Below are 111,146 nucleotides of genomic sequence, written 5' to 3'. Positions count from 1 at the left end.
CAGTCTCGGCACCTTTTTTCTCCTGTTTGTTCAGATAGTCCCGGCTTTTTGCCTGGTCGTTATCCTTTTGCTGGTCAACCGCGTCAGGATGCCGGCATCGCTGAAAATCAGGCTCGCTCGCATTCTTTTTCAGCTCAAAAGCTGGGGCATGGCCGAGATCTTTCTGGCGGGCATTCTGGTCAGTTTCGTGAAGCTCATGGCGTACGGCGACGTGGGGATCGGCAGCAGCTTTATTCCGTGGTGCCTTTACTGCGTCCTGCAGCTGCGCGCATTCCAGTGCGTGGACAGGCGCTGGGCGTGGGATGATATCGCTCCGGCACCGACGCTTGCGCAGACGGTGAAGGTCGGCGTGCCCGGTATTCGTCAGGGGCTGCGTTCCTGCCCATGCTGCACCGCCGTGCTGCCCGCAGATCTTGACGTTTGTCCGCGCTGCGAAACGAAAGGTCACGTACGCCGTAAAAATAGTCTGCAGTGGACGATGGCGCTGCTGGTCACGTCCGTCATGTTGTATCTGCCAGCCAATATTCTGCCAATCATGATCACCGATTTGCTCGGCGACAAAATGCCCTCCACGATCCTGGCCGGGGTGATATTGCTCTGGGGCGAAGGTTCTTATCCGGTCGCCGGCGTAATTTTTATCGCCAGTATTATGGTGCCGACCCTAAAAATGATCGCCATCGCCTGGCTCTGCTGGGATGCGAAAGGTCATGGGAAGCGCGACAGCGAACGCATGCACCTGATTTATGAAGTGGTCGAGTTTGTCGGACGCTGGTCAATGATTGACGTGTTTGTCATCGCCGTTCTCTCTGCACTGGTGCGGATGGGCGGTTTGATGAGTATTTATCCCGCGATGGGGGCTTTAATGTTTGCACTGGTTGTGATCATGACCATGTTTGCGGCCATGACCTTCGACCCTCGTTTATCGTGGGATCGTGAGCCTGAATCAAGCCATGAGGAAGAGTAAGAGCATGGAAAATAAGAGTGGAGAGGCGAAAGTGCAGAAGGTCAAAAACTGGTCGCCGGTGTGGATTTTTCCCATCGTGACCGCGCTGATCGGTGCATGGATCCTGTTTTATCATTACAGCCATCAGGGACCGGAAGTCACGCTGATAACCACCAATGCCGAGGGGATTGAGGGCGGTAAAACGACCATCAAAAGCCGTAGCGTGGACGTGGGCGTGGTCGAAAGCGCAACCCTGACCGACGATTTAACCCATGTGGAAATTAAGGCACGCCTTAATGCCGGCATGGAAAAACTGCTGCATGGCGATTCCGTTTTCTGGGTCGTTAAGCCGCAGGTGGGGCGAGAAGGGATCAGCGGCTTAGGGACGCTGCTTTCGGGCGCCTACATTGAGCTGCAGCCCGGCGCTAAGGGTAACCAGCCAGCCAAATACCAGCTTCTGGACTCACCGCCGCTTGCGCCGCCTGATGCCAAGGGTATCCGCGTGATCCTCGACAGCAAAAAAGCAGGTCAGCTTACGGCGGGCGACCCGGTCCTGTTCCGCGGCTACCGCGTCGGGTCGGTTGAGAAAAGCACGTTTGATCCGCAGAAACGCGCGATCAGCTATCAGCTCTTCATCAATGCGCCAAACGATCGCCTGGTCACCAGCAACGTCCGCTTCTGGAAAGACAGCGGGATCGCGGTGGATCTAACTTCAGCAGGTATGCGCGTTGAAATGGGTTCGCTGACCACGCTGTTTGGCGGCGGCGTGAGTTTTGACGTGCCGGAAGGGCTGGACTTGGGTCAGCCGGTTGCAGAGAACACCGCTTTCCGTCTCTTTGACGATCAAAAAAGCATTCAGGATGCACTCTACACCGATCACGTTGACTTCCTGATGTTCTTTAAAGACTCCGTTCGTGGCCTGCAGCCGGGGGCGCCTGTTGAGTTCCGCGGTATTCGCCTCGGTACGGTTGGGCAAGTGCCGTTCTTCGTACCTGGCCTGAGCCAGATGCTGGACGATGACTATCGCATTCCGGTGCTGATCCGCATCGAGCCGGAACGTCTGATAAACCAGATTGGCGAGAATCAGGATATTGCTGCCCATATCAGTCAACTGATGGAACGCGGTCTGCGCGGGTCGCTGAAAACCGGCAACCTGGTGACCGGTGCACTGTACGTGGACATGGACTTCTATCCAAAAGCGCCGCCGATTACCGGTATCCGTGAATTCGGTGGCTACAAGATCATCCCAACGGTGAGCAGCGGTCTGGCCCAGATCCAGCAGCGTCTGATGGAAACGCTGGATAAGATTAACAATCTGCCACTGAATCCGATGATCGAAGCGGCGACGAATTCTCTGAGCGAAAGCCAGGCAACGATGCGCCGCCTGCAAACTACGCTGGATAATATCAACAAGATCACGGCGAGCCAGAGCATGCAGCAGCTGCCTCAGGACATGCAGAAAACGCTGCGTGAGCTGAACCGCAGTATGCAGGGCTTCCAGCCGGGCTCAGCGGCCTATAACAAGATGGTGGCAGATATGCAGCGTCTTGATCAGGTTCTGCGTGAACTGCAGCCGGTGCTGAAAACGCTCAACGAGAAGAGCAATGCGCTGGTGTTTGAAGCGAAAGATAAAAAGGATCCTGAGCCGAAGAGGGCAAAAGAATGAAAAAGTGGCTATTGATGGTTGGCGCTCTGCTGTTAACGGCGTGCAGTTCAGGGGTAGAGAATAAAAGCTACTATCAGCTGCCTGTGGCGACCCACAGCGGCGGGCAAAGCACGGCGAGTCAGGGAAACCGTCAGCTGTGGGTTGAGCAGGTTGCCGTGCCGGATTATCTGGCAGGAAACGGCGTGGTCTATCAGACCAGCGACGTTAAATACGTGATTGCGACGAACAACCTGTGGGCCAGCCCGCTTGATCAGCAGCTGCGCAACACGCTGGTGGCCAATCTGGGCAGCCAGCTTCCGGGCTGGGTTGTCGCTTCACAGCCGCTGGGTAACGATCAGGATACGCTGAACGTCACGGTCACGGGCTTCCACGGCCGTTATGACGGTGCGGTGGTGATCAGCGGGGAGTGGTTGCTGAACCATCAGGGGCAGCTGATTAAGCGTCCTTTCCATCTGGAGCTGAAGCAGCAGAAAGACGGTTATGATGAAATGGTGAAAGTTCTGGCTCAGGGTTGGGCACAGGAGTCGGCCAGCATCGCAAGGGAAATTTCCCGGCTGCCATAAGTAAAATTCATCATCAAAAACCGCAGTTGGCCCGTCGCTGATTGCGGTTTTTTTTTCGTTTTCAGTTCAGATTGTTACTTGTGCCACGTCACAATTTTTGTACAAATGAACTTCCAGGTAGCTCACAAATATGACACCCGTATGAATTTTGAACATTGACGCTGCGACTAATTCGGGGTATTCGTTATCTGTGCCTGTGCATTTAGTGCAGACACTGTTTTCTTTCCACCAGACAAAAGAATGAGGGAAACGAGGCATGAAGAGACAGAAACGAGATCGCCTGGAACGGGCTCATCAACGTGGTTATCAGGCCGGCATCGCTGGACGTTCTAAAGAAATGTGTCCTTATCAGACGATAAATCAAAGGTCACAATGGCTTGGAGGCTGGCGAGAAGCCATCGGCGACAGGGCACTCATAGCCTGATAACGTCTCTTTCAAAAAAGAAACCTCCGCAATGCGGAGGTTTCGCCTTTCTGGAGGTGCGAAAAGCACGATCAGAAAGCTGAAGTGTCCTGGAACAGGCCAACTTTCAGGTCGCTTGCGCTATAGATCAGACGACCATCGACCAGCACTTCGCCATCTGCCAGGCCCATAATCAGGCGGCGGTTAACGATGCGCTTGAAGTGAATACGATAGGTCACTTTCTTCGCTGTAGGCAGAACCTGGCCGGTGAATTTTACTTCGCCTACGCCCAGCGCGCGGCCTTTACCTTCGCCGCCCAGCCAGCCCAGATAGAAGCCAACCAGCTGCCACATAGCATCCAGGCCCAGACAGCCAGGCATTACCGGATCGCCGATAAAGTGGCAACCGAAGAACCACAGGTCCGGGTTGATATCGAGTTCTGCTTCTACGTAACCCTTATCGAAGTTGCCGCCGGTTTCGGTCATTTTCACGACACGGTCCATCATCAGCATGTTCGGGGCCGGTAACTGTGGGCCTTTTGCGCCAAACAGTTCACCGCGACCAGAGGCAAGAAGATCTTCTTTTGTATAGGATTCGCGTTTATCTACCATGTTCTCAGTAAGCCTTATTTTAGTGAAGGACGCAGGATAGCTAACACGTGTACGCTGAACAAGTCCGATCAGTTCGAACTAAACCAGCCCAGCCAGCGTAACGGCCATGGATAACGATGACGAGCATCCTGCTGTGTCGCCTGAGCAATGCGCTCCTGAATAGTCTGCATCAGGGTGGTTTGCCCTTCGCCATCCCAAACCAGATTTGTCAGTAAGGGTAGCGCATCCTCAATCCCTTCGATGGCCCAGATGGCGAATTGCTCTTGCTCAACCGCATCCAGAATATCCTGACTGAGGCTCAAATGGCGTGCGTTGGGAGCAGGAATAATCACACCCTGTTTGCCGTTTAAACCGCGCTGCTGACAGATAGAGAAGAAGCCTTCAATTTTTTCGTTGAGGCCTCCCACTGGCTGGGCACGACCGAATTGGTCCACAGAGCCGGTGATCGCAATGTTCTGATTGATGGGCACTTCTGCCAGGGCGCTGATTAAGGCGCACAGCTCGGCCATAGAGGCGCTATCGCCATCCACTTCGCTGTAGGACTGCTCAAACGTCAGCGAGGCGGAGAAGGGGATCTGTTGCTCAAGCTGCAGCTCTGACATCAAAAACGCCTGCATGATCATCATGCCTTTCGCATGAATGTTTCCGCCCAGCTCGGCTTTCCGTTCGATATCGGTAAATTCGCCATCGCCAATATGCACAACGCAGCTGATACGGGACGGCTCCCCGAACGCGCGCGGATGGCCAGGAAATTCAATCACCGACAGAGCGTTGATCTGCCCGACGCGTTCGCCTTCGGTTTCCACCAGAATTTGTTCCAGCAGAATTTCATCCTGCATACGGTCGGCAAGATAGCCTTCTCGCCACTCGCGCTGAGCCAGCATCTGAGTGAGCTGTTCTCCAGAGAACGCCCCGTTACCGCTGATCACACCTACTTCACGCAGCTGTTTGCCGATCCAGAGCGGGCAGAGTGGCAGCGTTTCCTGGTCACCGGTGTAGCGTACCGCTTCGCGGATTAAGCCCGGCCACGCGTCAGCCGCAGGCGTTGGCAGCGCAAAACGTTCGGCAACGGACATCACCCACTGGCACCACTGTGCCATATCGTCGGCATCGGCAATCTGGATATTGTCTTCGTATTCGCTATACACCGCCTGCTCAGCCAGTTCAGGCTCCATTTCCTGGAAGTCCGCCAGCGATTCACGGTCGCCCGTCAGCACGACGGTTAGCGACAGCGGCATTGACGGAACGGAGACAGGCAGAGGACGAGACTCATCGTAGCCGACCCAGTCGAAACGCTGCTGGTGTACGATGGTTTTCAGACGCATCCACAACAGCGGCTGCGAGAGCAGGGTACGCAGTGAGATGATGAGAACACCGCCATTTGCGCGATGTACCAACCCCGGCTGCAGCGAAAGTTCGCCGTTAAACTGGCGCAGGCAACCAAAGAGTTGTTCCGCCTCGACCCAGTTAGCGGTAATCACTTCGCCCTTAGCGGCAAAACGGCCATCGGCCTGCGCCGCCGGCTCGAAAGTGACATCATGTCCCGCAATACGATACTGGCCGCCAAAAACGGCGTTCGCTTCCGGCTTCAGCTGGCGCACGGCATCTCCGAGCAGCGTCAGGTATTCCGCTTCTTCCGGGGCCTTGAGCAGCATAAAGGGCGCTGTTGCCCATGGGCTTAACACCTGCTCCAGCGCATAATGCAAACGAGGCTGCGTATCGCTAAGGATGAATTCGTGTTCTTTTGCGAGTTCGGGCTGTGCAAACAGTTCCTGGTAACTTTCGGTATCCGGAACAAGGTCACGCCATGCAAGTTTCGTAATGGTCAAAGTTGATGTTTTTTAGTCAGATGTAAAAGCGTGGAGTATACCGTAAGCGGGGGGCTGTACCCAAGCAGGATTGGGGATTTCGACAGGGTGATTGGCTGCATTCAATCACAGGATATGATTTCTTTTCAGCAGATTGCTAAAAAACTGATATTCTGAACAGAGTTACGTGGTAACACTGAGATCGCAATGAAATATCAACAACTGGAAAATCTCGAAAGCGGCTGGAAATGGAAGTACCTGGTCAAAAAGCACCGTGAAGGGGAGCTGATCACCTGCTACATCGAAGCCAGCGCTGCGCAAGAAGCCGTGGATATTTTGCTGACCCTCGAAAATGAACCGGTACAGGTTAACGGCTGGATTGAGAAACACATCAATCCTGCGTTATTAAACCGGATGAAGCAAACTATCCGCGCGCGACGCAAACGGCATTTTAACGCTGAGCATCAGCACACTCGCAAAAAATCAATCGACCTGGAGTTCGTTGTCTGGCAACGCCTTGCTGGGCTGGCACAACGACGGGGCAAAACGCTGTCAGAAACCATCGTGCAGTTGATTGAGGATGCCGAACATAAAGAGAAGTACGCCAATCAGATGTCGACGCTGAAGAATGACCTTCAGGCTCTGTTGGGTAAAAAATAGATTTTAGTTTTCTGCAGACAATAAAAAACCCCGCATGGCGGGGTTTTTTTATAAGACGATAACTTATGCCGCTGGCTGAGTTACAACGTCTTTGATGCCTTTAACTTCGATCTCTACGCGACGATCTGGAGCCAGGCAGTCGATCAGTGCAGCGCGAGCTTTCACGTTGTCACAGGTGTTGCCAGTAACTGGGTTAGATTCGCCCATACCACGTGGGGAGATCTTGTTAGCTGGGATACCTTTGGAGATCAGGTAATCAACAACAGACTGAGCACGTTTCTCAGACAGTTTCTGGTTGTAAGCGTCAGAACCGATACGGTCGGTGAAGCCCAGAACCACTACAGAACCGTCTTTAGGATCCAGGTTGCTCAGCTGGGTGTACAGCTGATCCAGTGCCTGCTGGCCTTCTGGTTTCAGAGTCGCTTTGTTGAAGTTGAACAGAACGTCAGACTTCAGAGTGAAGTGCTTGGTCTGTACTTCTGGAGCTGGAGCCGGCGCTGGAGCAACAACTGGTGCTGCTTCTTCCTGCTGGCCGAAACGGTAGGAAACACCTACGCTCAGCATGCCGTTGTCTGGACGAACACCTACGGTGTTGCCGTCGCCGATGTTGTTAACCCACTGGTATTCCAGACGGGTAGCGATATCACGGGTCATAGCCCACTCAACGCCACCAGCGAATACTGGGGAAACACCGGTATCGTGGTTGTCACCAGCGATGTTGTTGCTGGAGTCTGCGCGCCATACCATGCCGCCCAGACGGGTGTACACGTCCAGATCGTCAGTGATTGGGTAGCCCAGTTTAGCGGTCAGCTGAACGCCCTGTGCTTTGAAAGCGCCGTTGATGGTGTCGCCTTTGTATGGCATACGACCTAACCAGTCGTAACCCATTTCAAAACCAACATACGGGTTAACCTGATAGCCACCGAACGCACCTGCACCAAGCTGGCTCTCGTGAGTTGGGCCATCATTGTTCAGGCTGCTGTTGTACCAGCCGGTGTCGTGGAACTGAGACCAGCCCAGTTTACCACCTGCATACCAGGTATTATCTTTCGGAGCGGCCTGCGCTACGGTAGCGAAGCCAGCCAGTGCCACTGCAATCGCGATAGCTGTCTTTTTCATTTTTTGCGCCTCGTTATCATCCAAAATTCGCCATGAAAGTCTCAGAAGAGAATCACGGTTAAATCCTTCACCGGGGGGCGTGGTCAAATATAAATCTACCGATATCTTCGGCTTAGGCCGAGCACCCCTGGCGATGTAAAGTCTACAACGTAGCTGAAAACTTACAAGTGTGAAGTCCGTCAGGCATATGAAAAAAAAAGTTCCGTATACCGATTATTTAACATTTTTCGAACGAATTTTGTGCAATAAAATTAAGGAGAACCGCACCAGACAAGCCTTGCCGCAATTTTCAGTCAGGGAACTTTAGTGTCATCTTGTAGTCAAAAAAAATTCCAGGAAAAATCTTAATTTCACTCAATGATACAAATTCGAGTGAATTTTTAGCCCAGAAAGTTGTCCTCTGCGGTAAGAATCCGATCGAACAGGACGCATAATGAACCCGATCGCATTCCCTTCTTCAGCTGCTTCAGTCAGACGGAAATGTTCCTCTTCCGTCAATTCTTCCGGTAACCATCCAATCACCACGCTGTAATTTCCAGTGCGTAACGCACGGATCATCGACTCAACGGTATCGCAAGGCGAGAGCTGGTTAATTTGCATAACCTTGGTGAGCGGAAGGCCTGCGGACTGAACCCACTCGCGGCTCAGCTTTTGCTGAGGCGTGAGCCAAAGCTGCCAGCGCGATTGCTGACCGAGCTGTTGTAATAACGGCAATAACAGAAGTTGCGTCAACAGGGGCTGGTCTTCACGATAAACCACTTCACTGATAAGCCCTGTGGAAACACGCTCGACGGAATTCTGCGGGACATTGCCTGCTGCAGAAGAGAGAGAGATTGCGCGATTTGCATAGCCTGAAGTGTGCATATTCATTCCAGCCCTGTAGTTACTGTATGAATATACAGTAACCCCTGTGTGCCCAAAGATCAACCTCATTTTCGGAAAGCGACTCGCAAAATTCATTCAATCTTGATGCCCCTCGAAAATTCATCTTGCTCAACGGCGATAAGTTGCCTATTTTCCTGCTAACGGATCCGCTAGTAAGAAATTTTGTTGTTACGTTATGATTTTTAAGGGAAATATCATGAAAAAGATATCTTATGAACGGATTTATAAATCCCAGGAATACCTCTCCCCGTTGGGCGAGATCCATCATCGTGCGCTGTTTGGAGGCTACACCCTCGCGGTGGATGATGCGGTTTTTGCCATGGTTTCTGATGGCGAACTTTATCTTCGGGCCTGTGAGGAGAGTGCAAAATACTGTGTAAAAAATGCCTCCTCTTTTTTGACGTTGATGAAGCGAGGCCGCCCGGTGCTGCTCAACTATTATCGTGTGGATGACGGATTATGGCAGGACAGGGAGCGATTGCTTCAGCTCTCCTCGTTTGCGCTCAGTGCGGCAAGAAAAGAGCGCAATCAGCGCCATCAGCGAAACCGCCTTAAGGATCTGCCAAACCTGACCTTTCAGCTTGAGGTTTTGCTCTTTGAAGCAGGCATAACCAACGAGGAAACGCTGCGGGCGCTGGGTGCCAGAGCGAGCTGGCTAAAGATGCGGGCAAAGAACAAAGCGCTCAGTATTAAAGTTCTCTTCGCGCTGGAAGGGGCTATCGAAGGGCTGCATGAGGCGGCACTCCCGGCAGGCATTCGCCGGGAGCTGACGGAGTGGTTTAATGCGCTGCCTGAGCCACAGGAGAATCACTCCTCCAGGTAGCGATTTGCTGTTGCAGCCGGCAAATTTCAGGCAGCAGAGCGATAAGCAGGCCTATCTGCTGAAGAACAAGCGGCGCTTTGCTGTCATTTCCTGGGTCTAGATGCGCAATGCGCTGAGCCAGTTCATCCAGCGTCTGCTGAACGCGCGGCTCATCGGCTGGTCGGTGATGAAGCGCGTCATCAACATAGCAGACGGCGTCATCGAGCAGGTTGAGAATACCCGGGTTAGTGAGTTTCTCACGGTGGGCCCCCAGCGTCGAAATATAGCTGGTGAACGTATGGTTCAGGCAGAGCAGGCGGAACGCAGTCTCTCGAATCTCCGCCGTGGCGCGAGGCTCCGTTGACATGTTAGAGACAACGGAGGCCAGTTCTGCGTCGCTGTTATGCGCATCGCGACGAGCTATCCGGTAAGCCAGGCGGTTATCGCGCCCCTGGTGATACTGCTCCAGGATAGCGTCAAGGTATCGACAGTTGGCGTTCATCGCCCGGTCTACCACGCGCGGCAAATTGCGGAAACGCCAGTCCGGCCAGATAAAGCTGACGGCGGCCCAGGCAATCGCGCAGCCAATCAGGGTATCGATCACGCGGGGCAGGGCGACTTCAAACCCTTCACCCAGCAGGTTAAAGCAGAGCAGCACCAGCAGCGTGATGAACATGGTTGCATGGGCGTACTGCACGTTGCGAAACGCGAAGAACAACACGCCGGTGATCACGATCAGGATCAATTGACCTTCAACGGAGGGCACGAAATAGAGCACCGGAAGGCCGATCGCGACGCCAACCAGCGTGCCGATAATACGCAGCGCAAGACGGTGTCGGGTGGCGTTATAGTTTGGCTGGCAAACGAACAGGCTGGTCAGCAGGATCCAGTAGCCGTGGTGCAGCCCGGTTATCTGGATAAAGGCATAACCCACGCACAGCACCAGCGACATTCTCACCGCATGGCGAAAGAGAGCCGACTCCGGCGTAAAGTTGCGGCTCAGCCGTAGCCACATATCGCTAACGCTGTGCACGCTGTCATCAGCAAGCTGGTTTTCAACCTCACTGCCCGGCTGCGCCATCGCCTGTTCGGACTCAATTGTCGCCAGCTGCGCGTCAATCGCGCGCAGGTTGTTCAGCAGAAAGCCCAGCGCCTTGATGTGCTCCGGTGACGTTCCGCTGGCCTGAACGCGATCGAGCGCCGCATCAAGGTGGCTGAATACGCGTTCAAAGCGGGGGTCATGCTGATAGGGCGTGCGTAGCAGAATAGAGCGAGAGAGCTGCTGGCACACCTGGGACTGCATGGACAGCAGGCGCTGGAAGCGGAACATCACGTCGCTGTAGCGGAACTTCTCGCGCAGGGCGGCATACTGAACGTGCGAGGAGCTGGCGCGTTCATGAATATCCTGGGCGGCAAAATAGTAGTGTAAGGTCCTTCGCGTTCCGCGCTGACCGCGATCCCCACGCAGACGGGTAAGCAGAGAGGCTTTTGTCTGATTAAGGGTGGCGACAAGCTGGCCGTTTGCCAGCGCCAGATCGTAGAGCGGAGCCTGGCTTTCTTCTTCGATATCCGGGTCGAACAGGCGGGATTTCAGTTCCAGATAGTGGGCTAACTGCTCAAAGCTGCGGGCAAGGTTATCCTGCAGCGGGCGAACAGGGAAGATCAAATGACCGGTTAGCGTCAGCAGGTTATACCAGATGGCGCCCAGCAACAGCAGAACCGGCTGCTGATACCACTGGTCGTACAGGGAAACGCCCAGCATGGTGTAGATGGCGATCAGCAATGCACCAAAAGCGATGGTGGCATAGCGCTGCCCAAGGCCGCCCAGCAAAATAAAGCCGCTGGTTGAGAGGGTAAGACCCAGGGCAAACAGCCAGGGCCAGGGGAAAAGCAGCTCAACGGACGCTGAGGCAATAAAAAAGCAGACGAGCGTAATAACCAGGTTACGTAAACGCCCGGCCAGACGATCGTCCAGGTCCGCCAGCGCCCCGGCCACTACGCCCAGCGTGAGTGGGATGGTGAGCTTGACATCATTCAGCCACCAGGGCAGGGCAACCGTGCCGCAAAGCGCGATAAATATCCTGACGTTGTATAGCCAGGTGCTGTTCCAGGTATAACGGCGAAGCAGTGGGCTTAGCATAAACGCGGCCGGTCCTTAGTTACTGAAAACGACGACGAGCGTTTGCTTCACGCGCCGCCTGGGCCACTTCGACCGGAACAACCCTGCGCCCGACGGGCCAAAGGGCAATAGCGGCGATCTTAAAGTTCGCGATCCCCACCGGAATACCAATAATCGTGATGCACTGCGCAATCCCCGCAAAAATATGCATGATGCACAGCCACCAGCCGAAGAAAATCAGCCACAGAATGTTCAGCAGGGTTCCGCCGGTATTCATCAGGGCGCTTTTGCTCTCCGGATTCAGCTCGTCAACGTGGATGGCTTCATTCCCGTAGGGGATTAAGGAGAGTTTTGTGATTTCCCAGCAGGAACGGGTCAGGGGAAGCGTGAAAATCAGGACGATGCTCACCAGCGTGGCAAAAAGCCAGGAAAGGGTGGTGGCAAAACCGCCCAGCACAAAATTCAACACATTCAGAACGGTACGCATAAACCCTCACTTCCTTTCGATAAAATTAACGCCCAATGATTGTAACGTTTTTTTAGGCTGGAGCACCTTAAAACTGGCAGTTAAACTGTCAGGTAAATTATCTCTTCGTGGATTTGGCGGAACATGGAACTGAAAGCAACGTCGTTAGGCAAACGCCTGGCGCAACACCCTTACGACAGGGTTGTTCTCCTTAATGCCGGGGTGAAAGTCTCCGGGGAACGCCACGAATACCTTATTCCGTTTAATCAGCTTCTGGCTATCCACTGCAAACGCGGGCTGGTATGGGGCGAGCTGGAGTTCGTTCTGCCTGACGATAAAGTCGTGCGCCTTCACGGCACCGAGTGGGCGGAAACCCAGCGTTTCCACCATCACCTGAACGCGCTCTGGCAGCAGTGGAGCCAGGATATGAGCGTGATTGCCGCCCAGGTGCTCCAGCAGGTGCTGGACGATATCGCGCAAAGCAACGCGCAGCATTCGTGGCTCACCCGTCAGCAGACCGCCGGACTGCAGCAAAAGATCCGACAGGCACTCTCGGCACTGCCGATCTCCGTGACGCGTCTCGACGAGTTTGACAACTGTCGCGACGCCTGGCGCCAGTGCCAGGCCTGGCTGAATGATAAGGATAAGAGCCGTCTCGCCCATAATCAGGCCTGGACGGACGCCATGCTCACCCAATACGCCGACTTTTTCAGTACGGTGGAGTCTTCTCCGCTCAACCCGGCCCAGGCGCGCGCGGTGGTTAACGGCGAGCAGTCGCTGCTGGTGCTGGCGGGGGCCGGTAGCGGTAAAACGTCGGTGCTGGTCGCGCGTGCCGGCTGGCTGCTGACGACCGGAGAAGCGGTAGCCGATCAAATTCTGCTTCTGGCCTTTGGTCGCAAGGCTGCCCAGGAGATGGATGAACGGATCCAGGAACGTCTGCATACCCGGGATATCACGGCCAGAACCTTCCATGCCCTTGCGCTGCATATTATTCAGCAGGGCAGCAAAAAAGTGCCTTCCATCAGTAAGCTGGAAAACGACGCGCAGGCGCGTCAGGCGCTGTTCATCAAAACGTGGCGCCAGCAGTGCAGTGAGAAAAAGGCGCAGGCGAAAGGGTGGCGCCAGTGGCTGGAGGAGGAGCTCAACTGGGAGGTGCCTGAGGGCAGCTTCTGGCAGGATGATAAACTGGCGCGTCGGCTGAGTTCACGGCTTGACCGCTGGGTCAGCCTGATGCGAATGCACGGCGGAACGCAGGCAGAGATGATTGAAAGCGCGCCGGAGGCGATCCGCGATCTGTTTTCGAAGCGGGTCAAGCTGATGGCCCCGCTGCTGAAGGCCTGGAAAACCGCGCTGAAAGAGGAAAATGCCGTCGATTTCTCCGGCCTGATCCATCAGGCCATCATCATTCTTGAGAAGGGGCGTTTTGTCAGCCCGTGGAAACATATTCTGGTGGATGAGTTCCAGGATATCTCACCGCAGCGTGCTGCACTGCTCTCGGCGCTACGGGCGCAAAATAAACATACGTCGCTGTTTGCGGTGGGTGACGACTGGCAGGCCATCTATCGCTTCAGCGGGGCGCAGCTCTCCCTGACAACCGCGTTCCACCACTATTTCGGCGAAGGGGATCGCAGCGATCTGGACACCACCTACCGCTTCAATTCACGCATTGGTGAAATCGCCAACCGCTTTATCCAGCAGAACCCGCATCAGCTGGCAAAGCCGCTCAATAGCCTGCGGCCAGGGGATAAAAAAGCCGTGACCCTGCTGGCGGACGATCAGCTGGAACCGCTGCTGGACAAGCTCAGCGGTTACGCGAAGCCTGATGAACGTATTCTGGTGCTGGCCCGCTACCATCACCTTAAGCCCGCGGCGCTGGAAAAAGCGGCCACCCGCTGGCCGAAACTGCAGCTTGAATTTATGACGATTCACGCCAGCAAAGGGCAGCAGGCTGATTATGTGATTGTGGTGGGGCTGAAAGAGGGCAGCGACGGTTTCCCGGCTCCGGCTCGCGAGTCGGTAATGGAACAGGCCTTGCTGCCGGTGCCGGAAGACTTCCCGGATGCCGAAGAGCGGCGTTTGCTGTACGTGGCTATCACCCGCGCGCGGCATCGCGTGTGGCTACTGTTTAATAAAGAAGAGCCATCCGTGTTTGTCGATATTTTGAAGAGTATTGATGTGCCGGTGGCGCGGAAGCCATAACGACGACGGGCAAGGATGAGTAGGCCGGGCAAGGCGTAGCCGCCACCCGGCGAAAAAGTTACTTCAATCTGTCGGAAAGATAACGCTGATAGTCCGGAATAAGGATATCTACCGGCGAGTTGAACTGCGGCGATTCGATGATGAAATCCGCCGTCGACAGGTTCGTCGCCACCGGAATATTCCACACCGTCGCCAGACGCAGCAGCGCTTTAACATCCGGATCGTGCGGAACCGCGTTCAGCGGATCCCAGAAGAAGATCAGCACATCAATCTTCCCTTCGGAGATCTGCGCGCCGACCTGCTGATCGCCGCCCATCGGGCCGCTCAGCATGGCATTGACCTGCAGACCCGTTTCACGCTGAATCAGGTTACCGGTGGTGCCGGTTGCCGACAGGGCGTGCTTTTCCAGCGAAGACTGATGGCGGCGAACCCAGTTAAGCAGCATTTGTTTACAGTGATCGTGCGCCACAAGAGCAATGTGTTTGCGCTCAGGCAGCGTGCGTGTTGTCAGTTCCATAATCATATCCATCAGGTTAACTGCCTACACGATGACGGGAACCGTCTGACGCTGCAAGAGAAAGGCGTAAAAAATGTGGCTTATGATGAAGGTTGTTGTTTTGCCCACTGTAAAAATCGGGCCCGCGTGTCGGGATCGGCCTGCTGGAACCAGAATTTAAGGCGCTGTTCCGTCAGGGTCTGGGACTGGGGAGGAATGACGTCCAGTTCAGATACGCCGGAAAGCAGCGTACTGTCGTCAGCCATCATGGTGGCAAACTGCGGAAGCGATGCGCGTTTCCCCGCTTTGTTATAGGTCTGGGTCGCGGCCTCGTAGTCCGGGCCTTTTGGTGAGGTTGTCAGCGCCAGAATATCCTGCTTCACCGGAATCGGCATCGCATCCCCGTCCAGCAGTTCAACGCGGGGTGAAGCGTCGAAGGCCGCAGACTCTTTCTCCGTTTCAAGACGAGGGAGGGTGATATTCACCTGACTGATTTGCCGGGTATTAAAGCTGACGATCAGCGGAGGCGAGATGTACATCCGTTGCTCGTGATTCGCCAGACCGATCGATTTTTCCACCCGGAATACCAGCTGATGCGGCCCGTTATCTAACTCGATGCTGTCTGCACCGCGCAATAGCGAGCTGGAGACCTTTTTTCCGTCCAGTACCAGGAGATCAATATCGGTAGAGAGCCGGAGCGTGGTAGCAAAAACGCAGACCGGCATCACTAACGCAATCAGAGCAGTGGCAATACCGGTTTTCATAGAAGGCTCCCGTCAGAAATCCTGTCGCCGCATTAATGTATCTAAATTTTTCGAGAATCATGTTTACTAACATATAGACATATTTCGCCGTTTTGCCCTCATGCGTCGGTATGGGATGGATGGTTGAGATGTGCGGTTTGGCGTACACTTTTAAAAAAGCCAGGAGAAAAACCATGAAAGAGAACGATATTGCCGAGATTCTGACATCCACGCGTACCATTGCGCTGGTGGGCGCGAGCGATAAACCCGATCGGCCAAGCTATCGGGTGATGAAATACCTTCTCGATCAGGGCTACCACGTCATCCCGGTCTCACCAAAAGTAGCGGGGAAAACCTTACTGGGCCAGCAGGGTTATGCCACGCTCGCTGACGTGCCGGAAAAAATTGATATGGTCGACGTCTTCCGTAATTCCGAGGCGGCGTGGGAAGTGGCGCAGGACGCTATCGCCGTAGGGGCAAAAACGCTGTGGATGCAGCTGGGCGTGATTAACGAGCAGGCCGCCGTTCTGGCGCGGGATGCGGGGTTGAAGGTCGTCATGGACCGCTGTCCGGCGATTGACATCCCCCGTCTGGGGCTGGCGAAGTAATAAAAAAAAGCCCGTTCATCGGGCTTTTTTTACACGCTTAGTTCCGCAGGCGCGGAGCCTGTAACTGTTTGCGGATAGTCTGAGCAAGCTCATCCATTGTGGGTTGCTCCGGATGCTCTTCCTGCAGCTCGCTGCTCAGCTGCGCTTCAGCAAGATAGGTGTGAACGGGTTGTCCATCATCACCTTCCATCACCACATGGTACCAGGGCGCGGCGCGAAGCTCTGCATTCACCGCCAGCTCGTCTGCTGAGGGTTCATCAAGGGAATACTCCGGGTCGATATCCACGACCACACCCAAATACCCGAGCAAAGTGTGGCGGACCTGCTGGCCGATACCGAATTTGCTGGCAATCATAGTCACCTCCCGGGAAACACTACTTACACGTTATGTGCGGGCAATATTTCTCTTTTCAAGTTACATGACGCGACAGGCAAACCCTTTCAGATACAGTCCTTCCGGGTAGGTAGCAATCACGGGGTGATCGGCTGCCTGACGGAACTGCTCTATAAATTGTACATCACGGCCAGCATCTATTGCGGCGTCGGCGATGATTTTCTGAAATAAATCTGTGGTCATCAGGCCTGAGCAGGAGAACGTGAGCAGAACCCCGCCCGGGTTCAGCAGCTGGATAGCCAGCATGTTGATATCTTTATACCCGCGGCAGGCGCCCATCAGCTGGCTTTTGTTTTCCACAAACTTTGGCGGATCCATCACGATGACGTCGAACTTCTCGCCCCGATCGCGATATTTACGCAGCAGCTTGAAGACGTCGTCACGTATAAATTCGGCTTTGCTCAGATCCAGCTTGTTCAGCTCGACGTTCTGCTTTGCCACGTCCAGCGCTTCCTGCGAGGTGTCCACGCTGACCACCTGGGCACAGCCGCCCATCAGTGCTGAAACGGCGAACCCACCGGTGTAGGAGAAACAGTTCAGCACGCGTTTGTCGGCAACGTACTGACGCGTAGCCAGACGGCTGTCGCGCTGGTCAAGGTAGTAACCCGTTTTGTGTCCGCCCTGGATATCCACCAGCAGCTTCATGCCGTGCTCTTCAATCGGCAGCAGGGCAGGGGGAAGTTCACCCGTGACCGGACCCTGGGTCAGCTCCATGCCCTCTTTTTTGCGCACCGCCACATCGCTGCGGTCGTAAATGGCGCACTGCGGGAACAGCGTTTGCAGGGCGCTGATCAGCGCGGCACGCTGGTATTCCGCCCCGGCGCTCAGGAGCTGCAGCACCAGGAAGTTGCCGAAGCGATCGATGGTCACGCCCGGCAGACCGTCGGACTCACCGGCAATCAGGCGGTAGCTGTCGAGCCCGTCGCGTTTTGCCAGCCACTCACGCCACTGCTGCGCCTGCTGCAGACGACGCACGAAGAAGTCGATGTCGATGGTTTCGTCTTTATCAAACGTCCAGACGCGAGCGCGGATCTGGGACGCTGGCGAGTAGGCGCCTCGCGCTAACCATTTCCCCTGATGGTCAACGATGTCAATGGTTTCACCGAGGCTGGCTTTGCCTTCCATACGGGCAACCGCGCCGGAAAAGACCCAGGGATGACGGCGCAGTAATGATTTCTCGCGCCCTTTGGCTAACACTAAACGTACACTCATAATTTGCTGTTCTGTCGATTTCAGGGAAATGGCGCGTAGAGTAGCACATTCAGCAAGGCGCAATCATCTGCGGATGCCGTTGAGCGTTTCGGCACAAAATCAAATCGCTTAGGCACATTGGGGCATTGTTGCGTGCTTTATCTTAGGGCTTCCGGTTCAGCAAAGGAAATACCCATGAAAAAGCGCAGTGTCATCACAATAGCCGCTCTGACGGCAATGAGTTTTCAGGTTTTCGCAGCAACGCCTTTCAGCATGACCAGCCGGGATATTTCCGGCGACCGGCGGTTAGCGCCACAGCAGGTGTTTGAGGGATTTGGCTGCCACGGTGGGAATACCTCACCGCAGCTGGCGTGGACAAATCCGCCCGCGGGTACGAAAAGTTTTGCCATTACGGTCTATGACCCGGATGCGCCTACCGGCAGCGGCTGGTGGCACTGGACCGCAGCCAACATTCCCGCGAAGACAATGACGCTGCCCGCAGATGCCGGTAACCCAAATGGCGAAAAATTACCTGCTGGCGCTGTGCAGGGGCGTAATGATTTCGGTTATTCTGGATTCGGCGGCGCATGTCCCCCTGCCGGGGACAAGCCTCACCGCTATCAGATTACCGTCTGGGCGCTGGACGTGGATAAACTGCCCGTCGACAAAAATGCCAGCGGCGCGCTGGTCGGTTTTATGCTCAATAGTCACGTTCTGGCAAAGGCTCAGTTAACAGCAACCTACAGCAGATAAGGATGGCGGGGTGCAGGAGTTCCATTTTCGACATAAACATCTCACTGCGGGTGAAGTGAGTGCCAGCAAAATGCATCGCCTGCACCAGGTTAAGCTCTTCTTTCCGGCGATTTGCCATATCACTCACGGCAGCAAGGTGATTGTGCAGGACGACAACCGCCTGGTGGCCACCCGGGATGAGCTCATCATTATTCCTGCCAATACGGCGATGGAGATCATCAATCAGCCCGCAAACGGTCTGTTTCACTCTGACTTGCTGATGTTATCGCCGGAAATTGTTGCCGAGTTTAAAGCGCATTACCTGAAATCCTGGCCGCGCACGACGCTGCATTCGCTCTGCGCCCCGCTGAGCGAGGGGCTGGCATTTATGTGGGATAACCTGCTGCACGCCGTGCGTCAGGATTTACCGGAGGCGCTGCAAAAGCATCAGGCCTTCGGGCTTTTGCTGGCATTGCTGCATGACGGCGCGGCAGGCCCGCTGCTTATTGAGCGAAACAATAGCCTGACCGAGCAGGTGCGGCAGTTCATTATGCTGTCGCCCGCCAGAGCCTGGACCGCGCAGGATGTCGCCAGCCGGCTGGCCCTGAGCGTGCCGACGCTGCGCAGACGGCTACGTGAAGAGTCGCAGAGTTTTCGCCAGATTGTGGAGGAGGTGAGGATGGGCGTTGCTTTGTCGCAGCTGCAGTCAACCCGATTACCGATTGGCGAAATCGCATTACAATGTGGGTATCTGTCCAGCTCTCGTTTCACCGCCCGTTTTCGGCAACACTACGGCTGTTTACCGAAAACGCTACGTTAAGGAGAAGAAAAATGTCTAAAGTCTGTACTATTGCCTGGGTTCACGGCGTTGTTCAGGGCGTCGGGTTCCGCTACAGCACCCAGCGCGAGGCCGTTCAGCTAGGGCTCACGGGATACGCGCGCAACATGGATGACGGCAGCGTTGAGGTGGTCGCCTGCGGCGAAGCGGAGCAGGTCGACAAGCTGGTGGCGTGGCTGAAGGCGGGCGGGCCGCGCAGCGCACGGGTTGATAGGGTCTTAACAGAACCGCATCAACCCGGGCGGGAATATATGAACTTTGGTATTCGCTATTAAATACACTTCACCGGTTTAGGCAGGCCGGCAATTTTGGTGGCCTGTTTTGCCGGGCCTTTCGGGAACAGACGATAGAGATAGCGGCTGTTGCCTTTCTCTTCGCCGAACTTATTGGCCATCGCCTTGACCAGCATGCGGATGGCCGGAGAGGTGTTGAACTCGAGATAAAACTCGCGCACAAAACGCACCACTTCCCAGTGTTCGGGGGAGAGGATGATACCTTCTTTTTCAGCAATTACTTCTGCCAGCGCTTCGCTCCACTGGCCACTATCTTTCAGATAACCGTCGTTATCGGTCTCGATCTCTTTGCCTTCAAAACTCAACATAGTCATTCACGCGTCAGTCAAAAACCGCAGCAGTGTACCAAAAAACAAAGCCCCGCATAAGCGGGGCCAGGTTCACAGCGCTGCGGCTTAATCGCGGCTGGCGAAGCCCAGGATGCTCAACAGGCTGACGAAGATGTTATACAGCGACACGTACAGGCTCACGGTGGCGCGGATATAGTTCGTCTCACCGCCGCGAATGATGTTGCTGGTTTCAAACAGGATCGCGCCGGAAGAAATCAGAATAAACACGGCGCTAATCGCCAGGTGCAGGGCAGGCAGCTGCAGGAAGATGTTTGCCACCATACCCACCAGCACCACCACAACACCCGCCATCAGCATACCGCCGAGGAAGGACATATCCTTACGCGTGGTCAGCACGTAGGCCGAGCAGCAGAAGAACACCAGCGCGGTACCGCCCAGCGCCATACCGATAAGGTCGCCCATACCGGCAGACAGATACGCGTTCAGCATCGGTCCCAGGATGTAGCCCAGGAAGCCGGTGAAGGCAAACGCCGACAGAATACCGACCGGTTTGTCAGCGGTTTTGTAGGTCAGGAACATCAGGCCATACATGCCCACCAGGGTCAGAATCAGCCCCGGAGACGGCAGCATCAGCACGGTGCTGGCGGTTGCGGTGATTGCTGAAAATGCCAGCGTCAGGCTGAGCATGAAGTAGGTATTGCGCAGCACCTTGTGGGTACTGAGTAGCGATGTGCGGTCGCGCGAAGAAGTAATTATACGATCCATGAGTCACTCTCTTATGACAGATGTAATTAACGGAAAGAATAGGAAACGGGGCGCCAGTCTCAAAGTGGTTTTACCCATCTTTACTCAGCACCTTAGCGCTGGAGGTGGTTATTTCTTCTGCGAAAGACCGTTTCATCAGTATGAACAGCGGTTTGAAAGTATTTACCAGATCAAGCTCTTATAGGTTACTGAAAAATATTGCGTTATTACCATTCGAACGCTAAGAGTTATTTCCGGATCGTCATAAAACAGACAATAAGGCGAAGGACATGAAACCACAAGCACGCACTCACTTTACGCTCTCTTTACTTACCGCCGGGATCCTGTGCGCCAGCACGGCTACCTGGGCGGCTAACGTGCCGGCAGGAACCGCGCTGGCCGATAAACAGGAACTGGTCAGAAATAATGGCAGTGAACCGGCTTCGCTCGACCCGCATAAAGTCGAAAGCGATGTCGAATTCAATATTATCAGCGATTTATTCGAAGGTCTGGTCAGCGTTTCCCCGACAGGTGAAGTCCAGCCGCGGCTGGCGGAAAAATGGGAGAACAAGGATAACACCGTCTGGACGTTCCATCTGCGTCCGGGCATCACCTGGAGCGACGGCACGGCGATTACCGCAGAGGATGTGGTCTGGAGCTGGCAGCGCCTGATCGACCCGAAAACGGCTTCGCCTTATGCGAGCTATCCGGGCAATATGCATATCGCCAACGCGGCCGATATCGCCCAGGGGAAAAAAGCGCCCGATACGCTGGGCGTGAAAGCGATTAACGACACCACGCTGGAAGTGACGCTCACCCAGCCAAACGCGGCATTCCTCGCGATGCTGGCTCACCCGTCGCTGGTGCCGGTGGATAAAGTGCTGATTGGCCGTTTCGGCGATAAGTGGACCAAGCCGGAGCATTTCGTCAGCAGCGGGGCGTATAAGCTTTCACAGTGGGTAGTCAACGAACGCATCGTGGCGGAGCGTAACCCGCGCTACTGGGATAACGCGCATACCGTGATTAATAAGGTCACCTACCTGCCCATCACGTCCGAGGCTTCGGATGTGAACCGCTATAAAGCAGGCGAAATTGACATTGTCTACACGGTGCCGATCAACCAGTTTGCCCAGCTCAAGAAGACCCTGGGCAGCCAGCTGGATGTCTCCCCGCAGCTGGCGACCTATTACTATGAATTTAACACCACCCGGCCGCCGTTCAACGACGCCCGCGTGCGCAAGGCGCTGAACATGGCGCTCGATAAAGACATCATTGCCGGAAAAGTATTAGGGCAGGGGCAACGCCCTGCGTGGCTCATCAGCCAGCCGGATATCGGCGGCGTTAAGCTCCAGAACCCGGATTACGCCAGCTGGCCGCTGGACAAACGCATCGCTGAGGCGAAAAAGCTGCTGAACGAGGCCGGATATAACGCCAGCCATCCTCTGAGCTTTAACCTGCTCTATAACACCTCTGAATCGCACCAGCGCATCGCGATTGCGGCCAGCTCCATGTGGAAGAAAAACCTCGGCGTGGACGCGAAGCTGCAAAATCAGGAGTGGAAAACCATGCTGGATACCATGCACACCCACAACTTTGACGCGGTGCGGTACGCGTGGATTGCCGATTACGACGATGCGGCGACCTTCCTGAACAACTTCCGCACCGGCGACAGCGAAAACACCAGCCAGTACAGCAATCCGGAATATGACCAGGCGCTGCTCAATGCCGCAAAAGCCAAAACAGCGGATGAGCGGGGTAAGTTCTACCAGCAGGCAGAAGACCTGCTGGGGCGTGATGTGCCCGCCATCCCGGTGTATCACTACGTCCGCACGCATCTGGTGAAACCGTGGGTGGGCGGATTTACGCCGGATAAGCTGGGGTACTATTACACGAAAGATATGTACATCAAAAAACACTAAGCCTGAGCGCGGGAGACTGTGCTGATAAAATCGTCGATGTGTCGTCAGTTCAACCGATTAAACACGTTTTGACTATTTTTACAGCGAACGATTGCCGCTACTCTTTACAGCACGCGGTGAGGTGTTTATAGTTCGCCTCACTCAGGAAGTGTGGCCGAGCGGTTGAAGGCACCGGTCTTGAAAACCGGCGACCCGAAAGGGTTCCAGAGTTCGAGTCTCTGCGCTTCCGCCAGATATAAACCCCAGGTTACTCGTTAACCTGGGGTTTTCCTTTTGCCTTAACGCAGGTTTGTGCTTCACCAGATTCTTGCCATTCCTTCGCTTGCCGGGCGAACGAGCGTAAAACCAAATTTAGTATACAGCTCAGGCACATCGGCCATTAAGCAAACGTACGCTCCTTTACAGGCGTGGTTATCCAGCCAGGCAACAAGCGTTTCCATAATGACTCTGCCCAGCCCTTTCCCCTGATGAAGCGGATCAACCGCGACGTCGACAATATCAAAATTCAACGCACCATCCCCCACGATGCGCCCCATACCGACCGGTTTTCCCTGAAACACTATATGCATGCCATAGCAGCTGCCGGGCAGCGCTTTTCGGGCCGCCTCCAGCGGGCGAGGGCTAAGACCAGAAATTTCGCGCAGCCGGCAAAACGCTTCTGCAGTGGGGACGGTTTCAACTACGGTATAGTTATCAGGCATAAGAAGAGCTCCAGTCGGTGTTCAGTAAAGGGCTTCAGTCTGGCAGTAAAATTGACGAAAGACGATTTTACGGACCGATCACGTTCACACTTTTAGCCTCCTGCTATTCCCCTGTAAATAACTGGCGTTATCATTCAGCCCGTAAATACCTTTTCATCTCTCGCCGAGGCTTTGATGCTGGAGAATGTTTTCATCAGATAATCAGCTTCCCGCCCTTTTCAGGACGGACTGGTTATCGCTGCGCTTAAACCTTACGCACGCACCTGCGGGTGTGGGCTCGTTTTTACGCATGATGATTACACAGGTTTTCCAGTATGAATTTATCCCGTCAGGAACAACGTACCTTACACGTTCTCGCCAAAGGTGGACGCATTGTGTACGTCCGCGACAGTTCTGGCCGCGTCACGTCCGTTGAGTGCTATACCCGTGAAGGGCTGGTGCTGAGCGACTGCACGCTCAGCGTCTTTAAAAAACTCCGCACCAAAAAGCTGATCCGATCCGTGAACGGGCAGCCTTACCGGATCAACACCACCGGGCTGAACAACGTTCGCGCCCAGCTGGATAATCGCTAAGCGGAATAAACAACGCCACCCTCGGGTGGCGTTCATGCATTGAAATGGATATCGTGGCGGAATGTAGGCCGGGTAAGCGCAGCGCCACCCGGCAATAAACGCGGCGTTATGAGCGGATAAAGGCCAGGATGTCCGCGTTGATGGTATCCGCATGGGTGGTATGCATCCCGTGCGGGAAGCCCGGATAAATTTTCAGCACGCTGTTCGCCAGCAGTTTGTCCTGCAGCAGGGCGGCATTCTTATACGGTACAACCTGATCGTCATCGCCCTGCAACACCAGAACGGGAACCGTGATGGTTTTCAAATCTTCCGTCTGGTCGGTCTCTGAAAACGCCTTAATCCCCTCATAGTGGGCCTTGGCGCTGCCGATCATTCCCTGACGCCACCAGTTTTGGATCGTACCCTGCGAAACCTCGGCGCCATCGCGATTAAAACCGTAGAACGGACCGCTGGCCACGTCGAGATAAAACTGGGCGCGGTTAGCCGCCAGCGCTTTGCGGAAGCCGTCGAACACCTCAACGGGCGTTCCGCCGGGATTCGTCTCCGTTTTGACCATCAGTGGCGGAACGGAGCTAACGAGTACCGCTTTGGCAACGCGCCCCTGCGGTTGTCCATACCGCGCAACATAGCGGGCGACCTGGCCGCCGCCGGTGGAGTGACCGACGTGCACGGCATTGTGCAGATCCAGGCTTTCAACCACGGCTGACGCATCGGCCGCATAATGATCCATATCGTGGCCTTCACTCACCTGATCCGAACGCCCATGACCACGGCGATCGATAGCGATAACGCGATAGCCTTCTGCAAGGAAGAAGAGCATCTGGTTATCCCAGTCATCGGCACTCAGCGGCCAGCCGTGGTGGAAAACTATGGGTTGAGCCTCTTTTGGGCCCCAGTCTTTGTAGTAAATATTGACGCCGTCTTTCGTTGTTACGAATGCCATACCGCAGACTCCTCTGTTAAAGGCAAAATGTTCCCCGGCTGAGCGCACAGCGAATCAGTAATGCCTTAATTAAGTTGGCTTTTTTCTGTTTCCCGTACCGACAGTACCCCTAAAGTGTAGGTGAAATAGTAAAAGCAGGCGGTTTCATTTCTGTGAAAGGGAGCGTTTAGCGTTCAGGCGGAAGGGGGAGCGAATGAAGGCTCTGGAGAGATCCTCCAGAGCCTTCAGGGCAGGAATAACAGCAGGGGCGTTTAGCGGTTTTCTTCAATATAGCGGGCCAGGTCCGCCGGGGTTTTTAGCACTGTCGCCACGTCAGTTGGCGGGATCATGCAGCCGTAAACGTCCTGCACTTCCAGCACCATATCGACCGCCAGGATGGAGTCGAGAATGTCGGATTCAATCAGTTCATCGTGAAAGCCCACCTTACGGGATAACACTTTTTCGAACAGGGCGAGAATTTCTTGTTCCATAATTTTTCCTGGGGTCATTAATTTGTGCGGGCGTAAGCGTCCAGCAGCTTGCGGTCAATTTTGCCGTTAGGATTCAGCGGCAAAGCGTCTTTTACGATAATTTGTGAAGGCACCATATAGTGCGGAACTACCTTCGACAGCGATGTTTTGATGGTATCCGGCGCCATATCCGTCACGCAGAACGCGGCAATGCGCAGCACGCTGCCGCAGGATTTCATCAGCGGCAGAACCACCGCTTCGTTGATGCCGGACATGGCCAGCAGGCGGTTTTCGATCTCATTAATTTCAATACGGTAGCCGTTCAGTTTGACCTGGCTGTCGTTGCGGCCCTGGCAATATATAAGCCCCGCTTCATAGCCCAGATCGCCGGTACGGTAGCCGCGAAACGCTTCATCTTCCCGATGGAGTAATTTCGCCGCGTTCTCCTGCGGCAGACCAAGGTAGCCGCGCATGACGTTTTTACCCCAGATAATCAGCTCGCCGTCGGCGGAAATTTCCATTCTGCTCTCAGGCATCATGACCCCCACCGGCAGCACGGCGCTGTCGCTGCTCAGGATCGCATCCGTGATTTCAACCACGGTCGTCGCGATGGTTGCTTCCGTAGGGCCATATGAGTTGATGATTTTGGCCTGCGGGAAGCGGCGGCGAAGCTGTTTAACCAGCGCTTTATTCAACACTTCACCAATGAAGATAAAGACGTTGAGTTCAGGTAAATACTCGCTGTTGAACTGCGGGGAAAGCAGCTGCTGGTAAGCAAAAGAGGGAGTGGAAACCCAGGCGGAGACGGCGTTGCTTTTCAGTCGCTCCAGCCAGTTCTCTTTCTGAATGTCCTCTTTGGCGTTCAGCACGATGTGCCCGGCCATCGCCAGATTCGCCAGCAAAGGGATCAGGGAGAGGTCAAAACTGAACACCGCGTGGTTCATCAGCACCGGTTTTTCCGGCAGCGAAAAGTCCTGGCTGACCCATTTCATGAAGTGCCATACGCTTTCACGCCCAATCTGCACGCCTTTAGGTTTACCGGTGCTGCCGGAAGTAAACATGATGTAGGCCAGATCCTGCTCCTCCAGCACCTTGCCCGGTTCCCCGGTGGCGATGAACTGCCGGGTCGCGACGTCGTAATAGTAAGGGGCATTGGCCAGATGGCAAATCTCCCGGAGGCGCTCCTGCGGGTAGATGCAGTCCACCGGAATGTACGGAATGTTGTGCAGCAGGCAGCTATAAATCGCCACGGCGAACTCGGCCTGCTGGTGTCCGTACAAGACGACCGGCGTACCGGCAACAGGCTGGCAACGCTGATAGCGCTGCGCCCAGTCCGTTACGGCCGCGGAAAGCTGCAGCCAGCTTAAGGCTTCGTCGCTGCCGCTGATGGCCAGCTGCTGCGGGGAGGCGGGATCGCATAATGCCGCACGCAAGAAATCCTGCAGTTCCTGAAGATCGGAGTGATTTTTCATAGAGGTGACATTCCACTAAAGATGTAAAGGGATCCCGCGGCGCTTCCCAGCGTCAGAATTCGTCCTAAAAACGCAACGGCCGGATACTGCAAGACCCGGTGCAATGCCGGGCTGCGCTTGGCTGACCACAGCAGCATGTTGTGAGCGACGGAAATCGCGCCAAACAGCGCGCCGCTGATGACGTAATGGCGTTCCAGACCATTCCATGCCCCCATGCAGAACAGGGTGCAAAAAATACCGATATTTTGCGCCAGCGTTTTGTTCTGACGGAAAAAGTTGAACTTCATCAGGTTCATGTAAACGGGCATAAAGACCACATCGCGCAGCCATTCGGACAAACTGATGTGGAAGCGGCGCCAGAAGTCCTGGGGGTTCTTTGCCAGAAGCGGCATATTGAAGTTTGCCGGAATGTTGAGCCCAAACAGGCGGCCTGCGCCGATGGCCATATTGCTGTAGCCCGCAAAATCAAAGTAGAGGTAGGCGCTATAGGCAATTGACATCACCACGCCCACGGTCAGCGTAAACGGCTTATGGCTCCAGGGCTGCACGACAAGTGAATCAACCAGCATGGCAAACAGGAACTTCTGGACAATGCCGGTAATGATTAGCTCCAGCGCCACTAAAAACTGTTCGCGGCTAAGGGCAAAGACGGGCTTACTGACGTCGCTCATCCATGTCCGCCAGCGGTACATGGGGCCGGCCAGGATGATAAAGGGCATAAACAGATAGCAGAAATAGTGCAGGAAATTCTGGCCTTCTTTTTTACTGCGATAGAGCAGCACGTCCACCGCGCGGAACGTCATAAAAGAGAGACCAATCATGCCCCAGTGGTTATTTAAGTGTAATTTCACCAGCAACAGCGGCAATAATGTCAGAACAACCGCCTGCCACGTTTTTAACCATCCCTTCTCTTTTAGCGTGGCGAAAACATAAAAGCTGAAAAAAACGGCGACGGGGACAATATAATCACCCTGAAATATATATCCCCATCCCAGAGCCGTCAGCACCGATAGCGCAGATAACCAGGTCAGACGATGGCGTAATACGCGATTGACCAGCGCAAACGCCAGGGCGGAGGAAAACAAATAGACAAAAAACATTCCTGAGCTGTACATCATTCGGCCTCAGAACTTTTGATATTCAAAATGCAGCTGCATACTCATGCTGTCATCGACAGAGGTCCACGCGACGATGGTGATCGCCAGCAGGAGATAAAGGAAAAAAAGACGGATCGCGATTTTCATTATTTAAAGCTCTGTGCAATAAAGCGAATCATAGGAACCCAGGCCAGTTCGGAAGGGTGCAAACGATCCCAGTTCCAGCCATTTTGATAAGGCATGGCGTACATATCTAAATAAGGGATCTGGTTTTTTTCCAGAATGGTTTTAATTTGCTTATCAACCGGGCGGAAGGTATTGGTGTTGTAAAGCGCCCAGGGGTTAACCGGGTCGACGATAGCAATCACCTGCACGTGACGTTCTTTCAACAGCTGGACGGTTTTACTGAACGCGGCGATTTGCGCAGGCACGACCGGCGTGTCATCCCACTGTTGCGGCTTACCGTCCTGCTCGTAAATCGTTTTGTCCATCCACAGCGTGGCCGCGCTCTGCTGGCGTTTTTTATTTAACTCGCGCGCATTCGCCAGCTCTTTATCCCAGTCGGGAGCAATGTGGGCGGCTGGCTGCTGCGGCCAGGGTTGTACCGTCTGGGGCGTAACGTTGAGCAGCGCCAGCCAGTCGTTTTTTATCAGGGTGCAGACGTTCGCAAACTGGAAGCTCAGCTCGTCCCAGATCAGATCGGGGTGCCAGCCAAAGACGCGCATTTGGCCAAAGGTTAAATGGCTTATTTCTTTACTATCAATATGCTTTAAATAATTGACTAATATTGGGCGCGCCTGCGGATCTTTCATCAAAGGATTAAAAATAGAGCCCGGGAAATTATCGGCATAGATAGCGGGTGGCAGACCTTTTGAGTAAAAGCTGTCAGGTGCCAGAAGCAAAACAACTTTACTGTTTGCGTTAAGGCTATTTTTAAAGCGTGAGAACAGCAAAAACTGCGTTTCGTCATCGACAAATGCATCGCCATACGCCACGACGGGTTTGTGTAATTGCTTATTAAAGTAATTATATACAGCGTAATGTTCATCTTCTGAGGTCGCAACCTCGGACGCACCAATGAAGAATATCGCATTCCCTTCTAAGGCATGAGAAATAGTGGCAATTTTTTCCGCTTGTTCTTTAGGCGTGCCCGCCATTGATTTAATCAGCGGCTGGAAGGCGAGCGGCGGATCGAAGCTCGTCACCAGCGGGTGAATACAAAGGAACAAAATGGCCAGGGTTGCCATCAGGATATGTAAGCAAAGCGTATTTTTGATTTTCATCATCAACCCGTAACACTGCATGGCAGTAATGTCTAAAATCTGCGGGAATTCAGATTTATAACAATTACACAACAAATGACCTTCTATTTTTGAGGCATTCTATACCAGAGCGATTTAAAAGGATGAGCGTTGCTATGTTACGGTATGTACAAGGTCGTTGTGAGTGACGTGAGATCAGCGTGCGGGTGACTTTTTGCGCAGTCAAACGCCTGCGGGGAAAAATAGAAAAATTCCTGCTTTACAAGGCGCTAATAGATGTTTATAGTGCGCCTCACTTTGGAAGCGTGGCCGAGCGGTTGAAGGCACCGGTCTTGAAAACCGGCGACCCGAAAGGGTTCTAGAGTTCGAATCTCTACGCTTCCGCCAAATTCAAAAACCCTGCGATAGAAATATCGCAGGGTTTTTTGCTTTACAGGGCAATCACCAGCTCCCGGGAATGGCTCCGCGAACAGCACAGCGCCACCTGCTGATCCGTTGCGCTTTTTTCGGCCTCCGACTGCACGCTATCCCGGTGATCCACCACGCCGTCAATCACCGGCGTCAGGCAGGCTCCGCAGATCCCCATCTCGCATGACAGCGGCACGTCCACGCCGTTTGCCTGCAGCACCTGGGCGATGGTTTTGTCCGCAGGCACCGGCCAGCGCTCCCCTGTGGAGGCCAGTTTGACCGTGAAGATCTCGCCCGCGACGCCGCTTGTGACAGCGGTCGCGGGCTGAAACGCCTCGCTGTGGATATGGGCGTCATCCCATCCCTTCGCCGTGGCGACCTCACGCACTTTTTCCATAAATCCTGCCGGTCCGCACGCCCAGGCTCGCAAACCCGCCTCAGGCACGGGGATATGCTCTGCGAGCGCTGTGCGCGGGCTGGCGGTATGAATGATGCACTCACCGCACTGCGAGAGTTCGCGCGCAAACGCCGCGCTTTCGCGGTTCCTGACGTAGTAGTGCAGCGTGAACGGCGTTCCGGTCGCCTTCAGCTGCAGGGCCATCGCATACAGCGGCGTAATGCCAATGCCCGCCGCCAGCAGCAAAACCCGCTCTGCCTGCTGAAGCGGAAACAGGTTGCGCGGGGCGGATATCATCAGCTTCTGCCCGGGACGCAGCGTCTCGTGAACGTAGCGCGATCCGCCGCGCGAGGCGGTTTCCCGCCCCACGCAGATAAGATAGCTCTCTTCCTCACAGGTCCCGGTCAGGGAATACTGGCGCACCACGCCGCAGGGCAGGTGGACATCAATGTGCGCGCCGGGCTGCCACGTCGGCAGTGCGCTCCCGTCTTCAGCCACCAGCCTGACGGCGAGGCTTTTGTCGCCCTCGCGCCACAGCCCGTCAACAATTACGCTCAGCATATCGGCCTCCGTCATACTAGGAAAAACTCGCCAAAGCCCATCTTCTTCAGCCCCCGACGGTAGGCAATCGAGCTTTTATCCGCGGGGATATGGGCTTCCAGGGTCAGGTCCAGCGGCAGGCTTTCCGGGCGCTGGGTTTCCACCATCAGACGGTCTTCTTCAAAAATCCGCAGATTGAAGGCATGCACATCCTCCACCGGAATATGCAGGTCAAAATTGCGGGCGATAGGGGCGAACATGCGGGTCACGCGCGATGAGACCGGCGACGCGGCGTTCATAATGACCAGTCTCGATTCACCCGGAAAATGAATCGTCAGGGTAGCGGTAAACGGCAGGTGCATCTCAAAATGGCGCAACCACTGGAACCCTTCCGGGGCCTGCACGGGGGAACTGGCGGGATAGTTGCTCACTGAGCTCCAGTAATCCGCCACGAAGCCAAACGGCGTCTCCTGCGGCTGATAGTGGGGCACCAGCGGGTTGTTCGGGTCCGCAAAGGTATCGGTGTGGATCCAGGCAAAGTGCGCCACGTCCAGAAAACCTTCTACCTGACGTCCGGCAAAGCCGTTCACCTCGAATGCCGGGCAGTTAATCTGTTGAAATCCGTCGTCATCCCAGTGCGGCATGGTAGGCAGCGGCGCGGGGTTATCCGGATCAAACGCCAGGCAGGTCCAGATCAGCCCGAACCGCTCTTCCACGGCGTAGTTAATCAGGTTCAGCTTCGCCGGAACGGGCTGGTCGGGGCTGGAGGGAATACGATTGCAGCGCCCGTCCTCCCCAAAGCGTAAGCCATGATAGGGGCAGATAATCCCATGCTCGTCGTGAAAGCCGAGCGTCAGCGGCACGCCGCGGTGCGGGCAAACGTCACGGGCGACCACGACCTGGTCGTTTATCCGGTAAATCACCAGCTGTTCATCCAGCAGCGTCGCTTTGACCGGTGCCGGACCGACGTCGCAGGCGCGCGCGACCGGATGCCAGCATTTCGCCAGGCGCAGCCAGTCCTCTGGCTCAAACGTACAGTGGGCGGGTGGAGTCGGTTCTCTTTTCATCGTTGTCCCTCTTGCGTTCAGCCTAACGGGCCGCCCTGAATGGTCTCGCACAGACCGTTGATGATGCGCTCGCCGGTCTCCTCTCGAAGCTCCTGATACCAGGCCTGCGTCAACGCCATGTCTTTCCCGTGGGTGACGTCGCAGCGCTTGCGCGCCTTCAGCACCAGGTCGCGCACCCGGTCGCAGCGCAGCGCCTCGTACTGTCGCAGCGCCAGCGTGATGTTGTGATTTTCACGCAGGCATTCCCCCAGCACGACGGCGTCTTCCATCGCCGCGCAGCCGCCCTGGCCGATATCCGGCGTGGTGCTATGCGCGGCATCGCCAAGCAGCGCGACGTTGCCGCGCACCAGGCTGTCGAACGGCTCAATGTCGTGGATTTCAATGCGGTTGGTCGTTTCAGGATCCAGGGCCGCGATAAGCTTCTGCACCGGCGGCGCCCAGCCGCGGAAGTAGCCCGTGAGATCGGCGCGCAGGGTGGTGCGATCCTCCGCCAGACCCGCGGGCAGCGGCACGTCAAAAAAGAAGTAGAAACGACCCCCGGAGACGGGCATCAGCGACACGCGTTTTCCTTCGCCAACGAAGGTGGTCCACTGGTGCGCCGGGGCAATCTCTTCGTCAATCTTCACCAGCCCGTTCCAGTTCACGTACCCGGCGTAGCGGCGCTCCGGCGCATAGCCCAGCACGTACGGGCGCACCGCCGAGTGGCTGCCGTCCGCGGCAATCAGGAAATCCCCGGATGCCGAGGTGCCGTCGGTGAAGGTGACGCTCACGCCAGCGTCGTCCTCATGGACGCGTTCGACGCGCTTGCCGAACTGCACCTTGTCGCGACCCCAGAAGTCCAGCATTTCGCGCTGAAGCTCAGCGCGCGAGACGGGGCAGGGACGCCCGCCGGTACGCTCAACCAGCGGGGCAAGGCTAAAGCGGGTCAGGGTATCTCCGCGCCGGTAATCCTTATAGGCCATAAAACGCATCGGCCCGCCGTAAGTCTCGATGATATCGCCCATGCCGAGGTGCTGCATGCATTTCACGCCGTTCGGCCAGATGGAGATGGCCGCCCCGACGGGCCTGATCTCCTTTACGGCTTCAAACACGGTACAGTCGATGCCCGCTTTCTTCAGCGCGACGGCGGCGCTCAGGCCGCCAATACCCGCACCAATAACGATTGCTCTCATGCTTCTCTCCTTTTGCAGGGTGTAAAGACATTCAGCAATTTGCGTACCAGGCTGCAGAGTGGCGAAAAGGGCGTTGTGAGGGAGACGTTTGCACTGCTAAGGTGCGTAAACGCGGTGAGCGTGCCTTTTTATGAATCAAAAATTTCCTGGTTAGCTATCGGGAATCGACTGTTTCACGTTTGTCTCAAGAGTGGCGTGGTTTGTGCAATAAGCCTGAGAAGGATAATCAAGGAGAACCTATGATCGCACTGCACGACTTTAATCAGCTTTCTGAGAAAGACGCTTTTACGCTGCTTCATCCCTGCGTGGCGATACCCGGCTGGACCGACGCGTTGGTTAGTGGGCGGCCTTATTCGAGCCGGGAAGCGTTGTTCATTGCGGCGCAGGCACTAACGCAACGCTGGGATGAAGCGGCCTTAGCGCAAGCCCTGAGCGCCCATCCGCGCATTGGGGAAAAGCCCGCGGGTTCAGCGGCGGAGGCGGTGCTATCGCGCCGGGAGCAGGGGGCGGTGAACGATAGCGATGCCGAGCTGGCCCAGGCGCTGCGCGAAGGCAATGCCCGCTACGAGGCCCGCTTCGGACGCGTCTTTCTGATCCGCGCGAAGGGCCGCAGCGGTGAGGACATTTTACAAGCGCTGCACGCGCGGCTGGAGAACAGCGACGCGCAGGAAGTCCGTGCCGCGCTGGAACAGCTGCGGGAAATTACGCTGCTGCGGCTGGAAGGAGTCATTAGCGAATGAGCACGCTCAGCACCCACATTCTCGATATTTCGACGGGCAAACCCGCAGAGGGCGTAACGGTTCATCTGCAACAGGACGGGAAGACGCTGGCGACGGGCGTGACCAACGCCCAGGGGCGCATCGCCGCGTTCGTTCCCTCTCTGCCCGCGGGCCGCTATCGGCTGGTGGCGGAGATCGGCGCGTGGTTTCGCGAAACCGGTCGCGCCACGCTCTACCCCTGTGCGCAAATTGATTTTGTAACGGGAGAAACGGCAGACGAGCATTTCCATCTGCCGTTTGTGATTGCCCCCGGCGGGTGGTCAACCTACCGGGGCAGTTGACCACACCCGCTCGCCGTTGACCCAGGTCTCGCTGATGTTGCGCTCGTCGCCGAGGGTCATCAGCACAAAGAGCTGCTCATAGATATCCTGGCAGCGGCGATTGCGCAGGCGCTGCAGCGGCGTCACGTCGGGGTCGATAACCACGAAATCCGCCTCTTTGCCTGCCGCGAAGTTGCCAATCTTATCGTCCAGCCGGAGGGCGTGCGCGCCGCCCAGCGTGGCGTGGTAAAAGGCCTCGCTGGCGCGCAGGCGGTAGCTCTGAAGCTGGCCCACCTTGTAGGCTTCTCCCAGGGTGCGCAGCATGCTGAAGGTCGTGCCCGCCCCGACGTCGGTGCCGATGCCCATCCGCACCCTGTGCTGCCAGCAGGCGGGGAGGCGAAACAGCCCGCTGCCGAGAAACAGGTTAGAGGTGGGGCAAAACGCCACCGCCGAACCGGTGTCATGCAGGCACTGCCACTCGCTGTGGTGCAGATGGATCGCGTGGGCAAACACGCTGCGCTCGCCGGTCAGGCCGTAGTGGTGATACACGTCCAGATAGCGCTCGTGCTCCGGCCAGAGATCGCTTACCCAGGCCACTTCGTTGGGGTTTTCGCTCAGGTGGGTCTGCAGCCAGGTGTCCGGAAACTCCTCTCTGAGCAGGCTGACCGCCGCAAGCAGCTCGGGTGATGAGGTCGGGGCAAAGCGCGGCGTAATCGCATAGCCCAGCCGTCCACGATGATGCCAGCGCTGGATCAGCGCCCGGGTCTGCCGGTAGCTCTGCTTTGCGTCTTCGCTCAGGTAGTCCGGCGCGTGTCTGTCCATCATCACCTTACCAGCGATAAGGCGCATGTTGAGACGCAGGGCTTCGGTAAACAGCGCCTCGACCGATTCCGGATGCAGCGTGCAAAACACCAGCGCGGTGGTGGTACCGTTGCTCACGAGCTGGTTAATGAAAAATTCGGCGATCTCTTTCGCGTAGGCCTCATCGGCAAACTGGCTCTCCACCGGGAAAGTGTAGGTGGTCAGCCATTCCAGCAGCTGTTCACCAAAGGCGCCAATCATCTCCGTTTGCGGATAATGAACGTGGGTGTCGACAAAACCGGGCAGCAGCAGCCTGCCGCGCAGGTCGGTATAGCCTTTGTGCGGGTCAAGATACTGCTCGCCCTCCTGCCACGGCATCTGCGCCAGAATTTTTCCGTTCTGGATAAACAGCAGGCCGTCCTCAAGGTAGCGCGCGTGTTGGGCAATAGCGTCTGCGCTGTCGCAGACCCGGGCAATATCAAAAAATGCACCGCGTATCGCAGTCTGGTATTCCATCATGGTTCCTGCCTTCGTGTGTGCGTAGCGGGGGTTATAAGGCTCAGCAAGAACGGTGCCAGAATGAACGGGCCGCAGATAAGCTGCGGCCAGAGGGAAGGGGTTACTCTTTTTGCGTCGCCACGCGGGAGCCAAACGACGTCGCGGCTGCCGTCTCGCGCTCTTCCCGCGCCAGCCAGCGGTAGGTGACGCCGCCGAGTAAGACGCCGATAAACCAGCTGAAGTTTGCCACCTCATGCAGGGCCGGGATAAAGCTAATGACCAGGCCCACGGCAACGGACGGGATCAGCGCCCCAATGGCTTTCGGGTTAAAGCCGTTGCGGTACCAGTATTTGCCCTTAGGCGTGTCGTCAAACAGATCGTCGACCGAAACCTTGCCGCGTTTAATCAGGTAGAAATCGGCGATCAGAATGCCGAACAGCGGGCCGATAAATGCCCCGAGCACGTCCAGGGTGTAATGGATAAGCTCCGGCGAGTTGAACAGGTTCCACGGGGTGAGCAGGATCGAGCCGACGGCGGCAATCATCCCCCCGGTGCGGAAGCTGATTTTCTGCGGCGAGCAGTTAGAGAAATCAAACGCCGGGGAGACGAAGTTCGCCACGATGTTGATCCCGATGGTGGCGGTGATCATCGTCAGCAGGCCAATCGCCACGGCCAGATCGTTGCCCACGCGGCTGACGGTCTCAATCGGGTCGGTGATCATGCGGCCAAACAGCGACTGGGTGCCGGAGACAATCACCACGGTGACGATGGAGAACAGCAGGAAGTTAAACGGCAGCCCCCAGCGGTTGCCGCGGCGGATCTCACCCATGCTTTTGCCGTAGCGGGAGAAATCGCCAAAGTTGAGCAGCGGACCGGAGAAGTAGGAGACCACCAGCGCCGTGGCGGTGATCATCTGCCAGGTCTGCTCGCCCGCGCTCAGGGATTTGCTGGCGAGGGTAAAGGAGATCCCGTCAAAACCTGTCTTGTATACAATCCAGCCGGCGAGGGCCAGCATCACCACGTAGACCGCCGGACCGGCGATATCAATAAAGCGCTTGATGGCGCTCATGCCGTGCCAGAAGACCATCGCCTGCAGGACCCACATAATGGCAAAGCAGATCCAGCCCAGATGCGACAGGCCCAGGAATGCGCCGGTAGTGAGCGAAGAGAGCGACGGCCAGAACTTCAGCGCCACGAGCATCAGCGCGTTGGCGGCGAGATAGGTCTGAATACCGTACCACGCGAAGGCAATCAGCCCGCGGATCACCGCCGGAATATTGGCCCCGAAGACGCCAAACGCCTGACGGCTTATCACCGCGTACGGCACGCCCGCCATCTGGCTCGGTTTGGCCACCAGGTTGGCGCACAGCTGCACGATGCAAATCCCCACCAGCAGGCAGAGCAGCACCTGCCAGCTTGCCAGCCCGAGCGTAAAGAAGCTCGCGGCGACAACATAACCCCCCATGCTGTGAACGTCCGACATCCAGAACGAAAAGATGTTGTACCAGCTCCAGTTCTGGTCACGCGTCGGTGCCAGATCCTCATTGCAAAGACGTGGGCTGTAAACCGCACCGGAATCAGCGGCCGTACCCTGCTGCGCGTTTTGACTGTTTGGCATGAAACCTGCTCCTGTGAATGAAAACCCGTTGAGTGGGAGTGCAAACGGTGTTGCAGGATCCAGGCCAAAATAATAAATCTTGTATGCAATATTTTATTTTTATGTATACGATTCGATAACGAAAAGTAAAAACGGAGTGGTGAATGAACAACATAAACGCCCTGCAGACCGCGCCAGACCTGCATGACAAAGATGAATCGATTTTTCAGGCGCTGATGACCGCAATTGTTGAACATCAGCTGCTGCCGGGGAGCAAACTGCCGGAAGAGGCGCTGGCAGAGGTGTTTGGCGTGAGCCGCACGGGCATCCGTAAGGTGCTGCAGCGACTCGCCGCTGTGCAAATGGTCACCTTAACGCCCAAGCGTGGTGCACACGTCGCCAGCCCGACGGTGGAAGAGGCGCAGCACATCTTCCGCACCCGCGCGCTGCTGGAGGTGGCCAACCTGCCGGACGTGCTGGCGCACTGCCAGCCGCCGCATCTTGCCGCGCTGGAGGCCATTATTCGCCAGGAGCAGCAGGCGCACGAGGACTATGACGGCCCGGCGGCGATTCGCTACTCCGCCAGTTTCCACATTCAGCTGCAGGCCATCTCCGGAAACCAGGTGCTCACTGAGATGGTGACCAGCCTGAGCCAGCGTTCCTCGCTGGTGATTGCCACCTGGGGCGCGCCGTGGCGTCAGGGCTGCCGCTGCAACGATCACGAGCAGCTTGTGGATCTGCTGCGCCAGAAGGCGCTTGAACCGCTAAGCGATGCCCTCATGCACCATTTTGAACATATCGTCGCCAGCCTCTGCTTCGAGCGGGCGGGCGAGTGCCTGCCTGATTTTGCCCGGCTGTTTGCCGGCCACAAGGAGTCGTAATGTCTGTCTGTATACAAGTGATCAACCCCAACACCAGCCTCGCCATGACGGAAACCATCGGCGCGGCGGCCCGCGCGGTGGCGGCGCCGGGGACGGAGATCCTCGCAGTCTGCCCAAGCGCGGGCGTGCCGTCTATAGAAGGCCACTTTGATGAGGCCATCGCCGCCGTCGGTGTGCTGGAACAGATCAAAAAAGGCAGGGAGCAGGGAGTGGACGGTCACGTGATCGCCTGCTTTGGCGATCCGGGCCTGCTGGCGGCGCGCGAGCTGGCGCAGGGGCCGGTTATCGGCATCGCCGAAGCCGCCATGCATATGGCGACGCTGGTCGCGACGCGCTTTTCGGTGGTCACTACGCTGCCGCGCACGCTGATTATTGCCCGTCATCTGCTGCACCAGTATGGCTTTCAGGACCATTGCGCGGCGCTGCACGCCATTGACCTCCCGGTACTGGCGCTGGAAGACGGCAGCGGTCTGGCGCAGGAGAAAGTGCGCGCGCGCTGTATACAGGCGCTGAAAGAGGATGGCTGTGGCGCCATCGTGCTGGGCTGCGGCGGCATGGCGACGCTGGCGCAGGAGCTGACCCGCGAGCTGCGCGTGCCGGTGATCGACGGCGTCAGCGCGGCGGTGAAGATGGTGGAATCGCTGGTGGCGCTGGGGCTGTCGACCAGCAAGCACGGGGATCTGGCGTTCCCGGAGAACAAATCGTTAAGCGGGCATTTTCAGGCATTGAATCCATTTTAATTTTTTGGGGGTGGCAATGGGGCTTTTTGAACAGGATTATCCGCGGGATCTGCGCGGCTACGCGGGCAACCCGCCGCACGCGCGGTGGCCGAATCAGGCGCGCATCGCCGTGCAGTTTGTGCTCAATTACGAAGAAGGGGCAGAAAACCACGTTCTGCACGGCGATGCCGGATCCGAGCAGTTCCTGTCGGACATCATCGGCGCGGCCAGCTACCCGGACAAACACATGTCGATGGACTCCCTCTACGAATACGGCAGCCGCGCCGGGTTCTGGCGGATCCACAGTGAATTTCAAAAGCGCAGCCTGCCGCTCACGGTCTTCGGCGTGGCGATGGCGCTGGCGCGTCACCCGGAGATCGTCGAGGCAATCAAGGCGGCGGATTATGACGTGGTGAGCCACGGCTGGCGATGGATCCACTATCAGAATATGGACATCAGCCAGGAGCGCGAACACCTGCACAAGGCGGTGCACGTCCTGACCGACCTGTTTGGCAAGCCGCCAGCGGGCTGGTACACCGGGCGCGACAGCCCCAACACCCGCCAGCTGGTGGTAGAGCACGGCGGCTTCGACTACGACAGCGACTATTACGGCGATGATTTGCCCTTCTGGACGGAGGTGGCCTGCAGCGACGGCTCCCGTAAACCGCACCTCATTGTGCCGTATACGCTGGATGCGAACGACATGCGCTTCGCGACCGCGCAGGGGTTTAACACCGCCGAGCAGTTTTATACGTATCTGAAGGACAGTTTTGACGTGCTGTACGAAGAGGGAGAAAGCGCGCCGAAGATGATGTCCATCGGCATGCACTGCCGCCTGCTGGGGCGGCCGGGGCGTTTTCGCGCGCTGCAGCGGTTCCTCGATTATGTGCAGCAGCACGAGCGGGTATGGGTCTGTACCCGCCAGCAGATTGCCGACCACTGGCGAGAGGTGCATCCGTTTCAGAAGTAATTGAGACGTGTTTTGCCGGGTGGCGGCTGTGCCTTACCCGGCCTACAGGACGTCGTATTCCCGGTGACATTACGACATCAAACTCACCTGCGCCGCAACAATGCGCCACCCGTAGGCAAACCGCACCCACGTCTGCTGCTGGCGGCCAATGCGTTCCGTCCCCTCGCGGGTAAACTCGGTGCTGCACACGGCATAATCTTCCCCGAAGGTGGTAATCACGGTGTGGCGCAGCGTCCGCTGCAGCCCGGCTGCGGGGCGCGCCGCACGAAAGGCGCGGATTTCATCAATCCCGTACAGGTTTTCACCCGCTCCGAGACGCACCGTGTTTTTGTCGTGCCAGAACAGCTCGTCCAGCACCGCAACGTTGTTGCTCACCAGCGCGTCCTCATAGCGGTAAAACGCGGCCGTCACCTCGGCAACCACCCACGGGAGGTTAATGTCATCGTGATTCATCATGCTGCTATCTCCGCCGGACGGGCATCGGTGATGCCGCTCTCTTCCAGAACCCGCGCGACGCGCAGGCAGGCCTGCTCGTTAAACGGCGCGGCAATCAGCTGCAGGCCAATCGGCGCCCCCTGAGCGGTGCGCAGCGGAACGGTGGCCACCGGCAGGCCCAAAAACGAAATTGGCTGGGTCAGCATCCCCATGCTGGCGCGAATGGGAAGCTGCTGGCCGTTAATCTCCATGGTCTGCTCACCCGCCAGCGTGGCGCTGCGCGGGGTTGCCGCGGCGATCAGCACGTCGGCCTGCGCGAACAGGGTTTTGAACGCCTGCCGGGCGTGCGCGCGGAACCGCTGGGCCTGGATGTACCAGGCGGAGGGGATCATCGCCCCGGCCAGCAGTCGTTCGCGGGAGTGCGGCTCAAAACGCTCGGGCTCGCGGCGAAGCGCGGGCAGGTACTGGTTTCCCCCTTCCGAGGCGCTGATGATAAACGCCGCCGAACGCGCCAGCTCGGCGTCCGGGAACTGCAGCTCATCCTGCACGTCGAGCGCCTTCGCCACCCGCGCCACGGCGTCTCTGGCCTGGGCGTCGCACCAGGTGGTGAAGTAGCCGCCGAGCACCGCGCAGCGCAGGCCGTCAAGCCCGCGATCGAGCAGGGGGCGCGTCTGTTCGCGCGAGCTCTCTGCCTGAAAACCGTCGCTGCTGTCCCGCCCCTGCAGCGCGTCGTATACGGACGCCAGGTCGCACACGCGGCGGGCAAAGGGGCCGATATGATCCAGACTCGGGACAAACGGATGGCTGCCGGATCGCGACAGGCGGCCAAAGGTGGGCTTCAGGCCATAGATACCGCACAGGGAGGCCGGAACGCGGATTGAGCCGTTGGTGTCGGTGCCGAGCGAAAAGTGCACCAGCCCGGCGGCCACGGCGGCGGCTGAACCGCCGGACGATCCGCCCGCAATGCGCGCCAGGTCGTGCGGGTTACGCGTCGTGCCGTAGTGGCTGTTTTCGGTGGTAAAGCCGTAGGCGTAGGCGTCCATATTCACCATCCCAGTCAGCAGCCCGCCCGCGCTGCGCAGCTGGCGCACCGCAAAGCTATCAGCGGCCGCGGCAGGGCGCTGGCTGAACAGCTCGGCCCCGGCGAGGGTGGTGTGACCGGCAACGTCGAACAGATTTTTAACCGCATAAGGCACGCCCGCCAGCGGCGGCAGCGGACGCTTTTCCCGTCGCAGGGTATCGATATTGTCGGCTTCGGCGAGCATGCGTGCTTCCGTTACGGTGGTCCAGGCGCCGATCTGCGGGTTAACGCGCGCAATCCCCTCCAGCGTCTGCCGGGCAATCTCGCGAGCGCTCAGCTCTCCCGCGCTCAGCGCCTGCTGGATCGCGCTGATACTCATCTCGTTTAGCCTCATGCTTTATACACTCCTGCGATCTCCAGACGGTCGTCGAGCGGCAGCGCCATCAGCGGGGCGGCCATAGTTGCTATGCGGCTGAACTGCAGCTGCAGCTCGGCGCGGCGGGCGTCGTCCAGCGTCACGCCGAGCACGGTTTCCATTTGCGCCAGATACGCCTGCCAGTCGGGTTGGTGTGTCATCATTTTTTTCTCCTCAGAATCCGGCGGCCGCGCCGTTGCTGCGCGGGTCAAATGCCCCTTCAAACAGCCCGTTGGGGTGGCGGACAATCGCGCCCGCGTGGCCCATCGCTTCACTGAAGTCAGGGAATATTTCTACCTCATGTCCGAGTGCCTGAAGCCGTGAGACCGTCTCAGCGGTAAAGCGTCCTTCCAGCTTTAACGTGTCCGAGGTTTGTCCCCATGTACGTCCCAGCAGCCAGCGCGGGCGGGAAATACTTTCCTGTAAAGGCACGTTCTGAATCGCGTAGCGGGTAAAGAACGCGGCCTGGGTTTGCGGCTGCCCGTCGCCGCCCATCGATCCGTAGACCATCACGCGTCCGTCCTTCAGACGTGCCGCCGCCGGGTTCAGGGTATGGAATGGCTGTTTGCCCGGCGCGAGGGCCAGAAGATGGGCGGGATCGAGGCTGAACGATGCGCCGCGGTTCTGCCAGACGATGCCGGTATCGGGCAGCACCACGCCGCTGCCGAACTCGTGATAGATACTCTGGATAAACGATACGGCAAGCCCGCTGCTGTCCATTACTCCCATCCACACCGTATCGCCGGGGCCTTTTCCGGTGCCCCACGGCGCGGCGCGTCCGTCGTCAACCCTGTCGGCAAGCGCCTGCAGAGCGGCGGGATCCAGCAGACTCTGAATATCGGTTTTTAGCGCGCGCGGGTCGGTGATGTGGGCATCGCGCAGGCCAAAGGCCAGCTTGGTGGCTTCCACAATGCGGTGCAGGGTTTCGGCGTCGTCGGCCTCCGCCATATTCAGGCGGTCGGTGATGCCGAGTATCGCCAGCGAGACCAGCCCCTGCGTCGGTGGGGCGTGGTTAAAGATCTCCCCCTGCTGATGCTTTAGCTTCAGCGGCGCGGTGCGTCGGGCGGCGTGGGCATTGAGATCGGCCAGCGTCACGGGGAGATCCAGCGTCTCCATGCCGTGCGCCAGCACGTCCGCCAGCGGGCCGCGGTAAAAGCTGTCCAGACCGTCTTCAACCAGGCGCGTAAGAGTGGACGCCATGGCCGGTTGATAAAAGCGGCTGCCGACCTCTGGTGGCTTACCATCCACCAGCCAGGTTTCCGCGAAGCCGGGAACGTCCTTCAGCTCGTCGAACTTGCTGGCCGTGGCGTGGGCCTGAGAGGCCGTGACCGGCGTGCCGTTCTGCGCATAGTCAATGGCGTCGGCCAGCAGGCGGGCCAGCGGCAGCGCCTTGCCGGTCATCTCGCGCGAGACCTTCAGTGCCTCGTCCCAGCCGCTGACGGTTCCGGCGACGGTCAGCGCCGCACGGGGGCCGCGATGGGGGATCTGCGTGAGCCCGTCGTAAGCGGCCAGCGTCGCGCGCGATCCCGCCGCGCCGCTGGCATCAATGGCGATGGGATCGCCTTCCGGCGGCACGATAAGCCAGAAGCCGTCGCCGCCCAGCCCGTTCATATGCGGATAGACTACGGCGATGGTGGCCGCCGCCGCGACCATCGCTTCGATAGCGCTGCCGCCTTCGCGCAGCACGGCCAGCGCGCTCTGGCTGGCGAGGTGGTGGGGCGCAACCGCCATACCGTGTGTGGAGACATTACTTTGCATGAAGAGTCCTCGTAACCCTGAAAGTCACAAGGTGCTGCAAAAGCTGTTCCAGTTCTGAAAGAAAAGTTTCAGTAAACTGGCACGTATAATGAAAGGTAGAATCAAAGGCAAAATGTGATGAAACAAAAGTTACAGAGGCGCTATGGAACAACTGGATGAACGTCTGAAAGTACAATACCCGTCGCTGTCGCCGCAGGAGCAGCGGGTGGCGGATTTTATTTTCGACCATTTTGACGACCTCATTAGCTACAACAGCGCCGAGCTGGCGCAGCTGAGCGGGGTGTCGAAAGCTACGGTCAGCCGTCTGTTTAAGCGGCTGGGCTATGAGAAATATAAGGACATGCGCGAAGAGCTGCGCACCCTTCGCCAGAGCGGGATGCCGCTCACCGATAATCGCGACGCGGTACAGGGCAACACGCTGCTGGCGCGCCACTACAAGCAGGAGATGGCGAACCTGACCCAGTGGGTTAATGCCCTCGACGCACAGCAGTTTGCCGACGCCATGGCCTGCATGGTGAAGGCGCGGCGGATCGTGATTATCGGCATGCGTAACGCCTATCCGGCGGCGCTCCACCTGCGCCAGCAGCTGCTGCAGGCGCGCGGGCAGGTGCTGGTCCTGCCGCAGCCGGGGCAGAGCCTGGGCGAAGAGCTGGTGGATTTAACGCCGGACGATCTGGTGGTGATGATGGCCTTCCGCCGTCGCCCGCGCATCATTCGCCCGCTGATGCAGCAGCTTCAGAGCAGCGGTATTCCGGTGCTGTTGATGTGCGAGCCGCAGGCGCACAGCCTGTTCCCGCTGGCGAGCTGGCAGCTTTGCGCCCCGCTGGACAGCGTCTCCGCCTATGATAGCTATTCGTCGGTCAACAGCCTGATCAACCTGCTGGCGAACGCCTTCCTGCATGAAATTCTTGATAAAGGCCGTCCGCGCATTCACGAGATTGCCTCCCTCTACCAGCAGCTGGACGAGCTCGAACAGCGATAATGGGGCATCAGGCTGGTGCTTTGCATTGAAATGGTGCAACCAGACGGGGCATAAATGGAGATCATTTACGCCCCGTCCGCGTTTTATCAGGCTTCACAACAATATTTCCCGCTTCGCCTTATCTGGCACATTAGTTGCAAAATCACATTCAAAGAATCTTTTGTTTCATGTTAACGTTACGGGGAAGCACCATGAAAAAATTGTTGATTGCACTGGCCGGGGCCGCATGCCTCTTCACACAGCTGCCGGCCAAGGCTGACCAGCTTCAGGATATCGAGAAGCGCGGCACTATCCGCATTGCCGTTCCGCAGGATTTCCCGCCGTTTGGCTCGGTGGGGACCGATCTGCAGCCGCAGGGTTATGACATCGATATGGCGCGCTATCTGGCTAAACAGATGAAGCTCAAGCTGCAGCTGGTGCCGGTGACCAGCGCCAACCGCGTGCCGTACCTGCAAACCGATAAGGTGGACCTGGTCATTTCCAGCCTCGGTAAAAACCCGGAGCGCGAGAAGGTGATCGACTTCAGCCGCGCCTACGCGCCGTTCTTCCTCGGCGTGTTTGGTCCGAAAGGGGCTGAACTGAAGGACGCCGCCGCGCTCAGCGGAAAAACTATCGGCGTGACGCGCGGGGCGGTGGAGGACATGGTGCTGACCGGCCTGGCGCCGAAAGACGCGGACGTGAAACGCTACGAAGATAACAACACCACACTGTAGGCATATCTTTCCGGCCAGGTGCAGTACGTGGCGACCGGCAACCTCGTGGTAGCGGCCATTTCGCGCCAGAACGCGGATAAAGCCCCTGTGCCGAGCTTTATGCTGAAAGATTCGCCGTGCTTTATTGGCCTGAAGAAAAACGAACCGGCCCTGAAGGCAAAAGTGGATGCGCTGATTGAGCAGGGCATCAAGGACGGCACGCTGAACGGCCTGTCCGAGCAATGGCTGAAGGCCCCGCTGCCGGCAAACCTTGGCGCCTGAGCCGATGACTGAGCAACTTGATTTTTCAGCCCTCTGGCCGTACTGGCCGGAGCTGCTGGCGGGGCTGTGGGTCACCGTTCAGCTGACGGTGATGGCGACCGTCGGCGGGCTGGCGATAGGGATTTTCGGAGCGGCGATCCGCAGCGGACGCACAACCTGGTTCAGCCGGATCTGGGGCGGCTACGTGGAGATCATCCGCAACACGCCGTTTGTGGTGCAGCTGTTTTTCATCGTCTTCGGCCTGCCGAATCTCGGGTTGAAGATGACGGCGGGGGAAGCGGCGCTGCTGGCCATGGTGGTGAACCTGGGTGCGTACAGCACCGAAATTATCCGCGCGGGCATACAGGTCACGCCGAAAGGGCAGTGGGAAGCCGGACGCGTGCTGGGGCTGACCCGCCTGCAGACCTTTATCCGCGTGGTGCTGCCGCCCGCGCTGCAGCGCATTTACCCGGCGCTGGTGAGCCAGTGCATTATCGTGATGCTCGGCTCGTCGGTGGTGTCGCAGGTCTCCTATGAAGAGCTGACCTTCGCCGCCAACCTGATCCAGTCCAGAACGTTTTTGAGCTTTGAGGTTTATCTGGTGACAACCGGGATTTACTTGGCGCTGTCGATTACCCTGCGCCAGCTGATGATGGCGGCGGGACGAAAATGGCTGGGGGTGCAGGCATGATGACCACCTTTACCGACTGGGACATTATTCGCAACCTGCTGCTGGCCGGGCGCTGGACGGTGCTGCTGTCGCTGGTGGCGTTTGTCGGCGGCGCGGTGGTGACCCTGCCTCTGCTGCTGCTGCGCCTGACGGGCGGGCGCACGGTGAAGCGCATCATCCGCGGCTATATTGAGCTGTTTCAGGGCACGCCGCTGCTGATGCAGTTGTTTCTGGCCTTCTTCGGCGTGGCGCTGTTCGGCATTGACGTCTCGCCGTGGACCGCCGCCTCGCTGGCGTTAACCTTCTACACCAGCGCGTTCCTGCTCGATATCTGGTTTGGCAGCATTCGCGCGCTGCCAAAAGGGCAGTGGGAAGCCTCGCGCTGTCTGGGGCTGACCTTTGGCCAGACCCTGTTTCGCGTCGTCGCGCCGCAGGCGCTGCGCATCGGCATTGCGCCGACGGTCGGCTTTGCCGTGCAGGTGATAAAAGGCACCGCGCTGGCGTCGATTATCGGCTTTATCGAGCTGACCAAGGCCGGGACCATGCTGACCAACGTGACGTATCAGCCGTTTAAGGTCTTTGCGCTGGTGGCGCTCGGCTACTTTATTCTGTGTTATCCGCTGTCGCGCTACAGCCGCTATCTGGAGACGAAATTCAATGCCTCTCATCACCATTAATCAGGTGCAGAAGTACTACGGCGATAACCACGTGCTCAAGGGCGTCGATCTGGATATCGACATGGGCCAGGTGATCTCCATTATCGGGCGCAGCGGATCGGGCAAAAGCACGCTGCTGCGCTGCATCAACGGACTGGAAGGCTATCAGGACGGCAGCATCAAGCTGGGCGGCATGACCATTACCGACCGGGATTCTCAGGCGCGCGAAATCAGCCGCTCGATCGGGATGGTGTTCCAGAGCTTCAACCTGTTCCCGCACATGACGGCGCTGGAAAACGTGATGCTCGCCCCGCGTCGGGTGCTGAAAAAAAGCGCCGCCGAATGCCGGGCGCTGGCGCAGCAGATGCTGGAGAAGGTTGGCCTCGGCGATCGTCTTGATTACTACCCGTCGAGCCTGTCGGGCGGCCAGCAGCAGCGCGTGGCGATTGCCCGTGCGCTGGCCATGTCGCCGAAAGTGTTACTCTGCGACGAGATTACCTCCGCGCTCGACCCGGAGCTGGTAGGCGAAGTGCTCAAGGTGCTGGAGCAGCTGGCGGCCGAGGGGATGACGCTCATACTGGTTACCCATGAAATGAATTTTGCCCGCGAAGTGGGCGACCGCGTGGTGTTTATGCACCAGGGGAAAGTCTGGGAGCAGGGCGACAGCAAAACGCTGTTCGCCAACCCGCAGACCACGGAACTGAAGCAGTTCATCTCCTCCGTGCGCGGCCTCAACTGATAAGGACTTAACAATGGATATCGCACATTTTCCGCAAATCAACCCGCCGCAGCGCCTGCTGATGGGGCCGGGCCCGATTAACGCCGACCCGCGCGTGCTGCGCGCCATGTCGAGCCAGCTGATCGGCCAGTACGATCCGGCCATGACCCACTACATGAACGAGGTGATGGCGCTCTATCGCGGCGTATTCCGCACCGAGAACCGCTGGACGATGCTGGTAGACGGTACATCCCGCGCGGGGATTGAAGCCATTCTGGTCTCCGCCATTCGCCCGGGAGATAAGGTGCTGGTGCCGGTCTTTGGCCGCTTTGGTCATCTGCTGTGCGAAATTGCCCGCCGCTGCCGCGCGGAGGTGCATACCATCGAGGTGCTGTGGGGCGAGGTGTTCACCCCGGACCAGGTGGAGGATGCGATTAAGCGTATTCGTCCGCGCCTGCTGTTGACCGTGCAGGGCGATACCTCCACCACCATGCTGCAGCCGCTCGCGGAGCTGGGTGCCATCTGTCGTCGCTACGACGTGCTGTTTTATACCGACGCCACCGCGTCGCTCGGCGGCAACGCGCTGGAGACCGACGCCTGGGGGCTGGATGCCGTCTCGGCCGGGATGCAGAAGTGCCTCGGGGGGCCGTCGGGTACCTCGCCGATCACCCTGAGCGCGCGGATGGAAGAGGCGATCCGCCGCCGCAAGTGCGTGGAGGAGGGCATCCGCACCGACGCCCATCGCGACGGCGACGAGGAGATGATCTACTCCAACTACTTCGATCTCGGCATGGTGATGGACTACTGGGGGCCGGAACGCCTGAACCACCACACCGAAGCGACCACCGCGCTGTTTGGCGCCCGCGAATGCGCGCGGCTCATCCTGCAGGAAGGGCTGGATAACGGCATCGCGCGTCATAAGCTGCACGGCGATGCGCTGCTGAAGGGCATTCAGGCGATGGGGCTGGAGACCTTTGGCGATCTGAAGCACAAGATGAACAACGTGCTGGGCGTGGTCATTCCGCAGGGCATCAACGGTGACCAGGTGCGTAAGCTGATGCTGGAGGATTTCGGGATTGAAATCGGCACCTCGTTTGGCCCGCTGCACGGCAAGGTTTGGCGCATTGGCACCATGGGCTACAACGCGCGCAAGGACTGCGTGATGACCACCCTGAGCGCGCTGGAGTCGGTGCTGAATTACCTCAAATTCACCACCACGCAGGGTGCCGCCATGCAGGCCGCGTGGGACCACTATCGTCGCGAGACGCCGCAATGAGCCCGGCGGCAGAACGGGTGATGGCGCGCGCCGACGCGTTGGCTGCCATCAGTGAAACCCCGGACGGCCTGACGCGGGTCTATCTCTCCACGCAGCATCTGCAGGCCAACCAGCTGGTCGGGGAGTGGATGCGCCATGCGGGCATGACCGTCTGGCAGGACAGCGTGGGCAATATCTGTGGACGCTACGAAGGCGCGCAGGAAGGGGCGCAGGCGGTGCTGCTCGGCTCGCATCTGGACACCGTACGCAACGCCGGGCGCTACGATGGCATGCTCGGGGTGCTCACCGCCATCGAAGTGGTGGACGGCCTGCACCAGCAGGGGGTGCATCTGGCGCAGGCCATAGAGATTGTCGGCTTTGGTGACGAAGAGGGAACCCGTTTTGGGATCACCCTGTTAGGCAGCCGGGGCATCACCGGCACCTGGCCGCAGGGCTGGCTGGAGACGTGTGATGCTCAGGGCATCAGCGTGGCGCAGGCGATGGTGCAGGCGGGACTCGATCCTGCCCGCGTGGCGCTCGCGGCGCGTCATCAGGACGATTTCAGCGCCTGTCTGGAACTGCATATCGAACAGGGGCCGTGTCTGGAGCAGGAAGGGCTGGCGCTGGGCGTGGTGGAAGCCATTAACGGCGCGCGCCGCCTCAGCTGCCGCTTCACTGGGGAGGCCGGGCATGCGGGTACCGTGCCGATGAATCACCGTAAGGATGCCCTGGCCGCCGCCGCCGAATGGATGGTTCTGATTGAAAACACCACCCGACAGCTGGGCGGCAACCGGGTGGCCACGGTCGGTGAACTGCGCTGCCTGCCCGGCGCGGTCAACGTCATCCCCGGCGAAGTTGCGCTCTCGCTGGATATTCGTGGCCCGCAGGATGGCCCGCTTGATGCGCTCCTCGCGGAACTGCTTGCGCAGGCGCAGGCCATCGCCGCCCGTCGCGGGTTAAGTTTTGCTGCCGAGGAGTTTTACCGGATCGCCGCCACGCCGTGCGATGCGCATTTGCAGCACCTGCTGGGCGACGCCGTTGAATCGGTGCAGGGGCGCTCGTTATCCCTGCCCAGCGGCGCCGGGCATGACACCATCGCCCTGGCGGAACGCTGGCCGGTGGGGATGCTGTTTTTGCGCTGTAAGGGCGGGGTCAGCCACCATCCGGCCGAATCGGTGATGGCTGAGGATGTTGCCCTGGCGATTGAGGCGTTTGGGCGGGCGGTGAGAGCGCTGGCCGACGGTGGCCCGTGTTAAATTGTAGGCCGGGTAAGCGCAGCGCCACCCGGCAAGAAATCACATCACTCCAGACCCAGCGTATATTGCGCGATTTTAAAGTAGATAATCAGCCCGGTGCCGTCGATAAGCGTCGCGATAAACGGCGCGGAGACGACCGCCGGGTCAATGCCGCAGCGCTTGAGCACCATTGGAATGACGGACGAGACGATGGCGCTCCACAGCGTAATGCACACCAGCGTCAGGCTGACGATGAGCGTAATTTCCAGACCAATTCCCATCATCTAGGCGCGGATGCACCCGGCCAGACCCAGCGTGGCGGCAATCATCAGCGACGTGGTCATCTCTTTACGCAGCACGCGGCCAACGTCGCGCAGACGGACTTCCCCCAGCGCCATGGCGCGCACCAGGGTGGAGGTGATCTGCGTCCCGCTGTTGCCGCCCGTGCCGATCAGCAGCGGAATAAAGAACGCCAGCGCGATGGCGGACTCCAGCGCCTCTTCAAAATGCTGAATGACCGAGCTGGTGTAGGCTTCGGCGACAAACAGCAGCAGCAGCCAGACGGAGCGTTTCTTCCACAGGCTATACGGGCTGGTGTCCAGATAGGGTTTTTCCAGCGGTAGCGTCGCCCCCTGAAGCTGAGCATCTTCGGTAACGTCATCTTCCAGCAGATGGGCAATTTCGCGCTCGGTCAGGCAGCCGACGAGCTTGCCGTGGGTGACCACGGGCACCACATCCGCGCCGCCGTGCGCCAGCAGTCCGGCAACGTCGGCACGTTCATCCTCCGGTTTGACCTGCAAAAACTGCGAAATCATCAGCGATTTCACCGGCTGCACCGTATCCGCGGTCTGAAGCAATTTGCGCACGGCAACCATCCCCGCCAGGCGGCCATGGTCTTCGATAAAAATATGCGACGGAATATCATCGTCTTTTAATTTTTCGAAGAATTGCTCGCGCGCCAGCGCCACGCATAATGCAATATCGAGGACGATAAAATCGGTATTCATATATTGCGCGATCGCGCTGTCATTGAATGCCTGGTTTTGGTTGTGAATAGCGTAAGACATAGTGAATTCCCTTTGAATAATAAAATCTCTCAGGGGCGAGCAAGACAGGGCATGTCGAAGAGGAGATCCCCACGTCCTGGGTTCAGCACTGTACACCGTATCCCGCAAGGGAAGTTATACTGACAAAGCCTTGATTCGACAGTGCCTGTTTTACCCTGTGCCGGTTCTCTCGAACCCACCAGAGCGATAACGTGTATTTGTACAGGAGCCTCGCCATAACGAGATCGTTGTAAAACGAGAGGAATAATACGCTTATTTAACGGTACCGCTCAGGTATTTAAAAAATGTTTAAGAACGGTTTAGGAGAATATTATTAATAAGATGTTGAGGGTTTATTTAAGGTTATTCACTTTAAATGGAGAATTAAATAATTAACGGGGGAGGGGCAAATGGCGTGGTTTGATAATCTGCTGGATCATTTTGCGCTGTATCCGGCACATCTGTTCGCGCTGTTATTCGTGATGGCGCTAAGTAAATCGACGGTGCTGATCTCCTCCGTGCTGCCGCCCGCCTCGGTGATGCTGCTGGCGGGCATTACCGTCAGCCAGGCGAGCATGCATCCTGCGCTGTCGTGGCTGGCCGTGGTGTTGGGGGCAACGGCGGGTTCGGTGCTGAACTACCATATCGGCCGGCTGATGGGGCACACCCGGCTGGTCACGCGCTTCACCTCAAAGCATGCCGATAAGTTCTTACGCGTACAGCATCAGCTGCAAAAGAACGGTGTCATCGTGCTGTTTACGTCGCGCTTTCTGGCGGTGCTGCGCTACATCGTGCCGCTGGCTGCGGGGATGCTCAGGCTGAATGCAGCAAAGGTCTACGCCGTCAGCCTGCTTTCCGCCTGCGTATGGGCGGCGCTGTATGTCAGCATCGTCACCGGCATCACCGCCTTTTGAGTTACAAACTCCCCATTCCGCCGTCTACCAGCAGTTCCGTTCCTACCGTGTAGCTCGACTCGTCGGAAGCCAGATAGAGCGCGGCTTTTGCCAGCTCCGTCGTCGAGCCCATTCTGCCCAGCGGCACCAGCTTGACGATCTCCGCCATCATCGCGTTAAGCGCCTCGTCGCTTAAGCCCGTTTTCGTAAACGCCGGGGTTTCCACCGGACCGGGGCTCAGGCCGTTGACGCGGATCCCGCGCGGCAGCAGCTCCGCCGACAGCGTGCGCGCCAGCGACAGCAGGGCAGCCTTGCTCGCGGCATACACGCTGCTGGTGGGCAGGCCGATGCGCGCGCTCACGGAGCCGCAGAGGATCACCGACGACGGGTTGTTCAGCAGCGGCAGCAGCGCCTGGATTAAAAAGAACGGTCCCTTCAGGTTGATGTTCATCAGACGGTCCCAGGCCTCTTCCTGCCAGGCTTCCAGCGGCGCGTGCGTCACATCGCCGGCGTTAAGGAAGACCGCGTCAAGGCGTGGCCAGCGGGCGGCGAGGGTTTCCGCCAGCGCTTTTTGCGACGCGATATCGCCCGCATCGGTTGGGATCACCCACGCCTTATCGCCCAGAATGCGCTCTGCTTCGGCGAGGGTGTCCGGGTTGCGTCCGGTCACGGCGACGCGCGCCCCTTCGGCGATAAACGCCTGCGCGGTGGCGAGACCGATACCGCTGGTGCCGCCGGTAATCAACGTATATTTATCGGTTAAACGACCCATGTTCTTCTCCTGAAATGTCTCTGGAGAAAGCACTATAGAAACGTTAGTATCGAAAGGAAACCAGGTACCAAATGGATACTAACGAGGCAAGAGGTGTGCTATGGCAGAAATGCAGGAGGAGTGCTGTGAAAAAAAATCTGAGGCGTATACCTGCCCGATGACGCAGTTTGTGAACCTGATTTCCGGCAAATGGGCGATCCCTATCCTCTATCGCCTGATTGTCTTCAATACGCCCGTTCGCTTTGGCGATCTGCTGCGGGCGGCTGCCCCCATCACCCAGAAAGAGCTGACGAAGCAGCTGCGCCTGTTTGAACAGCGCGGGCTGGTGACGCGGACGGTCTATCCGGAGATCCCGCCGCGCGTGGAGTATCAGATCACCGCGCTGGGCTTAACTCTGCAGGATGCGCTCTCGCCGCTGGCCGCCTGGATGAGCGAGTACGGCGACCAGCTTGAGCGTTAAGCTACTGTTTTGCGTAGCGCGGTGCCGGAATACCGGTGCGCGCGCTGTTGAACAGCTCCAGACGCGCTGCTTCGTAGCGATCCCACAGTACGGCATCATGCATCGGCGGGATGGTGATTGGTTCACCCTGATCCAGACCCGCCAGCGATGCATCCACCATATCGTCGGTGGTCATCACCGATCCTTCCGGCAGATCGTTCATCGTGACGCCCGAATGGCTCCAGATTTCTGTCGCCGTGGCGGCGGGCAGTACGGCCTGAATGCGCACGCTGCTGTCGGCAAATTCTTCCTGTAACCCACGGGTAAAGCTCAGTACCCACGCCTTGGTGGCGCTGTAGAGCGCGCTGCCCGCCCGGACGTGCAGGGCCAGCACGGAAGCGATATTGATCAGCGTGCCGCGGTTATTCTGCGCCAGGCGCGGCAGGATGGCGTAGGTCAGACGCATCAGCGCCGTGGTGTTCAGGGTGTTAATGGCCTGATGCTGCGCCACCTCGCCCGCGAGGAACGGTGCCATCTGCGCGGTGCCCGCGTTGTTAACGAGCGTATCAATGGCCGTATTGCTGCGCAGTTCGTCTTCCACCTCGCGGATCCCGGCTTCATCGGTGAGATCGGCTACCAGAATATCGACGGCCACGCCATAGCGCGCGCGCAGGTCGGCGGCGAGGGTTTTCAGGCGATCCTCGCGGCGGGCAACCAGCACCAGGTTGGCCCCGCGCGCGGCAAGACGATCGGCATAAACGGCACCAATCCCGGAAGAGGCGCCCGTAATCAGGGCGGTGGTGATTTGCGTAGTCATCGTGTGTTACCTCAAGGCAAAGTGGGTTATTTGGTTTCAATATGAAACTGAATTAACTCTCTGCTATTTGGTTTTATAATGCAACCATATTGGCGATCATTTTGTGCTTTTGCCGTCGGGAACGATCAGGAGGGGAGTTTTGCCACGATCTCTTCAGGCGTCAGTTCGCGCCCATCGTCGGCGATAAGCGCCAGTTTACGCAGGGGTTTGCGCTGTTCGGTATCGACCAGCACGGTGCCGCATTCGTTTTCCGCAAACAAAAATTCATTGCCCCACTGGGAGAGGGCAACCAGCACCGTTTGCAGGGCGCGCCCTTTATCGGTAAGGACGTACTCCTGCCAGGCGCTGCCGTCGGACGCGGGCTGAAGCCGGAGGATGCCTTCGTCGACCAGCAGTTTTAACCGCGCGGTCAGCATGTTTTTTGCGATACCAAGGCTTTTCTGAAACTCGCCGAAGCGTTTAATCCCGCGCAGCGCGTCGCGCACGATCAGCAGCGACCACCAGTCGCCGATGATATCCAGCGAACGGGCGACGGGGCAGGTGCTCTCTTCAAGGCGGGTACGTTTCACAGCGAATTCTCCGGTGGGGTATGGTTTTATTATAAAACTAATCCGTACACACCGTAAGCACGTTAATCATCAGTTTGAGAAATGCTTCCCGGAAAATTGTGACGAATCTGTCACACTGAGCGCGACATTTTAAAACGAGTGAGGAATTAGGGATGAGAAAAGCACTACTCGCGCTGGCAGTCGCCGGTTCCATTTCAGCAACGTTTGGCGTGCAGGCGCAAGAGACGCCGGAAGGGTATCAGCTGGAGCAAGTTTTAATCATGAGTCGCCATAACCTGCGCGCGCCGCTGGCTAATAACGGCAGCGTTCTGGAGCAGTCCACGCCGAAGCAGTGGCCGGAGTGGGAGGTGCCGGGCGGCCAGCTCACGACCAAAGGCGGCGTGCTGGAGGTCTATATGGGTCATTACATGCGCGAGTGGCTGGCGCAGCAGGGGATGGTTAAGACGGGAGAGTGTCCAGCGGCGGATAGCGTTTATGCTTACGCTAACAGCCTGCAGCGTACCGTCGCCACCGCACAGTTCTTCATTACCGGCGCGTTCCCGGGCTGCGACGTTCCCGTACACCATCAGGAAAAAATGGGCACCATGGATCCGACCTTCAATCCGGTGATTACCGATAACTCGCCGGAATTCCGCGAAAAAGCGCTGAAGGCGATGGAGACGGAACGGCAGAAAATGCAGCTTGGCGAAAGCTATAAGCTGCTGGAGCAGATGACGAACTACGCCGACTCGCCGTCCTGCAAAGAGAAAAAAGTCTGCTCGCTGGCGGACGCGAAAGATACCTTCAGCGCCGACTATGAAAAAGAGCCTGGCGTATCCGGGCCGCTGAAGGTGGGTAACTCGCTGGTGGATGCGTTCACGCTGCAATATTACGAAGGCTTCCCGGCCGACCAGGTGGCCTGGGGCGAAATCAAAACCGACCAGCAGTGGCGCGTGCTGTCGAAGCTGAAGAACGGCTATCAGGACTCGCTGTTCACCTCCACCGAGGTGGCGCAAAACGTGGCGAAGCCGCTGGTGAAATATATCGATAAAACGCTGGTCACCGAGCAGGCAAAAGCGCCGAAGATCACCCTGCTGGTGGGGCATGACTCGAACATTGCTTCCCTGCTGACTGCCCTGGATTTCAAACCGTATCAGCTTCACGACCAGCAGGAGCGCACCCCGATTGGCGGCAAGATTGTCTTCCAGCGCTGGCATGACAAAAATGCCAACCAGGAGCTGATGAAGATTGAGTATGTCTACCAGAGCTCAGAGCAATTGCGTAATGCCAGCGTGCTGTCGCTGCAGTCGCCTGCGCAGCGCGTGACGCTGGAGCTGAAGGGCTGCCCGGTAGATGCGAACGGCTTCTGTCCTGTCGATAAATTCATTGCGGTGATGAATAACGCGGCGAAGTAAGAGAGAACCCCCCGCTGAGGCGGGGGGAAACGCTTAGACGTTTTTACGTTCGATGGTTTGCTCGCCCCAGAAGAGCGAGTCTTTATCCGTTTTTTCGAAGGCGCGCACCAGCACCTCATCGTTACCTTCCTCCCAAATCTGCTCGGCCAGCTTTTCATCGTACTTCGCGACTTCAAAGATAGCTTCGGCAATCTCCGGAGAGGTGTTGCGTAAACTTGCCCATTCGCCCACGTGGTGAGCTTTGGATTCTTGAGTTGGCATGCTTGTCCTCCTGTTGGGTGTTAGCCGTTCAGTTTTTTGGCCAGACCCGCGACGTATTCACCCTGATAGCGGGCGATAGACAGTTCTTCATTGCTTGGCTGACGTGAGCCATCCCCACCGGCAATGGTGGTTGCGCCGTACGGCGTACCGCCACGCACCTGGGAAATGTCAAACAGCTCCTGCGCGCCGTAGCCAATCGGTACAATCACCATCCCGTGATGAGCAAGAGTAGTCCAGGTTGAGGTAATCGTCTGCTCCTGACCGCCTCCGGTCCCGGTAGAGCTGAATACGCTGGCGAGTTTGCCGTAGAGCGCCCCGGATGCCCAAAGCCCGCCGGTTTGATCGAGGAAGGTACGCATCTGGCCCGACATATTGCCGAAGCGGGTCGGGGTGCCGAAAATAATGGCATCATAATCCGCCAGCTCCTGCGGGGTGGCGACCGGGGCGTTTTGCGTTTTCCCCCCGGCTTTCAGGAAGGCTTCCGCCTGCATGGTTTCCGGTACGCGTTTCACCACAACCTCTACGCCATCAACCCTGTTTGCACCTTCTGCTACCGCGTGAGCCATGGTTTCAATGTGTCCATACATGGAATAATAGAGCACCAGAACTTTTGCCATTTTGCATCACTCCTCGTTGGTTTTTCTGACAGCGAATCGCTGCGTTCTTTTAAAGATATGCCATCACAGCCAGACTGCAAAAACGAACGGCATTTCTTTGATTTATAACAATATGGTGGGTAAACAGGTTTGTAGCAAAATGAAACAACTTTCACGTCATCGTTTTTTGAAATGATAAGAAAGGCTTATGCATCACCGCCGCGTCATCTCACCCGAAAGACTGATATCATGTTGCAGGATATTACCTGCGGCTTGCCGGATAGCCTCAGTCCACTAAGCTTAGTTTCACGCGGCACAGATAAAGGCACTGTCCTTGTGTTGCGAGGTGAAAGAATCCTCTTTTACTTAATGCAATATGATGTCTAATGTTTCACATTCTGGAGGTTAGAGATGGCAAACCATCGTGGTGGTTCAGGTAATTTCGCAGAAGACCGTGAAAGAGCATCAGAAGCAGGCCGTAAAGGTGGCCAGCATAGCGGGGGCAACTTCAAGAATGACCCGCAACGCGCATCTGAAGCTGGCAAGAAAGGGGGTAAAAACAGCCACGGCAGCAGCAAGTAACACGCCGGGTTGAACCCCTGCCGCCGGGATCTCCCGGCGGTTTTTTTATTTCTGCAACATTGAACTGTAACCAAAGGCAACGCACACTAGGGAATTGATCTTAATCGCGAGTGCCGCATGTCTGTCTCACGCTTCAAATTCTCCGTTAAACCGCAGGAAGCCATCCTGATTCTCATCACCATGTTCTGGGGCGGGACGTTTCTGGCCGTCCAGTACGCGGTGACCCTCAGCGATCCGTTCTTTTTCGTTGGTCTGCGCTTTGCGACGGCGGCGATAGCCGTGGGGCTGATTTCGCTTAAAACGCTGCGGGGGCTGACGCTGAAAGAGCTTAAGGCCGGCGTGGCAATTGGGGTGGCGATCGCGATGGGCTACAGCCTGCAGACGTGGGGATTGCAGACCATTTCCAGCAGCAAATCCGCGTTTATCACCGCGATGTATGTGCCCCTGGTGCCGCTGCTGCAGTGGCTGTGCCTGGGGCGGCTGCCGGGGCTGATGTCCTGTATTGGCATCGTGCTGGCGTTTATCGGCCTGATCTTACTGGCCGGGCCGGAAAATAACCTGCTGGCGCTGGGGCCGGGCGAAATTATCACCCTCGTCGGAGCGGTTGCGATTGCGGCGGAAATTATTCTGATTAGCGCCTGGGCGGGCAAGGTCGACGTCAAGCGGGTGACGGTGGTGCAGCTCGCCACGGCGTCGCTGGTGGCGTTTGCTACGATGGTTCCGGCAGGGGAGTCCGTGCCGCCGATGTCTACCGGTCTGGTCGTCGTCGCACTGGGGCTGGGAATCTTCAGCGCCATTATTCAGGTCACCATGAACTGGGCGCAGCGCAGCGTATCGCCAACCCGCGCGACGGTGATTTACACCGGTGAACCGGTCTGGGCCGGCATTTTCGGGCGGCTCGCCGGGGAACGTTTACCGCTGCTGGCCCTGGTGGGCGCGGCGTTTATTGTCGCCGGGGTGCTGGTGAGCGAGTTAAAGTTAAAAAAACGACGTAAGGCGATTGCCGGGTTGGGCGCAGAACAAGGGGCAGATCGCTAGCAGCGCGCTGCCCGTTTTGCCCGGCGTCGCTTCGCTTGCGCGGGCCTACAACAGGCATGTAGGCCGGGTAAGCGTAGCGTCACCCGGCAAGAAAGCGGCACTTATTTCAGGTTGAGGGGGTGATGGCTTCCGCTTGCGCTTCATCCCCTTTCCGGCGGCTCAGCAGGGCGTTAAGCAGGATCGCGCCAAAGGTCGCCGTGCCAATCCCGCCAATCGTAAACCCGCCCAGCGTCAGGGCAAAATCACCCGCGCCCAGTACCAGCGTGACCGCCACCATAATCAGGTTGCCGTTCTGGCTGAGATCGACCCGATGCTGCACCCAGATCCGCGCGCCAGCCACGGCGATCAGCCCAAACACCACGATTGAGGCCCCGCCGATGACCGGTGACGGAATGGTGTGGATCAGCGCACCGAATTTCGGCGAGAAGCCGAGCAGCATCGCCATCACCGCCGCCGCGACAAAGACCAGCGTCGAATAGACTTTGGTCACCGCCATCACGCCGATGTTTTCGGCATAGGTGGTGACGCCGCTGCCGCCCACGGAACCGGAGAGCATGGTCGCCAGCCCGTCGCCGACGAACGCGCGGCCCATGTACGGATCCATGCTGCGTCCGGTCATCCCCGCCACGGCCTTCAGGTGGCCCAGGTTTTCCGCCACCAGGATCACCGCCACCGGGGCGATGAGCATCATCGCCTGAGCGTTAAAGGTGGGGGAGGTCACCTTCGGCAGGCCGAACCAGGCGGCCTGATGAAGCAGCGTAAAGTCAACAGGCTTGCCCAGACCAAAAACGTTCGCCAGCAGGGCATACGCCAGACAGGCAACAATCAGCCCAACCAGGATCAGCAGCCGCTGGATCATGCCTCGCGTAAACACCGCCACCAGGCCGATGCACAGCACGGTCACGACGGCCATCCAGCTTTCAAACGGCGAGGCGGAGACGCTTTTCACCGCAATCGGCGCAAGGTTCAGGCCAATCGCCATCACCACGGCTCCGGTGACGACGGGAGGCATCATGCGTTCAATCCAGCGCGTGCCGATTTTCATCACCACCAGACCAATCAGGGTATACACCAGACCACAGGCAATGATGCCGCCGAGGGCCACGCTCAGGTTGGGGTTGATTCCCTGGCCGTTAAATCCGGTGGTGGCGATCACCACGCCGACAAAGGCGGCGCTGGATCCCAGATAGCTGGGCACGCGCCCGCCGGTGACGAAAAAGAACAGCAGGGTGCCAATACCGGACATCAGAATCGAGAGGTTGGGATCGAGTCCCATCAGCATCGGCATCAGCACCGTAGCGCCAAACATGGCGACCGCGTGCTGGACGCCCATCACCATCGTCTGCCCGAGCGGGAGGCGTTCATCCGGCGCGACCACGCCTGCGTCTGTGGAGGTCGATTTCAACTGCCAGTGGGGAAATCCGAACATAGTCTGTCTCCTTAGAGCGCCTTAACAGGCGGGTCGCATCAGCGCGTGGTAGCCGCGGTCAAACCACACCAGGCCCTGAGGCGCGGGGTGACGAATAATCGAAACGATGTCGCAAAACAGAATGTCGTGGGTACCGACGCTCACCACCTGGCTGATGCGGCAGTCAAACGAGGCCAGCGCATCCTCCAGCTGCGGGCAGCCGGTATCGCCCGTCTGCCAGCGGGCGGCGGCGAAGCGCTCTTCCATCGGCGTTTTGCCGCCAAACAGGTTAGATAGCGGCTCCTGCCCGGCGCTCAGGGTATTCACGCACAGCGTGCGGTTTTCGCTGAACGTCGGCCAGACGGACGCGCCGCGGTTCAGGCACACCAGCAGGGTGGGCGGTGAATCCGTGACGCTGCACACCGCGCTGGCGGTGAAGCCTGCCATCCCCGCCGGACCGTCGGTGGTGATGATATTCACCGCCGCGCCGACGCAGGCCATGGCATCGCGAAAGGTTTGTTTATCCGGTGTCGTCATCATCGCTCCTTACGCCAGCCCGCAGGCATCGTCGAAGGTCAGGCGCGGCAGGCGGCCGTAAAGTTTGCCCGGGTCGCCGTAGCCGATGTTGATCAGCAGATTGCTTTTAAGCGTCGTGCCGGTGAAAAAGGCCTCGTCGACCTTTTGTCGGTCAAAGCCCGACATCGGGCCGGTGTCCAGCCCCAGCGCGCGACAGGCGAAAATCATATAGGCGGCCTGCAGCGAGCTGTTGCGAAAGGCGGTCTCTTCCGCCAGCGCGGGGCTTGCGGTAAACCAGCTTCTGGCATCGCCGTGCGGGAACAGTTCAGGCAGGCGCTCGTAGAACTCACTGTCCCAGGCGACAATCGCCGTGACCGGGGCGGTAAGCGTTTTCTCCAGGTTGCCGCTGGAGAGCGCCGGGCGCAGCTTCTCTTTTCCCTCCGCGCTTCGCACAAACACAATCCGCGCCGGGGAGCAGTTGGCGGAGGTTGGCCCCCATTTCATCAGGTCGTAGATTTCGCGCAGCGTCTCGTCGCTGACGGCAATATCCTGCCAGCCGTTATGGGTGCGGGCGCCGGTGAACAGCGTTTCCAGCGCGGCGGGGGTAATGGCTTCGCTCATTAAAGCTCCTTATAAAGCGGGTTCGGGGCTGTGCAGCAGGCTGGCCAGCCCGTTCAGCAGCAGGGTGTTAAAGGTGTCCGGCTCGGTGACGTTGCAGGCATGTCCGCCCTGGCGCATCACCGCGCCGTGGCTGTGCGGGATCGCTGCCTGCAGCTCAGACGAGCAGATGGAGGGCACCAGCATGTCGTCGGCGGAACAGATGATCTGTACCGGGCAGCGGATGCGTGCGGCGTGGCGGCTGAAGTCGGCCTTTTTCAGGGCGCTGAGCCTGTGCAGCAGGTTGGTTTTGCCCTGGAAATGGGCCAGCGCCACCGCTTCTTCTGCCTCCAGACGGGGGGCGCGGGCGGCCATCCAGTCTGCCGGGTAGAGAAACAGCGGCTGCGCCTCAACCCACGCCTGCGGGCCGCCGTAATGCAGCAGGCGCTCGCGGATCTGAAAGCAGCGGCGGGTGTGGGCATTGAGGATCAGCCAGCCGTTGACGCACACCAGCGCGGTGAGAGCGTCGGGCCTGTCGAGGGCCAGCTGCAGGCCGACCAGTGCCCCCAGCGCGTGACCCACAACGATGTAGCGCGCGATCCCGGCCTCAGCCAGCGCCTGGGCGAGTTCGTCCGCCATTTGTGCCAGGCTGTAGCCTTCCGGCAGGGCGTCGGGATTATTGCCCGTTCCGCGTTGGTCATAGCACACCACCTGATACTCCGGTTCCAGCGCGGCCAGCTGGGGCAGCCAGTAGCTGCCGCTGCCGCCGAGACCGGAAATAAGAACAACCACGGGGGCACCTTCGTACGGTGGCGGCGAGATCGAGATGGAGAGTTTCATACCTGCCTCACTTCGCGATGTGCGCAACGGTAGCGATCTCAACCAGCGCCTCCGGCTTCACCAGCCCGCACTGAATGCAGAACCGGGCCGGCTTATCGCCGGGGAAGAACTCCGCGTAGATTTCATTAATCGCGGCGTAGTTTTTCCAGTCGGTGATAAAGATGCTGTTGAAGGTCACATCCTCCATCGTGCCACCCGCCGTTTCGATCACGGTTTTGATCGTCTCCAGCACGTGGCGGGTTTGCGCCTTTGGGTCGTTGATAAACACCACGTTGTTGTCTTTATCAAAAGGCAGCGTGCCGGAGACATACACCACGCCGTCGGCGAGCGTGCCGGGGACAAACGGGGCGATGGGCTTGCTGGTGCCCGGCGGGATGATTACGGATTTCGGCATCGTGCGTCTCCTCAGGCGATACGGGCGAGCGGAGGATTCAGGGCGTCGCAGAACTCGGCAACGCTGCTGACCCAGCCAAAAAAGGTTTCGATATTGAACAGGGCCGCCTTCTGGGCGAAATCCGGCCCGGCCTGATGGGTCGCGTCTTCCAGCACCACGCCGAAATACTCGAGGAAAAAGCCGTCGCGCAGCGTCGACTCCACGCAGACGTTGGTGGCAATACCGGTGAAGACCAGGTGGCGAATGCCCCGGCTGCGCAGCAGGCTGTCGAGCGGGGTGTTGAAAAAGCCGCTGTAGCGCGGTTTTGGCAGGACGATATCGCCCGCCTGCGGAACCAGTTCATCCACCAGCTGATAATCCCAGCCGCCCTTCGCCAGCAGTTTGCCCTGCAGTTCGGGCCGCTTGCGCATGGTTTTCAGGGCGTTCGACTTGTGGAAGTTGGGCGAGCCCGGGCCACCGGCCTCGACGTACTGGTCATCCCAGCCGTTCTGGAACCAGATGATGAGCATGCCCGCAGCGCGTGCGGCGGCGACGGCGGTTTTGATGTTCTCGATCACAGGCCTTGTGGCGGAGACGTCGAAGCCTGCCAGATCCAGATAGCCGCCCTGGCTGGCATAGGCGTTTTGCATGTCCACCACGATCAGCGCGCTCTGCTGCGGCGTGAAGGTAATGGCTTCCGGGCGTGCGTTAAGGGTCGTCATTACGCTACCTCCTTCGTAACGGCAGGGATGTGGGCGCGGCACTGCATCAGCGGCTGGATGCGCTCGCCGAAGGTCTCCACGCCGGTGAGGAAATCATCGAAGGTCAGCAGGACGCCTTCCGCACCGGGAACGGCCGCCACTTCATCGAGCATTCTGGCAACGCTGGCGTACGAGCCGACCAGCGTGCCCATGTTGATATTGACGGCGGAGGTCGGGTCGGCCATCTGACGAACGTTGGTATCCGCGCCGGAGCGGGTGTCCTTCTGGCTCTGCTCGGTGAGCCAGCTCAGGGCTTCCTCGTCTGCGCCGTCCTTATAGCGCTCCCATTTCGCGCGTGCGGCGTCGTCGGTTTCGTCGGCAATCACCATAAACAGCACGTAGGAGCCCACGTCGCGCCCGGTTTTGTCGGCGGCCTCTTTCATGCGCGCGGCGGTCGGAGCGAAGGCGGCAGGGGTGTTAACGCCTTTACCGAAGCAGAAGTTAAAGTCGGCGTATTTCGCCGAGAATTCCATTCCCGCGTCGCTCTGTCCGGCGCAAATTACCTTCATCGGTACCGACGGCTGCGGGCTGACGCGGCAGTCGTTCATGGTGAAGAAGTCACCCTTGAAATCGCTTTTGCCTGTACCCCACAGGTCGCGCAGGACCTGCACGTACTCGGTCAGGTAGTCGTAGCGACGCGAGAAGTAGTCGTCACCCGGCCATAGCCCCATCTGCTCGTACTCGGGTTTTTGCCAGCCGGTAACGAGGTTGACGCCAAAGCGTCCGCCGGAGATGGAGTCAATGGTGGAGGCCATGCGCGCGACGATCGCCGGGGGCAGGGTGAGGGTGGCGGCGGTGGCGTAGATTTGGATCCGCGAGGTGACCGCTGCCAGCCCGGCCATCAGGGTGAAGGACTCCAGGTTGTGGTCCCAGAATTCGGTTTTGCCGCCGAAGCCGCGCAGCTTGATCATCGAAAGCGCAAAGTCGAAATGGTAGTGCTCCGCTTTCTGCACGATGGCTTTATTCAGCTCAAAGGTCGGCATGTATTGCGGTGCAGTGGTCGAGATAAGCCAGCCGTTGTTGCCGATGGGTACAAATACGCCAATTTTCATCACGAACCTCTCTTCATTACGTCGCAGGTGTAACGGTGTTTTTGCAAAGGCAGTGCCAGTTTTGAAAATGGCAGTGTTATTAATGTGTTAATCAGAGGTTGATGGTTTGATTCGATTAAAAGTGGACTAACTGGTCAAAAACATTGCACAGAAAACAGGCATTCATGCGCGATCGGAGTGCAGGATGTCGTGGCGAGACGGGGGTTTTGCTATGCTGAGGGCAACGCAGAATAAGGAGAGCGGGAATGACACAAGGCGCAGTGAAAACACCAGGTAAACGTTCGCAGGCGGTGAGCGCCAAGAAGCAGGCGATCCTCAGCGCGGCGCTGGAGACCTTTTCGCAGTTTGGCATTCACGGCACGCGCCTGGAGCAGGTGGCGGAGCAGTCCGGGGTATCCAAAACCAATCTGCTCTACTACTACCCGTCGAAAGAGGCGCTCTATGTCGCGGTGATGCAGCAGATCCTCGATATCTGGCTGGCGCCGCTGAAGGCCTTCCGCGCAGAGCTGGCCCCGCTGGTGGCGATTAAGGAGTACATTCGCCTGAAGCTGGAGGTGTCGCGCGATTACCCGCAGGCTTCGCGACTGTTTTGTCTTGAGATGCTGCAGGGCGCGCCGCTGTTGCAGGCGGAGCTCACCGGAGATTTGAAACAGCTGGTAGACGATAAGTCGGCCATTATCGCCGGATGGGTAGCCAGCGGAAAACTGGCTCCGGTCGATCCGCATCATCTGATCTTTATGATTTGGGCCTCCACCCAGCATTACGCTGATTTTGCGGCCCAGGTCGAGGCGGTGACCGGAAAAACGCTCCAGGACGAAGCGTTTTTCCACAGCACCCTGGAAAACGTGCAGCGGATGATTATCGAAGGGATCCGCTTACGTTAGTTTGCCGGCGGGAGAGGGCAGCTTAAGTCGCCCTCTTCACACTGCATCAGCGAGGCCAGAAACGCTTCGCGCTCCACGGTTTTTTCCGCCAGGCACTGGTTAACAATCATTGGCTGAACGCTTCCGCCTTCCGTCCCCGAACCGATAAACGCGCAGTCCGCATCGCGCAGGTTAATCCACGCCTGCTGCGCTTTTTTCAGCAGATCGCGCTGAGGGGCCGCCGCACGCTTAACGGCAGCCTGATACGTCTGGTTGAGCTTTTTATCGGCAGCCTGGTACTGCTGCGCGCTACAGGTATTCAGTTCAAGCTGGGTGGTCGCTTTGTCGCACTCGTCGGCCAGCGCGCTGGCGCTCAGCAGCAGTGCTGCACCGGCGATAAGATATCGTTTCATATACTCCCCAAAAAAATAAGGCTCCGTCTCCGGAGCCTTATTAGCACAGCGTTAGCCGATTGTCATCAGGCTGGCGTTACCGCCTGCCGCCGCGGTATTGACGCTGAGCGAGCGTTCTACATACAGGCGTTCCAGCAGCAGGTTGGTTTCCCCGCGCGCGAAGCCCTGCACCGAAACAATTGCCCCGCTGCGGGCCGCCACCTGCTCGCAGAGCTCGCGCAGCTGGTCGGAATCACCGTGATAAATCACCGCATCAAACGGCTGCGTCAGCAGCGCATCGGCTTTCGCGAAGTGAATGCGGGACGAGACCGCCTTCGGCAGCTGTTTGCCGAGATCGCGATGCAGCGCATCTTCCGGCCACAGCACTTCACACCCGGTTGCCATCGCGGCGGCCAGCTGCACCAGCGCGTCCTGCTCGTTATCGGCCACGCACAGCACGCGCTCGCGCGGCATGAGCGTCCAGGTGTTGCGCTCGCCGGTTGGCCCCGGCAGCAGACGCTGGGTACCGGCCTGCGCCAGCTCGCCGTACTGCTGTGCGACGGCACGCAGTTCAGGACGTTTTTCCGCCCACGCAATCAGCGCCTCAAGCGGCTGCGTCAGCACGGCTTTCAGCTGCGCATCCACCGGATAGTCCGCATCCTGGCGTGCAAGGGTGACGCCCAGGGCGTTCTCCGGACGGTTCGCCAGCAGACGGTACAGGTAGAGCGGACCGCCCGCTTTCGGGCCGGTGCCGGAGAGACCTTCACCGCCGAACGGCTGCACGCCCACGACCGCGCCGACCATGTTGCGGTTAACGTACAGGTTGCCCACTTTGGCGCTGCCGGTTACCTGCGCGATGGTCTCGTCGATACGGGTATGCACACCGAGCGTCAGGCCATAGCCGGAGGCGTTGATCTGCTCAACCAGCTCGTTGAGGCTGTTGCGGTTGTAGCGCACCACGTGCAGAACCGGACCGAAGACCTCTTTTTTCAGCTCGTCGAAGCTTGCCAGCTCAATCAGCGTTGGCGGCACAAAGGTGCCGGTACGCCACTCGCGGGTATCTTCGCTGTTTTCACGCACCGCCTGGAACACCGGGCGGCCTTTCGCGCGCATGGTCTGAATGTGGTTTTCGATGTTGGCTTTGGCTTCCGCGTCGATCACCGGCCCGATGTCAGTGGTGAGACGGCCCGGGTTGCCCATGCGGCATTCGGCCATCGCGCCGCGCAGCATCTTCAGCGTGTGGTCCGCCACGTCGTCCTGCAGGCACAGCACGCGCAGGGCGGAGCAGCGCTGACCGGCGCTGTCGAAGGCGGAGGCCAGCACGTCGACCACCACCTGCTCGGTGAGGGCGGAGGAGTCAACGATCATGGCGTTCATGCCTCCGGTTTCCGCGATGAGCGGAGTAGGACGACCCTGCGCATCCAGACGGGTGGCAATGTTGCGCTGCAGCAGCGAGGCAACTTCGGTCGAGCCGGTAAACATCACGCCGCGCACGCGGTTATCGGAGGTCAATTTGGCGCCGACCGTTTCACCGCGGCCCGGCAGAAGCTGGACCACGCCCGCCGGAACGCCGGCTTCAAGAAGAATGTTGATGCCCTGCGCGGCAATCAGCGGAGTCTGCTCTGCCGGTTTTGCCAGCACGCTGTTGCCTGCGGCCAGGGCGGCGGCAATCTGGCCGGTGAAGATCGCCAGCGGGAAGTTCCACGGGCTGATGCAGACGACCGGGCCGAGCGGACGGTGGGTTTCGTTGTCGAAATCATCGCGCACCTGACCGGCGTAGTAGTGCAGGAAGTCGACGGCCTCGCGCACTTCGGCGATGGCGTTGCTGAAGGTTTTACCCGCTTCGCGCACCAGAATACCGATGAGCGACTGCATCTGGTCTTCCATCAGCACCGCGGCGCGTTCCAGAATGGCGGCGCGCTCCTGCGGCGGCGTGGCGAACCAGATAGGGGCGTTATTCACCGCGCTGTCCAGCGCCTGATCCACTTCCGCATCGGTGGCTTCACGCACGTAGCCGACGATATCTTTTGGCTCCGCCGGGTTGATGACCGGCTGCATGTCGCCGTCAGCAGCGGGCTGCTCCAGCATCGGTTTGGCCTGCCACTTCTGCAATGCGCTGTTGAGCAGGGCAGAGGAGAGGGACGCCAGACGATGTTCGTTGGCGAGATCCAGGCCCGCCGAGTTGACGCGGCCTTTGCCGTAAAGCTCGCGCGGCAGGGCAATTTTCGGATGCGGCAGGCCAATCTGGCCTTCCTGCGCCGCCATCTTCTCTACGGCCTGCACCGGATCGGCAACCAGCTCGTCGAGCGGCAGCGTGGTGTCGGCGATGCGGTTAACGAAGGAGGTGTTCGCGCCGTTTTCCAGCAGGCGACGCACCAGGTACGCCAGCAGGGTTTCGTGGGTGCCTACCGGGGCATAAATTCGGCACGGACGGTTCAGCTTGCCGTCCGCCACTTTACCGGTGACCTGCTCGTACAGCGGTTCACCCATGCCGTGCAGGCACTGGAATTCGTACTGGCCCGGGTAGTAGTTCTGCCCGGCCAGGCTGTAAATTGCCGCCAGGGTGTGGGCGTTGTGGGTGGCGAACTGCGGATAGATGAGGTTCGGCACGCCGAGCAGCTTTTTCGAGCAGGCGAGGTAAGATACGTCGGTGTAGACCTTGCGGGTATAGACCGGATAGCCTTCCAGCCCTTCCATCTGGGCGCGTTTGATTTCGCTGTCCCAGTAGGCGCCTTTCACCAGACGGATCATCAGACGGCGGCGGCTGCGGCTGGCCAGGTCAATCAGGTAATCAATGACGAACGGGCAGCGCTTCTGGTAGGCCTGGATAACGAAGCCAATGCCGTTCCAGCCTGCCAGCTCCGGCTCGAAGCACAGTTTTTCCAGCAGGTCGAGGGAGATCTCCAGACGGTCGGCCTCTTCGGCGTCGATGTTGATGCCGATGTCATACTGGCGCGCCAGCAGGGTCAGGGACTTCAGGCGCGGGTAGAGCTCTTCCATCACACGGTCGTACTGCGCGCGGCTGTAGCGCGGGTGCAGGGCGGAGAGCTTAATCGAGATGCCAGGGCCTTCATAAATACCGCGACCGTTGGATGCCTTACCGATGGCGTGGATCGCCTGCTGGTAAGAAACCATGTAGGCCTGCGCGTCGGCGGCGGTCAGGGCCGCTTCGCCGAGCATGTCGTATGAATAGCGGAAACCTTTATCCTCCAGCTTGCGGGCGTTCGCCAGCGCTTCGGCAATGGTTTCCCCGGTGACGAACTGCTCGCCCATCAGGCGCATCGCCATATCCACGCCTTTGCGGATCAGCGGCTCGCCGCTCTTGCCGATGATGCGGTTCAGGGAGCGGGAGAGGTTGGCTTCGTTATGGGTGGAGACCAGCTTGCCGGTAAACAGCAGGCCCCAGGTCGCGGCGTTTACGAACAGCGACGGGCTGCGGCCAATGTGGGAATGCCAGTTACCGTTGCTGATCTTGTCGCGGATCAGCGCGTCGCGGGTGGCTTTATCCGGAATACGCAGCAGCGCTTCCGCCAGGCACATCAGCGCCACGCCTTCCTGTGAGGAAAGGGAGAACTCCTGAAGCAGGCCCTGAACCATCCCGGCGCGGCCGGTGGCGGTCTTCTGGTTACGCAGTTTGTCAGCCAGCTGGTACGCCAGGCTGTGCGCCTGCGCGGCAATGGCTTCCGGCAGGCGAGCCTGCTCCAGCAGCATCGGTACGGCGTCGGTTTCGGCGCGACGGTACGCGCCGGTAATGGCGGCGCGGCTGACGGACTGCGGCAGGATCTGCTCGGCAAATTCGAGGAACGGCTGATGGCTCTCGTCGCCAGCGGCCGGCGCTTCTTCGCTTTCATTGGCGGCACCGGCGAGCAGGGCAGGCAGCTCCGGCAGGCCCTCGTCGCTCTCGAGTCTTTCGAGATAGTTAAAAATCGCCTGCTTAATTAACCAGTGCGGCGTGCGGTCAATGCGGGTTGCTGCGGTCTTAATCCGTTCGCGGGTCGCGTCATCCAGCTTAACCCCCATGGTGGTCATACCCATGCCAAAGCTCCTGTTGTGCTTTCATCGTGTTTGGTCGTTAGCGTGAAATATCCACCATGTTGCAACTTTGTGCAACCGTGTTAAATGTGACCTGGTTTGCAACCCGGGAAATGAATGAATTGTTAACGGATAGTTAGCTGGAAAAACGTGCTGCCTTTGTCCCGGGAAGCCTGTTTTTATGCGGGAGTTAACACTTTTAAAAGGTGCAACCCGTAAAAGCGTGAGCGAGTGCAACCTATAGGAAACTCGTATCAAACCGGGGATGAAATTGATGTAAATGCAGTGTTAAATCGTTTGTCAGCGGAGGGCGCATACGGCAGGATAGCGCGCCTCACCGAAACACAATATACCGTCACCTCGTTCCGGTGATCATATAACAAGGCAACCCGGACGGTTGTCGCTCGACACTTTTGGAGAATTTGAATGGCAATTAGCACACCGATGCTGGTGACATTTCTCGTTTATATTTTTGGCATGATCCTGATAGGGTTTTTGGCGTGGCGTTCAACGAAAAACTTTGACGACTACATCCTGGGCGGACGCAGTTTAGGCCCGATGGTGACCGCACTCTCTGCGGGCGCATCGGACATGAGCGGCTGGCTGCTGATGGGTCTGCCGGGTGCGATTTTTATCTCTGGTATTTCGGAAAGCTGGATTGCCATCGGTCTGACCGTGGGCGCATGGATCAACTGGAAGCTGGTGGCAGGCCGTTTGCGCGTGCACACCGAGGCCAACAATAATGCCCTGACGCTGCCGGACTACTTCACCGGACGCTTTGAGGATAACAGCCGCGTGCTGCGTATTATCTCGGCGGTGGTGATTCTGGTGTTCTTCACCATCTACTGTGCCTCCGGCATCGTGGCCGGTGCGCGTCTGTTCGAAAGCACCTTCGGCATGAGCTACGAAACCGCCCTGTGGGCCGGTGCGGCGGCAACCATTCTGTATACCTTCGTGGGCGGTTTCCTGGCCGTCAGCTGGACAGACACCGTGCAGGCGAGCCTGATGATCTTCGCGCTGATCCTGACCCCGGTGATTGTGATTTTCACCGTTGGCGGCTTTGGCGACTCGCTGGAAGTGATCAAGCAGAAGAGCATCGAAAACGTCGACATGCTGAAAGGGCTGAACTTTGTCGCCATCGTCTCCCTGATGGGCTGGGGTCTGGGCTACTTCGGTCAGCCGCACATTCTGGCGCGCTTTATGGCCGCGGATTCTCACCACACCATCGTCCATGCGCGTCGCATCAGTATGACGTGGATGATTCTGTGCCTGGCGGGCGCGTGTGCGGTCGGCTTCTTCGGGATCGCCTACTTCAGCAATAACCCGGCGCAGGCGGGCGCGGTGAACCAGAACGCCGAACGCGTGTTTATAGAGCTGGCGCAGATTCTGTTTAACCCGTGGATTGCCGGTATTCTGCTCTCCGCTATCCTGGCCGCAGTGATGTCCACCCTGAGCTGCCAGCTGCTGGTCTGCTCCAGTGCGATCACCGAAGACCTCTACAAAGCATTCCTGCGCAAGGGCGCGAGCCAGAAAGAGCTGGTATGGGTAGGGCGCTTTATGGTGCTGCTGGTGGCGCTGATTGCCATCGCGCTGGCGGCCAACCCGGAAAACCGCGTGCTGGGTCTTGTGAGCTACGCGTGGGCGGGCTTCGGTGCGGCATTTGGTCCGGTAGTTCTGTTCTCCGTCATGTGGTCACGTATGACCCGTAACGGCGCGCTGGCGGGAATGATTATCGGTGCGCTGACCGTTATCGTCTGGAAACAGTTCGCGTGGCTGGGCCTGTACGAAATCATCCCGGGCTTCATCTTCGGCAGCATCGGTATCGTGGTCTTCAGCCTGCTGGGTAAAGCGCCGTCTGCCTCCATGCAGAAACGCTTTGCTGAAGCCGACGCGCATTACCACTCCGCACCGCCGTCTAAGCTGCAGCCGGAATAATTCTCCCCTCACCCTAACCCTCTCCCCAAAGGGGAGAGGGAATAAACCTCTCTTGCTAAATTCTGCAATTTACGTTGATATCGCTGTGCTTATAACAATGAGGATAGCGAAGCATGACAATCAAAACAGGGTTAATGGCGGCGGCATTATTGATGCTGGCGGGCTGCAACGCGCCATCGCAACACGCGGCGGTAGAGACCTGCAAAGCGGATAACCAGATGCAGCAAACCACGCTCTATTTCGGCTTAAACCGTCCTGCCGGGGCGCAGATTACCAGCAACGAGTGGCAGCAGTTTGTTGACCAGGACGTGACCCCGCGTTTTCGCGATGGCCTTACGGTATTTGATGCGCGCGGGCAGTGGCTGGGGAACGACGGAAAAGTGGCGCGTGAACCGAGCAAGGCGTTGATGCTTATCCACGGTAAAGATGCGCAGAGCGAGAAGAACATCGAAGCGTTACGCGGGATTTATAAGTCACGCTTCGCGCAGGAGTCGGTGATGCGTGTCGATCAGCCGGTGTGCGTGCAGTTTTAATGAAAACGGCGGGAATTCCCGCCGTTGTTGTTTTGTAGGCCGGGATCGCTGCGCGCCACCCGGCATTGCATCAGAGCACCAACCCTGCAAAGCTCGCCGACAGCAAACTCACCAGCGTCGCGCCGTACACCAGACGCAGCCCGAAACGCGATACCACGTTACCTTGCTGTTCGTTCAGGCCCTTAATCGCCCCGGCCACGATGCCAATGGAGGCGAAGTTAGCGAACGAGACGAGGAAGACGGATAAAATCCCCAGGCCGCGCGGGGACATCTGGTGCGCTATTTTTTGCAGCTCAATCATCGCCACAAATTCATTCGCCACCAGCTTGGTCGCCATAATACTGCCCGCGTGTAAGGCATCGCTCAGCGGAATACCCACCAGCCACGCCAGGGGATAAAATACATAGCCCAGGATCTGCTGGAAGCTCATGCCAAATACGCTGGAGAAGAGGGCGTTAACGGCGCTAATAAGCGCGATAAAGCCAATCAGCATCGCCAGAATAATCATCGCCACTTTAAAACCGGCCAGAATATACTCGCCGAGCATCTCGAAGAAGCTCTGCGATTCATGCAGTTTTTCAAGCTTGATATCCGGCTCCGCTTCCGGGCGCGCCGGGTTGATGACGGAGAGAATAATAAAGGTGCTGAACATGTTCAGAATCAGCGCCGCGACGACAAACTTAGCATCGAGCATGGTCATATACGCCCCGACAATCGACAGGGAGACCGTCGACATGGCCGTAGCCGCCATGGTGAACAGACGACGCGAGGAGAGATCGCCCAGCACGCCTTTGTAGGCAATGAAGTTTTCCGACTGGCCGAGGATCAGCGAGCTCACCGCGTTAAAGGATTCCAGCTTGCCCATACCGTTCAGTTTTGACAGCAGTGTACCGATGACGCGAATAAAAATCGGCAGGATCCGCCAGTGCTGAAGAATACCAATCAGCGCGGAAATAAAAATAATCGGACAAAGTACGCCGAGGAAAATGAACGCCAGCCCTTTTTCTCCCATGCCGCCAAAGACGAAATTGGTGCCTTCGCCGGCAAATTTGAGCAGTGACTCAAAAAATCCCGAGACGTATTTAATCAGGAATAACCCGCTTTCGGCGTGCAGGAAAAAGAACGCCAGGGCAATTTCAATAACAATCAGCTGTAAAACAAAACGAATGCGAATTTTTCGGCGGTCGAAACTTACCAGCCAGGCAAGCGCGAGAATAATGACCAGCGCCAGCAGGAAATGGACAATTTTAAACATAATTTATTTTCACCAGGTGTTTGAGGCGGATATTTAGCCACAGCCCCGAATCAGCGTAAATGGGCATTTTCGTTATAACTTATAAACTTGAACGTTACGTGTGTAACTATTATCAGGCTTTGCGTTTACAACTCGTCATCAAAACACCGCACATTTCGCTTGTGTTTCTTTCTGCCGTAATGATAATCACTATCACAAGAATTTACTTTTCTTTGCATCAGTTGACCGCGATAAACATTTAAGGTGTCGGCATGTTTGTTCCATTTCTCATTATGTTACGTGAAGGGCTCGAAGCCGCCCTTATCGTGAGCCTCATCGCCAGTTATCTGAAGCGAACCCAGCGCGGACGCTGGATTGGCGTCATGTGGATCGGGGTATTCCTTGCCGCGGCGCTCTGCCTGGGCTTAGGTGTCCTCATCAACGAAACCACCGGCGAGTTCCCGCAGAAAGAGCAGGAGCTGTTTGAAGGTATCGTCGCCGTGATTGCGGTGGTGATCCTCACCTGGATGGTGTTCTGGATGCGTAAAGTCTCCCGTAACGTGAAGGTGCAGCTGGAGCAGGCGGTGGATAACGCGCTGCAAAAGGGCAATAACCACGGCTGGGCGCTCATTATGATGGTCTTTTTCGCCGTCGCGCGTGAAGGCCTGGAGTCTGTTTTCTTCCTGCTGGCGGCATTTCAGCAGGATGTGGGGATCTGGCCGCCGCTGGGGGCCATGCTTGGCCTCGCCACGGCCGTGGTGCTCGGTTTCCTGCTCTACTGGGGCGGTATCCGCCTGAACCTGGGCGCGTTCTTCAAGTGGACCAGCCTGTTTATTCTGCTGGTGGCGGCAGGGCTGGCGGCAGGGGCGATTCGCGCCTTCCATGAAGCGGGCCTGTGGAACCACTTCCAGGACGTGGCGTTCGACCTCAGCAACGTTCTCTCCACCCATTCTCTGACCGGCACCCTGCTTGAAGGTATCTTCGGCTATCAGGAAACGCCGAGCGTCAGCGAAGTGGCGATGTACTTTATCTATCTGGTTCCGGCGCTGGTGCTGTTCGCAATGCCGCCGCGTACCGGCACGCAGGCGTCGCGCGTTGCGCCGTAATCTTTGATTTAGTTACAACATACTTATAAAGGGAAGAGTCATGGCAATTCAGTTCCGTCGTAGTGCGTTATGCGCAGGCATTGCCGCGCTGTTCGCTTCTGCATTTTCCGCCTGGGGCGCGGATGTTCCACAGGTTAAAGTCACCGTCAACGACAAGCAGTGTGAGCCGATGACCCTCACGGTGAACAGCGGCAAAACCCAGTTCATTATTCAGAACCACAGCCAGAAGGCGCTGGAGTGGGAGATCCTGAAAGGCGTTCTGGTGGTGGAGGAGCGTGAAAATATCGCTCCTGGCTTCAGCCAGAAGATGACCGCCAACCTGCAGCCGGGCGAGTATGAGATGACCTGCGGCCTGCTGACCAATCCTAAAGGCAAGCTTATCGTCAAAGGTGAAGCGACGGCCGATGCGGCGAAAGGCGCTGCGGTGCTGAGCCTGGGTGACGCGATTACCGCGTATAAAGCCTATGTCACGAAAGAGACGGCGGACCTTGCGACGGCAACCAAAGCCTTTACCGATGCGGTGAAGGCCGGTGACATCGAAAAAGCGAAATCCCTCTATGCGCCAACCCGTCAGCACTACGAGCGCATCGAGCCGATCGCCGAGCTGTTCTCTGACCTTGATGGCAGCATTGACGCCCGTGAAGATGATTTCGAGCAGAAAGCGGCCGATCCGAAATTCACCGGTTTCCACCGTCTGGAGAAAGCCCTGTTCGGCGATAATTCTGCCAAAGGGATGGAGAAGTATGCCGACCAGCTGAACAGCGACGTGCTGGAGCTGCAAAAACGCATCAGCGAGCTGGCCTTCCCGCCGTCAAAAGTAGTGGGCGGTGCGGCCGGTCTGATTGAAGAAGTGGCCGCGAGCAAAATCAGCGGCGAAGAAGATCGCTACAGCCATACCGACCTGTGGGACTTCCAGGCCAACGTCGACGGCGCGCAGAAAATTGTTAACCTGCTGCGTCCTCAGCTGCAGAAAGATAACGGCGAACTGCTGGCCAAGGTGGATGCCAACTTCAAAAAAGTCGACACCATCCTGGCGAAATACCGCACCAAAGACGGATTTGAGACCTACGACAAGCTGACCGATGCCGACCGCAACGCGCTGAAAGGCCCGATTACCGCCCTGGCGGAAGATCTCTCCCTGCTGCGTGGCGTACTGGGTCTGGACTAAGCACGATGAATAAGCATAACGAGAGCGACGTGGTTGAGCCTTCCCGTCGTCGGTTGTTAAAAGGGGTAGGGGCGCTGGGGGGCGCCCTTGCGCTGGCCGGCGGCTGTCCTGTAGCGCACGCGGCGAAACCGCAAAGCGCGCCCGGCACGCTGTCACCTAATGCCCGCATGGAGACGCAGCCGTTTTATGGCGAGCACCAGGCCGGTATCCTGACGCCGCAGCAGGCGTCGATGATGCTGGTGGCCTTTGATTCGCTGGCCAGCGATAAAGCCGATCTGGAACGCCTGTTCCGCCTGCTGACGACGCGCATCGCGTTTCTCACCGCGGGCGGACCGGCGCCCAATACGCCGAACCCGCGTCTGCCGCCGATGGACTCCGGCATTCTGGGGCCGTTTATCGCCCCGGATAACCTGACCATTACCGTTTCGCTGGGAGAGTCGCTGTTTGACGCGCGCTATGGGCTGGCAAAACAGAAGCCGAAAGCGCTGCAAAAAATGACCCGTTTCCCGAATGATTCCCTGGATGCCGCCCTTTGTCACGGCGACCTGCTCCTGCAGATCTGCGCCAATACCCAGGACACGGTGATCCACGCCCTGCGCGACATCATCAAGCACACGCCGGATCTGCTGAGCGTGCGCTGGAAGCGGGAAGGGTTTATCTCGGACCACGCCGCCCGCAGCAAAGGGAAAGAGACCCCGGTGAACCTGCTGGGCTTTAAGGACGGCACGGCCAACCCGGACAGCCACGATGGCGCGCTCATGAAGGAGGTGGTGTGGGTCACTGCGGACCAGAATGAACCGACATGGGCGGTCGGGGGAAGCTATCAGGCGGTGCGGATTATTCAGTTCCACGTGGAGTTCTGGGACCGCACGCCGCTCAAAGAGCAGCAGACGATCTTCGGTCGTGATAAGCAAAGCGGGGCACCGCTCGGTATGAAGAACGAGCATGACGTGCCCGACTACGCCCGCGATCCGAATGGCGACGTGATTGCGCTGGACAGCCATATTCGTCTGGCCAATCCGCGCACCAAAGAGACGCAGTCGAGCCTGATGATGCGTCGGGGATACAGCTACTCGCTGGGCGTCACCAATTCCGGTCAGCTCGATATGGGGCTGCTGTTCGTCTGCTATCAGCACGATCTGGAAAAGGGCTTCCTCACCGTGCAGAAGCGGCTCAACGGCGAAGCGCTGGAAGAGTACATTAAACCCATCGGCGGCGGCTATTTCTTTGCCCTGCCGGGCGTGCGCGACAGCAACGCGTATCTTGCTCAAGGTCTTATTGAGGCCTGATAATTGTCCCTGCGACGATTCGCAGGGGCATTATTTTTTCATATGACTATCTTACTGTTATATTTCTGTAATATTTCTATATGAGACTGATTTCAACTGTAGGGACAGTCTTAAAAGTTGCATTCAGGTAAAATAAATGTTGCATTTATGATAACTCCTGATGTACTTAAGATAAGACAGCGGTAGTTCCCGGCAGTGATGCTGAATCACTATGGAGATCGCGAATGGTTGCGTCCTGTACTGGACAAGGTAAACATAACAACCGCAGCACCCGGCGCGGAGGCTCAGACTCCGGCAGCGATTTCCTCACCACTAAATTTTCCCCCCTCCCTCAAGAATCTGATTCGACCGACGTGCAGAACAGTGCGCGTAGCTGTTCCGTATCGTCATCCGATAGTGCAAGCAATGGCTTACAAGGAAGCCAACCCTCTGATGTTCGTGCGCATAATCGTGCCGACGCTGGCGCGTGTGATGAATACCAACAACTCAAGGTGCTATCCATGGGAAGACAAAAAGCAGTGATCAAAGCTCGTCGCGAAGCAAAACGTGTGCTGAGACGGGATTCACGTAGCCATAAACAGCGTGAAGAAGAATCGGTCACCTCGCTTGTGCAGATGAGTGGCGTAGAAGCAATTGGCATGGCCCGTGACAGCCGTGATAATTCTCCAATTGTGGCGCGCAATGAGGCTCAGGCGCACTACCTGAATGCTATCGAGAGTAAACAGCTCATCTTTGCAACCGGTGAAGCCGGATGCGGGAAAACCTGGATTAGTGCAGCCAAAGCGGCGGAAGCGCTGATCCATAAGGACGTGGAGAGAATCATTGTTACCCGTCCGGTACTGCAGGCCGATGAAGATCTCGGCTTCTTGCCCGGTGATATTTCGGAGAAGTTTGCCCCGTACTTCAGGCCCGTCTATGACGTGCTGGTGAAGCGGCTGGGTGCATCCTTTATGCAGTACTGCCTGCGGCCAGAGATTGGCAAGGTGGAAATCGCGCCGTTCGCCTATATGCGCGGACGTACATTTGAAAATGCGGTCGTCATTCTTGACGAGGCTCAGAACGTGACCGCTGCGCAAATGAAGATGTTTTTAACGCGCCTCGGGGAGAACGTGACGGTTATCGTTAACGGCGATATTACCCAGTGTGACCTGCCATCCGGCGTGAAATCCGGACTGAGCGACGCCATGTCACGTTTTGAGGAAGATGAGATGATTGGGGTGGTACGCTTCACCAAAGATGACTGCGTGCGCTCGGCGCTCTGCCAGCGCACGCTACAAGCGTATTACTGAGTTTGCTGTTGCGTTCAAGGCCCGGGAAACCGGGCTTTGTTTTTTGTGCATTTTATTCCCTCTCCCTTGGGGAGAGGGTTAGGGTGAGGGGCTCAGGCCGCATCGAGTTGCATATAGCACCGGGGGGATTGACTCGCTTCGCTCGCCCTGCGGGCAGCCTGTTCGCTTCGCTCTAAGTCTGTCCAACTGGCTGTCGCCAGTTGTCGAACCCCGGTCGGGGATTCTCATCCCCCCAGAGGTGTGCAACATGCAAAAAAAGCCCGCATTTTCATGCGAGCTCTTCTTTAAATATAGCGGTGAGGGGGGATTGACTCGCTTCGCTCGCCCTGCGGGCAGCCTGTTCGCTTCGCTCTCAGTCTGTCCAACTGGCTGTCGCCAGTTGTCGAACCCCAGTCGGGGATTCTCATCCCCCCAGAGGTGTGCAACATGCAAAAAAAAGCCCGCATTTTCATGCGAGCTCTTCTTTAAATATGGCGGTGAGGGGGGGATTCGAACCCCCGATACGTTGCCGTATACACACTTTCCAGGCGTGCTCCTTCAGCCACTCGGACACCTCACCATATTGTTTTGCTGCCTGACCGCTTGGGGGGCAACGGGGTGCTACTATAGGGAGTTGCGCTGACACGGTCAAGCAGATTTTCAGCTTTAGTGCCTGTTCGGTTAAGCAATAATCAGCTCCACGGTTTTTACGCCGCGGAGCTGGGGATTAACGCTGTGAATCGAGCACTTCGCTGTTTTTAACCACTTCCTGTGCTTTGCTATAGCTTTCGATCAGCAGCTGGTATGCCGGGAAGATATGGGTGTACACCTCCGCCCACTCCGCCGCATCTTCACGGTTCCATGTACGTTGGATCTCAGAGGCCACCGCCGCCGTATCCATCGGTACCACGCCCGCCTGTACAACGCGCGCCAGCGTGATCTCCTGCGCCATTTTGCTGTAGGTGCCGGAGGCATCGATCACCGCAAACACTTTATACCCGTCCGCCACCGCGCTGATGGACGGGAAGGCCATGCAGACGCTGGTAATGGTGCCCGCGATAATCAACGTCTTGCGCCCGGTGGCTTTTACCGCCGCCACGAACTCAGGGTTATCCCAGGCGTTGATTTCGCCTTTACGGGCAACATATTGCGCATGCGGCGCGTTGGCGTGGATCTCAGGAATAAGCGGTCCGTTTGGTCCCTGCGGGACGGACGCGGTGGTGATCACCGGGATCTTCGCAAGCGTTGCGATTTTTGCCAGCGCTGCCGCACGGGCACGCAGTTCCGGCATGGGCATATCCCCAACGGTCTGGAACAGACCGCTCTGGTGATCGATAAGCAACATCACCGCATCGTTTACATCGATGGCCGGACGGGTGCCGTTAAAATTCGCAGGTGTAGACATCTTCCTCTCCTTTATTATGTTCAGATCTGGCCGAAGCGGCCGGAATTGAAATCACGAATGGCTTCGTTGATTTCGGCTTTACTGTTCATCACAAACGGGCCATAGCCCACGATCGGTTCATTCAGCGGCTCGCCGGCCATCAGCAGCACTTTTGCGTCGCTGTTCGCTTCAAGGTGCAGTTTGTCGCCTTCCTGACTTAACACGACCAGCTGGGCTTCACCCGCCTGAGCGGTACCGTTTACCGTGATGCTGCCTTCAAGCACGACCAGCGCCGTGCTCCAGCCTTCCGGCTGAGCGAGCGTCAGATGGCTTCCCTGGTTCAGCGCGATGTCCCAGACGTTGAGCGGCGAGAAGGTGTGCGCCGGGCCGGTCACCGTGTCGTAGCGACCGGCAATAACCCGCAGCGTTCCACCGCCGTCAGGCAGCGTCACCACCGGGATGTCGGCTTTCGTGATGCTCTGGTAGCCCGGTGCGGCCATCTTGTCTTTCGCCGGCAGGTTGACCCAAAGCTGCATCATTTTCAGTTCTCCACCTTTCTGCGAGAACGCGCTGGAGTGGAACTCCTCGTGCAAAATGCCTGCGCCTGTGGTCATCCACTGCACGTCGCCGGGGCCAATCACACCACCTTCCCCCGTGGAGTCGCGATGCTCCACTTCACCGGCATAGACGATAGTGACCGTCTCAAAACCCCGGTGAGGATGTTGACCCACGCCGCGTTTCGCGCCGTCTGCCGGAAAGGTGTATGGACCCGCGTAGTCCAGCAACAGGAACGGGCTGAGAGGCTCGCCGTGCGTCTGATAAGAGAACATTGAGCGGACCGGGAAACCGTCGCCTACCCAGTGCTGACGAGGAGCGGTATAAACGCCAGTGATGTTTTTCATGATTAACTCCTGATGTTCTGTTGATGTAATTAGCTTATATTCAGGGTTAATATCCCGGTAGATAGTGAAAATGGCATTCACTGTTCTGAAAATAGAACGATGAGGATTTATGCAGGATCTCAATGACTTCGTCTGGTTTGTGAAGGTTGTGGACTACGGTGGCTTTGCGGCGGCGGGAAGAGCGCTTGATTTACCGAAGTCCAGGCTAAGCCGCCGGATTGCGCAGCTGGAAGAGCGGCTTGGCGTACGGTTGATACAGCGCACTACGCGGCAGTTTACGGTGACGGAAGTGGGGCAGACTTTCTATCAGCACTGTAAGGCAATGCTGGTAGAAGCAGAAGCGGCAGAAGAGGCCGTTGCTGCGCTGCAGGCTGAGCCGCGCGGCGTAGTCAGGATCACCTGTCCCGTCACGTTACTGCACGTCCACGTGGGACCGATGCTGGCGCGGTTTATGGCGCGCTACCCCGGGATTAATCTCCAGCTTGAGGCCACCAATCGTCGGGTCGATCTTGTTGGCGAAGGTATTGATGTGGCTATCCGCGTGCGTCCGCGTCCGTTTGATGACAGCGATCTGGTGTTAAGGGTGCTGGCTGACAGGGGGCATTGCCTGGTGGCGAGTCCGCAGCTGATTGAACGTATGGGTAAACCGCTAATGCCTTCCGAGCTCAGTGAATGGCCGGGATTAAGTATGGGAGCCGGTAAACAGGTGCATAAATGGGAACTCAGTGGTCCAGAGGGGGCGAAAGCGGAGATCCACTACTCACCGCGCTTTATTACCACCGACATGCTGGCATTGCGGGAAGCGGCGATGGCGGGCGTGGGCGTTGTGCAGTTGCCGATATTGATGGTAAAGGATCAGCTTGCGTCAGGGGAACTGGTACGGGTGCTGGACGCGTGGGAACCGCGACGGGAAGTGATTCACGCCGTTTATCCATCCAGACGAGGTTTGCTGCCGTCCGTCAGGACGCTGGTGGATTTTCTGACCGAAGAGTACGCGAAGATGGTGGAGGAGTAGCTTTTTGTAGGTCGGGTAAGCGCAGCGCCACCCGACATAAAGAGCGCAGCGAGGCTCAAGGTTCGAATCCCCTGGTGCGACCCAAAAGAAAAAAGCCCGTACTTTCGTACGAGCTCTCATCTCGAATATGGCGGTGAGGGGGGGATTCGAACCCCCGATACGTTGCCGTATACACACTTTCCAGGCGTGCTCCTTCAGCCACTCGGACACCTCACCATATTGTCATCCCGTTGTTGGCGGGACGGGCGCTAATGTAAGGAAAAGCCGAACTGCCGTCAACTCACTTTTTCAGTAATTTAGCGCGTTTAGACAAACTTCAGGCAACATGATTCTTAAATGTGCTGAAAGCGTCTTTTTTATCAACAACACAGCCGTGCAATAAATTTGTTATGCTGGCAGCCTCGTTAAAAAACAAAATAAATCAGCGCAATAAAAGGCAGGATTGACTATGGATATACTTTTCTATCACCCCACGTTTGATACAGCCTACTGGATTGACGCACTTTCGGCGGCATTACCCGGCGCACGCGTTCGCGAGTGGAAGCGCGGTGATAACGAACATGCCGACTATGCGCTGGTCTGGCATCCGCCGGTCGAAATGCTTCAGGGCCGTAAACTGAAGGCCGTTTTTGCCCTTGGGGCGGGCGTGGATTCCATTCTGAGCAAGCTCAAAGCACACCCTGAAATGCTGCCAGAAAATATCCCGCTATTCCGCCTCGAAGATACCGGAATGGGCCAGCAGATGCAGGAATATGCCGTCAGCCAGGTGCTGCACTGGTTCCGCCGCTTTGATGACTATCAGGCATTCAAACAGCAGGCCCGCTGGGAGCCTCTGCCGGATTACCGTCGCGAAGACTTTACCATTGGCATTCTCGGAGCGGGCGTGCTGGGCTCAAAGGTGGCTGAAGCGCTCGCCCCGTGGGGCTTTCCGCTGCGCTGCTGGAGCCGCAGCCGCAAAAATTATCCGGGCGTAGAGAGTTTTGCCGGCACGGATGAACTCCCGGCCTTTCTGAACGGCACGCGCGTGCTCATCAACCTGCTGCCCAATACGTCGGAAACGGTTGGGATCATCAATGAAGCGTTGCTCAACCAGTTAGCCGATGAGAGCTACCTGATGAACCTGGCGCGCGGGGTGCATCTGGTCGAGTCCGATCTGCTGAAGGCGCTGGACAGCGGAAAGCTTAAAGGCGCGATGCTGGATGTCTATAGCCGTGAGCCGCTGCCCGCGGAAAGCCCGCTGTGGGCACATCCGCGCGTGTCGATGACCCCGCACGTGGCCGCCGTGACGCGTCCGGCAGAAGCGGTGGCGTACATATCCCATACCATCAGTGAAATGGAAAAGGGTAACGCGGTCACCGGCAAGGTCGACAGACAGCGCGGCTACTGAGAGAAACCCGGCGTTCGCCGGGTTTTTGCTAATATTCGCCGCTGATAACTGCTATCCTTTGGAAAAACCGCAGAGGAGAGAGAGATGTATCCCGTTGACCTGCATATGCACACCGTCGCCAGTACCCACGCGTATAGCAACCTCCATGATTATATCGCCCAGGCGAAGCTTAAGGGTATTAAGCTGTTCGCGATCACCGATCATGGCCCGGACATGGCGGATGCGCCGCACTACTGGCATTTTGTGAATATGCGGATCTGGCCACGTCTGGTGGACGGCATTGGGATACTGCGCGGCATTGAGGCGAACATCAAAAATACCGACGGTGAAATCGACTGCACCGGCCCGATGCTGACGTCTCTGGATCTTATCCTCGCCGGTTTCCACGAGCCGGTTTTCCCGCCTCAGGATAAAGAGACCAACACCGCGGCGATGATTGCCACCATTGCCAGCGGCAATGTGCACATTATCAGCCACCCCGGCAACCCGAGGTACCCGATTGATATTCAGGCTGTCGCGCAGGCGGCAGCGAAGCACCGCGTGGCGCTGGAGATTAATAACTCCTCCTTTGTTCACTCGCGTAAGGGAAGTGAAGCCAACTGTCGCGCCGTGGCGGCCGCCGTGCGTGATGCGGGTGGCATGGTGGCGCTGGGTTCGGATTCCCATACCGCCTTCACGCTGGGCGATTTCAGCGAGTGCCTGAAGGTGCTGAATGACGTTAACTTCCCGGAAGCGCAAATCCTGAACGTGACCCCACGCCGCATGCTCGATTTCCTTGAGTCCCGCGGAATGGAGCCGATTGCCGAATTTGCCGATCTTTAATTGTGTAATGGAATAAAAAAATGAATGAGTTTTCCATCCTTTGCCGCGTGCTGGGTACGCTCTATTATCGCCAGCCGCAAGACCCGCTGTTAGTTCCGCTCTTCACGTTAATTCGTGAAGGTAAGCTGGCGCAGAACTGGCCGTTGGAACAGGATGATTTACTGGAACGTCTGCAAAAAAGCTGCGATATGCAGCAGATCGCGACGGATTACAATGCGCTTTTCATTGGCGATGAGTGCCGCGTTTCGCCATACCGTTCAGCCTGGCAGGAAGGGGCGACGGAAGCGGAAGTCCGTGCTTTCCTCTCCACGCGCGGTATGCCGCTGAGCGATACGCCAGCCGATCATATCGGTACGCTGCTGCTTGCTGCCTCCTGGCTCGAAGACAACGCCGGGGATGATGAGAACGAAGCTATCGAAACGCTGTTCGAAACGTACCTGCTGCCGTGGGTCGGCACATTCCTGGGTAAAGTCGAAGCGCATGCCACCTCGCCGTTCTGGAGAACGCTGGCACCGCTGACCCGCGACGCGATCGCGGCGATGTGGGATGAGCTGGAAGAAGAGAACGAAGAGTGATTTAGATCACATAATTTCTGCAACTCTGCATTTCAATTTGCACGTAATGTGCTTCTGATCGCATTTCTATGGTGCGCTTCTGCTAAGATGCGCGCCATGAACATATTACTTTGTATCGCAATAACGACGGGCATTCTCTCCGGACTCTGGGGATGGGTGGCCGTGTCTCTTGGATTGCTCAGCTGGGCCGGATTCCTTGGCTGTACGGCCTATTTCGCCTGCCCGCAGGGGGGCATCAAAGGGCTCTTCATCTCTGGCTGCACGCTGATGAGCGGTGTTATCTGGGCGCTGGTGATCGTGAAAGGCAGCGCGCTGGCGCCGCATCTGGAGATGCTGGGATACGTCATGACGGGCGTTGTTGCTTTCCTGATGTGCATTCAGGCTAAGCATCTGCTGCTTTCGTTTGTGCCGGGAACCTTTATGGGAGCGTGCGCGACCTTTGCAGGGCAGGGTGACTGGAAGCTGGTGGTCCCTTCCCTGGCGCTGGGTTTGCTGTTTGGCTATGCGATGAAAAACAGCGGTCTTTGGCTGGCGTCGCGACGGGAAAAAGCGCAAAACATCACGGCGGTGAGCGAATAAAAAAAGGCGAGATAATCATCTCGCCTTTTTTATGCGCTTCCTGTCAGGATTCCGGAGGGACTGACATATCGCGGTATTTCACCAGTATCGGGTTCTGCACGTCTGCTTTGTTTTGCAGATCCCACAGCCCGCGGTCTATACCGTCGTTGATTAAGTAGATCACGCCGGTTTCAATGGCTGACATCAGACACATCATGACCGGCTCGTTAGAGGTATAGCCGATTTCACCTTCCAGCAAACGCTGGTAATCGATGAAGCGGAATACCCCAGCCTGAACTTCATAAGACAGAATCGTTTTGCTGGTGTTCACCGAAGAGAGCACTTCGCCCGTACTGACGTTAACCACACGCAGGTTAACGGCGATTTGGTCGAGCTGATACTGGGTATCCGCACCGATACCGAAGTACCGCGCGCCCGCACCACCCGATTTAACGTTACTTTCGTAGCCAATAATCGATCCTTCAATCATCACGTTCGCTGCCGCCAGAGATTCCAGAGGCGTGCGGTTATTGGCCGCGACGGTGCCATTTTCCTGTGCGGCACGAATGATTTTCCGTTCATTCAACAGGTTTTGTAGCCCCTGACGTTCCAGCGGAATAAACCAGTGCGAATCCTTGAGCGCGGTAACCAGCATCGCGGTAGCGCTTTGCGGCACGGCCGTGGAGAAGTTACTTGCCGGGTAAGGTTTGAATTGCCCGGTTTCATCCTGAATATTGTATACGGAGACAAATATTTTCCCCGTTGGAGCAGGTAAATGCGTTAAATCACGATAACTCTGGGCCCGAGGCATTAATGTAGGTTTTGCAGCTTCTTTAGGTGGAGCAGTTAAACAACCGCTCAATAAGCACACTGCAACAAATATCAGGAAGCGCTGCATGATCGTTGTCCTTATTTAGCTATTGTTTAAAAGTCAGTTGAATTACTTTGAAGACCGGAAACCTGAATGGTGGAAACCCTTCCGGTTTTACGATCGGTTACGTTCAGCTGAAGCTGTCCATCGGTGTTGGCGATATCAACGATAAAATCGTTGGTCACCATCCGGCCGGGTTTACCGGTATTAATATTGGTCAATAACCCGCCTAAAATCTGCGACTGGATAGCCTGAGTGAAGTTGTCCAGGGCGGATGGGGTATCAATGCTAAAATCCTTTAAGCTTGGATCCTTATAGGAGTTTTGCGCCTGGGCTTCGTTCAGCAGAAACGCACCGTTGTTAGGGTTACCGCCAAAGTTAGGGTTACGGAACTGAAACGTCATGTTTCCGGCCCAGCTTATGGGTGTGATCAGCATTATCGAAACAACTGCATATGCAATACGCATGACAGCCTCCGCATATCGGTTCGCTAGAACTCGTCTTTTGCTAAATCGCCGGTGCTTAATAGGGCTTTATCTATTTGCAGGCGATTAATAGCGTCTTCTGATTGTGCCAGTGCTAAGGCTACGTTTTTATCGAAGTCCATTTTTGTGGGGAATAAAAACGTTTGATAAATAACGGACTGATTAGCCGTTATTGTTATCCAACTTCCCCATCGTGCACTGGGCCGCTCGTTGATTGTTATATTTCCGGTATAAGTACTGTCCCATTTGTCACTAAAGGCTCGGTAAAAACTGTGCCCGACCGATGAGACTGTGTGGTCTGTTAACAATCCGGGAACTTCGACCTCGACGGCCTTCAGATTCCCTGCAGCGAGCAGGAAACTCGCTGCGGCGATCCAACTCAACGTGCGTTTCATGTGATTAACGCCTGAGGTTATCGTTAGCCCACGAAACCGCCTGAGTTCGGTTTTTCACAGCTATCTTTTTGAAAAGATTATAAAGGTGCGTCTTTACCGTATTTTCGCTGATAAATAACGAACGGGCGATTTCAATATTTGAAGCACCAATGCGTAACTTATTCAGGATCTCTTTCTCACGGTGCGTGAGCAGTGCTGACTCTGAGCTGTTATAGCGATAATTTCCGGAGTGCGTAATGAGGTAGCTTGCAAGCTTTTGCGAAAAATAACACTCTCCGCGCAATATACCCTGCAGGCCCTCAACCACCCGGTCTTCTTCTTCCGTGACGTAGAACACGCCATTGATATGCGGCCAGCTTTCAATATCTCTGAAGGGATATTCGTCAGGGGTATTCAACAATAGCACGCGGATATTATTGTTTTTCCTGCTTAAAATATCCTGCCAGTAATGGATAAGCTTTTTATCAGCTTCCATCATATCGAACAGAATGATGCTGCCAGGAGCAATATCATCAAAAGAACGTTGAATATTATGCAATTTCCCGTTCAGTGATAAAGATTGCTTTAAATGTTGTAATAACGCTGTCGCTTGCAAAGAAGGTTTTGTGATCAACAGTAATGTATGACCATGTAAACTATGGACTTCATTATACATGATGAAACCCCACTTTTTTAGGCATCTGGCAGCTGTCCTCCTGTTTATTAGAGGACACCAGAAGTACTGACAGATGTTGCACTGCTGTGTGTAGAATCAGACCATAACCTCCACAGGGAGGTAAATATAAAACCAATTTCGTACATCTAATTTCAATCTAGCTTTTACGAAGTTTAAAGCAAGTGTTAAACATGTAACTGAATGTAAAAATCAATATTAATTTGTGAAATTCGGTTGTTTGTAATGGCAACAAATGATGAGAAAGTTGTACACCTAAATAGAGGTGCACAGATTTTAAAAATCATACAAATATTTTTAATGGTTTGATTTTTAATGTTATTTTTTATTTTTGTAAAGCGATAGTTAAGTATGAGTTTCAGATGATTTCTAAGCCCACGAATGAGCGACTTTCTGGCTTAAGAAAAGAGGCTCCGTGTCACGCGGTAAAAAAAATGTTCTCCTGCCGTTACGTTTAAACAACCCGGGAGGAAGCGTGGACAGCCTTCGCCTCGTTGTACAACCTTCTCGCAACACACCTTTAATAAAAAATATAAGCTGGCCTGATTAAAGTGGTTTTTGATGTAAATTACGACTTTGTGATGAGCCGATAAATAAAAATAAGCCGCGCGGGTGAGATATTTAAAATGTTTCAGCGGACATACTCTTCACCGTAACGACGCGTTAACACAATACGAGTCGTTTAAACATGGAGTGATTAAATAGCCAGGTCCAGGGTGACAACATGAAAAACGCATCGTTAATTATGATGTTTACATTATTGGGTGCGCCTGGATTTGTAGCCGCAGCGAATTCAGATTTGGCAAATTCTGAATATAACTTTGCGGTTAACGAATTAAGTCTTTCATCACTAAATCAGGCAGCCATTATTGGTCAACAGGGTGTTTTCAATGACGCTCAGGTTCGCCAGGAGGGTTCAAAACTCTTGTCCATTGTTTCCCAGGATGGGGCAGGTAACAGAGCGAGAGTTGATCAATCAGGGGGTTACAATATTGCCTGGATCGATCAAAGCGGTAACGCGAATGATGCAGGTATTACGCAAGATGGATACGGTAATAGCGCGAAAATTATCCAGAAAGGGTCGGGTAATAGAGCAAATATTACGCAGTACGGTACGCAGAAAACCGCAGTTGTAGTGCAGAAACAGTCGCAAATGGCGATTAACGTTATTCAACATTAGCGCCTTCGCGACGACTTTAATCAATCCGATGGGGGTTTACCATGAAATTTCTCAAAGTGGCAGCGCTTGCAGCAATCGTAGTTTCTGGTAGTGCTATGGCGGGTTCTATTAATCAGGGCGGCTGGGGTCATGGACATGGTCATGGCGGATACAGTGGCCCAAATTCAACCCTGAATATTTATCAGGACGGTGGCGGTAACTCCGCGGTTGCTCTGCAGACAGACGCCAGAAATTCTGTGCTGAATATTTCCCAGAAAGGTGGCGGTAACGGCGCTGACGTTGGTCAGGGTTCTGATGACAGTAAAATCAACCTGAGCCAGAAAGGTTTTGGCAACAGTGCAACACTTGATCAGTGGAACAGTAAAAAATCTGTTATGAACGTTAGCCAGTCCGGCGGCTTTAACGGTGCCCTCGTAGACCAGACTGCTTCTAACTCTACTGTCAACGTTACCCAAATCGGCTTTGGTAACCACGCGACAGCTCATCAGTACTGATACTGAAATCTGTGCTACAAAAAAACAGGGCTGATGCCCTGTTTTTTTCGGGAGTTCATCATGAATACCTTAATTCTACTCGCCGCCCTTTCCAGCCAGATAACCTTCAAAACGTCGCAGCAGGAAAATATGACCACCATTATCCCACAGGTCACTCTGGCGCAGCCGTGTGATTGTCAGGTTCAGATTGTTTCTCTGCGGGAAGGGCAGGGGGGACAAAGTTCTTCCCGGCAGCAAAACAAACTTTTTATACCCGCTAATCAGACGATTGATTTAATGCGCCTGAGTTTAAATATAAGCGCGGGAGACACGGTAAAAATCGTTGTCACCGTTTCAGATGGAAAATCGCTTCATTTATCACAACAGTGGTCGCCAGCGGGAAGTTCGATCTAAATATTCATGAAATCAATGTATTGCGAATATGGCGGGTCTTCGCCGTTGAGCTATGCTGATATCAGGGACCAGGTCATTATGTTCCTTAACGTGAGACTTCGTTTGTCATAATGAAGTGCGTTTACCCCTCAAGGACGATTTTCATTGAGGAGTACCTATAATGAACCACTCTTTCGCTCGACTCGTGACGGGTCTGGGCCTGATCGTTGCTGTTTTTAGCCTCCCGGTTTATTGTGCCACCGTTGTGAATGGTGGCATCATTCATTTTCGCGGTGCCATTGTCGCCGACCCCTGTGAAGTCGCTCCCCAGAAGCAACAGATTGCAATATCATGTCCAAATAATAACCGTATGCAAACGCGTATGGTCAGCTATGAAGAGGCGCTCAACGGGAAAGTGAGCGACTCAAACCTGGCAACGCTCAATATGAAATACCTTAATCCTGAAAAAACGCTCGCGGTTGTCGAAATCCAGTATCGCTAGTGCGCGCTCGCGCGCCCTGCGGTGGAAGAGGATTTTTTCTGATAGTTTTTTCTCCCGGTCTCCTCTGCGATACACTTAAGATAAAGGCGGGTTGCAGAGGGGCTTTATGAAACCGCAAATTGAAGTTATTCATGGTGATATTACGACCATGCACGTCGACGTCATCGTAAATGCAGCCAATCCCTCCCTGATGGGGGGAGGCGGTGTGGACGGGGCTATCCACCGGGCTGCCGGACCGCAGCTGCTGGAAGCCTGCAAAACCGTGCGGCAACAGCAGGGTGAATGTCCTCCCGGCCATGCGGTGATTACGCTTGCGGGCGATCTGCCTGCCAGAGCGGTGATTCACGCCGTAGGGCCGGTCTGGCATGGCGGGGACCAGCACGAAGCGAGTATTCTGGAAGAGGCTTACCGGAACTGTCTGCGACTGGCCGCCGACAACGGCTATAAAACGATGGCGTTTCCGGCCATCAGCACCGGCGTGTATGGCTATCCTAAGGCTGCTGCCGCCACGATCGCCGTCGAAACCGTTTACCGCTATCTGTCGTTAAAACCGCTGCCAGAGAAGGTGATTTTTGTCTGTTTTGACGAGGACACCACGCATCTTTATCAGCGGCTTCTGACTCAGCGAAGACAAGAGCTGGAAAGCTGAAACAAGCGCGGCGCATCGGGTGCGCCGCGTGGTTTATGAGGCTTTTGCCTGCGGTTTACCTGAAAAGAGGAAACGCAGGAGCGGGATCCGCAGATGGATTTCGTAGAGTACGATCGCCACCCCGACAACAAACACCAGACCGGTAAAGAAGCCCAGCGTGTTGGAGGCGATATGCGGGGTGATGTAAGCCCCGAAGAAAAGCGTCAACGGGTGATGCACCAGATAGATAAAGAGTGACGCATTAACGAAGTAGGTCACGCGGCTGGACTTAAAGTTCAGCAGGCGGTGGCCGAGCGCGAATACCACATTCACCATCCACAGCCCGAGCAGCATAGTGATCACGCTTTCCGTTTCATACATCCAGGCATCGCCGCTGCCGTAGCGCTGGTTCAGGAGATAGGCCGCGAACGCGAGGCTTGCTCCCAGCGCGCACCACGGTGATGGGGTGACAAACAGCGATTTAAGCTTCGGATAAATAAAGGCCAGCGCGCCGATTAAAAAGAACGGAATGTAGAACAGGGACTGCATCACCACAAAATTAAATAACCCGTCGCTCAAAATCGGCGGGTAGACGATAAGCAGCGTTCGGCGCACGGCGGCATAGGCAATCCCCAACAGCAAGAAGAGCACTGACAGTTTGCCCATCGTAACGTTGGCGAAGAAGGCGTCGGCTTTTGTACTCAGATGGCGGCGCAGGCGGCTGAAAATCAACAGACTCACCGTGGTGAGCACCACCAGGACCAGCAGGAACCACAGGTGAGACACCAGCTCCCATACCAGCGTATTGTACTTTTCATACAGCGACAGATTCGGCCAGTTCTCCGCCTTGCCCTTCACGTACTGCAACATAATGAACTGGGGCAGCGTCAGCAGCGGTATTGCGGTCAGCATGGGGATCCCCACGCGTTCTACGCGCACTTTCCACCAGCGCTTGAGCGGGTATCGCAGAAACAGCATGTAGGAGAAATAGCCGGATATGACGAAAAACACCTGCATACGGAAGGCGTGAATAAAGTCATTAAACAGCGTCAGCCACCAGGAGGGCATCTGGCTATTCACGTGCCAGGTGTGGCTGGAGTAAATCAGTGAAATGTGAAAGGGGATCCCCAATAGCATCAGCCAGGCCCGGATCGAGTCGAGGAAATATTCACGTTCTGTTGGTGTTGTGCTCATATAACGTTGTGCATTCTCAGACTTTTCGTCTTATCCCTAAGACTCATAATGGTTACATTCGAAGGCAACCCTACACCAAGACCGACACCCTGTCTCCAGGATAAGCACGCAAAGTGAATAGCGGGTTCTTTCATTTGCTTAATCCCTGAGCCAGCAGCTGAACAAAGCAGTGATAATGTTGTCGGATTGCCTGAGTTTCCATTAAAATGGATCGGATCGATATAAGCACACAAAGGGGGAAGTGCTTACTTATTATGAAACATAAACCACAGATGATGAAAATGCGTTGGTTGGGTGCTGCAGTGGTGTTATCACTGTATACCTCATCGGCACTGGCCTTTAACATCGACGATGTCGCAAAACAGGCAAAATCGATGGCAGGCAAGAGCTACGAAGCGCCGAAAAGTAACTTGCCCTCCGTTTTCCGCGACATGAAGTATGCGGACTATCAGCAGATCCAGTTCAATCACGATAAAGCGTACTGGAGCAATATTAAAACCCCGTTCAAGCTTGAATTTTATCATCAGGGTATGTACTTCGACACGCCTGTTGCCATCAATGAAGTGACGGCAACCGCGGTACGTAAGATCAAGTACAGCCCGGATTACTTCAATTTTGGCAATGTGCAACATGATAAAGATACGGTGAAAGACCTGGGCTTCGCAGGCTTTAAGGTGCTTTACCCGATCAACAGCAAAGATAAAAACGACGAAATCGTCAGCATGCTGGGCGCCAGCTATTTCCGCGTTATCGGCGCGGGGCAGGTGTACGGGCTTTCTGCGCGTGGTTTGGCTATTGATACCGCGCTGCCATCAGGTGAAGAGTTCCCACGTTTCCGTGAGTTCTGGATTGAACGTCCAAAACCAACGGATAAGCGTCTGACTATTTATGCGCTGCTGGATTCCCCGCGCGCGACCGGTGCCTATCGCTTTGTGATCATGCCGGGTCGTGACACGGTGGTTGACGTGCAGTCTAAGGTTTACCTGCGTGATAAAGTGGGCAAACTGGGCGTTGCGCCGCTGACCAGTATGTTCCTGTTTGGGCCGAATCAGCCGTCACCGGCAACCAACTTCCGCCCGGAACTGCACGACTCCAACGGTCTGTCTATTCATGCCGGTAACGGTGAGTGGATCTGGCGTCCCCTGAACAACCCGAAACATCTGGCGGTAAGCAGCTTCGCGATGGAAAACCCGCAAGGTTTTGGCCTGCTGCAGCGTGGTCGTCAGTTCTCCCGCTTTGAAGATTTGGACGATCGCTATGACCAGCGTCCAAGCGCCTGGGTCACGCCAAACGGTGACTGGGGTAAAGGTAAGGTCGAGCTGGTAGAAATTCCAACCAACGACGAAACCAACGATAACATCGTCGCTTACTGGACGCCGGATCAGCTTCCGGAAGCCGGTAAAGAGATGAACTTCAAGTACACCATTACCTTCAGCCGCGACGAAGATAAGCTGCATGCGCCGGATAACGCGTATGTGATGCAGACTCGCCGCTCAACGGGTGACGTGAAGCAGTCTAATCTTATCCGTCAGCCTGACGGTACCGTGGCGTTTGTCGTGGACTTCACAGGCCAGGATATGAAAAAACTGTCACCGGACACTGCCGTTGCCGCTCAGGCCAGCATCGGTGATAACGGTGAGATCGTTGAGAATACCGTGCGTTACAACCCGGTAACCAAAGGCTGGCGTCTGACCCTGCGCGTGAAAGTGAAAGATCCGAAACAGACCACTGAAATGCGTGCAGCGCTGGTCAGTAACGATCAGCCGCTGAGTGAAACCTGGAGCTATCAGCTACCTGCCAATGAATAATACATCTGAATATATTGATGCCATGCCGCTGACGGATATCGAAAAAGCGGCACTGCCTAAGAGCGACATCCGCGCGGTTCACACCGCGCTGGATGGTGAACATCGTCAGTATTCCCGTGATGATGATACGCCGCTCGGGTCAGTCAAAGCGCGTCTGGAGCAGGCCTGGCCGGACTCGCTGGCAGAAGGGCAGTTGATTAAAGACGACGAAGGACGCGATCAGCTTCAGGCGATGCCGAAGGCCACGCGTTCCTCTATGTTCCCCGACCCATGGCGCACCAACCCGGTGGGCCGCTTCTGGGATCGCCTGCGCGGGCGTGATGTGACGCCGCGCTATCTGTCGCGCCTGACGAAAGAAGAGCAGGCGTCCGAACAGAAATGGCGTACCGTGGGGACCATCCGTCGCTACATCCTGCTGCTTCTGACGCTGGCGCAGACGGTCGTCGCGACCTGGTACATGAAGACTATCCTGCCTTACCAGGGCTGGGCGTTTATCAATCCGACGGACATGATGGGCCAGGATCTCTGGGTCTCCTTCATGCAGCTGCTGCCGTATATCCTGCAGAGCGGCATTCTTCTGCTGTTCGCGGTCCTCTTCTGCTGGGTCTCAGCCGGTTTCTGGACCGCGCTGATGGGCTTCCTGCAGCTGCTGATGGGGCGTGACAAATACAGCATTTCGGCGTCAACGGTCGGGAATGAACCCCTCAATCCCGAGCATCGTACCGCGCTGATTATGCCTATCTGTAACGAAGACGTTGACCGCGTATTTGCGGGCCTGCGTGCGACCTGGGAGTCCGTGAAGGCGACCGGCAACGCGGAGCATTTCGACGTTTATATCCTGAGCGACAGCTACAACCCGGATATCTGCGTTGCAGAGCAAAAAGCGTGGATGGAGCTGATTGCAGAAGTGCAGGGCGAAGGGCAGATCTTCTACCGCCGTCGCCGCCGTCGCGTGAAGCGTAAAAGCGGTAACATCGATGACTTCTGCCGTCGCTGGGGTAACCAGTACAGCTATATGGTGGTGCTGGATGCGGACTCCGTCATGAGCGGTGACTGCCTGAGCGGTCTGGTGCGTCTGATGGAAGCCAACCCTAACGCGGGTATTATTCAGTCTTCGCCAAAAGCATCCGGTATGGACACCCTTTATGCGCGCTGCCAGCAGTTCGCCACCCGTGTTTACGGGCCGCTGTTTACGGCGGGTCTGCACTTCTGGCAGCTGGGTGAGTCGCACTACTGGGGCCATAACGCCATTATCCGCGTGAAGCCGTTCATTGAACACTGTGCGCTGGCGCCGCTGCCGGGTGAGGGTTCGTTTGCCGGTTCTATTCTGTCGCATGACTTTGTAGAAGCGGCGCTGATGCGTCGTGCTGGCTGGGGCGTCTGGATTGCCTACGACCTGCCGGGATCGTACGAAGAGCTGCCGCCGAACCTGCTGGACGAGCTCAAGCGTGACCGCCGCTGGTGTCATGGTAACCTGATGAACTTCCGCCTGTTCCTTGTTAAAGGGATGCACCCGGTACACCGCGCGGTGTTCCTGACGGGCGTGATGTCTTATCTCTCCGCACCGCTGTGGTTTATGTTCCTCGCGCTTTCCACTGCGCTGCAGGTCGTCCATGCCCTGACGGAACCGCAATACTTCCTGCAGCCACGCCAGCTGTTCCCGGTGTGGCCGCAGTGGCGTCCGGAGCTGGCGATTGCGCTGTTTGCCTCCACGATGGTGCTGCTGTTCCTGCCTAAGCTGCTCAGCATCATCCTGATCTGGTGCAAAGGCTCGAAAGAGTACGGCGGTTTCTTCCGCGTGACCCTTTCGCTGCTGCTGGAAGTGCTGTTCTCCGTGCTGCTGGCACCGGTACGTATGCTGTTCCACACCGTGTTTGTGGTCAGTGCGTTCCTGGGCTGGGAAGTGGTCTGGAACTCACCGCAGCGTGATGACGACTCCACGCCGTGGGGTGAAGCCTTTATGCGCCACGGTTCTCAGCTGCTGCTGGGTCTGGTGTGGGCGGCCGGGATGGCGTGGCTGGATCTGCGCTTCCTGTTCTGGCTGGCGCCGATTGTCTTCTCTCTGATCCTGTCGCCGTTTGTGTCCGTGATTTCCAGCCGTTCAACGGTGGGCCTGCGAACCAAACGCTGGAAACTGTTCCTGATCCCGGAAGAGTATTCCCCGCCGCAGGTTCTGGTGGACACCGATCGTTACCTGGAGCAGAACCGCAGTCGCTCGCTGGATGATGGCTTCATGCACGCCGTGTTTAACCCGTCATTCAACGCCCTGGCGACGGCAATGGCGACCGCGCGTCACCGTGCCAGCCAGGTGCTGGAGATTGCCCGCGATCGTCACGTTGAGCAGGCGCTTAACGAGACCCCGGAAAAACTCAACCGCGACCGTCGTCTGGTTCTGTTGAGCGACCCGGTAACGATGGCGCGTCTTCACTACCGCGTGTGGTCCGCTCCGGAGAGATACTCTTCGTGGGTAAACTACTATAAAGAACTGAAACTGAACCCGCTGGCGTTGAAGGCGAAGTAAGTTGTTAAGTAGGGCGGGTTAGCGAAGCGCCACCCGCCAGATAAAATACCGGCTTAATCGCCGGTATTTTTTTAGAGGTTAAAGATGAGAATAATCATCGTCGTTCTGATGGCATGCCTGCTCAGCGGCTGCGGCAGCATCATCAGCCGCACCATTCCAGGGCAAGGCCACGGGAATCAGTATTACCCGGGCGTGAAATGGGATCTCCGTGACTCCGCATGGCGCTACCTCACCGTGCTCGATCTGCCATTCTCGCTAATTTTTGACACGCTGCTGCTGCCGATCGATGCCAGCCACGGCCCCTACGAGTAGCGTAAATTAACGCTCGTCCCACTCATCGGCTGCGGTTTGACCTTCTTCCGTATCCAGCGGTGGCTCGAGCTGAAATTCGCCCTCATCCCATTCGTGCAGGGTGTTCTCTTCCAGCCATTCCTGCCGCAGTTCGATTTCATCATAGTCACCGTCAAAGACGGCCTGCGCACCTTCACCGCTTAATATCGGCAAACATTCCCCTTCTTCACCTTCATCGGCAAAGAATTCGGCCTGCCACATAATATCCCCATCCTGCAGAACGTATTTTTGGATATTAAGTTGTTGCACGTCAGCATCTTCTTCTTCAACGCCGGGGTTATCGGCGAGGAACTCTTCACGAGCGGCGTCAATAGCTTCTTCCAGCGTGGCGTACATGGTCATTGGTGTCTCCCTGTTTTCCAGAAGGTTTCAGGGAAAGAATAGCTGAATATAAGATTCTGCAAGTATGAATGCGAAAATAAGCTTCAGGCGTTCGTCTTATTCCGTCACGGGCCGCAGCGCGCGGGATAAACTGAACCACGAATAAATGGCATTAAACAGCACAACGCCTGCCGTCACGATAAAGACGGCGCGAAAACCGAAGCTGGCGGAAATACCCGCCCCGAGCAGCGGTCCGGTGACGTTACCGATATCGCGAAATGACTGGTTATAGCTGAAAATACGCCCGGCAATCTGATTCGTGGAGTTGTAGACCAGCAGGGTCTGTACGGCGGGCAGCAACGCGCCGTCGGCGGCACCCAGCAAAAACCGCAGGACGCCTAGCTGCCATGGCGTTTGCACCATCGACATCGGGATAAGCAGCAGCACGGAAATCACCAGCGCGCAGATCAGGATTTTTTCCGGACCGACGCGGTCCCCCAGTTTACCCAGCCTCGGGGCGCTCAACAGCGCCGCCACGCCGGGTACGGAGGCAATCAGCCCGCTGATGAACGCAATATTGCTGACGTTACCCGCCAGGTCGCGAACGTACAGCGTGAGGATAGGGGCAATCGACCCGGTAGCCACCTGGATAATCATTGTCGTCACGAACAGGCTCAGCACCAGTCTGGGATTTTTGAGCGAGGTTAGCACCTCCCTGGCGTGGAGCATCTCTTTCTTCGCAACGGGCGTGAAGTTTTCCCGAATACAGAGCAGGGTGACGATAAAGCACAGGAACAGCACGCTGGCGGTGATAAAGAATACCGGCCTCAGGCCATAGCTATCGGCCAGGAGTCCTCCGGCCAGCGGTCCCAGCAGAGCACCGCTCACGCCGCCGGTGGAGAGTGTGCCCAGCGCCCAGCCGCTCTTATGGCGGGGGATTTGCGTGGCTATCAGGGCGTTCGCGTTGGGAATAAACCCCCCCAGCAAGCCCAGCAGCGCGCGCAGGATCAGGAACTGCCAGACGTTCTGCGCCACGCCCATCAGCGCCATGATAATGGCCATCCCCAGCGCCGAGCGTAGCAGCATGATTTTACGTCCCTTGCGGTCGGCAAGGCCACCCCAGAAGGGCGAGGCCATCGCGGAAAAGAGAAACGTGATGCTGAATACCAGGCCGGACCACATATTGAGCGCGCTGTGGCCCGTCACGCCCAGCTGTTCGACGTAGAGCGGCAGGAAGGGCATGACAAGGCTAAAGGCCGCGCCGGTGAGAAAACAGCCAAGCCACGCAACCGTGAGGTTACGCTTCCAGTTTATGGGGGCATCTGAGGGTGACATAACTATCCGCATAATGAGGTGCAGAGCACCTGAAGCATAAAGTAATAAGCCTGCTAATTATGCGCCTGGGTTATGATTGCCGCAATGAGGGGGAGCTTTTAAAGCTAAAACGGCATGCGGCCCTGAGGACCGCATGAGGATTAATAGCGGGACGGCGTGCCCTGTGGCCGCGTTTTAAAACGGCGGTGCAGCCACATATACTGCTCAGGCGCCAGCATGATGCACTTCTCCACAACGCGGTTCATCCAGCGCGCGGTGGTTTCCGCATCGTCAAGCGGCGGCGCGAGTTCCGGCTCCAGCATCATCAGCTCGTAGCCCGAACCATCCGGCTTACGGCGGGGAACAAAAGGCACGATGGCGGCTTTGGACATCCGCGCCAGCATCCAGGTGCCGGTCGTTGTGGCGGCCTCTTCAACGGCAAAGAAGGGAACAAAAACGCTGGCCTGTGGGCCATAGTCGTGGTCGGGGGCATACCAGACCACTTCTCCGGATTTCAGCGCGCGGATCATCCCCTTCAGATCCTTACGGTCGATCATGCTTTTATTGGAGCGCATGCGGCCGTTGGTCTGGATTAAATCGATGACCGGATTATCGTTAGGGCGATAAACCCCAATGCCGGGCGCCTGCATGCCGAACATGCGCGCCCCGATTTCCAGCGTCAGAAAATGGACGCCGATCAGCAGAACGCCCGTCTGATTGGCCTGAAGCGTATGTACAGGCTCCATGCCGGTCCCCGTCACCTCGCTCCAGCGGGCCATGCGTTTGTCCGGCCAGAACCACGCCATACCGGTCTCCATGAGCCCCATCCCGACGGATTCGAAATTCTTCGCGACCATATCGTGACGCTCTGACTCGCTCATCTGCGGAAAACACAGCTCAAGATTGCGGTACGCGATTCTGGCGCGACGCTTCATAAACAGTTGCGCGAAACGGCCCAGAAATTTACCCAACCGAAAAATAACAGGGTAGGGAAGCTGTACCAGAAGCCATAAAAAGCCGATGCCAAGCCAGGTCAACCAATAGCGGGGATGCAAAAGGGCGGCAGTAAATTTTGGTAACTGGGTCATGTCTTTCCTGTTTTCAAACGTCCTGTTTTGCTAGTGTCTCATTTTTTGAGACGTAGCCAAAATATCTGCTTTCGAAGCGTGCACGAATACAGCAATTGTTAAGCCTGATTAATCAGGGTGTGTGAAATGTAGCGTAAATTGTGTGGATGTAAATTGGTTTTGTTTGCTATATGATGCCGACCGATTTTTCATTCTCTCTAACGATTCCAGGACTGTACACCATGCCAGTGTTACACAACCGCGTGTCGAATGAGATGTTAAAGGCGCGTATGTTGGCTGAAACCGAACCGCGCACCACCATCTCATTCTATAAATACTTCACGATCGACGATCCGCAGGCGACCCGCGATGCGCTTTATCAGGCGTTCACGGCGCTGAACGTCTTCGGCCGCGTCTACCTTGCCCGTGAAGGCATCAATGCGCAGATTAGCGTACCGGAAAGCAAAGTCAGCGCCTTCCGTGACGTACTTTATCAATTTGACCCGGCCCTTAACGGCTTACGCCTGAACATTGCCCTGGATGATGACGGGAAATCCTTCTGGGTGCTGCGCATGAAGGTGCGTGAACGCATCGTGGCGGACGGTATCGACGATCCTGAGTTTAACGCGGCGGACGTCGGTGAATATCTGAAGGCGGCGGAAGTGAATGCGATGCTGGACGATCCGGATGCCGTATTCATTGATATGCGTAACCACTATGAGTACGAAGTGGGGCATTTCGAGAACGCGATGGAAATCCCGGCCGATACCTTCCGCGAGCAGCTGCCGAAAGCGGTTGAGATGATGCAGGAGCATAAAGATAAAAAGATCGTTATGTACTGTACCGGCGGTATCCGCTGTGAGAAAGCCAGCGCGTGGATGAAGCACAACGGCTTTAATAAAGTCTGGCACATTGAAGGCGGCATTATCGAGTACGCTCGTCGCGCCCGTGAGCAGGGGTTGCCGGTACGCTTTATCGGGAAAAACTTTGTCTTTGACGAGCGCATGGGCGAACGTATTTCGGACGACGTCATTGCCCAGTGCCACCAGTGCGGCGCGCCGTGCGATACCCACACCAACTGCAAAAATGACGGTTGCCATCTGCTGTTCATTCAGTGCCCGGCCTGCGCCGAGAAGTTTAACGGCTGCTGTAGCGAGCTGTGCAGCGAAGAGAGCATCCTGCCGGAAGAAGAGCAGCGTCGCCGTCGCGCAGGACGTGAAAACGGCAACAAGATTTTCAATAAATCCCGCGGCCGTCTGAATACCAAACTGGGTATCCCTGACCCGGAATGATAATAACGCCCGGCACGGTGAAAGCCTGCCGGGCGAATCTATTATGATTTCTGCTGTACACCTTCAACGGAAATAATCAGCTCAACGTCCTGAGACGCCGGGCCTAAATCCGTTGTGATATTAAAATCTTTCAGGTGAATTTTACCAGCTGCTTCAAAACCTGCACGTTTACCGCCCCACGGATCGTCACCCTGACCCAGTAATTTAGCATCAAGCGTGACCGGTTTTGTTACGCCGTTAAGCGTCAGGTTGCCGGTAATATTTAGCTTATCGCCGTCTTTCTTCACGTCCGTAGAAGCGAAGGTCGCCTGCGGGAATTTCGCGACGTTGAGGAACTCCCCACTGCGCAGGTGTTTATCGCGCTCTGCGTGGTTCGTGTCGACGCTGTTCGTATTAATCGTCACATTGACTTTATCGGCCGCGGGATTTTTCTCGTCAAAGGTGAACGTGCCGTCAAAATCCTTAAAGGTGCCGTACAGCCAGCTATATCCCAGGTGCTGAATACGGAAATTGACGAAAGCGTGCTGGCCCTCTTTATCAATTTTATAATCCGCCGCCACGGCGGAACCGGCGGTGAATAACAGAGAACCCAGGGCGATACCCAGCAGGTGTTTTTTCATTTTATGCTCCAGAGTCGACTGACGAGCGGCCAAGCATGCGCTTTAGCGTATCGTCTTTATCAATAAAATGGTGTTTGAGAGCGGCAAGCCCGTGAAGTACGGACAGGATCACCACGCTCCAGGCAAGCCAGAGATGAACTACCCCTGCCGTATCGGCCTGCGCCCCGGCATCGCTAAGTGTTGCCGGAACCTCGAACAGGCCAAAAACGTTAATCGGCTTACCGTCAGCCGTCGAAATGAGATAGCCGCTAATCAGGATGCCGAACAGCAGTGCATAGAGGGCGATATGCGCGGCGACTGCACTGACGCGGGTAAATTTGCTGTGGGTCTTTGGCGCGGCGGGCGGCGGGGAAATATGCCGCCAGATCACGCGGAAGACCAGCCCCAGCATCAGGAGAACGCCAATGCTTTTATGTAACTCCGGCGCCTGGTGATACCAGCCGTCATAATAGCTGAGCGTGACCATCCAGAGTCCAAGTCCAAACATACCGTAGACGGCAAGAGCAAATATCCAGTGCAAACCTATGGATATTATTCCGTAGCGCCGGGAGGAGTTACGCAATTGCATCAGAAGGTCCATTTTCAAATTAACCGAAGGGTAAAAATGAACGGGAAGATGTGATATTGCAACTGAAATAATTGTCTATTGATTTTTATTTTATTTATTTCAGCGCTTTTGAACAGGATTGATAAAGGTAATTCAATGTCTTCGTGCAAGATGAAATTGGGAGTTTCAATAAAGCTAAATTAATGTCAATTATTGTCAATCCGAGCTTTCAGTAAAATACAATGTAAACAAAATCAATAATGGCCAGCAGCGCCCACAATAAGATGTAGAGCATGAAATGCTCGCGAATATTATTCATCAGAAAGCTAACGATCCTGCGCATAATGCCCCGTAATGCAGTGTGAGTGAAATGGGCTCCGGTACCTCGAAGCCCGTGGTGGATTATCCGTTAAATCGCGAGAGTGAGAAGGGTGTCAGATCAAACTGCGGCGTGATGCCCTGGGCAAATTGCGCGGCAATCTCGCCCAGCACGGAAGCGAACTTAAAGCCGTGGCCGCTCAGTCCGGTGATGAGCAGAGTGTTGTCATGCCCCGGCAGCGTATCAATGATAAAGTCTTCATCCGGCGTGTTGTCGTAGGTACAGGCCGCGCCATACAGCAAGCCACCGACGCCCGGAAGAATAGTGCGCAGGAACGAGAAGGCTTCTGAGCCATCCTGTGGGAAGGCGCCGAAGGGTTTACGCTCTTCAGGAGAGGAGATGACCTGGCCACCGTTGTGTTTACCGATTTTCAGCGCGTCTTTCTCGGAAGGGAAACCGTAGAACTGATCGCCATTCGGTAATTCGCCGGTGAAGGCCGGGAATTTATTCTGCGCGCTGTAGCGCCCATCCGACTGGAACCAGGAGAAAACCTTGCGCACCGGCTGGATTGGCAGTTCCGGCAGCAGGCGAGTGACCCAGGTTCCTGCGCTGACGAGCAGGCGGGACGCTGAATAGTCGCCGTCAAGAGTCGTTACCGTAACGCCATTATCGTCATGGGTGATGGCCTCCACCGGACAGTTGAACAGCTGCGCACAGCCGGCTTTCGCGGCAAGATCGATCCAGGTTTTGATCGCCGTTTCACAATGGAGCACGCCGGAGTGGGCTTCAAAGAGGCCGATGTAATCGTCCGGGACGGTAATTTCAGGCCAGCGCGCGGTAATGCCCGTCGCGTCCAGCTTCTCAACATCAAGATTATAGGCTTTTGCGCTGCGCTCGACGCTGGCGAGAAAATCAGAATGGGCAGGGCCCAGATTGATGACGCCGGTACGCTCGAAAATACGCTCTTCGGCCTGTGTCGCCAGTTCATCCCACAGCGTCTGGGCGCGAAGCACCAGCGGTACATAGCGCTCGCCTTCTCCATACGCATGGCGCATGAGGCGGGTATCGCCATGATGGCTGCCCTCAGAATGAGGAGGAAGGTGGGCATCGATCATCAGGACCTTCAGACCTGCCTGTGTTGCGTAATAACCGGCAGCGGAACCCACGGAGCCGCTACCAATAATGATTAAGTCGTATTTCATATGCATCTCATAAACTGACGTTTTGTTAGCAGAGTAATTAACAACGCGGGGTTAGACAAGGGAGAAATAAATAAGGCACCGCGAGGGTGCCTGTAGATAGAAAAGTGGGCATAGGCTTAGTGCCGTTTATACTCATTTTCCTGATAGTCGCCAGATTCTATTTTTGCAATACCTGCCTCTAAAATAGAAATAAACTGACGGGCGACGTCTGTTGTTAGCCACAGCGTCTGTCCAACTTCCGCTTCTTCACGGTTGAGTTGATTCGGGGTCTGGTAGTGCAAACGCAGCATCAGCGCATCGTAGCTATCTACGGTACTGATATCCCAGCCAACCAGTGGATGGGTCTGGATCACTTCACTATTCTTTTCCATTATAACCCCCTTAATGCGTGTTAGAAGACAACGGCTCTGAGGTTCAATGCATGTTTTTCTGAAAGCATCTTCAGTATACCAAGTAATAAGGGTTCCAACGGGAAAAATAAACAGGTGGCAACACATTTTTCTGCTTTTTAGGATTGTTCGAACAATAAAACACCATCTCGTTCACGATTTTTTAAGAAGATGCCGAATTAATTTGAACTTGCAGGATTTTTAGACAAAAAAAAGCCGGGGCGACCCGGCAAAAAACACAATGAGGGAGCAGTGTTAATCTGTGATAAACCAGTCGTCTGCGCTTTCCCACGTTTCCTGCAGGATTTCGCTGATGCGATCTTTATCTTCTTTGGCAGCACCAATGACGGAGAGGTTGTTCGATGCGGCGTAACGCACCGTTACGGCACCCGCGTTGTCGGGAAAGGTGTTGTTAATACGGCGGGATAATTCGCCTGCCAGTGCATCAAGCGCGCCGGCAGGCAGAACGGTTGTTTTGGCTATGGTGACTTCAATACGCATAAATGCCCCCTGTGTAATATACTGTTTATTTATACAGGCATATTATCATTTTGACAACAAGGGGCATTGATTTTTTAACGTTTTACCGTCCAGCTTACGGTTTCACCCGCCAGGAAGGGGATCAGCGTGTCATCCGTCAGGGCAATGGACTCCTCAACGTGGCTCGCTTTACGCTCCAGTTCGATGAAGGTGTCATTGACCGGCAGGCCGTAGAAGCGCGGGCCGTTAAGGGAGCAGAATGCTTCGAAATGTTCTAGCGCGTTCATCTCTTCAAATACGGTTGCGTAGCTGGCAAGCGCCGTTGGGGCGTTGAAGCAGCCTGCACAGCCGCAGCTTGCCTCTTTACGATGACGGGCGTGAGGCGCGGAGTCGGTACCGAGGAACGCGCGGGAGAACCCGCTGGCGACCAGCTCACGCAGCGCCTGCTGGTGGATGTTGCGCTTGAGGATAGGCAGACAGTAGAGGTGAGGGCGCACCCCGCCCACCAGCATGTGGTTACGGTTAAACATCAGGTGCTGTGGCGTAATGGTGGCGGCGATGAGATCGTTGCCATCACGCACGTACTCTGCCGCGTCTTTGGTGGTGATATGCTCAAAGACCACCTTCAGCGCGGGCAGGCGCTGGCGCAGAGGCTCCATCACGGTCTCGATAAAACGAGCTTCGCGGTCGAAGATGTCAATCTCGGCATGCGTCACTTCACCGTGAACCAGCAGCGGCATACCCAGTTTCTGCATGCGCTCCAGAACCGGCATGATGGCATCAATGCTGGTGACGCCGTGGCTGGAGTTAGTGGTGGCATTCGCCGGGTAGAGTTTCGCCGCCGTAAATACGCCTTCGTTAAAGCCGCGCTCCACTTCGTTCGGATCCAGTGAATCTGTCAGATAGCAGGTCATCAACGGGGTAAAATCGTGTCCCGCAGGTACGGCATCCAGGATGCGCTGGCGATAGGCCATCGCGGCTTCGACGGTGGTGACTGGTGGAACCAGGTTAGGCATGACAATCGCGCGGCCATAAATTTCGCTGGTATAAGGCACGACGGTTTTCAGCATATCGCCATCACGCAGATGGATATGCCAGTCGTCAGGGCGGCGGATTTTAAGAACCTGGGGTTGTGCAGTCATGGAAGCTCCGGCTTGTCAGGAATCAGTCATAAGGATGGCTGTTTTTGCCGGACACAAATCATAAGCGGAAACGTTTTCGTTTGCACACTTTTCCGTAAAAAAAAGGGCGCCGCAGCGCCCTTCAGGTTAATCGGTGAAAGGAATGATAATTTCACCCGGCTTAACCTCTATCCCTTTTGCGTATTTTTTCGCCAGGGCTTCACCCTTGCTTTTGTCTTCACTTAAGACGTACGCGGGCTGCTGGTTAAAGTAATTCCGCAGCGACTGATTCAGATAGGGCATCAGGGTTTGTAGAACCGGTGCCATCTTGTCCGGCGACACCTGAGCATCGACGACTTCCATTTCCTGCAGGAAAATGGCTCCTTTCTCTTTGTTGAAAACAGGAAGCGCCTTCAGCTTGAGCTTGATGTTGGCTTTCTGATTGCCAAAGAGTGAGGACATATCGAGGTCCGCATCACCGGCCAGGGTGACTTTGTTTGGCTCTTCACGTCCGATCTGGCTGGTTAGATTCGTGAGCACGATATGCGCGTCTGCCAGGCCCGGCACGCCAATGTCTTTCGAGAAATTGTTATGTTTTTCCAGCGCCTGATTAATTTCCTGTTCACTGACGGTATATTGCGTGAGCTGGTTACAGCCAACCAGCAGACCGCTGACAACGAATGCCGCGGCTAAGACAATTTTCTTCATAGTGTTCCTCAACGAAAAATCGGCGCTTCTGTCCTGTTTCGCCAGTATGTCAGCGTGAATGGGTAGAAACCAGCAGAAAAAACTGAGAAATGGGGCGGGAAGGGCTCCCGCCCGAGGGAAAGGCTACGCGCCTGGCTCGAGCATGCCGCTCGCGCTGCGTTTCTGGCTGAACTGCCACCACAGGGCAAGGAGCGTCATAAACCCCACCGCGCCGAGCATCATCCACGGAAGTTCGGGCTGGTTTAACGCTTTTCCGGCATCAAACAACCAGCCGCCACCGGCGTAACCTAATGCGCCGCCAAGCGCCAGCCCCAGCCGGCTGAAGCCCATATAGCTGCCGCGCGCACGCGCATCCGCAAGCGAGGCGCTCAGCGTTTCACGGGCAGGCTCGGCGATGATTGAGCCAATATAGAACGTGCAAATCAGGGTAAACAGCTGCTGGAGAGAGTTCACCAGGCCGATCGGCATCATGCTCAACGTCATCAGGAACAGCCCGGCCATCAGGCGATGCTCCAGACGAAAACGCCGCTCGCTCCAGCGGGCAATCGGATAAAGCAGCGTTAACGACAGGCAGGCTTCAATGGCGTACATCCATTTCACCGCCGCAGGCGTCCCCGCAATGTCGTTAACCATGATCGGCAGCATCAGCATGACCTGCACGGCCAGCATGTAATAGCCCGTCAGGGTCAATACATAGGTGACAAAACGTTTGTCGCGCAGAACGCGGCCAAGCCCTTCCCGAACCGGCGCTTTGACCGTCGACAGTTTCCAGGCGGGCAGGAACAGGCCATTAAACAGCGCGCACAGAATAAAGAGCACCGCACCGGCGGCGCAGACCAGACGGAAGTCATACTGCAGCAGCCAGCTTCCCAGCAGGGCGCCGACAACTGCCCCGGCGCTGTCCTGCATCATCAGAATCGAGAAAAAGCGGCCGCGGTGCTGCGGGCGAATCAGCTTTACCACCAGCGCGGTGCGTGGCGGATCGAACAGCGTGCCCCCGATACCGGAGAGGAAACAGGAGAACCAGAGCAGCCAGGGCTCCTGGGCGACCGCCATCGTGGCAAAACCTGCCGCGCGCAGCAGCATACCGGTCACAATCATCGGCTTAGCGCCAAAGCGGTCGGCGATGGCCCCGCCAAAGACGCCCAGACCCTGCTGGACAAACTGGCGTAGCCCAAGGGCAATGCCGACCATTAATGCCGCCCAGCCCATCTGATCGACAAAGCGGATCGAAATAAGCGGAAAAACGACAAAAAAGCCGAGCACGACCAGCATGTTATCGACGAGCAGGAAATATTTACCCAGGCTCCTGGCCTGTGATACGCGGGACATTTTCCCTCCAGGGAAAATAAGAAGGTGAGCACGCTAACATTCTGCGGTGTCGCCGCGTTTTTTCCCACCCCCGGGGGTGACAATATTTTTTTATCAAAAGGGTGCTTTGATAGAGAGTTCTCATCGAAAATAGAGAAAAGAGGGCAAAATGGTATGTCACTGTTTTCACAGACGGCGCAGGCGCAGGTATAGTAAAGCTAATGGGTAAGCAGAAGTAACGGGAAGGAGTGGTATCGATGTTTGGCTATCGCAGTAATGTGCCAAAAGTGCGTCTGACAACGGACAGGCTGGTCGTTCGTCTGGTGCATGAGCGTGATGCCTGGCGTCTGGCGGATTATTACGCCGAGAATCGCCAGTTTTTAAAACCCTGGGAACCCGTTCGCGATGAGAGCCATTGTTACCCTTCCGGCTGGCAGGCGCGCCTCAGCATGATCACGGAATTTCACAAGCAGGGCAGCGCGTTCTATTTCGCGCTGCTGGATCCTGAAGAGAAAGAGATTATCGGGATCGCCAATTTTTCAAACGTGGTGCGCGGGTCGTTTCACGCCTGCTACCTTGGCTACTCCATCGGTCAGAAATGGCAGGGGCAGGGGCTAATGTACGAGGCGTTAACGGTGGCGATCCGCTATATGCAGCGCACGCAGCATATCCATCGCATCATGGCGAACTATATGCCGCATAACCAGCGCAGCGGAAATCTGCTGGCGCGTTTAGGGTTCGAGAAAGAGGGTTACGCCAAAGACTATCTGCTGATAGACGGAGAGTGGCGCGACCACGTTCTGACGGCATTAACCACCCGGGACTGGACTGCAGGTCGTTAAGGAGAAAAGATGAAGTATCAGCTAAACGGTACAGAAGCGCGCGTGATTGGGTGCTTACTCGAAAAACAGGTCACCACGCCGGAGCAGTATCCGCTCTCTGTCAACGCCGTGACCATGGCCTGCAACCAGAAGACCAACCGCGAGCCGGTGATGAACCTCAGCGAGCATGAGGTTCAGGACGTGCTCGATGCATTGGTAAAACGCCACTATCTGCGCACCGTCAGCGGCTTCGGCAACCGCGTGACCAAATACGAACAGCGCTTCTGCAACTCTGAATTTGGCGACCTGAAGCTGAGCAGTGCGGAAGTGGCGGTCATCACCACGCTGTTGCTGCGCGGGGCGCAGACGCCGGGGGAACTGCGCACGCGCGCTTCCCGTATGCATGAGTTCAGCGATATGCAGGAGGTTGAGCAGACCCTGGAAGGGCTGGCCTCACGTGAAGACGGCCCATACGTGGTGCGTCTGGCGCGCGAGCCGGGCAAACGTGAAAGCCGCTATATGCATCTGTTCAGCGGCGAAGTTGATGTCGCTACCGTGGAGAGCGACGCGGGATCTTCAGCAAGGAATGACACTCTTGCCGCGCGCGTAGAGTCGCTGGAAGAAGAGGTCGCCGGGCTGAAACAGCGTCTGGATGCATTGCTGGCACATTTGGGAGACTGACGGTGAAAAAATTACGCGTAGGCGTGGTGGGGCTCGGTGGTATTGCACAAAAAGCCTGGCTGCCTGTTTTAGGCGCGGCGACGGACTGGACCCTGCAAGGGGCATGGTCGCCCACGCGCGAGAAGGCCGAGCGGATCTGCGAAACCTGGCGCATGCCGTATGCTGCCTCCCTGCAGGATCTGGCCCGCGAGTGTGATGCGGTTTTTGTGCATACCTCAACGGCAACCCACTATCAGGTGGTGAGCGAGCTGCTCAGTTTGGGGGTTCACGTCTGCGTGGACAAACCGCTGGCGGAAAATGTTCAGGATGCCGAACGCCTTATTGAGCTGGCGGCGCGTAAAAAACTGACGCTGATGGTCGGCTTCAACCGTCGCTTTGCGCCGCTTTATCAACAGCTGAAGGCGCAGTCTGGCACGCTCGCCTCGCTGCGCATGGATAAGCATCGTACCGACAGCATCGGGCCAAACGATTTGCGCTTCACGCTGCTGGATGACTATCTGCACGTTGTGGATACGGCGCTATGGCTCGCCAGCGGCAATGCACAGCTGCAAAGCGGCACGCTACTGACGAACGAGCAGGGTGAAATGGTCTACGCCGAACATCATTTCGCGATTGACCATCTGCAGATCACGACCAGCATGCATCGTCGTGCGGGAAGTCAGCGTGAATCCGTCCAGGCCGTCACCGACGGCGCGCTGTACGACATAACCGACATGCGCGAGTGGCGGGAAGAGAAGGGCAGCGGCGTGGTGACGCTACCTGCCCCTGGCTGGCAGAGCACGCTTGAACAGCGAGGTTTTGCCGGTTGCGCCCGTCACTTCATCTCCTGCGTGCAAAATCAGACGGTTCCTGAAACGTCTGGCGAGCAGGCCATCATGGCGCAGCGCATTGTGGAAAGGCTCTGGCGCGAGGCCATGAGTGAATAACTCGCTGTAACATCTGCGGATAGTATTTCGTTGAAATCCGGTTAGACTAAGCGCCGCTTGTTGGCTTTGCCGGGTGGCGCTTACGCTTACCCGGCCTACAAATCCGTATGGTTCTGGAAATTCACGTTAATGAACTTATTAAAATCGCTGGCGGCCGTCAGCTCGATGACCATGTTTTCCCGCGTGCTGGGTTTTGCGCGCGACGCCATTGTGGCAAGGGTATTTGGTGCAGGGATGGCCACGGACGCCTTTTTCGTCGCGTTCAAGTTGCCGAACCTGCTGCGTCGTATTTTTGCGGAAGGGGCGTTCTCTCAGGCATTCGTCCCGATCCTCGCGGAATATAAAAGCAAGCAGGGCGAGGACGCAACGCGCGTCTTTGTGTCTTATGTCTCCGGCCTGCTGACGCTGGCGCTGGCGGTGGTGACGGTCCTCGGGATGCTGGCCGCGCCCTGGGTGATTATGGTGACCGCGCCCGGCTTTGCCGATACGGCCGACAAGTTTGCCCTGACCTCGCAGCTGCTGCGCATTACTTTCCCCTATATTCTGCTGATCTCGCTGGCCTCGCTGGTGGGGGCGATCCTCAACACCTGGAACCGCTTCTCTGTACCGGCGTTTGCGCCGACGTTCCTTAACGTCAGCATGATCGGCTTTGCCCTGTTCGCCGCGCCGCACTTCAACCCGCCGGTGCTGGCGCTGGCCTGGGCGGTCACCGTCGGCGGCGTGCTGCAGCTGGCGTATCAGCTGCCGCATCTGAAAAAAATTGGCATGCTGGTACTGCCGCGCATCAACCTCAAAGATGCCGGAGCGATGCGCGTCATCAAGCAGATGGGGCCCGCCATTCTCGGCGTCTCCGTCAGCCAGATCTCGCTTATCATCAACACCATCTTTGCCTCGTTCCTGGTGTCCGGCTCGGTTTCCTGGATGTACTATGCCGACCGCCTGATGGAGTTCCCGTCCGGGGTGCTGGGCGTGGCGCTGGGGACCATCCTGCTGCCGTCGCTGTCGAAAAGTTTTGCCAGCGGCAATCATGATGAGTATTGCCGCCTGATGGACTGGGGGTTACGTCTCTGCTTCCTGCTGGCCCTGCCGAGCGCGGTGGCGCTGGGTATTCTGGCCAAACCGCTGACGGTGTCGCTCTTCCAGTACGGTAAATTCACCGCCTTTGATGCCGCTATGACCCAGCGCGCGCTGATTGCCTACTCGGTGGGACTGATGGGGCTGATCGTGGTGAAAGTGCTGGCGCCGGGCTTTTACTCGCGTCAGGACATCAAAACGCCGGTAAAAATTGCCATCGTGACGCTGATTATGACGCAGCTGATGAACCTGGCGTTTATTGGTCCGCTGAAGCATGCGGGCCTGTCATTATCGATTGGTCTGGCGGCCTGTCTGAATGCCGGGCTGCTTTACTGGCAGCTGCGCAAGCAGGATATTTTCACGCCGCAGCCGGGCTGGGGAAGTTTCCTGGTGCGTCTGATCGTTGCGGTACTGGTGATGTCTGCCGCGCTGCTCGGCATGATGTACGTGATGCCGGAGTGGTCCCTGGGCACTATGCCCTACCGTCTGATGCGGCTCATGGCCGTGGTGGGCGTCGGGGTGGTGGCTTACTTTGCCACGCTGGCGGTGCTGGGCTTCAAAGTGAAAGAGTTTGCCCGCCGGACGGCATAAACGCCAAAAGGGGAGTTCACCTTATGGTGCTCCCCACTGCATGATTTGTCGCTGATGCGTCAAATCGAAATCTTTTTCACACCCGCAATACGCGCAGTTGCTGTCTGACCATCCGCGCCGTACAGTCCGGTTTCTTTATGCGGTTTCAACACCTCAAGCGCCTGCTGATTACGCTCAATCTGACCTTCCAGTAGCCAGCCGTTATGCTGGTTAAGATCGCGCAGGTGCTGGGTTTTTTCGGTAATGGTCTGCCAGCGCTCAATAATATCGTCATTGGCGCTGCGCTTAGGATCCTGCTCAGCGCGTCGCTGTTGTTCCAGATAATCCAGCGTTGCCAGAAGCGAACTTTTGTCTTCAGTAATACGCTGCAGCGCGCTGCCGTTGATGTGACCGGAAGAGAGATGCTGCTGTTCAGCGTCCATTACCGTTTTCAGGTCGTTCAGGACAACCGTCATTTGATCCAGTATTTCTGACAGTCGACTCATACGGTTAGTTACTCTGTAAGAAACTCTGTGCTTCCTGAATCAGGGCATCAGCGATCTTGCTGGTATCCATTTTCAGCTCACCGTTACGAATAGCCGTTTTCAGCGCTTCAACACGTTCCATATTGATATCGTTGCTGCCCGGCTGCATCAGTTTTGCCTGCGCGTCGCTCAGGGTCACGCTGGTGCTGTTGGACGTTGACGGCTTTTCCAGACGCGTTTTCTGCGCCGTAGCGTCATTCGTTTCGCGAGGTTGTACAGCGCTTACCGGCTTCAGGGCTGATGTACGATCAATGCTCATAGTGTTGTCCTCATCGAGGGTTCGCGGCGTTTGCGCCTGACATCATCATTAGTGGAATATTTATCGGCACGCGCCGCGAAATCTTTAAAAAGATTATAGGTTAATCAGAATATTCCCATCAGCATCGACGGTTCCGCTCACCACCTGGCCTGAGGACATTCTGACGCGGGCGTTTTGCGCCACCGCGGCATTGTTCAACGCTTTCCCTTCACTGTTGATGCTAAAGCCGTCTCCGTTGGCCACCACCATCACCTGTTGGCCTGCTTTTACCCGCCATGCCTGACGCAGCATGGAGAGCTGTATCGGCTGGCCGGGGGCGACATCACGCAGGCTGACGGCGTCCTGTGCCTGGTTTAATTCGAGCATGGTGCGTGGTGGCAGCTGATCCAGACGGCCGCGCTTTAACGTCACGCTGTTCGTCTGCAGCACGCTGCCGCGCGCAATGGGCACGGCGGCGACAACATAATTGCCCGTCGCCTGAACTGCAACCTGTAAATAGCGTTTTTCGTTGGC

The 111,146-nt window shown here is 56.7% G+C and carries 117 protein-coding genes, 4 tRNA genes, 3 pseudogenes and 1 riboswitch (2 of these 125 cut by a window edge); of the genes and pseudogenes, 57 read left to right on the top strand and 67 right to left on the bottom strand.

Going from position 1 to position 111,146, the window contains the following annotated elements; genetic code table 11:
- From pqiA to rmf, 4 genes are all read left to right on the top strand, one after another.
- Positions 1–964: the 3' portion of a membrane integrity-associated transporter subunit PqiA gene (pqiA, locus tag RVY89_RS11280; RefSeq protein WP_048222348.1), read on the top strand. 290 nt of this gene lie to the left of the window's left edge; the window shows 964 of its 1,254 coding nt (coding positions 291–1,254); its start codon lies off the left edge, out of view; its stop codon occupies positions 962–964.
- Between the two features lie 4 nt (positions 965–968).
- Entirely contained in the window at positions 969–2,609 is a 1,641-nt protein-coding gene (gene pqiB, locus RVY89_RS11275; protein ID WP_484827858.1) for an intermembrane transport protein PqiB, read from the top strand.
- Positions 2,606–3,172, top strand: coding sequence for a membrane integrity-associated transporter subunit PqiC (gene pqiC, locus RVY89_RS11270; RefSeq protein ID WP_045908366.1), 567 nt, complete (start codon positions 2,606–2,608; stop codon positions 3,170–3,172). The genes pqiB and pqiC overlap by 4 nt, the downstream gene beginning before the upstream one ends.
- Before the next feature lie 256 nt (positions 3,173–3,428).
- A complete protein-coding gene (rmf, locus tag RVY89_RS11265; protein ID WP_013097261.1) occupies positions 3,429–3,596 on the top strand; it encodes a ribosome modulation factor in 168 nt (55 codons plus the stop codon).
- Positions 3,597–3,667: 71 nt separating this feature from the next.
- Here the strand turns inward: rmf and fabA are convergent, their stop codons facing one another.
- The gene (gene fabA / locus RVY89_RS11260; protein ID WP_008499931.1) at positions 3,668–4,186 is read right to left on the bottom strand and encodes a 3-hydroxyacyl-[acyl-carrier-protein] dehydratase FabA; all 519 of its coding nucleotides are present in this window, start codon (positions 4,184–4,186) and stop codon (positions 3,668–3,670) included.
- Positions 4,187–4,254: 68 nt separating this feature from the next.
- Entirely contained in the window at positions 4,255–6,015 is a 1,761-nt protein-coding gene (locus RVY89_RS11255) for an AAA family ATPase (protein ID WP_484827857.1), read from the bottom strand.
- Positions 6,016–6,201: 186 nt separating this feature from the next.
- Here RVY89_RS11255 and matP point away from each other — a divergent pair, with 186 nt between their 5' ends.
- The gene (gene matP / locus RVY89_RS11250; protein WP_008499929.1) at positions 6,202–6,654 is read left to right on the top strand and encodes a macrodomain Ter protein MatP; all 453 of its coding nucleotides are present in this window, start codon (positions 6,202–6,204) and stop codon (positions 6,652–6,654) included.
- A 63-nt stretch (positions 6,655–6,717) separates the two neighbouring features.
- Here matP and ompA read toward each other — a convergent pair whose 3' ends face one another.
- Positions 6,718–7,773, bottom strand: coding sequence for a porin OmpA (ompA, locus tag RVY89_RS11245; RefSeq protein ID WP_484827856.1), 1,056 nt, complete (start codon positions 7,771–7,773; stop codon positions 6,718–6,720).
- Between the two features lie 354 nt (positions 7,774–8,127).
- Positions 8,128–8,637: an SOS-induced cell division inhibitor SulA gene (sulA, locus tag RVY89_RS11240; RefSeq protein WP_371898548.1), complete on the bottom strand. Its 510-nt coding sequence runs from the start codon at positions 8,635–8,637 to the stop codon at positions 8,128–8,130.
- A gap of 217 nt (positions 8,638–8,854) precedes the next feature.
- On the opposite strand from sulA, the gene RVY89_RS11235 reads away from it, so the two are divergent.
- On the top strand, positions 8,855–9,481 hold the full coding sequence (locus RVY89_RS11235) for a TfoX/Sxy family DNA transformation protein (RefSeq protein WP_484827855.1): 627 nt from the start codon (positions 8,855–8,857) through the stop codon (positions 9,479–9,481).
- Here RVY89_RS11235 and yccS read toward each other — a convergent pair.
- Positions 9,438–11,600: a YccS family putative transporter gene (gene yccS, locus RVY89_RS11230; protein WP_484827854.1), complete on the bottom strand. Its 2,163-nt coding sequence runs from the start codon at positions 11,598–11,600 to the stop codon at positions 9,438–9,440. The two genes, RVY89_RS11235 and yccS, sit on opposite strands and share 44 nt — an antisense overlap.
- A 19-nt stretch (positions 11,601–11,619) precedes the next feature.
- Positions 11,620–12,066 carry a YccF domain-containing protein gene (locus tag RVY89_RS11225; RefSeq protein WP_032658155.1) on the bottom strand — a complete coding sequence of 149 codons (447 nt, stop codon included), beginning with the start codon at positions 12,064–12,066 and terminating at the stop codon, positions 11,620–11,622.
- A gap of 123 nt (positions 12,067–12,189) precedes the next feature.
- Here RVY89_RS11225 and helD point away from each other — a divergent pair, with 123 nt between their 5' ends.
- Positions 12,190–14,244 carry a DNA helicase IV gene (gene helD, locus RVY89_RS11220; protein WP_484827853.1) on the top strand — a complete coding sequence of 685 codons (2,055 nt, stop codon included), beginning with the start codon at positions 12,190–12,192 and terminating at the stop codon, positions 14,242–14,244.
- Between the two features lie 58 nt (positions 14,245–14,302).
- Here helD and mgsA read toward each other — a convergent pair whose 3' ends face one another.
- Positions 14,303–14,761, bottom strand: a complete 459-nt coding sequence (mgsA, locus tag RVY89_RS11215) for a methylglyoxal synthase (protein WP_023311034.1) — start codon at positions 14,759–14,761, stop codon at positions 14,303–14,305.
- Positions 14,762–14,841: 80 nt separating this feature from the next.
- Positions 14,842–15,504 carry a curli synthesis inhibitor gene (csgI, locus tag RVY89_RS11210; protein ID WP_484827852.1) on the bottom strand — a complete coding sequence of 221 codons (663 nt, stop codon included), beginning with the start codon at positions 15,502–15,504 and terminating at the stop codon, positions 14,842–14,844.
- 173 nt (positions 15,505–15,677) lie between these two features.
- On the opposite strand from csgI, the gene RVY89_RS11205 reads away from it, so the two are divergent.
- Positions 15,678–16,091, top strand: coding sequence for a CoA-binding protein (locus RVY89_RS11205; RefSeq protein WP_028012609.1), 414 nt, complete (start codon positions 15,678–15,680; stop codon positions 16,089–16,091).
- 37 nt (positions 16,092–16,128) lie between these two features.
- Here RVY89_RS11205 and hspQ read toward each other — a convergent pair whose 3' ends face one another.
- Both hspQ and rlmI read right to left on the bottom strand, forming a co-directional pair.
- On the bottom strand, positions 16,129–16,446 hold the full coding sequence (gene hspQ / locus RVY89_RS11200) for a heat shock protein HspQ (protein ID WP_008499919.1): 318 nt from the start codon (positions 16,444–16,446) through the stop codon (positions 16,129–16,131).
- 60 nt (positions 16,447–16,506) lie between these two features.
- Complete coding sequence (gene rlmI, locus RVY89_RS11195) at positions 16,507–17,697, bottom strand: 23S rRNA (cytosine(1962)-C(5))-methyltransferase RlmI (protein WP_248112058.1); 1,191 nt, start codon at positions 17,695–17,697, stop codon at positions 16,507–16,509.
- A gap of 174 nt (positions 17,698–17,871) precedes the next feature.
- Between rlmI and RVY89_RS11190 the strand changes: the two genes are divergently transcribed.
- Genes RVY89_RS11190 through yccX form a run of 3 tightly spaced genes read left to right on the top strand, consistent with a single transcriptional unit; the run spans position 17,872 to position 19,521 of the window.
- A complete protein-coding gene (locus tag RVY89_RS11190) occupies positions 17,872–18,429 on the top strand; it encodes a kinase inhibitor (RefSeq protein WP_484827851.1) in 558 nt (185 codons plus the stop codon).
- 10 nt (positions 18,430–18,439) lie between these two features.
- Positions 18,440–19,228 (top strand): helix-turn-helix domain-containing protein, encoded by a 789-nt coding sequence (locus RVY89_RS11185; protein WP_484827850.1) that lies wholly within the window; start codon positions 18,440–18,442, stop codon positions 19,226–19,228.
- Positions 19,229–19,239: 11 nt separating this feature from the next.
- Positions 19,240–19,521, top strand: a complete 282-nt coding sequence (yccX, locus tag RVY89_RS11180) for an acylphosphatase (protein WP_371898377.1) — start codon at positions 19,240–19,242, stop codon at positions 19,519–19,521.
- Here the strand turns inward: yccX and tusE are convergent.
- Together tusE and yccA are read right to left on the bottom strand one after the other, a co-directional pair.
- On the bottom strand, positions 19,518–19,847 hold the full coding sequence (tusE, locus tag RVY89_RS11175) for a sulfurtransferase TusE (RefSeq protein ID WP_484827849.1): 330 nt from the start codon (positions 19,845–19,847) through the stop codon (positions 19,518–19,520). The genes yccX and tusE overlap by 4 nt on opposite strands.
- Positions 19,848–19,934: 87 nt before the next feature.
- Positions 19,935–20,594: an FtsH protease modulator YccA gene (gene yccA, locus RVY89_RS11170; protein WP_023335168.1), complete on the bottom strand. Its 660-nt coding sequence runs from the start codon at positions 20,592–20,594 to the stop codon at positions 19,935–19,937.
- Positions 20,595–20,863: 269 nt separating this feature from the next.
- Between yccA and RVY89_RS11165 the strand changes: the two genes are divergently transcribed.
- Positions 20,864–22,492 (top strand): ABC transporter substrate-binding protein, encoded by a 1,629-nt coding sequence (locus tag RVY89_RS11165; protein WP_484827848.1) that lies wholly within the window; start codon positions 20,864–20,866, stop codon positions 22,490–22,492.
- A gap of 144 nt (positions 22,493–22,636) precedes the next feature.
- Positions 22,637–22,724: transfer RNA gene (locus RVY89_RS11160), tRNA-Ser, on the top strand.
- Between the two features lie 64 nt (positions 22,725–22,788).
- Here the strand turns inward: RVY89_RS11160 and RVY89_RS11155 are convergent.
- A complete protein-coding gene (locus RVY89_RS11155; protein WP_048027271.1) occupies positions 22,789–23,193 on the bottom strand; it encodes a GNAT family N-acetyltransferase in 405 nt (134 codons plus the stop codon).
- Positions 23,194–23,507: 314 nt separating this feature from the next.
- On the opposite strand from RVY89_RS11155, the gene RVY89_RS11150 reads away from it, so the two are divergent.
- Complete coding sequence (locus RVY89_RS11150; protein ID WP_045401694.1) at positions 23,508–23,765, top strand: YjhX family toxin; 258 nt, start codon at positions 23,508–23,510, stop codon at positions 23,763–23,765.
- Between the two features lie 106 nt (positions 23,766–23,871).
- Here the strand turns inward: RVY89_RS11150 and RVY89_RS11145 are convergent, their stop codons facing one another.
- The 5 genes from RVY89_RS11145 to RVY89_RS11125 all read right to left on the bottom strand — a co-directional run bounded on the left by RVY89_RS11145 (position 23,872) and on the right by RVY89_RS11125 (position 29,009).
- On the bottom strand, positions 23,872–24,708 hold the full coding sequence (locus tag RVY89_RS11145; RefSeq protein WP_484827847.1) for an alpha/beta fold hydrolase: 837 nt from the start codon (positions 24,706–24,708) through the stop codon (positions 23,872–23,874).
- 251 nt (positions 24,709–24,959) lie between these two features.
- A complete protein-coding gene (locus tag RVY89_RS11140) occupies positions 24,960–25,178 on the bottom strand; it encodes an acyl carrier protein (RefSeq protein ID WP_008499867.1) in 219 nt (72 codons plus the stop codon).
- 17 nt (positions 25,179–25,195) lie between these two features.
- Complete coding sequence (locus RVY89_RS11135; protein WP_484827846.1) at positions 25,196–26,629, bottom strand: AMP-binding protein; 1,434 nt, start codon at positions 26,627–26,629, stop codon at positions 25,196–25,198.
- Positions 26,626–27,744: an MBOAT family O-acyltransferase gene (locus RVY89_RS11130; protein ID WP_484827932.1), complete on the bottom strand. Its 1,119-nt coding sequence runs from the start codon at positions 27,742–27,744 to the stop codon at positions 26,626–26,628. The genes RVY89_RS11135 and RVY89_RS11130 overlap by 4 nt, the downstream gene beginning before the upstream one ends.
- Positions 27,745–27,872: 128 nt before the next feature.
- Positions 27,873–29,009, bottom strand: coding sequence for a D-alanyl-lipoteichoic acid biosynthesis protein DltD (locus tag RVY89_RS11125; protein ID WP_484827931.1), 1,137 nt, complete (start codon positions 29,007–29,009; stop codon positions 27,873–27,875).
- A gap of 278 nt (positions 29,010–29,287) precedes the next feature.
- Between RVY89_RS11125 and RVY89_RS11120 the strand changes: the two genes are divergently transcribed.
- A tRNA-Ser gene (locus RVY89_RS11120) sits at positions 29,288–29,375 on the top strand.
- Positions 29,376–29,418: 43 nt separating this feature from the next.
- On the opposite strand, the gene RVY89_RS11115 is transcribed toward RVY89_RS11120, so the two are convergent.
- From RVY89_RS11115 to hpxO, 3 genes are read right to left on the bottom strand one after another with little or no spacing between them, the layout of a single operon-like run.
- A complete protein-coding gene (locus tag RVY89_RS11115; RefSeq protein ID WP_484827845.1) occupies positions 29,419–30,354 on the bottom strand; it encodes a PDR/VanB family oxidoreductase in 936 nt (311 codons plus the stop codon).
- 11 nt (positions 30,355–30,365) lie between these two features.
- A complete protein-coding gene (gene hpxD / locus RVY89_RS11110; protein WP_484827844.1) occupies positions 30,366–31,400 on the bottom strand; it encodes a molybdenum cofactor-independent xanthine hydroxylase subunit HpxD in 1,035 nt (344 codons plus the stop codon).
- A gap of 17 nt (positions 31,401–31,417) precedes the next feature.
- A complete protein-coding gene (gene hpxO / locus RVY89_RS11105) occupies positions 31,418–32,572 on the bottom strand; it encodes an FAD-dependent urate hydroxylase HpxO (RefSeq protein WP_484827843.1) in 1,155 nt (384 codons plus the stop codon).
- Positions 32,573–32,811: 239 nt separating this feature from the next.
- On the opposite strand from hpxO, the gene uraD reads away from it, so the two are divergent.
- Both uraD and uraH read left to right on the top strand, forming a co-directional pair.
- Complete coding sequence (uraD, locus tag RVY89_RS11100; protein ID WP_484827842.1) at positions 32,812–33,312, top strand: 2-oxo-4-hydroxy-4-carboxy-5-ureidoimidazoline decarboxylase; 501 nt, start codon at positions 32,812–32,814, stop codon at positions 33,310–33,312.
- Positions 33,309–33,632 carry a hydroxyisourate hydrolase gene (gene uraH / locus RVY89_RS11095; protein WP_484827841.1) on the top strand — a complete coding sequence of 108 codons (324 nt, stop codon included), beginning with the start codon at positions 33,309–33,311 and terminating at the stop codon, positions 33,630–33,632. The genes uraD and uraH overlap by 4 nt, the downstream gene beginning before the upstream one ends.
- Here the strand turns inward: uraH and guaD are convergent.
- Positions 33,612–34,931, bottom strand: a complete 1,320-nt coding sequence (guaD, locus tag RVY89_RS11090; RefSeq protein ID WP_484827840.1) for a guanine deaminase — start codon at positions 34,929–34,931, stop codon at positions 33,612–33,614. The two genes, uraH and guaD, sit on opposite strands and share 21 nt — an antisense overlap.
- 100 nt (positions 34,932–35,031) lie before the next feature.
- On the bottom strand, positions 35,032–36,528 hold the full coding sequence (locus tag RVY89_RS11085) for an NCS1 family nucleobase:cation symporter-1 (protein WP_484827839.1): 1,497 nt from the start codon (positions 36,526–36,528) through the stop codon (positions 35,032–35,034).
- A gap of 143 nt (positions 36,529–36,671) precedes the next feature.
- Here RVY89_RS11085 and RVY89_RS11080 point away from each other — a divergent pair, with 143 nt between their 5' ends.
- The 3 genes and pseudogenes from RVY89_RS11080 (at position 36,672) to puuE (ending at position 39,077) form a co-directional block, all read left to right on the top strand.
- The gene (locus tag RVY89_RS11080; protein ID WP_484827838.1) at positions 36,672–37,388 is read left to right on the top strand and encodes a GntR family transcriptional regulator; all 717 of its coding nucleotides are present in this window, start codon (positions 36,672–36,674) and stop codon (positions 37,386–37,388) included.
- Positions 37,388–38,257: pseudogene (locus RVY89_RS11075) on the top strand (aspartate/glutamate racemase family protein); the annotation flags it as partial. The gene RVY89_RS11080 and the pseudogene RVY89_RS11075, both read left to right, overlap by 1 nt.
- Complete coding sequence (gene puuE, locus RVY89_RS11070) at positions 38,178–39,077, top strand: allantoinase PuuE (protein ID WP_484827930.1); 900 nt, start codon at positions 38,178–38,180, stop codon at positions 39,075–39,077. The pseudogene RVY89_RS11075 and the gene puuE, both read left to right, overlap by 80 nt.
- Positions 39,078–39,146: 69 nt before the next feature.
- On the opposite strand, the gene hpxZ is transcribed toward puuE, so the two are convergent.
- From hpxZ to hpxW, 4 genes are read right to left on the bottom strand one after another with little or no spacing between them, the layout of a single operon-like run.
- Entirely contained in the window at positions 39,147–39,533 is a 387-nt protein-coding gene (hpxZ, locus tag RVY89_RS11065) for an oxalurate catabolism protein HpxZ (RefSeq protein WP_045354537.1), read from the bottom strand.
- Positions 39,530–40,927: an AtzE family amidohydrolase gene (locus RVY89_RS11060; RefSeq protein ID WP_484827837.1), complete on the bottom strand. Its 1,398-nt coding sequence runs from the start codon at positions 40,925–40,927 to the stop codon at positions 39,530–39,532. Before RVY89_RS11060 ends, hpxZ begins: the two co-directional genes overlap by 4 nt.
- Positions 40,924–41,112, bottom strand: coding sequence for an oxalurate catabolism protein HpxX (gene hpxX, locus RVY89_RS11055; protein WP_484827836.1), 189 nt, complete (start codon positions 41,110–41,112; stop codon positions 40,924–40,926). Before hpxX ends, RVY89_RS11060 begins: the two co-directional genes overlap by 4 nt.
- 10 nt (positions 41,113–41,122) lie before the next feature.
- A complete protein-coding gene (gene hpxW, locus RVY89_RS11050; protein WP_484827835.1) occupies positions 41,123–42,706 on the bottom strand; it encodes an oxamate amidohydrolase in 1,584 nt (527 codons plus the stop codon).
- A gap of 142 nt (positions 42,707–42,848) precedes the next feature.
- Here hpxW and hpxU point away from each other — a divergent pair, with 142 nt between their 5' ends.
- The 7 genes and pseudogenes from hpxU to hpxK all read left to right on the top strand — a co-directional run bounded on the left by hpxU (position 42,849) and on the right by hpxK (position 49,196).
- Positions 42,849–43,688 (top strand): MurR/RpiR family transcriptional regulator HpxU, encoded by an 840-nt coding sequence (gene hpxU, locus RVY89_RS11045; RefSeq protein WP_484827834.1) that lies wholly within the window; start codon positions 42,849–42,851, stop codon positions 43,686–43,688.
- Positions 43,689–43,879: 191 nt separating this feature from the next.
- A pseudogene (locus RVY89_RS11040) lies at positions 43,880–44,662 on the top strand (transporter substrate-binding domain-containing protein).
- A 4-nt stretch (positions 44,663–44,666) separates the two neighbouring features.
- The gene (locus RVY89_RS11035; RefSeq protein WP_484827833.1) at positions 44,667–45,332 is read left to right on the top strand and encodes an amino acid ABC transporter permease; all 666 of its coding nucleotides are present in this window, start codon (positions 44,667–44,669) and stop codon (positions 45,330–45,332) included.
- Complete coding sequence (locus RVY89_RS11030) at positions 45,332–45,988, top strand: amino acid ABC transporter permease (RefSeq protein ID WP_049008460.1); 657 nt, start codon at positions 45,332–45,334, stop codon at positions 45,986–45,988. Before RVY89_RS11035 ends, RVY89_RS11030 begins: the two co-directional genes overlap by 1 nt.
- Positions 45,969–46,706, top strand: coding sequence for an amino acid ABC transporter ATP-binding protein (locus tag RVY89_RS11025; protein WP_311390746.1), 738 nt, complete (start codon positions 45,969–45,971; stop codon positions 46,704–46,706). The genes RVY89_RS11030 and RVY89_RS11025 overlap by 20 nt, the downstream gene beginning before the upstream one ends.
- A 13-nt stretch (positions 46,707–46,719) precedes the next feature.
- Positions 46,720–47,961, top strand: a complete 1,242-nt coding sequence (locus RVY89_RS11020) for a pyridoxal-phosphate-dependent aminotransferase family protein (protein ID WP_484827832.1) — start codon at positions 46,720–46,722, stop codon at positions 47,959–47,961.
- Entirely contained in the window at positions 47,958–49,196 is a 1,239-nt protein-coding gene (gene hpxK / locus RVY89_RS11015; protein ID WP_484827831.1) for an allantoate amidohydrolase, read from the top strand. Before RVY89_RS11020 ends, hpxK begins: the two co-directional genes overlap by 4 nt.
- 44 nt (positions 49,197–49,240) lie before the next feature.
- On the opposite strand, the pseudogene RVY89_RS11010 reads toward hpxK, so the two are convergent.
- Positions 49,241–50,242, bottom strand: a pseudogene (locus RVY89_RS11010) (magnesium transporter).
- A gap of 60 nt (positions 50,243–50,302) precedes the next feature.
- A riboswitch (M-box (ykoK) riboswitch) is annotated at positions 50,303–50,472 on the bottom strand.
- A 159-nt stretch (positions 50,473–50,631) separates the two neighbouring features.
- Here RVY89_RS11010 and RVY89_RS11005 point away from each other — a divergent pair.
- Positions 50,632–51,135, top strand: a complete 504-nt coding sequence (locus tag RVY89_RS11005; RefSeq protein WP_484827830.1) for a DedA family protein — start codon at positions 50,632–50,634, stop codon at positions 51,133–51,135.
- Between the two features lies 1 nt (position 51,136).
- Here RVY89_RS11005 and RVY89_RS11000 read toward each other — a convergent pair whose 3' ends face one another.
- Positions 51,137–51,886 (bottom strand): SDR family oxidoreductase, encoded by a 750-nt coding sequence (locus RVY89_RS11000; protein ID WP_484827829.1) that lies wholly within the window; start codon positions 51,884–51,886, stop codon positions 51,137–51,139.
- 100 nt (positions 51,887–51,986) lie between these two features.
- On the opposite strand from RVY89_RS11000, the gene RVY89_RS10995 reads away from it, so the two are divergent.
- Positions 51,987–52,346: a winged helix-turn-helix transcriptional regulator gene (locus RVY89_RS10995; RefSeq protein ID WP_484827828.1), complete on the top strand. Its 360-nt coding sequence runs from the start codon at positions 51,987–51,989 to the stop codon at positions 52,344–52,346.
- 1 nt (position 52,347) lies between these two features.
- On the opposite strand, the gene RVY89_RS10990 is transcribed toward RVY89_RS10995, so the two are convergent.
- Positions 52,348–53,142: an SDR family NAD(P)-dependent oxidoreductase gene (locus RVY89_RS10990; protein ID WP_484827827.1), complete on the bottom strand. Its 795-nt coding sequence runs from the start codon at positions 53,140–53,142 to the stop codon at positions 52,348–52,350.
- A gap of 125 nt (positions 53,143–53,267) precedes the next feature.
- Complete coding sequence (locus RVY89_RS10985) at positions 53,268–53,711, bottom strand: winged helix-turn-helix transcriptional regulator (protein ID WP_484827826.1); 444 nt, start codon at positions 53,709–53,711, stop codon at positions 53,268–53,270.
- A 152-nt stretch (positions 53,712–53,863) separates the two neighbouring features.
- On the opposite strand from RVY89_RS10985, the gene agp reads away from it, so the two are divergent.
- A complete protein-coding gene (gene agp, locus RVY89_RS10980; protein ID WP_484827825.1) occupies positions 53,864–55,105 on the top strand; it encodes a bifunctional glucose-1-phosphatase/inositol phosphatase in 1,242 nt (413 codons plus the stop codon).
- Between the two features lie 33 nt (positions 55,106–55,138).
- On the opposite strand, the gene RVY89_RS10975 is transcribed toward agp, so the two are convergent.
- Both RVY89_RS10975 and wrbA read right to left on the bottom strand, forming a co-directional pair.
- Positions 55,139–55,366, bottom strand: coding sequence for a YccJ family protein (locus RVY89_RS10975; protein WP_008499832.1), 228 nt, complete (start codon positions 55,364–55,366; stop codon positions 55,139–55,141).
- Positions 55,367–55,386: 20 nt separating this feature from the next.
- Positions 55,387–55,983, bottom strand: coding sequence for an NAD(P)H:quinone oxidoreductase (gene wrbA / locus RVY89_RS10970; RefSeq protein ID WP_023311076.1), 597 nt, complete (start codon positions 55,981–55,983; stop codon positions 55,387–55,389).
- 390 nt (positions 55,984–56,373) lie between these two features.
- On the opposite strand from wrbA, the gene RVY89_RS10965 reads away from it, so the two are divergent.
- Positions 56,374–56,544, top strand: a complete 171-nt coding sequence (locus RVY89_RS10965) for a con-10 family general stress protein (protein ID WP_023311077.1) — start codon at positions 56,374–56,376, stop codon at positions 56,542–56,544.
- Positions 56,545–56,661: 117 nt separating this feature from the next.
- Complete coding sequence (locus RVY89_RS10960) at positions 56,662–57,582, top strand: DMT family transporter (protein ID WP_484827824.1); 921 nt, start codon at positions 56,662–56,664, stop codon at positions 57,580–57,582.
- A 106-nt stretch (positions 57,583–57,688) separates the two neighbouring features.
- On the opposite strand, the gene rutG is transcribed toward RVY89_RS10960, so the two are convergent.
- Genes rutG through rutA form a run of 7 tightly spaced genes read right to left on the bottom strand, consistent with a single transcriptional unit; the run spans position 57,689 to position 63,129 of the window.
- Positions 57,689–59,011, bottom strand: a complete 1,323-nt coding sequence (rutG, locus tag RVY89_RS10955) for a pyrimidine utilization transport protein G (RefSeq protein WP_484827823.1) — start codon at positions 59,009–59,011, stop codon at positions 57,689–57,691.
- 21 nt (positions 59,012–59,032) lie between these two features.
- Positions 59,033–59,527 carry an NADH-dependent FMN reductase RutF gene (rutF, locus tag RVY89_RS10950; RefSeq protein WP_371898543.1) on the bottom strand — a complete coding sequence of 165 codons (495 nt, stop codon included), beginning with the start codon at positions 59,525–59,527 and terminating at the stop codon, positions 59,033–59,035.
- 9 nt (positions 59,528–59,536) lie between these two features.
- Complete coding sequence (locus RVY89_RS10945; RefSeq protein WP_008499824.1) at positions 59,537–60,127, bottom strand: malonic semialdehyde reductase; 591 nt, start codon at positions 60,125–60,127, stop codon at positions 59,537–59,539.
- A gap of 9 nt (positions 60,128–60,136) precedes the next feature.
- Entirely contained in the window at positions 60,137–60,943 is an 807-nt protein-coding gene (gene rutD, locus RVY89_RS10940; protein WP_484827822.1) for a pyrimidine utilization protein D, read from the bottom strand.
- Between the two features lie 7 nt (positions 60,944–60,950).
- Positions 60,951–61,337, bottom strand: coding sequence for a pyrimidine utilization protein C (gene rutC / locus RVY89_RS10935; RefSeq protein WP_223603890.1), 387 nt, complete (start codon positions 61,335–61,337; stop codon positions 60,951–60,953).
- 11 nt (positions 61,338–61,348) lie between these two features.
- A complete protein-coding gene (gene rutB, locus RVY89_RS10930) occupies positions 61,349–62,038 on the bottom strand; it encodes a pyrimidine utilization protein B (RefSeq protein ID WP_484827821.1) in 690 nt (229 codons plus the stop codon).
- Positions 62,038–63,129, bottom strand: coding sequence for a pyrimidine utilization protein A (gene rutA / locus RVY89_RS10925; protein WP_023617762.1), 1,092 nt, complete (start codon positions 63,127–63,129; stop codon positions 62,038–62,040). The genes rutB and rutA overlap by 1 nt, the downstream gene beginning before the upstream one ends.
- A gap of 245 nt (positions 63,130–63,374) precedes the next feature.
- On the opposite strand from rutA, the gene rutR reads away from it, so the two are divergent.
- Entirely contained in the window at positions 63,375–64,013 is a 639-nt protein-coding gene (gene rutR / locus RVY89_RS10920; RefSeq protein ID WP_023311087.1) for an HTH-type transcriptional regulator RutR, read from the top strand.
- On the opposite strand, the gene RVY89_RS10915 is transcribed toward rutR, so the two are convergent.
- Together RVY89_RS10915 and putA are read right to left on the bottom strand one after the other, a co-directional pair.
- Entirely contained in the window at positions 64,010–64,405 is a 396-nt protein-coding gene (locus RVY89_RS10915) for a lysozyme inhibitor LprI family protein (RefSeq protein WP_484827820.1), read from the bottom strand. The two genes, rutR and RVY89_RS10915, sit on opposite strands and share 4 nt — an antisense overlap.
- Positions 64,406–64,456: 51 nt before the next feature.
- Entirely contained in the window at positions 64,457–68,419 is a 3,963-nt protein-coding gene (putA, locus tag RVY89_RS10910) for a trifunctional transcriptional regulator/proline dehydrogenase/L-glutamate gamma-semialdehyde dehydrogenase (protein WP_484827819.1), read from the bottom strand.
- Between the two features lie 423 nt (positions 68,420–68,842).
- On the opposite strand from putA, the gene putP reads away from it, so the two are divergent.
- Entirely contained in the window at positions 68,843–70,351 is a 1,509-nt protein-coding gene (putP, locus tag RVY89_RS10905; protein ID WP_061715561.1) for a sodium/proline symporter PutP, read from the top strand.
- Positions 70,352–70,464: 113 nt separating this feature from the next.
- A complete protein-coding gene (locus RVY89_RS10900; protein WP_032648964.1) occupies positions 70,465–70,884 on the top strand; it encodes a DUF3574 domain-containing protein in 420 nt (139 codons plus the stop codon).
- Positions 70,885–70,954: 70 nt separating this feature from the next.
- Here RVY89_RS10900 and RVY89_RS10895 read toward each other — a convergent pair whose 3' ends face one another.
- Complete coding sequence (locus RVY89_RS10895) at positions 70,955–72,139, bottom strand: NupC/NupG family nucleoside CNT transporter (protein WP_484827818.1); 1,185 nt, start codon at positions 72,137–72,139, stop codon at positions 70,955–70,957.
- Positions 72,140–72,390: 251 nt separating this feature from the next.
- Between RVY89_RS10895 and efeU the strand changes: the two genes are divergently transcribed.
- From efeU to phoH, 4 genes are all read left to right on the top strand, one after another.
- On the top strand, positions 72,391–73,224 hold the full coding sequence (gene efeU / locus RVY89_RS10890; protein ID WP_045908301.1) for an iron uptake transporter permease EfeU: 834 nt from the start codon (positions 72,391–72,393) through the stop codon (positions 73,222–73,224).
- A gap of 40 nt (positions 73,225–73,264) precedes the next feature.
- Positions 73,265–74,392 carry an iron uptake system protein EfeO gene (gene efeO / locus RVY89_RS10885; protein ID WP_484827817.1) on the top strand — a complete coding sequence of 376 codons (1,128 nt, stop codon included), beginning with the start codon at positions 73,265–73,267 and terminating at the stop codon, positions 74,390–74,392.
- Positions 74,393–74,397: 5 nt separating this feature from the next.
- Positions 74,398–75,681, top strand: coding sequence for an iron uptake transporter deferrochelatase/peroxidase subunit (efeB, locus tag RVY89_RS10880; RefSeq protein ID WP_484827816.1), 1,284 nt, complete (start codon positions 74,398–74,400; stop codon positions 75,679–75,681).
- A 500-nt stretch (positions 75,682–76,181) separates the two neighbouring features.
- Positions 76,182–76,970, top strand: coding sequence for a phosphate starvation-inducible protein PhoH (gene phoH, locus RVY89_RS10875; protein WP_008503509.1), 789 nt, complete (start codon positions 76,182–76,184; stop codon positions 76,968–76,970).
- Between the two features lie 471 nt (positions 76,971–77,441).
- Here the strand turns inward: phoH and RVY89_RS10870 are convergent.
- The 3 genes from RVY89_RS10870 to RVY89_RS10860 all read right to left on the bottom strand — a co-directional run bounded on the left by RVY89_RS10870 (position 77,442) and on the right by RVY89_RS10860 (position 79,235).
- Positions 77,442–77,529 (bottom strand) — tRNA-Ser (locus RVY89_RS10870).
- A 147-nt stretch (positions 77,530–77,676) separates the two neighbouring features.
- A complete protein-coding gene (locus RVY89_RS10865; protein WP_048027360.1) occupies positions 77,677–78,354 on the bottom strand; it encodes an isochorismatase family protein in 678 nt (225 codons plus the stop codon).
- 20 nt (positions 78,355–78,374) lie between these two features.
- On the bottom strand, positions 78,375–79,235 hold the full coding sequence (locus RVY89_RS10860; RefSeq protein ID WP_484827815.1) for a pirin family protein: 861 nt from the start codon (positions 79,233–79,235) through the stop codon (positions 78,375–78,377).
- A gap of 109 nt (positions 79,236–79,344) precedes the next feature.
- On the opposite strand from RVY89_RS10860, the gene RVY89_RS10855 reads away from it, so the two are divergent.
- Entirely contained in the window at positions 79,345–80,250 is a 906-nt protein-coding gene (locus tag RVY89_RS10855; RefSeq protein ID WP_484827814.1) for a LysR family transcriptional regulator, read from the top strand.
- A 128-nt stretch (positions 80,251–80,378) separates the two neighbouring features.
- Here RVY89_RS10855 and RVY89_RS10850 read toward each other — a convergent pair.
- Positions 80,379–80,466 (bottom strand) — tRNA-Ser (locus tag RVY89_RS10850).
- 232 nt (positions 80,467–80,698) lie between these two features.
- Between RVY89_RS10850 and ghrA the strand changes: the two genes are divergently transcribed.
- From ghrA to RVY89_RS10830, 4 genes are all read left to right on the top strand, one after another.
- Entirely contained in the window at positions 80,699–81,637 is a 939-nt protein-coding gene (ghrA, locus tag RVY89_RS10845) for a glyoxylate/hydroxypyruvate reductase GhrA (protein WP_484827813.1), read from the top strand.
- An 84-nt stretch (positions 81,638–81,721) separates the two neighbouring features.
- Entirely contained in the window at positions 81,722–82,459 is a 738-nt protein-coding gene (locus RVY89_RS10840) for a phosphatase (protein ID WP_248227612.1), read from the top strand.
- Positions 82,460–82,479: 20 nt separating this feature from the next.
- Positions 82,480–83,034 carry a TorD/DmsD family molecular chaperone gene (locus RVY89_RS10835; protein WP_484827812.1) on the top strand — a complete coding sequence of 185 codons (555 nt, stop codon included), beginning with the start codon at positions 82,480–82,482 and terminating at the stop codon, positions 83,032–83,034.
- 96 nt (positions 83,035–83,130) lie between these two features.
- On the top strand, positions 83,131–83,613 hold the full coding sequence (locus tag RVY89_RS10830; protein ID WP_484827811.1) for a DUF1097 domain-containing protein: 483 nt from the start codon (positions 83,131–83,133) through the stop codon (positions 83,611–83,613).
- A 43-nt stretch (positions 83,614–83,656) separates the two neighbouring features.
- Here RVY89_RS10830 and csgG read toward each other — a convergent pair whose 3' ends face one another.
- Genes csgG through csgD form a run of 4 tightly spaced genes read right to left on the bottom strand, consistent with a single transcriptional unit; the run spans position 83,657 to position 85,998 of the window.
- Positions 83,657–84,490, bottom strand: a complete 834-nt coding sequence (gene csgG / locus RVY89_RS10825; RefSeq protein ID WP_024908984.1) for a curli production assembly/transport protein CsgG — start codon at positions 84,488–84,490, stop codon at positions 83,657–83,659.
- Between the two features lie 26 nt (positions 84,491–84,516).
- A complete protein-coding gene (gene csgF / locus RVY89_RS10820; RefSeq protein WP_484827810.1) occupies positions 84,517–84,930 on the bottom strand; it encodes a curli production assembly/transport protein CsgF in 414 nt (137 codons plus the stop codon).
- Positions 84,931–84,953: 23 nt separating this feature from the next.
- Complete coding sequence (gene csgE, locus RVY89_RS10815) at positions 84,954–85,343, bottom strand: curli production assembly/transport protein CsgE (protein ID WP_484827809.1); 390 nt, start codon at positions 85,341–85,343, stop codon at positions 84,954–84,956.
- 4 nt (positions 85,344–85,347) lie between these two features.
- The gene (gene csgD, locus RVY89_RS10810) at positions 85,348–85,998 is read right to left on the bottom strand and encodes a biofilm master transcriptional regulator CsgD (RefSeq protein ID WP_021240790.1); all 651 of its coding nucleotides are present in this window, start codon (positions 85,996–85,998) and stop codon (positions 85,348–85,350) included.
- Between the two features lie 742 nt (positions 85,999–86,740).
- Here csgD and csgB point away from each other — a divergent pair.
- The 5 genes from csgB to ymdB all read left to right on the top strand — a co-directional run bounded on the left by csgB (position 86,741) and on the right by ymdB (position 89,213).
- Positions 86,741–87,196: a curli minor subunit CsgB gene (csgB, locus tag RVY89_RS10805; protein WP_484827808.1), complete on the top strand. Its 456-nt coding sequence runs from the start codon at positions 86,741–86,743 to the stop codon at positions 87,194–87,196.
- 41 nt (positions 87,197–87,237) lie between these two features.
- Positions 87,238–87,690, top strand: coding sequence for a curli major subunit CsgA (gene csgA / locus RVY89_RS10800; RefSeq protein ID WP_023311110.1), 453 nt, complete (start codon positions 87,238–87,240; stop codon positions 87,688–87,690).
- Positions 87,691–87,750: 60 nt separating this feature from the next.
- Complete coding sequence (gene csgC, locus RVY89_RS10795) at positions 87,751–88,083, top strand: curli assembly chaperone CsgC (RefSeq protein WP_484827807.1); 333 nt, start codon at positions 87,751–87,753, stop codon at positions 88,081–88,083.
- 160 nt (positions 88,084–88,243) lie between these two features.
- Positions 88,244–88,564 carry a type 1 fimbrial protein gene (locus RVY89_RS10790; RefSeq protein ID WP_484827806.1) on the top strand — a complete coding sequence of 107 codons (321 nt, stop codon included), beginning with the start codon at positions 88,244–88,246 and terminating at the stop codon, positions 88,562–88,564.
- A gap of 106 nt (positions 88,565–88,670) precedes the next feature.
- A complete protein-coding gene (gene ymdB / locus RVY89_RS10785) occupies positions 88,671–89,213 on the top strand; it encodes an O-acetyl-ADP-ribose deacetylase (RefSeq protein ID WP_484827805.1) in 543 nt (180 codons plus the stop codon).
- A 33-nt stretch (positions 89,214–89,246) separates the two neighbouring features.
- On the opposite strand, the gene mdoC is transcribed toward ymdB, so the two are convergent.
- Positions 89,247–90,386 (bottom strand): glucans biosynthesis protein MdoC, encoded by a 1,140-nt coding sequence (gene mdoC / locus RVY89_RS10780; protein ID WP_484827804.1) that lies wholly within the window; start codon positions 90,384–90,386, stop codon positions 89,247–89,249.
- 254 nt (positions 90,387–90,640) lie between these two features.
- On the opposite strand from mdoC, the gene mdoG reads away from it, so the two are divergent.
- The 3 genes from mdoG (at position 90,641) to RVY89_RS10765 (ending at position 95,027) form a co-directional block, all read left to right on the top strand.
- Positions 90,641–92,194 carry a glucans biosynthesis protein MdoG gene (gene mdoG / locus RVY89_RS10775; RefSeq protein WP_021240787.1) on the top strand — a complete coding sequence of 518 codons (1,554 nt, stop codon included), beginning with the start codon at positions 90,641–90,643 and terminating at the stop codon, positions 92,192–92,194.
- Positions 92,187–94,715: a glucans biosynthesis glucosyltransferase MdoH gene (gene mdoH / locus RVY89_RS10770; protein WP_484827803.1), complete on the top strand. Its 2,529-nt coding sequence runs from the start codon at positions 92,187–92,189 to the stop codon at positions 94,713–94,715. Before mdoG ends, mdoH begins: the two co-directional genes overlap by 8 nt.
- Positions 94,716–94,799: 84 nt before the next feature.
- The gene (locus RVY89_RS10765) at positions 94,800–95,027 is read left to right on the top strand and encodes a YceK/YidQ family lipoprotein (RefSeq protein ID WP_008500835.1); all 228 of its coding nucleotides are present in this window, start codon (positions 94,800–94,802) and stop codon (positions 95,025–95,027) included.
- Between the two features lie 6 nt (positions 95,028–95,033).
- On the opposite strand, the gene RVY89_RS10760 is transcribed toward RVY89_RS10765, so the two are convergent.
- The 3 genes from RVY89_RS10760 to RVY89_RS10750 form a co-directional block, all read right to left on the bottom strand.
- Positions 95,034–95,408 carry a MysB family protein gene (locus RVY89_RS10760; RefSeq protein WP_023311118.1) on the bottom strand — a complete coding sequence of 125 codons (375 nt, stop codon included), beginning with the start codon at positions 95,406–95,408 and terminating at the stop codon, positions 95,034–95,036.
- A 96-nt stretch (positions 95,409–95,504) separates the two neighbouring features.
- Positions 95,505–96,722 (bottom strand): multidrug efflux MFS transporter MdtG, encoded by a 1,218-nt coding sequence (gene mdtG / locus RVY89_RS10755; protein ID WP_484827802.1) that lies wholly within the window; start codon positions 96,720–96,722, stop codon positions 95,505–95,507.
- 140 nt (positions 96,723–96,862) lie between these two features.
- Entirely contained in the window at positions 96,863–97,789 is a 927-nt protein-coding gene (locus RVY89_RS10750) for a Kdo(2)-lipid IV(A) acyltransferase (protein ID WP_484827801.1), read from the bottom strand.
- Between the two features lie 221 nt (positions 97,790–98,010).
- Here RVY89_RS10750 and trhO point away from each other — a divergent pair, with 221 nt between their 5' ends.
- A complete protein-coding gene (trhO, locus tag RVY89_RS10745) occupies positions 98,011–99,060 on the top strand; it encodes an oxygen-dependent tRNA uridine(34) hydroxylase TrhO (protein ID WP_234082061.1) in 1,050 nt (349 codons plus the stop codon).
- Between the two features lie 41 nt (positions 99,061–99,101).
- Here trhO and RVY89_RS10740 read toward each other — a convergent pair whose 3' ends face one another.
- From RVY89_RS10740 to mdtH, 9 genes are all read right to left on the bottom strand, one after another.
- Complete coding sequence (locus tag RVY89_RS10740) at positions 99,102–99,680, bottom strand: YceI family protein (protein WP_484827800.1); 579 nt, start codon at positions 99,678–99,680, stop codon at positions 99,102–99,104.
- Position 99,681: 1 nt separating this feature from the next.
- A complete protein-coding gene (locus RVY89_RS10735) occupies positions 99,682–100,248 on the bottom strand; it encodes a cytochrome b (protein WP_484827799.1) in 567 nt (188 codons plus the stop codon).
- A gap of 208 nt (positions 100,249–100,456) precedes the next feature.
- The gene (locus RVY89_RS10730; RefSeq protein ID WP_032638658.1) at positions 100,457–100,570 is read right to left on the bottom strand and encodes a YceO family protein; all 114 of its coding nucleotides are present in this window, start codon (positions 100,568–100,570) and stop codon (positions 100,457–100,459) included.
- Positions 100,571–100,629: 59 nt separating this feature from the next.
- Positions 100,630–101,748 carry an N-methyl-L-tryptophan oxidase gene (gene solA, locus RVY89_RS10725; protein WP_484827798.1) on the bottom strand — a complete coding sequence of 373 codons (1,119 nt, stop codon included), beginning with the start codon at positions 101,746–101,748 and terminating at the stop codon, positions 100,630–100,632.
- A 116-nt stretch (positions 101,749–101,864) separates the two neighbouring features.
- Positions 101,865–102,119, bottom strand: a complete 255-nt coding sequence (bssS, locus tag RVY89_RS10720; RefSeq protein WP_008500827.1) for a biofilm formation regulator BssS — start codon at positions 102,117–102,119, stop codon at positions 101,865–101,867.
- Positions 102,120–102,392: 273 nt separating this feature from the next.
- Entirely contained in the window at positions 102,393–102,638 is a 246-nt protein-coding gene (dinI, locus tag RVY89_RS10715) for a DNA damage-inducible protein I (protein WP_032650831.1), read from the bottom strand.
- Positions 102,639–102,712: 74 nt separating this feature from the next.
- Complete coding sequence (pyrC, locus tag RVY89_RS10710; protein ID WP_484827797.1) at positions 102,713–103,759, bottom strand: dihydroorotase; 1,047 nt, start codon at positions 103,757–103,759, stop codon at positions 102,713–102,715.
- 126 nt (positions 103,760–103,885) lie between these two features.
- Positions 103,886–104,446, bottom strand: a complete 561-nt coding sequence (locus tag RVY89_RS10705; RefSeq protein ID WP_484827796.1) for a lipoprotein — start codon at positions 104,444–104,446, stop codon at positions 103,886–103,888.
- Between the two features lie 123 nt (positions 104,447–104,569).
- A complete protein-coding gene (gene mdtH / locus RVY89_RS10700) occupies positions 104,570–105,778 on the bottom strand; it encodes a multidrug efflux MFS transporter MdtH (RefSeq protein WP_484827795.1) in 1,209 nt (402 codons plus the stop codon).
- 236 nt (positions 105,779–106,014) lie between these two features.
- Between mdtH and rimJ the strand changes: the two genes are divergently transcribed.
- From rimJ to murJ, 4 genes are all read left to right on the top strand, one after another.
- Complete coding sequence (gene rimJ, locus RVY89_RS10695; RefSeq protein ID WP_008500822.1) at positions 106,015–106,599, top strand: ribosomal protein S5-alanine N-acetyltransferase; 585 nt, start codon at positions 106,015–106,017, stop codon at positions 106,597–106,599.
- Between the two features lie 9 nt (positions 106,600–106,608).
- Positions 106,609–107,259, top strand: coding sequence for a YceH family protein (locus RVY89_RS10690; RefSeq protein ID WP_484827794.1), 651 nt, complete (start codon positions 106,609–106,611; stop codon positions 107,257–107,259).
- Positions 107,260–107,261: 2 nt separating this feature from the next.
- Positions 107,262–108,185, top strand: a complete 924-nt coding sequence (locus RVY89_RS10685) for a Gfo/Idh/MocA family protein (protein ID WP_484827793.1) — start codon at positions 107,262–107,264, stop codon at positions 108,183–108,185.
- 129 nt (positions 108,186–108,314) lie between these two features.
- Positions 108,315–109,850, top strand: a complete 1,536-nt coding sequence (gene murJ, locus RVY89_RS10680; protein WP_023311131.1) for a murein biosynthesis integral membrane protein MurJ — start codon at positions 108,315–108,317, stop codon at positions 109,848–109,850.
- Between the two features lie 59 nt (positions 109,851–109,909).
- Here the strand turns inward: murJ and flgN are convergent, their stop codons facing one another.
- The 3 genes from flgN to flgA form a co-directional block, all read right to left on the bottom strand.
- Entirely contained in the window at positions 109,910–110,335 is a 426-nt protein-coding gene (flgN, locus tag RVY89_RS10675) for a flagella biosynthesis chaperone FlgN (RefSeq protein WP_008500818.1), read from the bottom strand.
- A 4-nt stretch (positions 110,336–110,339) separates the two neighbouring features.
- Entirely contained in the window at positions 110,340–110,633 is a 294-nt protein-coding gene (gene flgM / locus RVY89_RS10670; protein WP_008500817.1) for a flagellar biosynthesis anti-sigma factor FlgM, read from the bottom strand.
- A 93-nt stretch (positions 110,634–110,726) separates the two neighbouring features.
- Positions 110,727–111,146, bottom strand: the 3' portion of a protein-coding gene (flgA, locus tag RVY89_RS10665; RefSeq protein WP_484827792.1) for a flagellar basal body P-ring formation chaperone FlgA. It continues 240 nt past the right edge of the window; the window shows 420 of its 660 coding nt (coding positions 241–660); its start codon lies off the right edge, out of view; the stop codon is at positions 110,727–110,729.

The sequence above is a fragment of the Enterobacter sp. 3U4 genome (assembly GCF_057224565.1).
The sequence above is the reverse complement of the archived record's forward strand: the minus strand, read 5'-3'. Positions and strand labels throughout refer to the sequence as shown.

Coding starts and splice junctions, on each gene's coding strand:
- pqiB (WP_484827858.1), top strand. CDS start 969: ATGGAAAATAAGAGTGGAGAGGCGAAAGTGCAGAAGGTCAAAAACTGG.
- pqiC (WP_045908366.1), top strand. CDS start 2,606: ATGAAAAAGTGGCTATTGATGGTTGGCGCTCTGCTGTTAACGGCGTGC.
- rmf (WP_013097261.1), top strand. CDS start 3,429: ATGAAGAGACAGAAACGAGATCGCCTGGAACGGGCTCATCAACGTGGT.
- fabA (WP_008499931.1), bottom strand. CDS start 4,186: ATGGTAGATAAACGCGAATCCTATACAAAAGAAGATCTTCTTGCCTCT.
- matP (WP_008499929.1), top strand. CDS start 6,202: ATGAAATATCAACAACTGGAAAATCTCGAAAGCGGCTGGAAATGGAAG.
- ompA (WP_484827856.1), bottom strand. CDS start 7,773: ATGAAAAAGACAGCTATCGCGATTGCAGTGGCACTGGCTGGCTTCGCT.
- sulA (WP_371898548.1), bottom strand. CDS start 8,637: ATGCACACTTCAGGCTATGCAAATCGCGCAATCTCTCTCTCTTCTGCA.
- RVY89_RS11235 (WP_484827855.1), top strand. CDS start 8,855: ATGAAAAAGATATCTTATGAACGGATTTATAAATCCCAGGAATACCTC.
- yccS (WP_484827854.1), bottom strand. CDS start 11,600: ATGCTAAGCCCACTGCTTCGCCGTTATACCTGGAACAGCACCTGGCTA.
- RVY89_RS11225 (WP_032658155.1), bottom strand. CDS start 12,066: ATGCGTACCGTTCTGAATGTGTTGAATTTTGTGCTGGGCGGTTTTGCC.
- helD (WP_484827853.1), top strand. CDS start 12,190: ATGGAACTGAAAGCAACGTCGTTAGGCAAACGCCTGGCGCAACACCCT.
- mgsA (WP_023311034.1), bottom strand. CDS start 14,761: ATGGAACTGACAACACGCACGCTGCCTGAGCGCAAACACATTGCTCTT.
- csgI (WP_484827852.1), bottom strand. CDS start 15,504: ATGAAAACCGGTATTGCCACTGCTCTGATTGCGTTAGTGATGCCGGTC.
- RVY89_RS11205 (WP_028012609.1), top strand. CDS start 15,678: ATGAAAGAGAACGATATTGCCGAGATTCTGACATCCACGCGTACCATT.
- hspQ (WP_008499919.1), bottom strand. CDS start 16,446: ATGATTGCCAGCAAATTCGGTATCGGCCAGCAGGTCCGCCACACTTTG.
- rlmI (WP_248112058.1), bottom strand. CDS start 17,697: ATGAGTGTACGTTTAGTGTTAGCCAAAGGGCGCGAGAAATCATTACTG.
- RVY89_RS11190 (WP_484827851.1), top strand. CDS start 17,872: ATGAAAAAGCGCAGTGTCATCACAATAGCCGCTCTGACGGCAATGAGT.
- yccX (WP_371898377.1), top strand. CDS start 19,240: ATGTCTAAAGTCTGTACTATTGCCTGGGTTCACGGCGTTGTTCAGGGC.
- tusE (WP_484827849.1), bottom strand. CDS start 19,847: ATGTTGAGTTTTGAAGGCAAAGAGATCGAGACCGATAACGACGGTTAT.
- yccA (WP_023335168.1), bottom strand. CDS start 20,594: ATGGATCGTATAATTACTTCTTCGCGCGACCGCACATCGCTACTCAGT.
- RVY89_RS11165 (WP_484827848.1), top strand. CDS start 20,864: ATGAAACCACAAGCACGCACTCACTTTACGCTCTCTTTACTTACCGCC.
- RVY89_RS11155 (WP_048027271.1), bottom strand. CDS start 23,193: ATGCCTGATAACTATACCGTAGTTGAAACCGTCCCCACTGCAGAAGCG.
- RVY89_RS11150 (WP_045401694.1), top strand. CDS start 23,508: ATGAATTTATCCCGTCAGGAACAACGTACCTTACACGTTCTCGCCAAA.
- RVY89_RS11145 (WP_484827847.1), bottom strand. CDS start 24,708: ATGGCATTCGTAACAACGAAAGACGGCGTCAATATTTACTACAAAGAC.
- RVY89_RS11140 (WP_008499867.1), bottom strand. CDS start 25,178: ATGGAACAAGAAATTCTCGCCCTGTTCGAAAAAGTGTTATCCCGTAAG.
- RVY89_RS11135 (WP_484827846.1), bottom strand. CDS start 26,629: ATGAAAAATCACTCCGATCTTCAGGAACTGCAGGATTTCTTGCGTGCG.
- RVY89_RS11130 (WP_484827932.1), bottom strand. CDS start 27,744: ATGTACAGCTCAGGAATGTTTTTTGTCTATTTGTTTTCCTCCGCCCTG.
- RVY89_RS11125 (WP_484827931.1), bottom strand. CDS start 29,009: ATGAAAATCAAAAATACGCTTTGCTTACATATCCTGATGGCAACCCTG.
- RVY89_RS11115 (WP_484827845.1), bottom strand. CDS start 30,354: ATGCTGAGCGTAATTGTTGACGGGCTGTGGCGCGAGGGCGACAAAAGC.
- hpxD (WP_484827844.1), bottom strand. CDS start 31,400: ATGAAAAGAGAACCGACTCCACCCGCCCACTGTACGTTTGAGCCAGAG.
- hpxO (WP_484827843.1), bottom strand. CDS start 32,572: ATGAGAGCAATCGTTATTGGTGCGGGTATTGGCGGCCTGAGCGCCGCC.
- uraD (WP_484827842.1), top strand. CDS start 32,812: ATGATCGCACTGCACGACTTTAATCAGCTTTCTGAGAAAGACGCTTTT.
- uraH (WP_484827841.1), top strand. CDS start 33,309: ATGAGCACGCTCAGCACCCACATTCTCGATATTTCGACGGGCAAACCC.
- guaD (WP_484827840.1), bottom strand. CDS start 34,931: ATGATGGAATACCAGACTGCGATACGCGGTGCATTTTTTGATATTGCC.
- RVY89_RS11085 (WP_484827839.1), bottom strand. CDS start 36,528: ATGCCAAACAGTCAAAACGCGCAGCAGGGTACGGCCGCTGATTCCGGT.
- RVY89_RS11080 (WP_484827838.1), top strand. CDS start 36,672: ATGAACAACATAAACGCCCTGCAGACCGCGCCAGACCTGCATGACAAA.
- hpxZ (WP_045354537.1), bottom strand. CDS start 39,533: ATGATGAATCACGATGACATTAACCTCCCGTGGGTGGTTGCCGAGGTG.
- RVY89_RS11060 (WP_484827837.1), bottom strand. CDS start 40,927: ATGAGGCTAAACGAGATGAGTATCAGCGCGATCCAGCAGGCGCTGAGC.
- hpxX (WP_484827836.1), bottom strand. CDS start 41,112: ATGATGACACACCAACCCGACTGGCAGGCGTATCTGGCGCAAATGGAA.
- hpxW (WP_484827835.1), bottom strand. CDS start 42,706: ATGCAAAGTAATGTCTCCACACACGGTATGGCGGTTGCGCCCCACCAC.
- hpxU (WP_484827834.1), top strand. CDS start 42,849: ATGGAACAACTGGATGAACGTCTGAAAGTACAATACCCGTCGCTGTCG.
- RVY89_RS11035 (WP_484827833.1), top strand. CDS start 44,667: ATGACTGAGCAACTTGATTTTTCAGCCCTCTGGCCGTACTGGCCGGAG.
- RVY89_RS11030 (WP_049008460.1), top strand. CDS start 45,332: ATGACCACCTTTACCGACTGGGACATTATTCGCAACCTGCTGCTGGCC.
- RVY89_RS11025 (WP_311390746.1), top strand. CDS start 45,969: ATGCCTCTCATCACCATTAATCAGGTGCAGAAGTACTACGGCGATAAC.
- RVY89_RS11020 (WP_484827832.1), top strand. CDS start 46,720: ATGGATATCGCACATTTTCCGCAAATCAACCCGCCGCAGCGCCTGCTG.
- hpxK (WP_484827831.1), top strand. CDS start 47,958: ATGAGCCCGGCGGCAGAACGGGTGATGGCGCGCGCCGACGCGTTGGCT.
- RVY89_RS11005 (WP_484827830.1), top strand. CDS start 50,632: ATGGCGTGGTTTGATAATCTGCTGGATCATTTTGCGCTGTATCCGGCA.
- RVY89_RS11000 (WP_484827829.1), bottom strand. CDS start 51,886: ATGGGTCGTTTAACCGATAAATATACGTTGATTACCGGCGGCACCAGC.
- RVY89_RS10995 (WP_484827828.1), top strand. CDS start 51,987: ATGGCAGAAATGCAGGAGGAGTGCTGTGAAAAAAAATCTGAGGCGTAT.
- RVY89_RS10990 (WP_484827827.1), bottom strand. CDS start 53,142: ATGACTACGCAAATCACCACCGCCCTGATTACGGGCGCCTCTTCCGGG.
- agp (WP_484827825.1), top strand. CDS start 53,864: ATGAGAAAAGCACTACTCGCGCTGGCAGTCGCCGGTTCCATTTCAGCA.
- RVY89_RS10975 (WP_008499832.1), bottom strand. CDS start 55,366: ATGCCAACTCAAGAATCCAAAGCTCACCACGTGGGCGAATGGGCAAGT.
- wrbA (WP_023311076.1), bottom strand. CDS start 55,983: ATGGCAAAAGTTCTGGTGCTCTATTATTCCATGTATGGACACATTGAA.
- RVY89_RS10965 (WP_023311077.1), top strand. CDS start 56,374: ATGGCAAACCATCGTGGTGGTTCAGGTAATTTCGCAGAAGACCGTGAA.
- RVY89_RS10960 (WP_484827824.1), top strand. CDS start 56,662: ATGTCTGTCTCACGCTTCAAATTCTCCGTTAAACCGCAGGAAGCCATC.
- rutG (WP_484827823.1), bottom strand. CDS start 59,011: ATGTTCGGATTTCCCCACTGGCAGTTGAAATCGACCTCCACAGACGCA.
- rutF (WP_371898543.1), bottom strand. CDS start 59,527: ATGACGACACCGGATAAACAAACCTTTCGCGATGCCATGGCCTGCGTC.
- RVY89_RS10945 (WP_008499824.1), bottom strand. CDS start 60,127: ATGAGCGAAGCCATTACCCCCGCCGCGCTGGAAACGCTGTTCACCGGC.
- rutD (WP_484827822.1), bottom strand. CDS start 60,943: ATGAAACTCTCCATCTCGATCTCGCCGCCACCGTACGAAGGTGCCCCC.
- rutC (WP_223603890.1), bottom strand. CDS start 61,337: ATGCCGAAATCCGTAATCATCCCGCCGGGCACCAGCAAGCCCATCGCC.
- rutB (WP_484827821.1), bottom strand. CDS start 62,038: ATGACGACCCTTAACGCACGCCCGGAAGCCATTACCTTCACGCCGCAG.
- rutA (WP_023617762.1), bottom strand. CDS start 63,129: ATGAAAATTGGCGTATTTGTACCCATCGGCAACAACGGCTGGCTTATC.
- rutR (WP_023311087.1), top strand. CDS start 63,375: ATGACACAAGGCGCAGTGAAAACACCAGGTAAACGTTCGCAGGCGGTG.
- RVY89_RS10915 (WP_484827820.1), bottom strand. CDS start 64,405: ATGAAACGATATCTTATCGCCGGTGCAGCACTGCTGCTGAGCGCCAGC.
- putA (WP_484827819.1), bottom strand. CDS start 68,419: ATGGGTATGACCACCATGGGGGTTAAGCTGGATGACGCGACCCGCGAA.
- putP (WP_061715561.1), top strand. CDS start 68,843: ATGGCAATTAGCACACCGATGCTGGTGACATTTCTCGTTTATATTTTT.
- RVY89_RS10900 (WP_032648964.1), top strand. CDS start 70,465: ATGACAATCAAAACAGGGTTAATGGCGGCGGCATTATTGATGCTGGCG.
- RVY89_RS10895 (WP_484827818.1), bottom strand. CDS start 72,139: ATGTTTAAAATTGTCCATTTCCTGCTGGCGCTGGTCATTATTCTCGCG.
- efeU (WP_045908301.1), top strand. CDS start 72,391: ATGTTTGTTCCATTTCTCATTATGTTACGTGAAGGGCTCGAAGCCGCC.
- efeO (WP_484827817.1), top strand. CDS start 73,265: ATGGCAATTCAGTTCCGTCGTAGTGCGTTATGCGCAGGCATTGCCGCG.
- efeB (WP_484827816.1), top strand. CDS start 74,398: ATGAATAAGCATAACGAGAGCGACGTGGTTGAGCCTTCCCGTCGTCGG.
- phoH (WP_008503509.1), top strand. CDS start 76,182: ATGGGAAGACAAAAAGCAGTGATCAAAGCTCGTCGCGAAGCAAAACGT.
- RVY89_RS10865 (WP_048027360.1), bottom strand. CDS start 78,354: ATGTCTACACCTGCGAATTTTAACGGCACCCGTCCGGCCATCGATGTA.
- RVY89_RS10860 (WP_484827815.1), bottom strand. CDS start 79,235: ATGAAAAACATCACTGGCGTTTATACCGCTCCTCGTCAGCACTGGGTA.
- RVY89_RS10855 (WP_484827814.1), top strand. CDS start 79,345: ATGCAGGATCTCAATGACTTCGTCTGGTTTGTGAAGGTTGTGGACTAC.
- ghrA (WP_484827813.1), top strand. CDS start 80,699: ATGGATATACTTTTCTATCACCCCACGTTTGATACAGCCTACTGGATT.
- RVY89_RS10840 (WP_248227612.1), top strand. CDS start 81,722: ATGTATCCCGTTGACCTGCATATGCACACCGTCGCCAGTACCCACGCG.
- RVY89_RS10835 (WP_484827812.1), top strand. CDS start 82,480: ATGAATGAGTTTTCCATCCTTTGCCGCGTGCTGGGTACGCTCTATTAT.
- RVY89_RS10830 (WP_484827811.1), top strand. CDS start 83,131: ATGAACATATTACTTTGTATCGCAATAACGACGGGCATTCTCTCCGGA.
- csgG (WP_024908984.1), bottom strand. CDS start 84,490: ATGCAGCGCTTCCTGATATTTGTTGCAGTGTGCTTATTGAGCGGTTGT.
- csgF (WP_484827810.1), bottom strand. CDS start 84,930: ATGCGTATTGCATATGCAGTTGTTTCGATAATGCTGATCACACCCATA.
- csgE (WP_484827809.1), bottom strand. CDS start 85,343: ATGAAACGCACGTTGAGTTGGATCGCCGCAGCGAGTTTCCTGCTCGCT.
- csgD (WP_021240790.1), bottom strand. CDS start 85,998: ATGTATAATGAAGTCCATAGTTTACATGGTCATACATTACTGTTGATC.
- csgB (WP_484827808.1), top strand. CDS start 86,741: ATGAAAAACGCATCGTTAATTATGATGTTTACATTATTGGGTGCGCCT.
- csgA (WP_023311110.1), top strand. CDS start 87,238: ATGAAATTTCTCAAAGTGGCAGCGCTTGCAGCAATCGTAGTTTCTGGT.
- csgC (WP_484827807.1), top strand. CDS start 87,751: ATGAATACCTTAATTCTACTCGCCGCCCTTTCCAGCCAGATAACCTTC.
- RVY89_RS10790 (WP_484827806.1), top strand. CDS start 88,244: ATGAACCACTCTTTCGCTCGACTCGTGACGGGTCTGGGCCTGATCGTT.
- ymdB (WP_484827805.1), top strand. CDS start 88,671: ATGAAACCGCAAATTGAAGTTATTCATGGTGATATTACGACCATGCAC.
- mdoC (WP_484827804.1), bottom strand. CDS start 90,386: ATGAGCACAACACCAACAGAACGTGAATATTTCCTCGACTCGATCCGG.
- mdoG (WP_021240787.1), top strand. CDS start 90,641: ATGAAACATAAACCACAGATGATGAAAATGCGTTGGTTGGGTGCTGCA.
- mdoH (WP_484827803.1), top strand. CDS start 92,187: ATGAATAATACATCTGAATATATTGATGCCATGCCGCTGACGGATATC.
- RVY89_RS10765 (WP_008500835.1), top strand. CDS start 94,800: ATGAGAATAATCATCGTCGTTCTGATGGCATGCCTGCTCAGCGGCTGC.
- RVY89_RS10760 (WP_023311118.1), bottom strand. CDS start 95,408: ATGACCATGTACGCCACGCTGGAAGAAGCTATTGACGCCGCTCGTGAA.
- mdtG (WP_484827802.1), bottom strand. CDS start 96,722: ATGTCACCCTCAGATGCCCCCATAAACTGGAAGCGTAACCTCACGGTT.
- RVY89_RS10750 (WP_484827801.1), bottom strand. CDS start 97,789: ATGACCCAGTTACCAAAATTTACTGCCGCCCTTTTGCATCCCCGCTAT.
- trhO (WP_234082061.1), top strand. CDS start 98,011: ATGCCAGTGTTACACAACCGCGTGTCGAATGAGATGTTAAAGGCGCGT.
- RVY89_RS10740 (WP_484827800.1), bottom strand. CDS start 99,680: ATGAAAAAACACCTGCTGGGTATCGCCCTGGGTTCTCTGTTATTCACC.
- RVY89_RS10735 (WP_484827799.1), bottom strand. CDS start 100,248: ATGCAATTGCGTAACTCCTCCCGGCGCTACGGAATAATATCCATAGGT.
- RVY89_RS10730 (WP_032638658.1), bottom strand. CDS start 100,570: ATGCGCAGGATCGTTAGCTTTCTGATGAATAATATTCGCGAGCATTTC.
- solA (WP_484827798.1), bottom strand. CDS start 101,748: ATGAAATACGACTTAATCATTATTGGTAGCGGCTCCGTGGGTTCCGCT.
- bssS (WP_008500827.1), bottom strand. CDS start 102,119: ATGGAAAAGAATAGTGAAGTGATCCAGACCCATCCACTGGTTGGCTGG.
- dinI (WP_032650831.1), bottom strand. CDS start 102,638: ATGCGTATTGAAGTCACCATAGCCAAAACAACCGTTCTGCCTGCCGGC.
- pyrC (WP_484827797.1), bottom strand. CDS start 103,759: ATGACTGCACAACCCCAGGTTCTTAAAATCCGCCGCCCTGACGACTGG.
- RVY89_RS10705 (WP_484827796.1), bottom strand. CDS start 104,446: ATGAAGAAAATTGTCTTAGCCGCGGCATTCGTTGTCAGCGGTCTGCTG.
- mdtH (WP_484827795.1), bottom strand. CDS start 105,778: ATGTCCCGCGTATCACAGGCCAGGAGCCTGGGTAAATATTTCCTGCTC.
- rimJ (WP_008500822.1), top strand. CDS start 106,015: ATGTTTGGCTATCGCAGTAATGTGCCAAAAGTGCGTCTGACAACGGAC.
- RVY89_RS10690 (WP_484827794.1), top strand. CDS start 106,609: ATGAAGTATCAGCTAAACGGTACAGAAGCGCGCGTGATTGGGTGCTTA.
- murJ (WP_023311131.1), top strand. CDS start 108,315: ATGAACTTATTAAAATCGCTGGCGGCCGTCAGCTCGATGACCATGTTT.
- flgN (WP_008500818.1), bottom strand. CDS start 110,335: ATGAGTCGACTGTCAGAAATACTGGATCAAATGACGGTTGTCCTGAAC.
- flgM (WP_008500817.1), bottom strand. CDS start 110,633: ATGAGCATTGATCGTACATCAGCCCTGAAGCCGGTAAGCGCTGTACAA.